This window comes from Sphingomonas adhaesiva (assembly GCF_036946125.1).
Lineage (GTDB): Bacteria > Pseudomonadota > Alphaproteobacteria > Sphingomonadales > Sphingomonadaceae > Sphingomonas > Sphingomonas adhaesiva_A.
On record NZ_JAQIJT010000001.1, the window covers coordinates 1,213,189 to 1,324,212 of the forward strand.

General features: G+C 66.7%; 114 protein-coding genes, 1 tRNA gene and 3 pseudogenes (2 of these 118 cut by a window edge). 34 read left to right on the forward strand and 84 right to left on the reverse strand.

Annotated elements, in window-relative coordinates; all coding sequences use genetic code 11:
* The 3 genes from xth to PGN23_RS05795 all read left to right on the forward strand — a co-directional run.
* Positions 1-634: the 3' portion of an exodeoxyribonuclease III gene (gene xth / locus PGN23_RS05785; protein ID WP_335301895.1), read on the forward strand. 137 nt of this gene lie to the left of the window's left edge; 634 of the gene's 771 nt are visible here — the last part of the coding sequence; its start codon lies off the left edge, out of view; its stop codon occupies positions 632-634.
* Complete coding sequence (locus PGN23_RS05790; protein ID WP_335301896.1) at positions 631-1,446, forward strand: transporter; 816 nt, start codon at positions 631-633, stop codon at positions 1,444-1,446. Before xth ends, PGN23_RS05790 begins: the two co-directional genes overlap by 4 nt.
* Before the next feature lie 155 nt (positions 1,447-1,601).
* Positions 1,602-1,853 (forward strand): hypothetical protein, encoded by a 252-nt coding sequence (locus tag PGN23_RS05795; RefSeq protein WP_335301898.1) that lies wholly within the window; start codon positions 1,602-1,604, stop codon positions 1,851-1,853.
* A gap of 75 nt (positions 1,854-1,928) precedes the next feature.
* On the opposite strand, the gene PGN23_RS05800 is transcribed toward PGN23_RS05795, so the two are convergent.
* Entirely contained in the window at positions 1,929-3,080 is a 1,152-nt protein-coding gene (locus tag PGN23_RS05800) for an N-acetyltransferase (protein ID WP_443019724.1), read from the reverse strand.
* Between the two features lie 119 nt (positions 3,081-3,199).
* On the opposite strand from PGN23_RS05800, the gene PGN23_RS05805 reads away from it, so the two are divergent.
* Positions 3,200-4,282, forward strand: coding sequence for a fatty acid desaturase family protein (locus PGN23_RS05805; protein ID WP_335301901.1), 1,083 nt, complete (start codon positions 3,200-3,202; stop codon positions 4,280-4,282).
* A gap of 96 nt (positions 4,283-4,378) precedes the next feature.
* Here the strand turns inward: PGN23_RS05805 and lptG are convergent, their stop codons facing one another.
* The 7 genes from lptG to proB all read right to left on the reverse strand — a co-directional run bounded on the left by lptG (position 4,379) and on the right by proB (position 12,427).
* Complete coding sequence (gene lptG, locus PGN23_RS05810) at positions 4,379-5,473, reverse strand: LPS export ABC transporter permease LptG (RefSeq protein WP_335301902.1); 1,095 nt, start codon at positions 5,471-5,473, stop codon at positions 4,379-4,381.
* Positions 5,470-6,648, reverse strand: coding sequence for an LptF/LptG family permease (locus PGN23_RS05815; protein ID WP_443019725.1), 1,179 nt, complete (start codon positions 6,646-6,648; stop codon positions 5,470-5,472). Before PGN23_RS05815 ends, lptG begins: the two co-directional genes overlap by 4 nt.
* Positions 6,649-6,757: 109 nt before the next feature.
* Positions 6,758-8,806 carry an ATP-binding protein gene (locus tag PGN23_RS05820; protein ID WP_335301904.1) on the reverse strand — a complete coding sequence of 683 codons (2,049 nt, stop codon included), beginning with the start codon at positions 8,804-8,806 and terminating at the stop codon, positions 6,758-6,760.
* Positions 8,807-8,850: 44 nt separating this feature from the next.
* Entirely contained in the window at positions 8,851-10,119 is a 1,269-nt protein-coding gene (gene spt, locus PGN23_RS05825; RefSeq protein ID WP_335301905.1) for a serine palmitoyltransferase, read from the reverse strand.
* A 5-nt stretch (positions 10,120-10,124) separates the two neighbouring features.
* A complete protein-coding gene (locus PGN23_RS05830) occupies positions 10,125-10,367 on the reverse strand; it encodes an acyl carrier protein (RefSeq protein WP_335301906.1) in 243 nt (80 codons plus the stop codon).
* A 43-nt stretch (positions 10,368-10,410) separates the two neighbouring features.
* Complete coding sequence (locus PGN23_RS05835; RefSeq protein ID WP_335301908.1) at positions 10,411-11,313, reverse strand: NAD-dependent epimerase/dehydratase family protein; 903 nt, start codon at positions 11,311-11,313, stop codon at positions 10,411-10,413.
* Positions 11,314-11,323: 10 nt separating this feature from the next.
* Complete coding sequence (gene proB / locus PGN23_RS05840; protein ID WP_335301910.1) at positions 11,324-12,427, reverse strand: glutamate 5-kinase; 1,104 nt, start codon at positions 12,425-12,427, stop codon at positions 11,324-11,326.
* A gap of 100 nt (positions 12,428-12,527) precedes the next feature.
* On the opposite strand from proB, the gene PGN23_RS05845 reads away from it, so the two are divergent.
* Positions 12,528-13,667, forward strand: coding sequence for a hypothetical protein (locus PGN23_RS05845; protein WP_335301911.1), 1,140 nt, complete (start codon positions 12,528-12,530; stop codon positions 13,665-13,667).
* 13 nt (positions 13,668-13,680) lie between these two features.
* On the opposite strand, the gene obgE is transcribed toward PGN23_RS05845, so the two are convergent.
* Both obgE and PGN23_RS05855 read right to left on the reverse strand, forming a co-directional pair.
* The gene (obgE, locus tag PGN23_RS05850) at positions 13,681-14,727 is read right to left on the reverse strand and encodes a GTPase ObgE (protein ID WP_335301912.1); all 1,047 of its coding nucleotides are present in this window, start codon (positions 14,725-14,727) and stop codon (positions 13,681-13,683) included.
* A 237-nt stretch (positions 14,728-14,964) separates the two neighbouring features.
* Entirely contained in the window at positions 14,965-15,588 is a 624-nt protein-coding gene (locus PGN23_RS05855) for a TetR/AcrR family transcriptional regulator (protein WP_335301913.1), read from the reverse strand.
* Between the two features lie 55 nt (positions 15,589-15,643).
* On the opposite strand from PGN23_RS05855, the gene PGN23_RS05860 reads away from it, so the two are divergent.
* Positions 15,644-16,495, forward strand: coding sequence for a metal-dependent hydrolase (locus tag PGN23_RS05860; protein ID WP_335301914.1), 852 nt, complete (start codon positions 15,644-15,646; stop codon positions 16,493-16,495).
* A gap of 100 nt (positions 16,496-16,595) precedes the next feature.
* On the opposite strand, the gene PGN23_RS05865 is transcribed toward PGN23_RS05860, so the two are convergent.
* The 4 genes from PGN23_RS05865 to hspQ all read right to left on the reverse strand — a co-directional run bounded on the left by PGN23_RS05865 (position 16,596) and on the right by hspQ (position 18,483).
* On the reverse strand, positions 16,596-17,153 hold the full coding sequence (locus PGN23_RS05865; RefSeq protein ID WP_335301916.1) for a GNAT family N-acetyltransferase: 558 nt from the start codon (positions 17,151-17,153) through the stop codon (positions 16,596-16,598).
* A gap of 183 nt (positions 17,154-17,336) precedes the next feature.
* Positions 17,337-17,606: a 50S ribosomal protein L27 gene (rpmA, locus tag PGN23_RS05870; protein WP_132910023.1), complete on the reverse strand. Its 270-nt coding sequence runs from the start codon at positions 17,604-17,606 to the stop codon at positions 17,337-17,339.
* 26 nt (positions 17,607-17,632) lie between these two features.
* The gene (rplU, locus tag PGN23_RS05875) at positions 17,633-17,929 is read right to left on the reverse strand and encodes a 50S ribosomal protein L21 (protein ID WP_335301935.1); all 297 of its coding nucleotides are present in this window, start codon (positions 17,927-17,929) and stop codon (positions 17,633-17,635) included.
* Between the two features lie 128 nt (positions 17,930-18,057).
* The gene (gene hspQ, locus PGN23_RS05880; RefSeq protein ID WP_335301936.1) at positions 18,058-18,483 is read right to left on the reverse strand and encodes a heat shock protein HspQ; all 426 of its coding nucleotides are present in this window, start codon (positions 18,481-18,483) and stop codon (positions 18,058-18,060) included.
* Between the two features lie 126 nt (positions 18,484-18,609).
* Between hspQ and PGN23_RS05885 the strand changes: the two genes are divergently transcribed.
* Positions 18,610-18,699, forward strand: a tRNA-Ser gene (locus PGN23_RS05885).
* On the opposite strand, the gene PGN23_RS05890 is transcribed toward PGN23_RS05885, so the two are convergent.
* The 17 genes from PGN23_RS05890 to PGN23_RS05970 all read right to left on the reverse strand — a co-directional run bounded on the left by PGN23_RS05890 (position 18,661) and on the right by PGN23_RS05970 (position 33,758).
* Positions 18,661-20,319, reverse strand: coding sequence for a recombinase family protein (locus tag PGN23_RS05890; protein ID WP_335301937.1), 1,659 nt, complete (start codon positions 20,317-20,319; stop codon positions 18,661-18,663). The two genes, PGN23_RS05885 and PGN23_RS05890, sit on opposite strands and share 39 nt — an antisense overlap.
* The gene (locus PGN23_RS05895) at positions 20,316-20,702 is read right to left on the reverse strand and encodes an HVO_A0114 family putative DNA-binding protein (RefSeq protein ID WP_327555342.1); all 387 of its coding nucleotides are present in this window, start codon (positions 20,700-20,702) and stop codon (positions 20,316-20,318) included. Before PGN23_RS05895 ends, PGN23_RS05890 begins: the two co-directional genes overlap by 4 nt.
* A 140-nt stretch (positions 20,703-20,842) precedes the next feature.
* Positions 20,843-21,094 carry a hypothetical protein gene (locus PGN23_RS05900; protein ID WP_335301938.1) on the reverse strand — a complete coding sequence of 84 codons (252 nt, stop codon included), beginning with the start codon at positions 21,092-21,094 and terminating at the stop codon, positions 20,843-20,845.
* Positions 21,095-21,201: 107 nt separating this feature from the next.
* On the reverse strand, positions 21,202-21,444 hold the full coding sequence (locus PGN23_RS05905) for a DUF2274 domain-containing protein (protein ID WP_335301939.1): 243 nt from the start codon (positions 21,442-21,444) through the stop codon (positions 21,202-21,204).
* Between the two features lie 3 nt (positions 21,445-21,447).
* On the reverse strand, positions 21,448-22,692 hold the full coding sequence (locus tag PGN23_RS05910) for a TrbI/VirB10 family protein (RefSeq protein ID WP_443019657.1): 1,245 nt from the start codon (positions 22,690-22,692) through the stop codon (positions 21,448-21,450).
* A complete protein-coding gene (gene trbG, locus PGN23_RS05915) occupies positions 22,689-23,594 on the reverse strand; it encodes a P-type conjugative transfer protein TrbG (RefSeq protein WP_335302091.1) in 906 nt (301 codons plus the stop codon). The genes PGN23_RS05910 and trbG overlap by 4 nt, the downstream gene beginning before the upstream one ends.
* Positions 23,595-23,638: 44 nt before the next feature.
* A complete protein-coding gene (trbF, locus tag PGN23_RS05920) occupies positions 23,639-24,322 on the reverse strand; it encodes a conjugal transfer protein TrbF (RefSeq protein WP_443019663.1) in 684 nt (227 codons plus the stop codon).
* A 2-nt stretch (positions 24,323-24,324) separates the two neighbouring features.
* Positions 24,325-25,656, reverse strand: a complete 1,332-nt coding sequence (trbL, locus tag PGN23_RS05925; RefSeq protein WP_335301941.1) for a P-type conjugative transfer protein TrbL — start codon at positions 25,654-25,656, stop codon at positions 24,325-24,327.
* Positions 25,657-25,658: 2 nt separating this feature from the next.
* The gene (gene trbK-alt / locus PGN23_RS05930) at positions 25,659-25,928 is read right to left on the reverse strand and encodes a putative entry exclusion protein TrbK-alt (RefSeq protein ID WP_335301942.1); all 270 of its coding nucleotides are present in this window, start codon (positions 25,926-25,928) and stop codon (positions 25,659-25,661) included.
* A gap of 8 nt (positions 25,929-25,936) precedes the next feature.
* Positions 25,937-26,692: a P-type conjugative transfer protein TrbJ gene (gene trbJ, locus PGN23_RS05935; protein ID WP_335301943.1), complete on the reverse strand. Its 756-nt coding sequence runs from the start codon at positions 26,690-26,692 to the stop codon at positions 25,937-25,939.
* A complete protein-coding gene (trbE, locus tag PGN23_RS05940) occupies positions 26,689-29,127 on the reverse strand; it encodes a conjugal transfer protein TrbE (RefSeq protein ID WP_335301944.1) in 2,439 nt (812 codons plus the stop codon). Before trbE ends, trbJ begins: the two co-directional genes overlap by 4 nt.
* A gap of 10 nt (positions 29,128-29,137) precedes the next feature.
* Entirely contained in the window at positions 29,138-29,413 is a 276-nt protein-coding gene (locus tag PGN23_RS05945; protein ID WP_335301945.1) for a VirB3 family type IV secretion system protein, read from the reverse strand.
* Positions 29,413-29,745 (reverse strand): TrbC/VirB2 family protein, encoded by a 333-nt coding sequence (locus PGN23_RS05950; RefSeq protein ID WP_335301946.1) that lies wholly within the window; start codon positions 29,743-29,745, stop codon positions 29,413-29,415. Before PGN23_RS05950 ends, PGN23_RS05945 begins: the two co-directional genes overlap by 1 nt.
* Positions 29,742-30,698 (reverse strand): P-type conjugative transfer ATPase TrbB, encoded by a 957-nt coding sequence (trbB, locus tag PGN23_RS05955; RefSeq protein ID WP_443019726.1) that lies wholly within the window; start codon positions 30,696-30,698, stop codon positions 29,742-29,744. Before trbB ends, PGN23_RS05950 begins: the two co-directional genes overlap by 4 nt.
* Before the next feature lie 217 nt (positions 30,699-30,915).
* Entirely contained in the window at positions 30,916-31,350 is a 435-nt protein-coding gene (locus PGN23_RS05960; protein WP_335301948.1) for a CopG family transcriptional regulator, read from the reverse strand.
* A gap of 12 nt (positions 31,351-31,362) precedes the next feature.
* On the reverse strand, positions 31,363-33,354 hold the full coding sequence (locus PGN23_RS05965; RefSeq protein ID WP_335301949.1) for a conjugal transfer protein TraG: 1,992 nt from the start codon (positions 33,352-33,354) through the stop codon (positions 31,363-31,365).
* A gap of 110 nt (positions 33,355-33,464) precedes the next feature.
* The gene (locus PGN23_RS05970; protein ID WP_335301950.1) at positions 33,465-33,758 is read right to left on the reverse strand and encodes a DUF2285 domain-containing protein; all 294 of its coding nucleotides are present in this window, start codon (positions 33,756-33,758) and stop codon (positions 33,465-33,467) included.
* A gap of 125 nt (positions 33,759-33,883) precedes the next feature.
* Here PGN23_RS05970 and PGN23_RS05975 point away from each other — a divergent pair, with 125 nt between their 5' ends.
* Positions 33,884-34,078 (forward strand): helix-turn-helix domain-containing protein, encoded by a 195-nt coding sequence (locus PGN23_RS05975; RefSeq protein ID WP_335301951.1) that lies wholly within the window; start codon positions 33,884-33,886, stop codon positions 34,076-34,078.
* Here the strand turns inward: PGN23_RS05975 and PGN23_RS05980 are convergent.
* The 3 genes from PGN23_RS05980 to PGN23_RS05985 are packed head-to-tail and all read right to left on the reverse strand — an operon-like array spanning position 34,070 to position 36,446.
* Positions 34,070-35,008 (reverse strand): LysR family transcriptional regulator, encoded by a 939-nt coding sequence (locus tag PGN23_RS05980; RefSeq protein WP_335301952.1) that lies wholly within the window; start codon positions 35,006-35,008, stop codon positions 34,070-34,072. The genes PGN23_RS05975 and PGN23_RS05980 overlap by 9 nt on opposite strands.
* A 12-nt stretch (positions 35,009-35,020) precedes the next feature.
* A complete protein-coding gene (locus PGN23_RS18385; protein ID WP_443019727.1) occupies positions 35,021-35,338 on the reverse strand; it encodes an antibiotic biosynthesis monooxygenase in 318 nt (105 codons plus the stop codon).
* Positions 35,328-36,446, reverse strand: a complete 1,119-nt coding sequence (locus PGN23_RS05985) for an epoxide hydrolase family protein (RefSeq protein ID WP_335301953.1) — start codon at positions 36,444-36,446, stop codon at positions 35,328-35,330. Before PGN23_RS05985 ends, PGN23_RS18385 begins: the two co-directional genes overlap by 11 nt.
* Before the next feature lie 80 nt (positions 36,447-36,526).
* Here PGN23_RS05985 and PGN23_RS18390 point away from each other — a divergent pair, with 80 nt between their 5' ends.
* Positions 36,527-36,964 (forward strand): MarR family winged helix-turn-helix transcriptional regulator, encoded by a 438-nt coding sequence (locus tag PGN23_RS18390; RefSeq protein WP_443019728.1) that lies wholly within the window; start codon positions 36,527-36,529, stop codon positions 36,962-36,964.
* 233 nt (positions 36,965-37,197) lie between these two features.
* Here PGN23_RS18390 and PGN23_RS05990 read toward each other — a convergent pair whose 3' ends face one another.
* From PGN23_RS05990 to PGN23_RS06035, 11 genes are all read right to left on the reverse strand, one after another.
* The gene (locus PGN23_RS05990) at positions 37,198-39,249 is read right to left on the reverse strand and encodes a DUF3363 domain-containing protein (RefSeq protein WP_335301954.1); all 2,052 of its coding nucleotides are present in this window, start codon (positions 39,247-39,249) and stop codon (positions 37,198-37,200) included.
* A 280-nt stretch (positions 39,250-39,529) separates the two neighbouring features.
* Complete coding sequence (locus tag PGN23_RS05995) at positions 39,530-40,225, reverse strand: lytic transglycosylase domain-containing protein (RefSeq protein ID WP_335301955.1); 696 nt, start codon at positions 40,223-40,225, stop codon at positions 39,530-39,532.
* A 4-nt stretch (positions 40,226-40,229) separates the two neighbouring features.
* Positions 40,230-40,565 (reverse strand): DUF736 domain-containing protein, encoded by a 336-nt coding sequence (locus tag PGN23_RS06000; RefSeq protein WP_335301956.1) that lies wholly within the window; start codon positions 40,563-40,565, stop codon positions 40,230-40,232.
* A gap of 43 nt (positions 40,566-40,608) precedes the next feature.
* On the reverse strand, positions 40,609-41,154 hold the full coding sequence (locus PGN23_RS06005; RefSeq protein WP_335301957.1) for a S26 family signal peptidase: 546 nt from the start codon (positions 41,152-41,154) through the stop codon (positions 40,609-40,611).
* Positions 41,151-41,669 (reverse strand): DUF2840 domain-containing protein, encoded by a 519-nt coding sequence (locus tag PGN23_RS06010; RefSeq protein WP_335301958.1) that lies wholly within the window; start codon positions 41,667-41,669, stop codon positions 41,151-41,153. Before PGN23_RS06010 ends, PGN23_RS06005 begins: the two co-directional genes overlap by 4 nt.
* Positions 41,666-42,829: a DNA cytosine methyltransferase gene (locus PGN23_RS06015; RefSeq protein WP_335301959.1), complete on the reverse strand. Its 1,164-nt coding sequence runs from the start codon at positions 42,827-42,829 to the stop codon at positions 41,666-41,668. Before PGN23_RS06015 ends, PGN23_RS06010 begins: the two co-directional genes overlap by 4 nt.
* The gene (locus PGN23_RS06020) at positions 42,826-43,881 is read right to left on the reverse strand and encodes a replication initiator protein A (RefSeq protein WP_335301960.1); all 1,056 of its coding nucleotides are present in this window, start codon (positions 43,879-43,881) and stop codon (positions 42,826-42,828) included. Before PGN23_RS06020 ends, PGN23_RS06015 begins: the two co-directional genes overlap by 4 nt.
* Entirely contained in the window at positions 43,882-44,151 is a 270-nt protein-coding gene (locus tag PGN23_RS06025; protein ID WP_335301961.1) for a helix-turn-helix transcriptional regulator, read from the reverse strand.
* A gap of 135 nt (positions 44,152-44,286) precedes the next feature.
* Entirely contained in the window at positions 44,287-44,739 is a 453-nt protein-coding gene (locus PGN23_RS06030) for a DUF2285 domain-containing protein (protein ID WP_335301962.1), read from the reverse strand.
* Positions 44,740-44,824: 85 nt separating this feature from the next.
* Positions 44,825-45,301 (reverse strand): transcriptional regulator domain-containing protein, encoded by a 477-nt coding sequence (locus PGN23_RS18395; protein ID WP_443019729.1) that lies wholly within the window; start codon positions 45,299-45,301, stop codon positions 44,825-44,827.
* Between the two features lie 52 nt (positions 45,302-45,353).
* Positions 45,354-46,022 (reverse strand): DNA methyltransferase, encoded by a 669-nt coding sequence (locus PGN23_RS06035; protein WP_335301963.1) that lies wholly within the window; start codon positions 46,020-46,022, stop codon positions 45,354-45,356.
* Between the two features lie 470 nt (positions 46,023-46,492).
* Here PGN23_RS06035 and PGN23_RS06040 point away from each other — a divergent pair, with 470 nt between their 5' ends.
* The 7 genes from PGN23_RS06040 (at position 46,493) to PGN23_RS06070 (ending at position 53,102) form a co-directional block, all read left to right on the forward strand.
* Positions 46,493-47,533, forward strand: coding sequence for a hypothetical protein (locus PGN23_RS06040; RefSeq protein ID WP_335301964.1), 1,041 nt, complete (start codon positions 46,493-46,495; stop codon positions 47,531-47,533).
* Entirely contained in the window at positions 47,530-48,600 is a 1,071-nt protein-coding gene (locus PGN23_RS06045; RefSeq protein WP_335301965.1) for a hypothetical protein, read from the forward strand. Before PGN23_RS06040 ends, PGN23_RS06045 begins: the two co-directional genes overlap by 4 nt.
* Positions 48,597-49,697, forward strand: coding sequence for a DNA methyltransferase (locus PGN23_RS06050; protein WP_335301966.1), 1,101 nt, complete (start codon positions 48,597-48,599; stop codon positions 49,695-49,697). The genes PGN23_RS06045 and PGN23_RS06050 overlap by 4 nt, the downstream gene beginning before the upstream one ends.
* A 334-nt stretch (positions 49,698-50,031) precedes the next feature.
* A complete protein-coding gene (gene tnpA, locus PGN23_RS06055; protein ID WP_335301967.1) occupies positions 50,032-50,418 on the forward strand; it encodes an IS66-like element accessory protein TnpA in 387 nt (128 codons plus the stop codon).
* On the forward strand, positions 50,415-50,762 hold the full coding sequence (gene tnpB, locus PGN23_RS06060; RefSeq protein WP_335301968.1) for an IS66 family insertion sequence element accessory protein TnpB: 348 nt from the start codon (positions 50,415-50,417) through the stop codon (positions 50,760-50,762). The genes tnpA and tnpB overlap by 4 nt, the downstream gene beginning before the upstream one ends.
* 118 nt (positions 50,763-50,880) lie before the next feature.
* The gene (gene tnpC, locus PGN23_RS06065; protein ID WP_335302092.1) at positions 50,881-52,488 is read left to right on the forward strand and encodes an IS66 family transposase; all 1,608 of its coding nucleotides are present in this window, start codon (positions 50,881-50,883) and stop codon (positions 52,486-52,488) included.
* A complete protein-coding gene (locus PGN23_RS06070) occupies positions 52,485-53,102 on the forward strand; it encodes a plasmid pRiA4b ORF-3 family protein (protein ID WP_335301969.1) in 618 nt (205 codons plus the stop codon). Before tnpC ends, PGN23_RS06070 begins: the two co-directional genes overlap by 4 nt.
* Positions 53,103-53,524: 422 nt before the next feature.
* Here the strand turns inward: PGN23_RS06070 and PGN23_RS06075 are convergent, their stop codons facing one another.
* Together PGN23_RS06075 and PGN23_RS06080 are read right to left on the reverse strand one after the other, a co-directional pair.
* Complete coding sequence (locus tag PGN23_RS06075) at positions 53,525-53,884, reverse strand: hypothetical protein (protein ID WP_335301970.1); 360 nt, start codon at positions 53,882-53,884, stop codon at positions 53,525-53,527.
* 504 nt (positions 53,885-54,388) lie between these two features.
* Positions 54,389-54,715 (reverse strand): DUF736 domain-containing protein, encoded by a 327-nt coding sequence (locus PGN23_RS06080; protein WP_335301971.1) that lies wholly within the window; start codon positions 54,713-54,715, stop codon positions 54,389-54,391.
* A gap of 365 nt (positions 54,716-55,080) precedes the next feature.
* Between PGN23_RS06080 and PGN23_RS06085 the strand changes: the two genes are divergently transcribed.
* Positions 55,081-56,145 (forward strand): hypothetical protein, encoded by a 1,065-nt coding sequence (locus PGN23_RS06085; RefSeq protein ID WP_335301972.1) that lies wholly within the window; start codon positions 55,081-55,083, stop codon positions 56,143-56,145.
* A gap of 247 nt (positions 56,146-56,392) precedes the next feature.
* On the opposite strand, the gene PGN23_RS06090 is transcribed toward PGN23_RS06085, so the two are convergent.
* Positions 56,393-57,286 carry a phytanoyl-CoA dioxygenase family protein gene (locus PGN23_RS06090; protein WP_335302093.1) on the reverse strand — a complete coding sequence of 298 codons (894 nt, stop codon included), beginning with the start codon at positions 57,284-57,286 and terminating at the stop codon, positions 56,393-56,395.
* A gap of 176 nt (positions 57,287-57,462) precedes the next feature.
* Positions 57,463-58,266: a patatin-like phospholipase family protein gene (locus tag PGN23_RS06095; RefSeq protein ID WP_335301973.1), complete on the reverse strand. Its 804-nt coding sequence runs from the start codon at positions 58,264-58,266 to the stop codon at positions 57,463-57,465.
* Between the two features lie 115 nt (positions 58,267-58,381).
* Here PGN23_RS06095 and PGN23_RS06100 point away from each other — a divergent pair.
* Positions 58,382-58,737 (forward strand): annotated as a pseudogene (locus tag PGN23_RS06100) (transposase); the annotation flags it as partial.
* Between the two features lie 244 nt (positions 58,738-58,981).
* Here PGN23_RS06100 and PGN23_RS06105 read toward each other — a convergent pair.
* Entirely contained in the window at positions 58,982-59,998 is a 1,017-nt protein-coding gene (locus PGN23_RS06105; RefSeq protein ID WP_335301974.1) for an IS110 family transposase, read from the reverse strand.
* 32 nt (positions 59,999-60,030) lie between these two features.
* Between PGN23_RS06105 and PGN23_RS06110 the strand changes: the two are divergent.
* Positions 60,031-60,954: pseudogene (locus PGN23_RS06110) on the forward strand (IS3 family transposase); the annotation flags it as partial.
* Here PGN23_RS06110 and PGN23_RS06115 read toward each other — a convergent pair.
* The 9 genes from PGN23_RS06115 to PGN23_RS06155 all read right to left on the reverse strand — a co-directional run bounded on the left by PGN23_RS06115 (position 60,917) and on the right by PGN23_RS06155 (position 69,539).
* Complete coding sequence (locus PGN23_RS06115) at positions 60,917-61,162, reverse strand: patatin-like phospholipase family protein (RefSeq protein ID WP_335301975.1); 246 nt, start codon at positions 61,160-61,162, stop codon at positions 60,917-60,919. The pseudogene PGN23_RS06110 and the gene PGN23_RS06115 overlap by 38 nt on opposite strands.
* Before the next feature lie 195 nt (positions 61,163-61,357).
* The gene (locus PGN23_RS06120) at positions 61,358-61,834 is read right to left on the reverse strand and encodes a hypothetical protein (protein ID WP_335301976.1); all 477 of its coding nucleotides are present in this window, start codon (positions 61,832-61,834) and stop codon (positions 61,358-61,360) included.
* Positions 61,835-61,879: 45 nt separating this feature from the next.
* The gene (locus PGN23_RS06125; protein WP_335301977.1) at positions 61,880-62,035 is read right to left on the reverse strand and encodes a hypothetical protein; all 156 of its coding nucleotides are present in this window, start codon (positions 62,033-62,035) and stop codon (positions 61,880-61,882) included.
* A 4-nt stretch (positions 62,036-62,039) separates the two neighbouring features.
* A complete protein-coding gene (locus PGN23_RS06130; RefSeq protein ID WP_335301978.1) occupies positions 62,040-65,327 on the reverse strand; it encodes an efflux RND transporter permease subunit in 3,288 nt (1,095 codons plus the stop codon).
* Positions 65,324-66,586 (reverse strand): efflux RND transporter periplasmic adaptor subunit, encoded by a 1,263-nt coding sequence (locus tag PGN23_RS06135; RefSeq protein ID WP_335301979.1) that lies wholly within the window; start codon positions 66,584-66,586, stop codon positions 65,324-65,326. The genes PGN23_RS06130 and PGN23_RS06135 overlap by 4 nt, the downstream gene beginning before the upstream one ends.
* The gene (locus PGN23_RS06140; protein ID WP_335302094.1) at positions 66,583-68,019 is read right to left on the reverse strand and encodes a TolC family protein; all 1,437 of its coding nucleotides are present in this window, start codon (positions 68,017-68,019) and stop codon (positions 66,583-66,585) included. The genes PGN23_RS06135 and PGN23_RS06140 overlap by 4 nt, the downstream gene beginning before the upstream one ends.
* A gap of 159 nt (positions 68,020-68,178) precedes the next feature.
* Positions 68,179-68,838 carry a TetR/AcrR family transcriptional regulator gene (locus PGN23_RS06145; protein WP_335301980.1) on the reverse strand — a complete coding sequence of 220 codons (660 nt, stop codon included), beginning with the start codon at positions 68,836-68,838 and terminating at the stop codon, positions 68,179-68,181.
* Between the two features lie 144 nt (positions 68,839-68,982).
* Positions 68,983-69,246, reverse strand: a complete 264-nt coding sequence (locus PGN23_RS06150; RefSeq protein ID WP_335301981.1) for a DUF3892 domain-containing protein — start codon at positions 69,244-69,246, stop codon at positions 68,983-68,985.
* 68 nt (positions 69,247-69,314) lie between these two features.
* Positions 69,315-69,539: a DUF2188 domain-containing protein gene (locus tag PGN23_RS06155; RefSeq protein WP_335301982.1), complete on the reverse strand. Its 225-nt coding sequence runs from the start codon at positions 69,537-69,539 to the stop codon at positions 69,315-69,317.
* 190 nt (positions 69,540-69,729) lie between these two features.
* On the opposite strand from PGN23_RS06155, the gene PGN23_RS06160 reads away from it, so the two are divergent.
* The 3 genes from PGN23_RS06160 to PGN23_RS06170 are packed head-to-tail and all read left to right on the forward strand — an operon-like array spanning position 69,730 to position 71,476.
* Positions 69,730-70,290: a hypothetical protein gene (locus tag PGN23_RS06160; RefSeq protein WP_335301983.1), complete on the forward strand. Its 561-nt coding sequence runs from the start codon at positions 69,730-69,732 to the stop codon at positions 70,288-70,290.
* On the forward strand, positions 70,287-70,718 hold the full coding sequence (locus tag PGN23_RS06165) for a hypothetical protein (protein WP_335301984.1): 432 nt from the start codon (positions 70,287-70,289) through the stop codon (positions 70,716-70,718). Before PGN23_RS06160 ends, PGN23_RS06165 begins: the two co-directional genes overlap by 4 nt.
* Positions 70,715-71,476, forward strand: a complete 762-nt coding sequence (locus tag PGN23_RS06170) for an ImmA/IrrE family metallo-endopeptidase (protein ID WP_335301985.1) — start codon at positions 70,715-70,717, stop codon at positions 71,474-71,476. Before PGN23_RS06165 ends, PGN23_RS06170 begins: the two co-directional genes overlap by 4 nt.
* A 55-nt stretch (positions 71,477-71,531) precedes the next feature.
* Here the strand turns inward: PGN23_RS06170 and PGN23_RS06175 are convergent, their stop codons facing one another.
* Positions 71,532-72,086, reverse strand: a complete 555-nt coding sequence (locus PGN23_RS06175; RefSeq protein ID WP_335301986.1) for a GNAT family N-acetyltransferase — start codon at positions 72,084-72,086, stop codon at positions 71,532-71,534.
* Positions 72,083-72,391 (reverse strand): type II toxin-antitoxin system TacA family antitoxin, encoded by a 309-nt coding sequence (locus PGN23_RS06180; protein ID WP_335301987.1) that lies wholly within the window; start codon positions 72,389-72,391, stop codon positions 72,083-72,085. The genes PGN23_RS06175 and PGN23_RS06180 overlap by 4 nt, the downstream gene beginning before the upstream one ends.
* A gap of 82 nt (positions 72,392-72,473) precedes the next feature.
* Between PGN23_RS06180 and PGN23_RS06185 the strand changes: the two genes are divergently transcribed.
* On the forward strand, positions 72,474-74,006 hold the full coding sequence (locus PGN23_RS06185; RefSeq protein ID WP_335301988.1) for an IS1182 family transposase: 1,533 nt from the start codon (positions 72,474-72,476) through the stop codon (positions 74,004-74,006).
* Positions 74,007-74,029: 23 nt separating this feature from the next.
* Here PGN23_RS06185 and PGN23_RS06190 read toward each other — a convergent pair whose 3' ends face one another.
* Entirely contained in the window at positions 74,030-74,674 is a 645-nt protein-coding gene (locus PGN23_RS06190; RefSeq protein ID WP_335302095.1) for a recombinase family protein, read from the reverse strand.
* Positions 74,675-74,915: 241 nt separating this feature from the next.
* Positions 74,916-75,680 carry a TetR/AcrR family transcriptional regulator gene (locus PGN23_RS06195; RefSeq protein WP_335301989.1) on the reverse strand — a complete coding sequence of 255 codons (765 nt, stop codon included), beginning with the start codon at positions 75,678-75,680 and terminating at the stop codon, positions 74,916-74,918.
* A 98-nt stretch (positions 75,681-75,778) separates the two neighbouring features.
* Between PGN23_RS06195 and PGN23_RS06200 the strand changes: the two genes are divergently transcribed.
* The 4 genes from PGN23_RS06200 (at position 75,779) to PGN23_RS06215 (ending at position 82,784) form a co-directional block, all read left to right on the forward strand.
* Positions 75,779-77,374, forward strand: a complete 1,596-nt coding sequence (locus PGN23_RS06200) for a long-chain-fatty-acid--CoA ligase (RefSeq protein ID WP_335301990.1) — start codon at positions 75,779-75,781, stop codon at positions 77,372-77,374.
* A complete protein-coding gene (locus PGN23_RS06205; protein WP_335301991.1) occupies positions 77,371-79,551 on the forward strand; it encodes a glycoside hydrolase family 3 protein in 2,181 nt (726 codons plus the stop codon). The genes PGN23_RS06200 and PGN23_RS06205 overlap by 4 nt, the downstream gene beginning before the upstream one ends.
* Positions 79,552-79,674: 123 nt before the next feature.
* The gene (locus PGN23_RS06210; protein WP_335301992.1) at positions 79,675-81,954 is read left to right on the forward strand and encodes a TonB-dependent receptor; all 2,280 of its coding nucleotides are present in this window, start codon (positions 79,675-79,677) and stop codon (positions 81,952-81,954) included.
* Positions 81,954-82,784, forward strand: a complete 831-nt coding sequence (locus PGN23_RS06215) for a GDSL-type esterase/lipase family protein (protein WP_335301993.1) — start codon at positions 81,954-81,956, stop codon at positions 82,782-82,784. Before PGN23_RS06210 ends, PGN23_RS06215 begins: the two co-directional genes overlap by 1 nt.
* 157 nt (positions 82,785-82,941) lie before the next feature.
* Here the strand turns inward: PGN23_RS06215 and PGN23_RS06220 are convergent, their stop codons facing one another.
* From PGN23_RS06220 to PGN23_RS06235, 4 genes are all read right to left on the reverse strand, one after another.
* Entirely contained in the window at positions 82,942-83,340 is a 399-nt protein-coding gene (locus tag PGN23_RS06220) for a VOC family protein (protein WP_335301994.1), read from the reverse strand.
* A 151-nt stretch (positions 83,341-83,491) separates the two neighbouring features.
* Positions 83,492-84,037 (reverse strand): ester cyclase, encoded by a 546-nt coding sequence (locus PGN23_RS06225; protein ID WP_335301995.1) that lies wholly within the window; start codon positions 84,035-84,037, stop codon positions 83,492-83,494.
* An 11-nt stretch (positions 84,038-84,048) separates the two neighbouring features.
* Positions 84,049-84,717 carry an SDR family oxidoreductase gene (locus tag PGN23_RS06230; RefSeq protein WP_335301996.1) on the reverse strand — a complete coding sequence of 223 codons (669 nt, stop codon included), beginning with the start codon at positions 84,715-84,717 and terminating at the stop codon, positions 84,049-84,051.
* 9 nt (positions 84,718-84,726) lie between these two features.
* A complete protein-coding gene (locus PGN23_RS06235; protein ID WP_335301997.1) occupies positions 84,727-85,659 on the reverse strand; it encodes a polysaccharide deacetylase family protein in 933 nt (310 codons plus the stop codon).
* A gap of 136 nt (positions 85,660-85,795) precedes the next feature.
* Here PGN23_RS06235 and PGN23_RS06240 point away from each other — a divergent pair, with 136 nt between their 5' ends.
* Positions 85,796-86,680 carry a LysR family transcriptional regulator gene (locus PGN23_RS06240; protein WP_335301998.1) on the forward strand — a complete coding sequence of 295 codons (885 nt, stop codon included), beginning with the start codon at positions 85,796-85,798 and terminating at the stop codon, positions 86,678-86,680.
* A 5-nt stretch (positions 86,681-86,685) separates the two neighbouring features.
* On the opposite strand, the gene PGN23_RS06245 is transcribed toward PGN23_RS06240, so the two are convergent.
* Genes PGN23_RS06245 through PGN23_RS06265 form a run of 5 tightly spaced genes read right to left on the reverse strand, consistent with a single transcriptional unit; the run spans position 86,686 to position 91,920 of the window.
* On the reverse strand, positions 86,686-87,855 hold the full coding sequence (locus tag PGN23_RS06245) for an acyl-CoA dehydrogenase family protein (RefSeq protein ID WP_335301999.1): 1,170 nt from the start codon (positions 87,853-87,855) through the stop codon (positions 86,686-86,688).
* Positions 87,856-87,858: 3 nt separating this feature from the next.
* Positions 87,859-88,617 carry an enoyl-CoA hydratase/isomerase family protein gene (locus PGN23_RS06250; RefSeq protein WP_335302000.1) on the reverse strand — a complete coding sequence of 253 codons (759 nt, stop codon included), beginning with the start codon at positions 88,615-88,617 and terminating at the stop codon, positions 87,859-87,861.
* Positions 88,614-89,387, reverse strand: a complete 774-nt coding sequence (locus tag PGN23_RS06255; protein WP_335302001.1) for an enoyl-CoA hydratase/isomerase family protein — start codon at positions 89,385-89,387, stop codon at positions 88,614-88,616. The genes PGN23_RS06250 and PGN23_RS06255 overlap by 4 nt, the downstream gene beginning before the upstream one ends.
* The gene (locus tag PGN23_RS06260) at positions 89,384-90,730 is read right to left on the reverse strand and encodes a spinster family MFS transporter (RefSeq protein WP_335302002.1); all 1,347 of its coding nucleotides are present in this window, start codon (positions 90,728-90,730) and stop codon (positions 89,384-89,386) included. The genes PGN23_RS06255 and PGN23_RS06260 overlap by 4 nt, the downstream gene beginning before the upstream one ends.
* A complete protein-coding gene (locus PGN23_RS06265) occupies positions 90,727-91,920 on the reverse strand; it encodes a CaiB/BaiF CoA transferase family protein (RefSeq protein WP_335302003.1) in 1,194 nt (397 codons plus the stop codon). Before PGN23_RS06265 ends, PGN23_RS06260 begins: the two co-directional genes overlap by 4 nt.
* A 77-nt stretch (positions 91,921-91,997) precedes the next feature.
* Here PGN23_RS06265 and PGN23_RS06270 point away from each other — a divergent pair, with 77 nt between their 5' ends.
* The gene (locus PGN23_RS06270) at positions 91,998-92,786 is read left to right on the forward strand and encodes an IclR family transcriptional regulator (protein WP_335302004.1); all 789 of its coding nucleotides are present in this window, start codon (positions 91,998-92,000) and stop codon (positions 92,784-92,786) included.
* Positions 92,787-92,800: 14 nt separating this feature from the next.
* Here the strand turns inward: PGN23_RS06270 and PGN23_RS06275 are convergent, their stop codons facing one another.
* Both PGN23_RS06275 and PGN23_RS06280 read right to left on the reverse strand, forming a co-directional pair.
* The gene (locus tag PGN23_RS06275) at positions 92,801-95,173 is read right to left on the reverse strand and encodes a TonB-dependent receptor (protein WP_335302005.1); all 2,373 of its coding nucleotides are present in this window, start codon (positions 95,171-95,173) and stop codon (positions 92,801-92,803) included.
* A gap of 503 nt (positions 95,174-95,676) precedes the next feature.
* Positions 95,677-95,946: a response regulator gene (locus PGN23_RS06280; RefSeq protein ID WP_335302006.1), complete on the reverse strand. Its 270-nt coding sequence runs from the start codon at positions 95,944-95,946 to the stop codon at positions 95,677-95,679.
* A gap of 198 nt (positions 95,947-96,144) precedes the next feature.
* Between PGN23_RS06280 and PGN23_RS06285 the strand changes: the two genes are divergently transcribed.
* From PGN23_RS06285 to PGN23_RS06295, 3 genes are all read left to right on the forward strand, one after another.
* A complete protein-coding gene (locus tag PGN23_RS06285) occupies positions 96,145-97,320 on the forward strand; it encodes a GGDEF domain-containing protein (RefSeq protein ID WP_335302007.1) in 1,176 nt (391 codons plus the stop codon).
* A 272-nt stretch (positions 97,321-97,592) separates the two neighbouring features.
* Positions 97,593-97,862 (forward strand): HU family DNA-binding protein, encoded by a 270-nt coding sequence (locus PGN23_RS06290; protein WP_335302008.1) that lies wholly within the window; start codon positions 97,593-97,595, stop codon positions 97,860-97,862.
* Between the two features lie 153 nt (positions 97,863-98,015).
* Entirely contained in the window at positions 98,016-98,423 is a 408-nt protein-coding gene (locus tag PGN23_RS06295; protein ID WP_335302096.1) for a very short patch repair endonuclease, read from the forward strand.
* Here the strand turns inward: PGN23_RS06295 and PGN23_RS06300 are convergent.
* The 3 genes from PGN23_RS06300 to PGN23_RS06310 are packed head-to-tail and all read right to left on the reverse strand — an operon-like array spanning position 98,420 to position 100,627.
* Positions 98,420-99,277, reverse strand: a complete 858-nt coding sequence (locus tag PGN23_RS06300; RefSeq protein ID WP_335302009.1) for a hypothetical protein — start codon at positions 99,275-99,277, stop codon at positions 98,420-98,422. The genes PGN23_RS06295 and PGN23_RS06300 overlap by 4 nt on opposite strands.
* On the reverse strand, positions 99,274-100,419 hold the full coding sequence (locus PGN23_RS06305; protein ID WP_335302010.1) for a DNA cytosine methyltransferase: 1,146 nt from the start codon (positions 100,417-100,419) through the stop codon (positions 99,274-99,276). The genes PGN23_RS06300 and PGN23_RS06305 overlap by 4 nt, the downstream gene beginning before the upstream one ends.
* Positions 100,412-100,627 carry a hypothetical protein gene (locus tag PGN23_RS06310; RefSeq protein WP_335302011.1) on the reverse strand — a complete coding sequence of 72 codons (216 nt, stop codon included), beginning with the start codon at positions 100,625-100,627 and terminating at the stop codon, positions 100,412-100,414. Before PGN23_RS06310 ends, PGN23_RS06305 begins: the two co-directional genes overlap by 8 nt.
* Positions 100,628-100,754: 127 nt before the next feature.
* Here PGN23_RS06310 and PGN23_RS06315 point away from each other — a divergent pair, with 127 nt between their 5' ends.
* Positions 100,755-101,507 carry a GIY-YIG nuclease family protein gene (locus PGN23_RS06315; RefSeq protein WP_335302012.1) on the forward strand — a complete coding sequence of 251 codons (753 nt, stop codon included), beginning with the start codon at positions 100,755-100,757 and terminating at the stop codon, positions 101,505-101,507.
* Between the two features lie 4 nt (positions 101,508-101,511).
* On the opposite strand, the gene PGN23_RS06320 is transcribed toward PGN23_RS06315, so the two are convergent.
* From PGN23_RS06320 to PGN23_RS06340, 4 genes and pseudogenes are all read right to left on the reverse strand, one after another.
* Positions 101,512-102,081: a recombinase family protein gene (locus PGN23_RS06320; RefSeq protein WP_335302097.1), complete on the reverse strand. Its 570-nt coding sequence runs from the start codon at positions 102,079-102,081 to the stop codon at positions 101,512-101,514.
* A 152-nt stretch (positions 102,082-102,233) separates the two neighbouring features.
* Positions 102,234-103,356: pseudogene (locus PGN23_RS18400) on the reverse strand (PepSY-associated TM helix domain-containing protein).
* A complete protein-coding gene (locus PGN23_RS06335) occupies positions 103,356-105,326 on the reverse strand; it encodes a TonB-dependent receptor (protein ID WP_335302098.1) in 1,971 nt (656 codons plus the stop codon). The pseudogene PGN23_RS18400 and the gene PGN23_RS06335 overlap by 1 nt, the downstream one beginning before the upstream one ends.
* Positions 105,327-105,450: 124 nt before the next feature.
* On the reverse strand, positions 105,451-105,858 hold the full coding sequence (locus tag PGN23_RS06340) for a response regulator (RefSeq protein WP_335302015.1): 408 nt from the start codon (positions 105,856-105,858) through the stop codon (positions 105,451-105,453).
* A gap of 171 nt (positions 105,859-106,029) precedes the next feature.
* Here PGN23_RS06340 and PGN23_RS06345 point away from each other — a divergent pair, with 171 nt between their 5' ends.
* The gene (locus tag PGN23_RS06345) at positions 106,030-107,094 is read left to right on the forward strand and encodes a sensor histidine kinase (protein ID WP_335302016.1); all 1,065 of its coding nucleotides are present in this window, start codon (positions 106,030-106,032) and stop codon (positions 107,092-107,094) included.
* Positions 107,095-107,288: 194 nt separating this feature from the next.
* Here the strand turns inward: PGN23_RS06345 and PGN23_RS06350 are convergent, their stop codons facing one another.
* The 3 genes from PGN23_RS06350 to PGN23_RS06360 all read right to left on the reverse strand — a co-directional run.
* Positions 107,289-108,185 (reverse strand): IS630 family transposase, encoded by an 897-nt coding sequence (locus PGN23_RS06350; RefSeq protein ID WP_335302017.1) that lies wholly within the window; start codon positions 108,183-108,185, stop codon positions 107,289-107,291.
* Positions 108,186-108,344: 159 nt separating this feature from the next.
* Positions 108,345-110,729, reverse strand: a complete 2,385-nt coding sequence (locus PGN23_RS06355; RefSeq protein ID WP_335302018.1) for an outer membrane protein assembly factor BamB family protein — start codon at positions 110,727-110,729, stop codon at positions 108,345-108,347.
* Positions 110,726-111,024, reverse strand: the 3' portion of a protein-coding gene (locus PGN23_RS06360; protein WP_335302019.1) for a patatin-like phospholipase family protein. Its footprint extends 724 nt past the window's final position; the window shows 299 of its 1,023 coding nt (coding positions 725-1,023); its start codon lies off the right edge, out of view — the gene reads right to left on this strand; the stop codon is at positions 110,726-110,728. Before PGN23_RS06360 ends, PGN23_RS06355 begins: the two co-directional genes overlap by 4 nt.

Consider the following 111,024-nt stretch of genomic DNA (forward strand, 5'->3'; position numbering starts at 1 on the left):
CATCCGCGCGGCCGGTTACGGCGCGGTGTGGCATGGGCAGAAGGGGTTCAACGGCGTCGCGGTGCTGGCCAAAGGTGCCGACCCGGTCGAGCGCCAGCGCGGACTGACCGGGGAGCCGGAGGACGAGCATAGTCGCTATCTGGAATGCGAGGTCTTCGGGCTGACGGTCGCGTCGATCTATCTGCCGAACGGCAATCCGCAGCCGGGGCCGAAGTTCGACTACAAGCTGCGCTGGATCGACCGGCTGCGCGCGCGCGCGCTGGAATTGCTGGCGGCGGAAGTCCCGGCGATCCTGGCGGGCGACTATAACGTGATACCGAACGACGACGACGTCTTCTCGGTCAAGGCGATGGCGTCCGACGCGCTGATGCAGCCGGAAAGCCGCGCCGGCTATCGCGCGCTGGTGGCACAGGGCTGGACCGACGCGCTGCGCACGCGACATCCGCGCGGCGGCGTGTGGACCTTCTGGGACTATCAGGCGGGCGCGTGGCAGCGCGATGCGGGGTTCCGCATCGATCACCTGCTGCTGAGCCCCGCGGTGGCGGACCGGCTGGCGGAGGCGGGTGTGGACAAGGACTATCGCGGGCGCGAGAAGGCCAGCGATCATGCCCCGACGTGGGTGACGCTGCGATGACCTGGCGCCCGCTCCTGCTGCTGCTGGGCGCCGTGGGGGCGATGGTCCCGATGATCGCGGCCGCGCAAGGGGATGACCCGATCCGCTTCTGCCCCAATCGTCCGTCGCTGGGGGCGAGCGGGTGCACGACCCTGCCGGGACAGGTCCAGATCGAGATGTCGAGCCTCGACTGGGAGCGCGGCGACGATGGCGAGACGCGGACCGATACGATGCTGGCAGGCGACATCGTGGCGCGCTTCGGCGTGGGGCCGGCGACCGAGCTTCAGCTGGGCTGGACCGCGCTGGGGGGCGTGCGGATGCGCGACCGGACGAGCGGCGCGGTGACGCGGCAGAACGGTGTCGGCGATGTCACGCTGGGCGTCCGGCAGGCGCTGAGCGGTCCGGACGGCAAGGGCCTGTCGAGCGCGCTCCAGCCCTATGTCACGCTGCCGGTCGGCGGCGGGGCGATCGGCGCGGGCGACTGGTCGGCGGGCGTGGTGGTGCCGGTGGCCTATGCGATCGACGACACATGGTCGGTCGATTTCACCGGCCAGCTGGCGGCGCAGGCCGATCAGGACCGTCACGGCCGTCACGTCGACGTCAGCGGCGTGGTCGGGCTCGGCTATGCGCTGACCGGGTCGCTGACCGCGGTCGCGGAGTTTTCGGTCGAGCGCGACGACGATCCCGCGGGGGTCACCACGCCGATGCTGGGAGCGGCCTCGCTGGCGTGGCAGCCGGGCGCACACACGCAGCTGGACGTGCTGGCGGTGGCCGGGTTGAACCATGACGCGCCTGACCTGCGGCTGGTGCTGGGCGGGGCGGTGGGATTCTGACCGAAAGTTGGCGCGGCACGCCGCTAGTTGGTGTATTGCCTTGCTAACACGGCTGCAAGTTTAGCACTAAGGCATTGTGAATCAACGATAAGATAAACTGGCACGCGGCCTGCAATGCATCCCGTGTCCCGACGATGGGACGAGGGAGAAGCATCATGAAGGCCATTGTCATCACCGCCGCGCTGTCCAGCCTGTTCGCCGTCTCGGCCGCGAGCGCCGAGCCGATCGTCGCGAAGCCCGCCGCCGATGCGCAGGTCGAGAAGGTCGCTGCCACCCCCGCGAAGCGCGACGCGAAGACGCTCTATTGCTACGAGCTGGAAAGCACCGGCACGCGCATCACGAAGCGCAGCTGCCGCACCCGTTCCGACTGGAAGGCCGTCGGCGTCACCGTTCCCGCGAACCTGTGACGCGGGATGAGGGGGGTCACCTCATGGCACCGGCCGATGCGGCCGGTGCCGCCCCGCGTTCGCCGCGACGACGGACTACAGCGTGCGTTCGTAGATCTGGTACACCTTGTTGACGCGGCTTTCGATCGCGGTGGCGATCGAGTTCATCCCCTGGTTGTCGTCCAGGATCCAGCCGATCTCGCCGCGTGAGGCACCGTAGTTCGCCACCGACGCCCGCCGGATCGCCTCGATCAGCATGAAGGCCAGCTGGCTCGCCAGCCGCGACGATTGCAGGTCCTTCACCACGCCCATCAGGGGCACGCGCATCGTCCGCACCCGGGGCTTGCGCAGCCACCACAACAGCCTGGCCCAGCCGAACGGGAGCAGATGCCCGTTCAGCGGCGCGATCGCCTCGTTCAGGTCGGGAAGGGTAATCATGAAGGCGACCGGACGCCCGTCGAGCTCGGCGATACGGATCAGGTCGTTGAAGACGATCGGTTTCAGCTTGACCCCGACATCCTTGATCTCGGGCGGGGTCAGCGGCACGAAGCCCCAATTGTCGGACCAGGCATCGTTGAGGATCGAGAGGATGATCGCCGCCTCCTCCTCGAACTTGCGCTTGTCGACCTCGCGGACGACGATGCTGGGGTTCTTCTCGCCGGAGCGGATGATCCGCTTCACCAGCGGGGGAAATTCCTGCGTGATGTCCAGTTCGTAGGTCTGGAGCTGCTTGACCGGCAGATAGCCCGCACGCTCGATCCAGCCGCGATATTCCGGCCGGGCATGGCCCATCATCACCGTGGGGGGATGGTCGTAACCCTGGATCAGCAGGCCCGGCTCCTCCCAGATCGACTGCGAGATCGGGCCGAGCGCGCGGGTCATTCCCTTGCCGCGTAGCCAGTCCTCCGCCTGCGCGAGCAGCGCGGCGAAGACCTGCTCGTCCTCCGCCTCCATCAGCCCCCATTGCCCGACGCCCGGGCCGAACCCCTGCGCCGCGGGCATCGTCAGCGCCAGCGTGTCGATATGCGCGGAGATTCGCCCGACGACCCGGCCGTCGCGATGCGCCAGGAACAGCTGCGCCTCGGCATGGCTGTACCAGCCGTTCTTCTCCGGCGTGATGAGGCCCAGCGCCTCTCCCTTGAGCGGCGGCACCCAATGGGGATCGTCGCGATAGAGGCGGAAGGGCAGGTCGACGAAGGCCTTGCGATCGGCCCTGGTGGTGACGGGGGTGATGGTCAGCGCGGTCATGACGTCGGCCATTAAACGTTACAATCGATCATGGCGAGCGAGCTTTTGCGCTGCATCAAGGCGGCGCGGACCTGTGATCGTCACCGTCTCGCCACTATGTACCGGCAATGGAAAATGCCATGACGACCACGATGACCCTCGATCGCGAGGCGGCAGCCCCGGCGGCGCCGCGCCCGCGGATCGCCGACGATCGCGCCATGCTGAAGGCGGCGGCGGAGCTGACCCGCGACCTGGTCCATCCGCGTCCCGGCATCTATTGGGCCGACCTGATCGCCTCCTCGGTGGTGGGCTATGGCGCGCTGGCGGCGGCGGTGACGCTCGCCTCGCCGGTCTGGGCGGTGGTGGCCGGGATCGTGTCGGTGCTGGCGCTGTATCGCGGCATGAGCATGATCCACGAACTGACGCATGTGAAGCACGCGGCCCTGCCGGGTTTCCGCACCGGGTGGAACGCGCTGATCGGCGTGCCGATGATGATCCCGTCGTTCATGTACGAGGGCGTGCATAACCTGCACCACGCACGCACCCGCTACGGCACGTCGGAGGATCCCGAATATCTGCCGCTCGCGCTGATGAAGCCGTGGACGCTGCCGGTCTTCATCATCGTGTCGATGCTGGCGCCTGTCGGATTGCTGATCCGGTTCGCGATCCTGTCGCCGCTGTCGTGGCTGTCGCCGCGGCTGCGTCAGACGGTGGTGGCGCGCTATTCGGCGCTGTCGATCAACCCGTCGTTCCGCCGCCGCATGCCCGAGGGCGACGAAAAGCGCCGCTGGACGGTGATGGAGGTAGCGACCAGCCTGTGGGCGATCGCGCTGCTGGCGGCGACCGCGACCGGCGTGCTGCCGCTGAAGGCGTTCCTCGTCTTCCTCGCGGTGGGGTCCGGCGTCGCGCTCATCAACCAGGTGCGCACGCTCGTGGCGCATCTGTGGGAGAACGAGGGCGAGGTGATGACCGTCACCGCGCAATATCTCGATTCGGTCAACGTGCCGCCGCCGGCGCTGCTGCCGGTGGTGTGGGCGCCGATCGGGCTGCGCTATCATGCGCTGCACCATCTGCTGCCGGGCGTGCCCTATCACGCGCTGGCGGAGGCGCACCGCCGTCTGTCGGGGGTGCTGGAGCCGGCCTCGCCCTATTACAAGGCGAACTATGCCGGGCTGCCGGGGCTGGTATGGAAGATCGGGCGATCGACGATGGGGCGGCGGTAAGCGGTCACCGAGTTCCGGCGGAGGCCGGAATTCGGGGCCACGCGAAACAGCGATCGTCCGCATCCCTGGCCCTGGGCCCCTGCGGGCGCAGGAGCACTATTCCTCGGTCCTGAGCAGCACCGCCTCGCCGATCAGCAGGAACAGCAGGAACGGCGCCCAGGCGGCGAGGAACGGCGGGTAGGCGCCCAGATTGCCCATCGACAGCGCGAACTTGTCGGCGACGAAATAGGCGAAGCCCAGCCCCATCCCGATCACCGCGCGGACGAACAGCGCGCCCGACCGCGCGATGCCGAAGGCGGCGACCGCGCCCAGCAGCGGCATCAGCACCGACGACAGCGGGCCGGACAGCTTGTGCCACAGCACGCCCTCCAGCGCCTTGGTCGGGCGTCCGGCCTCCGACAGGTCGCCGATCGCCTCGCGCAGCCCGGCGAAGGACAAGGCCTCGCCATCGACGCTCGACAGCGTGAACTGATCGGGCGTCACGCCGCGGCCGACGATCGTCGCGCCCATCCGCGTCACCGCGCCCGACGCCACGTCGAAGCGCTTGGCGGGCCAGATGCGCCAGCCGTCGCCGTCGCGCACGCCCTGCGGCGCCGCGATCAGCCCCCGCAGGCCGCCGTCCGCGTTACGCTCGTACACGGTGACGCCGCCCAATTGCGCCGCATTGCCGCGCCCGGCGATGCGGTCCGCCTGAATCAGGTCGTCGCCCGCGCGCACCCACACGTTGGTCCGGTCGCCGCGATCGACGGGCAGGGGGCCGTAGTTCACCTTCTGCCACGCGCTCAGGTTCGCGGTGGCGCGCGAGACGATGCGGTCGTTGAACGCGAAGGTCAGGAGCGCGACCCCCAGGCTGGCGGTGACGAGCGGCGCCAGCACCTGATGCGCGGACAGGCCGCCCGCCTTCAGCGCGATGATCTCGCTGTTGGCGTTCATCGTGATGAGCGTCAGGATCGTACCCAGCAGGACCGAGAAGGGCAGGAAGGTGGAGATGATCTGCGGCACGCGCAGCGAGACGTAGCGCCAGATCTCCGCATCGCCGTTGCCCGCGGTGGCGAGGATGCGCCCGCTTTCGCTCAACAGGTCGAGCGTCTGGAGCACCAGCACAAGCCCGGCCAGGATGCCGAACGTGCGCGTCAGGAACAGCCGCGCCATGTAGAGCGCGACGGTGCGCGACGGGAAGAAGCTGGTCATGCGCGTGCCTCCCGCGCGCGGCGTCCGGGCAGATAGCGGATCAGGAGCGCCCAGGCCTTGCCGAAGAAGCGCTCCAGCGCGCCGATCGGCTGGCCGCCGGGGACATGCGCGATCGTGTGGTACATCCACAGCGTGATCCCCGCGAAGACCGCGAACGGCACCCACAGCGCGATCAGCGGATCGACCGTTCCCAACTCGCCCAGCGACGCGGCATATTGGTTGATCTTGTGATAGGTGACGACGATCACGATCGACAGGAACACGCCCAGCGCCGAGGTCGAGCGCTTCGGGGGTACGCCCAGCGCGACCGCGAGCATCGGCAGCAGGAACATCGACGCGACCTCCGCCATGCGGAAGTGGAATTCGGAGCGGCTGGCATCGCGCAATTCCTGGCTCGCCGTCGGGGAGCGGCCGATCGTCGCCAGCTCGGGCAGCGTATATTCCAGGTTCGCGCCGCCGCGGGTGCGGAAGCTCTCGAACTTCGGCAGGTTGATCGGCAGGTCGTGCGCGGTGAAGGTCAGCGTGCGCGGGGTCGCGAAGTCCTTGCGGTTGTGGATCAGCGTGCCGTTCGTCAGGCGGAAGATGATGACATTGGGGTCGTCGGTCGCCAGGAACTGTCCGCGCTCCGCGGTGACGCCGACCCAGTCGCCCTGGGGCGTCTGCGCATGGACGAAGATGCCGGACAGCGCGCGCCCGCCCTCCTGGCTGCGCTCGATCCGCAGCGTCATGTTGTCGCCCAGATGCGCGAATTCGCCGACCTTGATCGATGCGCCGAGCGCGCCGGTGCGCAGCTCGAAGCGCAATTGCTCGTAGGCGTAGCGCGCCTTGGGCTGGATATAGCCGACGATCGCGATGTTGAGCGCGGCGAGGACGATCGCGTACATGTATGGCACGCGCAGCAGCCGGCCGTAGCTCATCCCCACGCCGCGCATCACGTCCAGCTCGCTCGACGTGGCGAGGCGGCGGAAGGCGAGCAGGATGCCCAGCATCAGCCCGATCGGGATGCCCAGCCCCAGATATTCGGGCAGCAGGTTGGCCAGCATCTTCCACACGACCGCGACCGGCCCGCCCTCCGTCACGACGAAGTCGAGCAGGCGGCCGATCCGGTCGAGGATCAGCAGCATGGAGGCGATCAGCAGCGTGGCGAACAGCGGCAGCGCGATCAGCCGGGCCATGTAACGGTCGATCGAGGGCATGAAGGGTGCGCGTCGCCTGTGGCCGGGGGAAGGGGTCCGCCCGGCTATACGCACCGCGCCGCCCGGCGTCAGCACCCGATTTGCACGGCTATTCGGCGGCGACCTGTTCCGGCGCGAGCGGAGCGGACGGGGCCGCCGCCGCGGCGCGCGATACGGCGGCCTCCAGCCCCGCCAGCGTGAACGGCTTGCGCAGCACGGGGCGACCGCCCAGGTCGATCGCGCTGCCCGCGCCGCCGGCGAATCCGGTGACGAAGAGGACGGGGACCCGCGCCATGTCCTCGGGAAGGGCCGCGATCATCTCAGGCCCGGTCAGGACCGGCATCATCACGTCGGAGATGATGAGATCGATGGCGGCCATGCCCGCCAGCACGCTGCGCGCCATCAGCGGATCGTCGCACGCGACGGGCCGATGCCCCAGCTCGGTCAGCGCCTCCATCGTCGCGGACAGGACGCGGGTATCGTCCTCGACCACCAGGATCGACAGCCCCGCCGCGACCGTAGGCGTCAGGATGGGGACGACGGGCGCCGCCGGTGACGCGGGGGTCGCCGCCGATGACGGGGGCGGGACCGGCGCCGGGGCCGGGGCCGGCGCCGCGCCTGCGCCCGGGGCGGGCGGCGCGAGCGGGCGCTCGGCGGTCCGATCGCGCGGCAGCAGCAGCGTGACGGTGGTGCCGCTGCCGACGACCGACGCGATCGTCACGTCGCCGCCGACCTGCCGCGCGAAGGCGAAGGTCTGGCTCAGTCCCAGTCCGGTGCCCTTGCCGACCGGCTTGGTGGTGAAGAACGGCTCGAACACGCGTTCGATCACCTCGGGCGCGATGCCGCAGCCGGTGTCGCTGACCGCGATCGTCAGGAAGTCGCCCGCCGGGCGGCCGGTGCTCTCGTCCGCCTCCAATGTCGTCTGGTTGGCGACGATCGTCAGCGTGCCGCGCCCCTGCATCGCGTCGCGTGCATTGACTGCCAGATTGACGATCGTGTTCTCCAGCTGGACGCGGTCCGCGCGCGTCTTCCAGCCGCCGCTCGAATCGCGGAAGGTGACGGTCACGCCGGTTCCCAGGGTCCGCCGCAGCAGGTCGCCCAGATCGCCGAACAACCACGTAGCGCCGATCGGCTCCGGGTTGATCGCGGTCTCCCGCGCGAAGGCGAGGAGGCGGCTGGTCAGCGCCACGGCGCGCCGCGCGCCGTCATGCGCGCTCTCCAGATGGCGCGCGGCCTCGTCCGGCGCGGTCGCCAGATGCCGCTGCGCCAGCTCCATCCCGCCCAGCACCACCGCCAGCATATTGTTGAAATCGTGCGCGATGCCGCCGGTCAGCTGGCCGACGGCCTCCATCTTCTGCACCTGGCGCAGCTGCGCCTCCTGCGCGCGCAGCTCGTCCGTCGCCTTCTCCACCGCGGCGGCGAGTTCGTCGGCGCGCTCGCGCTCCTTGTCGGCCATGTCCTCCGCCAGCGCGCGCTGCGCCAGCGCCTCCACCATCAGCCAGCCCATCGCGATCGCGCCCAGCACCAGCAGCACGCCGAACACCGCCAGCACCTTGGCGATCGTGTTCGACCGCTTGATCGACGCGAGGGCGTGCGAGGTGCGATATTCGAGCAGCTGGCGCTCGTCCGCGATCAGCAGGTTCAGCGTGCGGTTGATCTGCCCGAGCGATTCGGTGCGGCGCAGCTGCCAGTAGCGCGACAGCGCCTGATCGTTCTTGCCGTAATTGGTGGCGAGCGCGGTCTCCGACAATTCGCTGCCGCGCTTGGCGAAGGAGCGGCGCAGGTTGCTGAGGTGCGACGTCTGGTGCCGGTTATCGCGCGTCAGCTGCTGCAGCCGGTCGATCACCGCGGCGGCGCGCCGCCAGTCCTGATAGTATAACGCGCCCTGCTGCTGGTCGCCGGAGATGACGAACCGGCCGAGCGACGCCTCCGATCGCGCGATGACGCCTTGCAGCGTACGCGCCATCACCATCACGTCGTAGCTGTGTCGCTGCGCCTCCAGCGCGCGGTCGCGCTGACGATCCGCGTCCGCCAGCGTGAACACGATCGCGGCCAGCGTGGCGACGCCCGCCGCCGCCAGCACGCCCAGCGCGATCGAACGCCACGCCGACGCCAGACGTCTGCGGGGTTGTTCATCGACGAGGGAACCTACGCTCACACCGCCGATTGTAACAAATCGCCTTCGATCCGGGAAGGGGGCCGTCAGGCGATGGCGCCGGCGTATGTCCCCGCTTTGGCAAACATGTCGATGATCCGGTCCAGCTGCCCGTCCTCGTGCTCTGCACAGAGCGAACAGCGCAGCAGGAACATGCCGGCCGGGGTCGCCGGGGGGCGTGCGACGTTGACGTACAGCCCCGCCTCCAGCAGCGCCTGCCACATCACCACGGCCTGCTCCTGATCCTCCAGGATCACCGCGACGATCGCCGAATCGGGTGCGTCCGTCCCCAGCCGGAAGCCCAGCTGCTTCAGCCCGCCGTGCAGGCGCCGCGCGTTGCTCCACAGCCGGGCCCGCTTCTCGTGCGCGGTCATCAGCTTGCGGACCGAGGTCGCCGCGGTGGCGACGACCGACGGCGGCAGCGAGGCGGTGAAGATATAGGGGCGGCACGACAGCCGCATCGCCTCGAACTTGGGATGGTTGGAGATGCAGAAGCCGCCGACCGTGCCGACCGATTTCGAGAAGGTGCCGATCACGAAATCGACGTCGCGGCCCAGCACCAGCCCCTGATCCTCGTACACGCCGCGGCCATGCTCGCCGAAGAAGCCCATCGAATGCGCCTCGTCGACCAGCACCATGGCGCCGTGCTTCCTGGCGACCGCGACCATCTCCTTCAGCGGGGCGATGTCGCCGAGCATCGAATAGACGCCCTCCAGCACTACCAGCTTGCCCGGTTCCTTCGGCAGCCGGCCGAGCCGCTTGTCGAGGTCCTCGACCGAATTGTGGCGGAAGCGGACGACCTCGGCATCGCCCATCTTGCAGCCGTCGTAGATCGAGGCATGGCTGTCGGCGTCGAGGATGACATATTCGCCGCGCCCCGCGATCGTCGAGATCGTGCCCAGGTTCGCCTGATAGCCGGTCGAGAAGACCATCGCGAAATCCGCGCCGTAGAATTCCTTCAGCGCCTCCTCCGCCTCGACATGGTCGCGGAAGGTGCCGTTGAGCATGCGGCTGCCGTTGGTGCCGCTGCCGAACTGCTCCAGCGCCGCGCGCCCGGCGGCGATGACGTCGGCGTCGAACGTCATGCCCATGTAATTGTAGGTGCCGAGCAGGATCGTCTCGCGCCCCTTGATGACCGCGGTGGTCGGGCCCAGCACGCGCTCCATCACGATCCCGAACGGATCGCGCACGCCCGACGCCAGCAGCGCCTCGCGCTCCGCGATCAGGGGATCGAACTTCGAGAACAGGTCGCGCTCCGGCGCCACGGGGGCGGCATTCGCGGGGAGCGCGTCGGCGGCGAGCCCGGCTTCGGTCATGACGGTCAGCCCCTCAGCTTGGCGACGGCATCGGCGAGCTGGCCCACCGTCTCGATCTCGGCCTGCATGTTCATCGTGATGATGATGTCGAACTCGTCCTCGATCGCGGCGACGAAATCCATCACGGTCAGCGAATCCCACTCCAGGTCGCCCTGGAAGGTCGTCGTCTCGGAGACGGCGATGCCCTTCTTGTTGAAGGGTTCGATCTGCGCGATCACGGTGTCGAGGATGGCGGTGCGGTCGGTCATGGCGTGCGTCGTGGCCTTCAAATGCGGCGGTTCTCGGGCCGCGCTATAGCAACCCGTGGGCACGATACCATCGCGCCGTCTCCGCCATGCCGGTATCGAGCGGGATCTGCGGGGTCCATAGCGCGGGCGGCGGCCGTTTCGCCGGGTCGGCGGTCCAGTCGGGATGGAGCATGTAGGAAACGCGGTCGGCGGTGAGCTTGGCATGCCCGCGGCGCAGCAGCCGGTCGGCACGCGCGGCGGTGCGCAGCAACGCGGCGGGGAGGGGGATGGCCCTAGCCCGCCGTCGCCCGACACCCCGCCCGATGGCGGCGGCGAAGTCGGCGTAGCTCAGCGGCCCGGCGGCGTCCTCGGGCTCGTAGATCGTCCGGTCGCCGGGTGCGGTGGCGAGCGCGAGGAGCAGTCGGGCGAGGTCGTCGGCGTGGATCACCGACAGCCGCCCCGCGGGCGGTACCGGCACCACGCCCAGGCGCGCGGCGCGGAACAGGTCGCGCTGCTCCAGGTCGCCGGGGCCGTAGACGCCGGGCGGGCGGACGATCGTCCAGTCGAGATCGCTGGCGCGAACCACGTCTTCCGCCCCCGCCTTCGACCAGCCATAGATCGACAGCGCGGGCTCGCGCGCGGCGAGCGAGGAGACGTGGACGAAGCGACGCACCGCCCAGACACGCGCCGCCTCCACCACCGCGGCGGTGCCGGCGATGTTGGCGGCGACGAAGGCATCGCGGTCGGGCGCGTTGACCGCGCCTGCGATATGGACGACCGCATCGGCGGTGGAGACCAGTTCCGACAGCGCGGCGGGATCGTCCAGCGCACCGGCGATCCACGTCACGCCGGCGCGCTCGGGCTGGGGTCGGCGGGCGAGGGCGCGGACCTCGTCGCCCCGCGCCAGGGCGCGTTCGATCGTGCGACCGCCGACGAACCCGGTGCCGCCGGTGATCGCCCAGATCATCGCGCCGCCCTCACAGCAGCGCCATATGGTTGCGATGGATCAGCGCGCTGCGCGGCGCATAGCCCAGGATCGCCTCATGCTCGTCGCTGCGGCGGCCGAGCAGCCGGACGGCGTCGGCCGAATCATATTCCGACAGCCCGCGCGCCAGCGTGCGATCCGGTGCCTCGACCGTCACCAGATCGCCGCGCGCGAAATGGCCGTCGATCCGGGTCGCCCCCGCCGCCAGCAGGCTGCGCCCGTCCGCCAGCGCGCGGGCTGCGCCTTCGTCGACGTGAATCGCGCCGCGGGCGGTCAGCCCGCCCGCCAGCCACGCCTTGCGCGCCGGCGCGGGCCGTTCGGCGACGAACAAGGTATGCCGCACCGTCGCGGAGAGCGGGTGCGCGACATGGCCGGAGGCGATCGCCAGCCCCGCGCCCGCCGCGTTGGCGATCCGGGCGGCGGCGATCTTCGACACCATGCCGCCCGATCCCATGCCCGAGGCGGAGCCGCGATCGGCCATCCGCTCGATCGTGCCGTCGATCCGCTCGACGCGGGCGATGTGCGTCGCGCCCGGCAGCGCGGGGTTGCGATCGTACAGGCCGTCGATGTCGGACAGCAGGACGACGCCCGATGCGCCCGCGGCCTGTGCGATCCGCGCGGCGAGCCGGTCGTTGTCGCCGAAGCGGATCTCCTCGGTCGCGACCGAATCGTTTTCGTTGATGACCGGGACGACGCCCAGCTGGAGCAGCCGCCCCAGCGTCGCCGCGGCGTTCAGGTAACGCCGCCGCTCCTCCAGATCGCCGAGCGTCACCAGCATCTGCGCCGCGGTCAGTCCCTGCGCCGCCAGCACCTCCGCCCACACGCCGGCGAGCGCGATCTGCCCGGTGGCGGCGGCGGCCTGCGCATCCTCCAGGCTGGCACGCCCGCCCTTGGCGAGGCCGAGCCGCCGCGCCCCCAGCGCGATCGCGCCGGAGGACACGACCGCCACCTGCTGCCCTTCGCGCGCGCGCGCCGCGATGTCGGCGGCGACCTCCTCCAGAAAGGCACGTCGCACCCCGCCCTGCGCATCGACGAGCAGCGCCGACCCGATCTTGACGACCAGGCGCGGGCAGGCGGCGGGGGGAAACAGCGACATGATGGCGAGCGCGTTAGCGTGCGGCGGGTCGCGGCGCCAATGCGGATTTGACGTGGCAACGGCGTCGCGCGAGGTAGATTCGACCGGGGAGGGCAGGGGAATGAGGGATCGAATGTGGTCGAAATGGCTGGTGGCGTGGATCGTCGCGATCCTGCCCGCCATCGCAGGTGCCGACACGATGCGCGAGGTCGTGTCGATCGACGGAGCCGAGACGGCGGTCGAGCTGCGGCTGGACGATGGCATCGGGGAGTTGCGCTATCGCCCGCGCGGGGGGCGGGAGGCATGGCGCACGGTGCCGTTGGATACGCTGGCGCCGGTCGTCGCCGTGCTGGCGGATCAGCGGCTCGCGCCCCTGTGGCCGGTGCTGGAGCGATGGGCCGGCCCGGACCTGACGCTGGCGCGCGACGCGATGCTGACGCGGACGAAGGCTTCCTGGGAACAGCGACGGGCCAGCACACGCGCCGCTCAGCCATCGCAGGGAGCGGTGCGCAAGCCGATTCGCGCCTTGTTGCAATATGCGGTCGCGTTGCAGGATGCCGGCCGATTCGCCGAAGCGGCGGCGCTGCTGCGGGCGCAACGTGACCTACAGCCGGTCAAGAGCGAGTGGGATCGTTCGGAATGGATCACGCTGTCGATCAACCTGGCGAACGTGATGGCGGGTGCCGGAGATCGAGAGGGGGCGATAGCGGTCCTGGAGCAGGCAAGCGTGCGATTGAAGGGATCGCCCTATGCCATCAACGCGGATCTCAACCGCGCCGCGATGCTGGCGGAGGGCGGGCGATATGAGGCGGCGCTTTCCGCCGTCGAAGCGGCGGACGCCGCCTTCGCAGGGGCGTCCGGGCACGGCGCAGAGGTGCCCGGCGCCCGCCTGCAATTCGACTGGATCCGCGCCTGCGCGCTCAGGGGATTAGGGCGTGAGGCGGAGGCGGCGACGCTGATGGCGTCGTTCCGGTCCGCGGCAACACCGATGCAGGGCCGGTTCGCGCCGCCCGCCGATCGCGACGTGGAGGAGCGCGGCTGGGCGTGCCTGCGCGATCCGGCGGCGCTCGCCGCGTTGTGGCAGCGCGACCTGACCGCCCCCGCGATCGGATCGCTGACCTTCGTCACGGCGCAGCCCGCGATGCAGAGCCTTGGCTACGACCCGGCGACGCTGGATCGCGCGCGGCGCCTCCTCGGCACGCCCGCGCCGCTGCGGCTGCTGCCCGACCGCTACGCGCCCGCGCTGCGCGCGTGGCAATGACCGGGCTGCGGCCTCACACCGGCGACCAGTCGACCGCGGCTTCGTCGCCGTCGTCGTCGACCGGCTTTTCGTTCGACGGAATGGCGTCGAGCAGCCGGTCGAGCACCCAGTCCACGCCCACGCCGCTGACGCCGGAGATGGGGATGACCTCCGCGCCGCTCGCCTCCTCCAGCTCGGCGGAGAGGGCCGCGATCAGCTCGTCGTCCAGCGTGTCGATCTTGTTGAGCGCGACCACCACGGGCTTTTCGTCCAGCCCGCCGCCATAAGCGGCCAGCTCGTCGCGCACGATGCGGTAGCTTTCGGCCACGTCCTCGTCGTTCGCATCGACCAGGTGGAGCAGCACGCGGCACCGCTCGATATGCCCCAGGAAGCGGTCGCCGATGCCTGCGCCGTCCGCCGCCCCCTCGATCAGCCCGGGGATGTCGGCGACGACGAACTCGCGCTGATGGTGACGCACCACGCCCAGCTGCGGGCGGGTGGTCGTGAAGGCATAGGCGCCGACCTTCGCCTGCGCGTTGGTCACGCTGTTGATGAAGGTGGACTTGCCCGCGTTGGGCAGCCCGACCAGCCCCGCGTCGGCCAGCAGCTTGAGCCGCAGCCACACCCACGCCTCCTCGGACGGCCAGCCGGTGCCGTGCTGGCGCGGCGCGCGGTTGGTCGAGGTCTTGTAGCTGGCGTTGCCGCGTCCGCCGTCGCCGCCGCGCAGGAAGGTGATCCGCTCGCCCACGCGGGTGAGGTCGGCCAGCAGCGTGCGCTCCTCGTCGTCGGCCAGGATCTGGGTGCCGACCGGCACCTTGATGACCAAATCGTCGCCGCCCCCGCCGGTGCGGTTGCTGCCCGAGCCGCCGTGCCCGCGCGGGGCGCGGAAATGCTGGGTGTAGCGGAAGTCGATCAGCGTGTTGAGCCCGGCGACCGCCTCGAACACGATGTCCCCGCCCTTGCCGCCGTTGCCGCCGTCGGGCCCGCCGTATTCGATGTATTTCTCACGCCGGAAACTGACCGCGCCGGGGCCGCCGGCGCCGGAGCGGACGAAGATCTTTGCCTGGTCTAGAAAGTGCATGGCGCGCGCCATAGCGCTTTAGCGGAGCTAAAGCACCATGGCGCCGCCCGGTCGGCGCGGTATCGCCGCGACCGACGACGCGGGCTTTGCCCGCGGCGGCCTTCGCGAGACGTTTGCGAAAGGCTGCACCGTGCTCCTGCGCAGGCAGGAACACGGCGTGGACTCGGCGTCGTTGCACCCGTTCTTGCAAAGGTCTCGCCCCCGCCGGGGAACGGGAAAGGCAGCGACCGATCCCGTTTAGCGATCGCGTGGCGGCGACGCTCCGCGATCCGCGAGCAGCATCTGCCGCGCGATCACGCGCGCACGGTCGCGCGGAAGCCCCAGCGCGCGCGCCATCGAGGCACCCAGGAGGGCATCGCCCAGCGCCATCAGCACCAACTGGAGCGTCTCGTCATGGATCGGCACGCCCTTGCCCCCCTGCGCCTGCTCGTGCTCCGCTCCCAGATCCTCGACCAGATCGTGGATCGCGCGCAGGATCGGGTCGAGCGCATCCTCGTTCCCGTTCAGAATCATCCAGCTCGCCAGCGCGCCCGCGCCTCCGGCCTGTCCGAAGGCGTCGAACGTGAGATCCACGACCTCGGCCGGGTCATGGATCTCGCGCGCGCGCATCACCGCGTCGCGAATCGTCCCCACGATCCGCTCCGCCATGCTGGCGATCAGCGCCTTTTGCAGCCCGTCGGCCGAGCCGAAATGGTGGAGCAGATTGGCGTGCGTCCGCCCGATCCGCGCCGCCACCGCCTTCAGCGTCACCGCCTGCGGACCGATCTCCACCAGCAGCGCCCGCGCCGCCTCCAGCGCCGCCTCGCGCGAGGCCTCCGGGCTCAGCCGACGGCGCGGGGTTGCAACGGATGAAGGACTCACTTAATTAACACCACTGTCAATAATGAACGTATCTGCATCATCTCTGGAGGTTTCCGTGGCGAAAGCAACCACTCCCGCAGACCTGACGATCACGCCTCGCGACCGTCGCTTCGGTCGCGGCGGTGCGATCCGGCGCTGGTGGCTGGCCGACGATCCCTATGCGACCGCCTTCTACAATGCGCTGTCGGTGACCTTTCCGAAGGGCGAGGGGTTCTTCGTCGACAGCGTCCGCAAGTTCCGCGAGGGCACGCCGCCGCGGCTGGAGCGCGAGATCAACGCCTTCATCAAGCAGGAGGTGATCCACACGCGCGAGCATGTCGCGTTCAACCGGCACGTCGCCGATCAGGGGTATGACACGACGCTGCTCGACCGCGATGTCGACGCCGCGCTGGCGCTGACGAAGGGGCGGCCACCGATCGGCGCGCTGGCGGCGACCACCGCGCTGGAGCATTTCACCGCGATGCTGGCGCACGAACTGATCGCGAACCCGCGCCATCTGGCGGGTGCGGATCCGCAGGCGCGCGCGCTGTGGCTCTGGCACGCGGCGGAGGAGATCGAGCACAAGGGCGTCGCCTACGACACGTGGCTCCACGCGACGCGCGACTGGCCGCGCTTCCGGCGGTGGTGGATCAAGTCGCTGGTGATGTGGATCACGACGTGGCGCTTCTTCACCGGCCGCGCGCGCGGCATGGCGGAACTGCTGCGGCAGGATGGGCTGACGGGGCCGAAGGTGTGGGCGCGGATGGCGTGGTACGCGTTCGGCAACCCCGGCATGGCGCGCAAGATCGCGGGCGTGTGGGCGGCGTACTTCCTGCCGGGCTTCCACCCGTGGAAGCACGACGATCGCCCGCTGATCGGGCTGGCGGAAAGCGATTACGAAGCGGCGGTGCTGCCCAAGGCGGCGTAATCGCTCCGTCGGCGCTATTGTCCGGGGCGATCACGCGAGCTGCCGGACGGTACCCGTTCCCCGCCGCGGGCCGGGGAACGGGTTTCGGACCTCTCGCGGCTTATGCCGCGATCGGCAGCGGTCGTGGGTCGACCTCACCCAGATCGCCGCTCCAGTCGATCGCGAAGTCGATGCACTCCACCTCGCCGTTACGGGCGAGCGTGGGCAGCCGGGACCGCGATCCCGTCTCGACCATGCCCAGCTTGCGCAGCACGCGACCCGACGCCGGATTGTCGACGAAGTGACGCCCGACCACGCGCTTCAGCCCCAAGGCGTGGCGCGCCATGTCGAGCACGGCGCGGCCCGCCTCGGTCGCATAGCCGTGGCCCCAGGCGGCGGGGGTCAGCCAATAGCCGATCTCAGAGCGGCCATGCTCGTCGGGGTGGAGGCCGATCCCGCCGATCAGCCGATGGTCGCCGAACCGCTCGCAGACCTGGAACCGGGCCTCGTGGGGCCCGCGCGGCAGCGCCAGAAAGGCCTCCGCATCGGCCACGCCATAGGGCCACGGCGCGCGCGAGAGGTTGCGCACCACCGCCTCATGTCCGATCGCGCGCGCCAGCGCGGGCGCATCTTCCGGCCAGCCGGGGCGCAACGTCAATCGGGGCGTCAACGCGAACATGCTCCGTCTCCTCGTTCGGGCCGCTGCCACGATGCCGTTACGCGGATGCGACAGCAGCGGGACAGGGCGGGGAGGGAGCAAGAAAAAAGGGAGCCGGGGCGGGCCCGTCTCCCTTGTTGGCTGGGTTCCGACATCCGGAACCGGCGGGCCGCCCTGGTGGGCAACCCGTCTGGTCACCCGATGTTATTCGGCCGCAGCCGCCATAATGTCGACCGAGCAGAACTTGCGGCCGAGCTTGCCCTCGTGGAACACCACGCGGCCGTCGACGAGCGCGAAAAGCGTGTGGTCCTTGCCGATGCCGACGTTGCGGCCCGGATAGAATTTCGTCCCGCGCTGACGCACCAGGATGTTGCCCGCGATGGCTTCCTGGCCACCGAACTTCTTCACGCCGAGGCGACGACCGGCCGAATCGCGACCGTTGCGCGACGAACCGCCTGCTTTCTTATGTGCCATTGCTCTTGCTCCTTCGCGCTACGGGATCAGCCGACCGACACGATCTTCAGGATCGTGTGGTTCTGGCGGTGGCCGTTGCGGCGACGATAATTGTGGCGGCGACGCTTCTTGAAAACGATCACCTTCTCGCCCTTCGCCTGGGCGATGATCTCCGCCGCGACGGTCAGCCCGGCGACATCCTTCAGCTCCGAGCCCTCGCCCGCCATCAGCACGTCACCCAGCGTCACCGACGCGCCGGCCTCGCCCTCGATCTTCTCGACGACGATCTTGTCTCCGGCGGCGACGCGGTACTGCTTGCCGCCCGTGCGCACGACTGCGAACATGGCTCTTATCACTTCCCAAATGTCATGGCCCAAGGCGGTCAGGCCGCCACGGGAGAAGCGCGGCAGCTAGGCGATGGGGTGATTCGTGTCAACCGGAAAGGCGCTCCGGCGCAGGCCGGACGTCGCGATCAGTGACGATGCTCGCGCTTCAGCCCGTAGCGCCCGTTCTCCAGCCGGTCGAACAGGCCGGCGATCGCGGGGTGGTCGACCGGCTCGTCATCCTCGTCATGGACCAGGTTCTGCTGGCTGACATAGGCGACATAGGTCGCCTCCACGTTCTCCGCGAGCAGATGGTAGAAGGGCTGGTCCTTGCGCGGGCGGAAGCTCTCCGGGATCGCCTGGTACCATTCCTCGGAATTGGCGAAGACGGGGTCGACGTCGAACACCACACCGCGGAAGTCGAGCATGCGGTGCCGCACGACGTCGCCGATCGAAAAGCGCGCATGCGCCACCGGCGGCGCCACCGGATTCGCCGACGCGTCGTCGCGATCGACGGCAGCGCCGTCGCCGCTGCGCGGGATCGAGGTCGACGGGATTGGGTGCGATCGGTTCATACACCCAATCTAGTGAGAAAATCGCATCGCACAACGCCGACCCGCTTGCGCCGCGCGCACAGTCGAGCTAGGGGCCCCGCTCGATCGCGGCCGGACGAGTCCTCTGGACGCCCGGCGATCCTCTGCGGAGAGGTGCCAGAGTGGTCGATTGGGACGGTCTCGAAAACCGTTGTGCCTTTACGGGTACCGTGGGTTCGAATCCCACCCTCTCCGCCACTTCGGTCCCCGGCTGGGCACGCCGATTGCCGCCGATTTCCCTCCCTGCGCTGCCACGAGCGTCCTGAGGAGGTCGCTTTTCGATCCCATGATGCGGACCTCGTCGTCGCCGACCTCGACGCGCTGGGCGAGCGCGCGCAGATGATCCCGCCGATAGCCGCCTCCGTCGAGGCGCATCCGTTCGCGCGCGGCCTGTGAGAGCCGGCTGACCATCTCCGGCGTGATCGCCCGCTCGCCGGTGCTCTCCAGCATCGCCTGCGCGCGGTCGGCATCGACGCGCGACTGGTCGCGGATGACCTTGAGGCCGGCGATGCGCTCCTTCAGCGCCGGGTCGTCGAGGTCAGCGACGCCCGCCTCGATCGCGTCGTAGAGGCGCTTGAGGCGCAGCTCCGATTCGGCGGCACGGCGGTTCAGCTCGGCGATGTGGACGCGGCGGCGCTCGGACTGTTCCTCGCGACGGCCGAGGATCGTCTCCAGCAGTTCCTCCAGCCGCTCGGGATCGAGCAGCCGGTCCTCGATGTGGCCGGCAACGAGGCCGTCGAGCTTGTCCATCGGGATCGCGCGGCCCTTGCAGCCGGTCTCGCCCTGCCGCGCCTTGATCGAGCAGGCATAGTAGCGGTAGCGCCCGCCCTTGCCGGTGCGGATGGTCATCGCGCCCCCGCAATTGCCGCAGAAGCAGATGCCGGTCAGCAGCGTCGGGCCGATGACGACGCGGTGCGGCAGCGCGGTCTTCTGGTTGCGCGCCTTCATCAGCGCCTGCACGGCGTCGAAGGTCGCGCGCTCGATCAGCGGAGGCACTTCCACCGTCACCACCTCGGCATCGGGCTTCTTCTCCTTGGTCTTGGAGCGACGGTTGAACTCGTGCTCGCCGATATAGGTGCGGCGCGTGAGGATGCGGTGGACCTGGCCGATGCCCCAGCGCCCGCCGTCGCGGGTGAAGATGCCGCGGGCGTTCAGGTGCTTGACGATCGCCTTGACGCCCATCTGGCTGTGATCGGCCTCGGCGCCGAGCGCGAGGCGGTAGATCAGGCGAATCGTGTCGGCGTGCAGCGGGTCGATCTCAAGCTTCTTCTTGGTCTTGGCACCCCGCTGCTCGGCCGCGACGGTGCGGTAGCCGATCGGCGGCAGCGAGCCGTTCCAGAAGCCCTGCCGGGCGTTCTCCTTCAAGGCGCGCAGGACGTGCTTGGCGTTCTCCTTCGACTGATACTCGTCGAACAGCGCCATGATCTGGCGCATCATGACGTGCATGGGGTCGTCACCCATCTCCTGCGTGATCGAGACGAGGCGCACGCCGTTCTTCGCCAGCTTCCTGACGTAGAACTCCAGCTCGAAGTGATCGCGAAAGAATCGGCTGAACGAGTGGACCACGACGACATCGAACGGCGCGGGCTTGGATGTGCCCGCCTCGATCATGCGCTGGAACTCGGGGCGGCGGTCGTTGGTGGCCGAGGCGCCCGCCTCGACGAAGGTGTCGACCAGTCGGTAACCGCGCGAGGTGCAGTACGCCTCGCCCTGCCGCTTCTGGTCCGGGATCGAGACGTCGTGTTCGGCCTGCCGGACGGTCGAGACGCGCAGGTAGAGCGCGGCGCGCTGGACGATGACGGGCGTCTCGGCGTTCACGGCCGGTCTCCTTGCTTGTCGGATGTCGAGGTCAGTTCCAGCGTCAGCACGACGCGGTCGGGGATGACCTTGGGGGCGAGCTTGCGCCCGCTGCGTTCCATGCGGACGATGCCGTGGGCGATCATGGCTTTCAGCGTCCGCGACAGGTTGGGCTTGGCGCGCCCGGTCAACGCGACGAGCGCGTCGAGCGACTCCGGCTCGCGTTCGGCGATGAGGCGGAGCATGTCGCGGTTGGCGGCGGAAAGGATGCGCGCGAAGGATTCGGTCGAGCCGAACCAGACCGCCGGCTCGCCCCGCGCCGGCTGCTCTTCGCCGCGCATGATGCGCTTGCCCCGCGCCTTCATCTCGTCGGTGTCGGCGATGCCGATCGTCAGCGTCGTCACGGTGCGCATATCTCCCGTCCTGGCAACCGCCGGGCCGGGCGCGAGCGTCAGGCGGGCCGGATGCTATCCACGATCATTATCACCAATAGACAACATCATCCAGGGAAATGATGGGGGCGGCTGGCGCGTGTCGCGCGATCCTATCGACCGGATGGTCCGAACAACTCGTCGAAGAGGTCGGCGAACCAGCGCTCGAACACCTCGATCTCCGCCTCGGTGATCGGCACCCGCTCGGGCCAGTCGTCGGTGACGCGCCACGTCTTCGCCTCGGCGGCGGGCGCTGGCCCCCGCCGTGGGTCCGGCTCGACGGCATAATAGTCGTAGAGATCGTCGGGCAGGATGCCGGCGGCATCGCCAGCGCGGCGAGTGGAGCGAGGGTGACGGTCGGACACGGACGTCGATGAAGTCTCCTGTGGTTCGTCGCGGCACTGTCCCGCCCCACGATCCTGCCGCCTCGTTCCCCGCGGTGAAGTGGGCGTGACGCGATACCTCGATCGCGTCAGCCGATCGCAGTGTCGGACGTGCCGTCGGCGCGCCGCGCCTTCGCGAAGGCGCGATCGGTCGCCATAAACCGTTCGAGCATGGGCGCGATCAGCCGTGTGGGATCGGCGGCGGGCTGGCCGCTCTCGCGAGCGAGCACATCGGCATAGGCGGTAAGGTCGCGGTGCAGGTGCGCCGGCAGTTCCAGCGTGACCTTCACGGGCTTATCGTCTGCGATGGGACCGAGCTTCAGCTTCGTCATGTGTCAGTTCCGATAAGGTTCGAGGACGAGGTCGCGGGTGACGATCACGCGGACCGGGAAGCCGGGGCGGATGGCCAACGTCGGTGCGATGTCGAGCTGGCGGCCGACCACCTGCCGGCCGGTCTGGCTGATCCCGTCCGACGCGCCCTGGCGCAGCGCGCGAACGAAGTCGCCCTGCTCGCCCGAGCTGCCGGCCTGCGCCCCGACCGACAGCAGCGTGGAGAGGCCGGCGGCCTTGGCGAGATCCCACCAGTGGTGGTCAACGCCGTCCTCCAGCCCGGCATAGCCCTGCGCGTCGGCACCGGGCTGGCGCTCCAGCACAATCGAGCGGCCGTTGGGGAAGATCAGCCGCGTCCATGCGAGCAGCACCCGGCGCTGGCCGAAGCCGACGCCGCTGTCGTACTGGCCGATCAGCCGCGTGCCCTGCGGGATCAGCAGCAGGCGTCCGGTCGGGCTGTCGTAGACGTTCTCGGTCACCTGCGCGACGATCTGGCCGGGCAGGTCCGAGCGGATGCCGGTGACGAGCGCGGCGGAGATCACCGCGCCGGCCTGCACGACGAAAGGTGATGGCGGTGCCGTCACGCGGTCGGGCGCGCCAGTGCGCCGGTCGGCGGGCTGGTTGAGGAAGGCGAGCTGCCGGTCTTGCGCGGTGGGCGTGGCCGTCCGGCCGGGTGCTCCCATGCCGGCGAGGTTCGGCATCCCGTCGCCGGGCACGCCGCTCGCCGCCGCAGTCTGTGCGCCCGCCTGGAAGAACACCCGGCTGGTGCGCGCCGCCTCCAGCTCCTGCCGACGCCGTTCCAGTTCCTGGCGGCGACGCTCAGCTTCGGGATCGGGCGCGGCGGGTCCAGCAGGCGCGTCGATCCCCGAAACGGGTACGGGCTGGCCGCGGGTCTGCGCGTCAAGGATCGGGCGGCCGAGATCGCCGGGCAGCGGTGGGCCGAGCACCCGGCCGGTGTAATCTTTCGGCAGCGCGTTGAGGCCGTCCGGCGTAGAGCGCCCATCGGTCGCGTAGACCTCTTCGGCCGGTTTACCGCCTTGCTGGACTTGGAGCGCGTAGATCAGCGCGCCGCCGAGACCGACGCCGGCGACGCTGCCGAGCACCGCCAGCGCCTTGCGCGACAGTCGGGTGACGCGCGGCGGCTCCGGCCGCAGCCGCATCGGCGCGACCGGCTCGCCGGTCAGCGGTCGGACATCGTCGTCGGCTTCCGGCAGGCTCGGCGCGCTCTTCTCGGGATCGACGCCGGTCATGATGACGGCCTCCCATCGGTGCGGAGGATGCGGACGGTCTGCTGGCGGTCGCCCTTGCCGAGGCGCAGCTCGGCGGCGCCGAACAGGCGGTCGACGATGAGCACATTGCGGTGGACGCGGCTGTTGACGATCTCCGGCTCGCCTTCGGAGCCGACGACGAACAGCGGCGGCATCTCGCCCTGGACGATGCCGCGCGGGAACTCGACGTAGACGCGCCGCCCGTCGTCGTAGACCGCGATCGGTCGCCACGGCGGAGCGTCGCCGGTCAGGGCGTAGCGATAGGTGCGCTCGGCGGCGGCCGGTATGATCGGCGTGGTTGGCACAGCGGCTTGTTGCGAAGGCGGCGGGACCGGATAGCTCCACGCGACCGAGGGCATGTAGGGCCGTTCGCCCGCGTGCAGCTCGATCAGATAAAGACGCCGGTCGGTGGTGATGACGAGGTTGGTGGAAAGGTCCGCCCGCGTCGGCTTGACGAGGACGTGGACGCGGCGGGTGTCACCCGCGCCGCTCTCGGTGTCGCCGATGATCCATCGCGCGGTGTCGCCCGCCGCGATCGGACCGGCGCCGGTGAGGCTCTCGCCCGGTTCGAGCGCGATGTCGGTGATCTGCCCGACTGCGGCGTAGACCTGGTAGAGCGCGCCCTCGCTCCACGGATAGACCTGGATAGCGTTGTAATAGCCTTCGCGGCGCGGCTGGACGCGGGCGGCGGCGTTGGCGTTCTCGACGCGCGCGGTCGAGGTTCCGGCAGCTTGTCCGCCCCGTGCCGGCGTCCACGGCGGCGGGACATGCAACGGCCGGGGCCGCGATGGTACGGCGAGCATCGGCACGGGCGGCAGCGGCGGCACCTCGGCATCGTAGCTGATCTCGGGCGGCTTTTGCGTCGTGGCGCAACCGGCGAGCATCGTCGCGGCGAACAGTGCCGCCGGAACGGACGTGAGGCGCAGGATCACTGGCCCAGCTCCTTCGACCAGTTGATCGCGTTGACGTAGATGCCAAGTGGGTTCTTGCGCAGCGCCTCGGCATCACGCGGCGGCTGGACGACGACGGTGAGGATCGCGGTCCAGCGGGAGGTCTCGGCGAGACTGCCGTCCTGGTAGCGCCGCTCGGTCCAAGCGACGCGGAAAGAGTCCGGCGAGGCGCGGATGACCGACGACACGTCGACGGCGATCTGCTGCTTGCCGACCTTCGCGAACGGGTCGTTGGCGCGGGCATAGTCGTTGAGCGCCTGCGCGCCGGTCGCGGTCGTGAAGTCGTAGGCGCGCAGCCAGTTCTGCCGCACGACGATCGCATCTGCCGGGATGCTGCGGACCTCCTCGACGAACCGCGCGAGGTGGAACGCGATCTGCGGATCGGTCGGGCGGTAGCCTTCGCTGGCGGGTGCCACGGCCTGCGCCTGACCGAGCTTGTCGACCTGCACCACCCACGGCACGATCGAGCCACTGGCACCCTGCCAGACCAGCGCGGTCGACAGACCGGCGGACAGCGCCAGCGAGCCGAACGCCATCAGCCGCCAGTTGCGCGCCTGGACGCGGGCCGAGCCGATGCGGTCGTCCCACACCTGGGCGGCGCGCTGGTAGGGGGTCTCGGGCTGCGGGGTCTTGCCGTAATGCGCGGCGGGTCGTTTGAAGATGCTCATCGGCGGTCGCCTTGGTCGAGGGAGATGGAAGAGCCGCCGCCATGCGCGTCGCCGGATCGCACGGCGTGCGCGGCGGCCTGGACACCGTGGGTGAGCTGCTGGGAGCGCTTCATGCGCTTCGCCCATGCGGGTTGGGTTCCCGCCGTTGGAGTTGCAGGAGCCGCGCCGTCATCGCCCGGCGCGGCGTCGCCGCTCACGGCACGGCTACCGGACTGGAAGCTGGACCGGAGGCTGTCGGCCGCACGGCCGGCGGCGCGCTTCAGCGGCGAGACGGCCGCCTTTCCGCCCGCGCTGGCCACGTTGCCGAGACCGGAAGCGACGCCGGCCATGCCGGACTGTCCAGCCGCACCGGCCTGATAGGCGGTGGATGCGCCACCGGCGAGCGCCGCTCCGCCACGGGCAGCAGCGGCGGCACCACCCGCCAGCGCAGCGCCGCCGGACGCGACCGCGCCAATCGCGGCGCCACCGGCGGCGACCATGCCGCCGGCCGCCAGCCCGGTGCCGATCGCAGCACCCGCGCCGAGCTGTGGACCGCCGGAGACGAGACCGTTGGCGATGCCGGGACCGAAGATGCCGAGGCCCAGCAGCGACAGCGCGGCGAGCACGATCGCCATCGCGTCGTCGATGGTCGGCGTCCGCCCGCCGAAGCCGGCGGTGAACTGCGAGAACAAGGTCGATCCGATCCCGACGATGACGGCGAGCACGAGCACCTTGATGCCGGACGAGATGACGTTGCCGAGGACGCGCTCGGCCATGAAGGCGGTCTTGCCGAACAGGCCGAACGGGATGAGCACGAAGCCGGCGAGCGTCGTCAGCTTGAACTCGATCAGCGTGACGAAAAGCTGGACGGCGAGAATGAAGAAGGCGAGCAGGATCAGCGCCCATGCGAAGAGCAGGCAGGCGATCTGGATGAAGTTCTCGAAGAACGACCAATAGCCCATCAGCCCGGAGATCGAGTCGAGCAGCGGCCGTCCGGCATCGAGGCCGGTCTGCGCCACCTTGCCGGGCCGCATGAGGTCGGCGGCGGAGAAGCCGGTGCCGGATGCCTTGAGCCCCAGCCCGGCGAAGCTGTCGAAGACGATCCGGGCGAGATTGTTCCAGTTGCCGATGATGTACGCGAACACGCCGACGAACAGCGTTTTCTTGATGAGGCGGCCGACGATGTCGTCCTCGCCGCCCATCGACCAGAACAGCGCGGCCAGTGTCACGTCGATGACGATCAGCGTGGTGGCGATGAAGGCGACCTCGCCGCCGAGCAGACCGAAGCCTGAGTCGATGTAGCGGGTGAAGACGCCGAGGAAGCTGTCGATGACGCCGGTGCTGCCCATCGTCAGCGCGCCCCGGACGCGGGCGACGTGCCGAGGAAACGGGCGCGGTTGTCGGCCCACGTCTTCAAGCACGTCGCATCGCTTGTCGCGGCCTCGCCCATGAACCGGCAACGTGCAAGCGCCTCGCGCATCGGGTCGGCGGGCGCGGTGGTGACCTCCACGGTCACCGGCACGACCGGTTTCTCCTCGCGCGTCATCTCGATCGCGGCGGCGGTGATGGCGATGCCGGCGAACGCGGCGGCACCGATGCGGGCAAGCGTCTTCGCCTCCATAAAGCGCCTCAGTTGCCGGGGTTGAACATGCGGGCGTTGCCGGGCTGGTAGCCTGCGCCCGGCGCGAGGAAGCGGCGGCGCTGTTCGCGGCCCTGCTCGGCCGCCGCCGCACGCTCGGCGTCGGACAGCGCCTGCGCGCGACCGTTCGCGGCCATCATCGCGGTGAGGTCTGCGAGCTGTTGCGCCTGGAGCGCAAGGAGCTGGTTGCCGGCCTGCGTTGCCTGAAGCGCGCCGGTCGCGCCTTGACTGCGGGTTACGAGGTTCGCCATCTCGGCGCGGTTGGTGTCGATATTGCCGACGACGCCGGCCTGCACGCGCATCGCGTCCTGCAAGCCACCGACCGTGTTCTGCCATCGGCTCCGCGCGTCGGTGACGAGCTGCCTGTCGGACACCGACATCGACGCGCTGCCGTATTGCCGCTGGAACGCCTGGTCGATCGACCGCACGTCGAAGGCAATATTCTGCGCCTGCTGGAGTAGCGCCTGTGTGCGGCGGACATTCTGCTGGAGCTGCTGGAGCGAGGAGTACGGCAGGCTGGCGAGGTTACGCGCCTGATTGACCAGCATCGTCGCCTCGTTCTGGAGGCTGGTGATCTGTTGGTTGACCTGCTGGAGCGTGCGCGCGGCCTGGAGGACGTTCTGCGCGTAGTTCGACGGGTCGAACACCGTCCACTGTGCCGCAGCGGGCGTCGCCAGCATCGGCGACAGCGGCACGGACAGGATGGTCGCGGCGACGAGTGCCGCGCGGCTACGGCGCAGGGTCATGATGATGTCTCCAGATTGGTGAGGTCGGGGATCAGGTCGGCCGCCCAGCCAACGCCGCGGTGGCGCAGCCAGGCGGCAAGGAAACCGGCGCGGCTGTGCTCGGCGACGATCGCGGCGATGGCCTGCTGGTCGATGCGCGAGGATGCGGCGCACAGCACCAGCGCCACGTCGGACAGGCCCAGCTCGAACAGCCGGTTGCCGTGGCGCGACTGGCAGTAGTAGTCGCGCTTGGGCGTCGCCCGCGCGAGGATCTCGATCTGCCGGTCGTTGAGACCGAACCGCCGGTAGATGGCGGTGATCTGCGGCTCGATCGCGCGCTCGTTGGGCAGAAGCAGCCGGGTCTGGCAACTCTCGATGATGGCGGGCGCGATGGCGCTGCCGTCGATGTCGCTGAGCGATTGCGTGGCGAAGATGACGGAGGCGTTCTTCTTGCGCAGCGTCTTCAGCCATTCTCGGAGCTGGCCGGCGAAGCCCTCGTCGTCGAGCGCGAGCCACCCCTCGTCGACGATGATAAGCGTCGGCGCACCGTCGAGCCTGTCCTCGATCCGGTGGAACAGGTAGGCGAGCACGGCGGGCGCGGCGTCGGTGCCGATCAGCCCCTCGGTCTCGAACGCCTGGACAGTCGCGCTGCCGAGATGTTCGTGCTCGGCGTCGAGCAGCCGGCCCCACGCGCCGCCAATGCAATAGGGCCGCAGCGCCTGCTTCAGGTCGTTCGATTGGAGCAGCACCGCGAGGCCGGTGACCGTCCGCTCCTCGACCGGTGCGGAGGCCAGCGACGACAGCGCGGTCCAGAGATGCTCCTTCACCTCCGGCGTGATCGCCACACCTTCGCGGGTCAAGATCGCGACGAGCCAATCGGCCGCCCATGCGCGTTCGGCGGTCTGTTCGATGCGAGCCAGCGGCTGGAGCGACACGCTGGCGTCGCTGCCTTCGGTCAGTCCGCCGCCGAGATCGTGCCAGTCGCCGCCCATTGCCAGCGCGGCGGCCCGGATCGAGCCACCGAAGTCGAAGGCGAACATCTGCGCGCCCGCATACCGGCGAAACTGCAACGCCATCAGCGCGAGCAGCACCGACTTGCCCGCGCCGGTCGGGCCGACGACGAGGGTATGCCCGACATCGCCGACATGCAGCGACAGCCGGAACGGCGTCGAACCTTCTGTCCGGCCGTACAGCAGCGGCGGCGCGTCGAAATGCTCGTCGCGCTCCGGTCCCGCCCAGACTGCCGACAGAGGGATCATATGGGCGAGGTTGAGCGTCGAGATCGGCGGCTGCCGGACGTTGGCGTAGACGTGCCCCGGCAAGCTACCGAGCCAAGCGTCCACCGCATTGATCGTCTCGGCCATCGCGGTGAAGTCGCGACCCTGCACGACCTTCTCGACCAGCCGCAGCTTCTCGTCGGCGATGCGCGGATCGGCGTCCCACACCGTCACCGTCGCGGTGACGTAGGCGATGCCGGCATGGTCGGCGCCAAGTTCCTGCAACGCCATGTCGGCGTCCGCCGCCTTGTTCGACGCATCGGTATCGACCAGCACCGATTGTTCGTTGGTCATCACCTCCTTCAGGATCGCGGCGACCGACTTGCGCTTCGCGAACCACTGCCGCCTGATCTTCGTCAGCAGCTTCGTGGCGTCGGTCTTGTCGAGGAGGATCGCGCGGGTCGACCAGCGGTATGGGAAGGCCAGCCGGTTCAGCTCGTCGAGCAGCCCCGGCGTGGTCGCGGTCGGAAAGCCGGTGATGGTGAGGACGCGGAGATGCCGGTCGCCCAGCATCGGCTCCAGTCCGCCGGTCAGCGGCTGGTCGGCGAGCAGCGCGTCGAGATACATCGGCGTCTCGGGCACGCGGACACGGTGCCGGTGGGTCGAAACGCAGGCGTGGAGGTAGGTGAGCGTCTCGGCGTCATCCAGCCAGCGGCACGCTGGCATGAAGGTCTCGACGAGCCGCAGGATGCGGTCGGTGCGATCGACGAATCCGGCGGCCAGCTCCTGCGGGTCGATGCCCTTTTGCTCGCGGCCCTCGTAGAGCCAGCCCTCGGCTCGCGCGGCATCCTCGGCCGGCGGCAGGAAGGTGAAGGTCAGGAAGTAGCTGGACTCGAAGTGACTGCCGGCTTCCTCGAAGTCGGCCTTGCGCTCCGCATCGACCAGCGCGGACGCGGCATCGGGGAATGTGCTCGTCGGATAGGTTGCGGCGGGATGGCGCTGCGCCTCGACGAAGATCGCCCAGCCCGAGCCGAGACGGCGGAAGGCGTTGTTGAGACGGCCAGCGACCGCGACCAGCTCGGCGGGCACCGCGCTGTCGAGGTCGGGACCGCTAAAGCGCGCGGTGCGCTGGAAGCTGCCGTCCTTGTTGAGGACGACGCCCGAGCCGACCAGCGCCACCCAAGGCAGGAAGTCGGCGAGGCGCGCGGCGGTGCGGCGATATTCCGCGAGGTTCATCATGGCCGCCCCCTCAAACCGACAGGTGGCCGGGGATGCGCAGATGCCGGCGCACCACGTCGACGAACATCGGATCGCGTTTCGCCGCCCACACCGCCGCGACGTGCCCGATCGCCCAGACGACGAGGCCGACCAGCCACAGCCGCAGCCCAAGCCCGAGCGCCGCCGCCAGCGTGCCGTTGAGGATGGCGAGACCGCGCGGCGCGCCGCCGAGCAGGATATGCTCGGTCAGCGCCCGGTGGACCGGCACGGCGAAGCCCGGCACCTCGCCGGCATGATCGCCGGCCATCAGACGAGCGCCCCGCCGCCGAACGAGAAGAAGGACAGGAAGAAGCTCGAAGCGGCAAAGGCGATCGACAGCCCGAAGACGATCTGGATGAGACGGCGGAAGCCGCCCGACGTATCGCCGAACGCCAGCGCGAGGCCGGTCGAGATGATGACGATGACCGCGACGATCTTGGCGACCGGCCCCTCGATCGACTTCAGGATCGACTGGAGCGGTGCTTCCCACGGCATCGACGAGCCGGAGGCGTGTGCGGCGGGCGCCGTCATCACGCTGATGACGACGACCGCCACTGCGGTCTCGAAGCGGTGGCGGGCAATACGAAGGCGTGAGATCATGGATTTTCTCCTGTGCTGGTAGGGGTGAGTGAGGCCGCCGGACGGTTGGCGGGCACGACGCGGTAGTCGCCGTCAGGGCCGAGTCCTTCGACGCGCGTGAGTTCGGAAAGGCGGCGCATCGAGCCGCGCCCCGCGAGGACGGCGACGAGGTCGATCGTCTCGGCGATCAGCGCGCGCGGCACGGTGACGACGGCTTCCTGGATGAGCTGCTCCATCCGCCGCAGCGCGCCGATGGCGCTGCCGGCGTGGATCGTGCCGATGCCGCCGGGGTGCCCGGTGCCCCAGGCCTTCAGAAGATCGAGCGCTTCCGGCCCGCGCACCTCGCCGATCGGGATGCGGTCGGGGCGCAGGCGCAAGCTGGAGCGGACGAGATCGGAGAGCGAGGCGACGCCATCTTTGGTGCGCATGGCGACGAGGTTCGGCGCGGCGCATTGCAGCTCGCGCGTATCCTCGATGATGACGACGCGGTCGGGCGACTTCGCCACCTCGGCGAGCAGCGCGTTGGTCAACGTCGTCTTGCCGGTCGAGGTGCCGCCGGCGACGAGGATGTTGGCGCGGAAGGCGACGCCCTCGCGGAGCACCTCCGCCTGTGCCGCCGACATGATGCCGGCCGCGACGTAATCGTCGAGCGTGAACACCGCGACGGCAGGCTTGCGGATGGCAAAGGTGGGTGCCGCGACGACCGGCGGCAGCAGACCCTCGAACCGCTCGCCCGTCTCGGGCAGCTCGGCGGAGACGCGCGGGGCACCGGCATAGACCTCCGCGCCGACATGGTGCGCGACGAGCCTGATGATGCGCTCGCCGTCAGCCGGAGAAAGCCGCTCGCCCGTATCGGCCAGTCCCTCGGACAATCGGTCTATCCAGATGCGCCCATCCGGATTCAGCATCACCTCGACGACGGCGGGGTCTTCCAGCAGCCGGGCGATGGCGGGACCGAGCGCCGTGCGCAGCATCCGCGCGCCGCGCGCCAGACCCTCCGAATTGTGCTGTGCGCCCGCCATGCTATCCCCGTTCCTACCGGGGCGGCGTCAGCGGTCCCGAACGGGGTCGAGTAAGAGAGCCTGAAACTCGGCCGTTTCAACAAGTATCGAACGCCGTGCGGGCATGGCGAAGAAACGGCGGCAATCGGCGGGATCGGTCGTGCCTCGGTGGGCCGGTGCGGTTGGATATCTATTCGGTAGCGGTGCCGTCACGCCTCGAGTCGATGTCGCGCGACAGCTCCTTCAGGAACCGGTCGCCGGTCGCCAACCGCCTGCCGAGCGTTTGCAGGAAGCCCTCGAACCGCTCGCTGCCCTTCGCCCGAGCCGATGCCTGTGCGCTGTCGGGCAGTGGCGGTGTGACGGTCAGCCAGAAGCGGATGAACAGCGACAGCGTCTCGCCGACGATGGCGAGGTCTTCATCCATCCCGTCGATCTGCCTGCCGATCCGGTCCATGCGGCGGGCGAACACCGCCTCCAGCCGTTCCGAGGCGTCGGCGGACAGAAAGGACGCGACGGCAGCTTCGACGATGGAGGACTTCGATACGTTGCGGCGGAGCGCCAGCGCCTCGACCTTCTTCAAGAGGTCCGGGTCGAAATAGACGTTCATGCGGGTCTTGGTCGGCATGGCCGCTCCTCCTCAAAGCTCGATGCCATCGGCTGGGTCCATCGACGCCTGCCGGGCAACCGACGTGATTTGACCACGCAGGCTGCGCGCCTTGGCGGCGTCCACGTCCGGGTCGTCGTCGAGCACGTCGAACTCGTTGATGGCAGGTCGTTCGGGCGGCGCGATCTCCTCCTGCTCGGGCAGTTCCGGCTCGCGGCGGATGCCGGCGTTGGCCGGATCGTCGGCGCTGCCATCGGCGCTGCTCTGCGCCGGTCCTGCTGCCGGCGCCGGGATCGCCAGCGCAGACCAGTCGTCGGCTGGCGGCGTCGCGGGCCGCTTCGCCTCGGCCACCTTCGGAGGCGGCAGCAGCCGTTCGCGAAACCGGGCATCCTCGTAATAGCGGGCCTTCTTCGCCCGGATCGGCGGCACGCCCGCGACCAGCAGCAACTCGTCGGCGGGCGGAAGCTGCATCACCTCGCCGGGCGTCAGCAGCGGTCGGGCCGTCTCCTGCCGGGAGACCATGAGATGGCCGAGCCACGGCGACAGCCGGTGCCCGGCATAATTGGTGGAGTCACGCATCTCCGTCGCGGTGCCGAGCGCATCCGACACGCGCTTCGCGGTGCGCTCGTCGTTGGTCGCGAAGGCAACGCGGACGTGGCAGTTGTCGAGCACGCTGTTGTTCGCGCCGTATGCCTTCTCGATCTGGTTGAGGCTCTGCGCGATCAGGAAGCTCTTGATGCCGTAGCCCGCCATGAAGGCCAGTGCGCTCTCGAAGAAGTCGAGCCGGCCGAGCGCGGGAAACTCGTCGAGCATCAGCAGCAGGCGGTGGCGCTTGGCCGACCCGTTCAGCTCCTCCGTCAGCCGCCGGCCGATCTGATTGAGTATCAGGCGGATCAACGGCTTGGTGCGGGCGATGTCGGACGGCGGCACGACGAGGTAGAGGCTGACCGGGCGCTTGCCCGCGACGAGGTCGGCGATGCGCCAGTCGCACCGCGCCGTCACCTTCGCCACCACCGGATCGCGGTACAAGCCGAGGAACGACATGGCGGTCGACAGGACGCCCGATCGTTCGTTGTCGGATTTGTTGAGCAACTCGCGCGCCGACGAGGCGATGACGGGATGGACGCCGGCTTCGCCGAGATGCGGCGTCGACATCATCGCGCGTAGCGTCGCCTCCACCGGGCGCTTCGGATCGGAGAGGAAGCTGGCCACGCCGGCCAGCGTCTTGTCGGGTTCGGCGTAGAGGACGTGGAGGATCGCGCCGACCAGCAGCGAGTGGCTGGTCTTCTCCCAATGGTTGCGCTTGTCGAGCGCGCCTTCGGGATCGACGAGGATGTCGGCGATGTTCTGCACGTCGCGGACCTCCAAGTCGCCGCGCCGCACCTCCAGCAGCGGGTTGTAGGCCGAGGATGCCGCGTCGGTCGGATCGAACAGCAGCACGCGGCCGTGCCCAGCGCGGAAGCCCGCCGTCAGCGTCCAGTTCTCGCCCTTGATGTCGTGGACGATGACGCTGCCGGGCCAGGTGAGCAGCGTCGGCACGACGAGGCCGACGCCTTTGCCCGACCGCGTCGGCGCGAAGCACAGGACATGCTCGGGGCCGTCGTGGCGGAGATAGTCGCGGTCGAGCCGGCCGAGCAGCACGCCGTCTGCGCCGAGCAGCCCGGCGGCTTTCACCTCCTCCGGCGATGCCCAGCGCGCCGAGCCGTAGGTGGCGACGTTCTTCGCTTCCTTCGCTCGCCACATCGACAGGCCGATCGCCACCGCGATCGAGACGAAGCCGCCCGATGCGGCGATGACTGCGCCCTCCACGAAGATCGCGGGCGCATAGGCGTCGTAGAAGTACCACCACCAGAAGAAGAGCGGCGGATGATAGACCGGCCAGCCTGCCACCTCGAACCACGGCGTTCCGAGCTGGGGCTGGAAGCCGAGCCGCCACGCGGTCCACTGCGTCGCCGCCCAGGTGGTGGCGACCACGATCGTGAGAACGAGGGCGACCTGCCCCCAGAGTATCTGGCCTCCGCGCATACCGGCTCCGACGAGAAAGGGAGCCGATCAAAGAATGCACGTCCCCGGCGTGGGCAACGGATATCACCGGCGAGCGGGCTACCGGATACCATAGCGAAGAAAAAGGACGGTCAGTGCGGCCGGGATCGTGCTTCGGAGGAGGCCCGTTCGAGCAGATGGCGGTAGCCGGTCTGCGTCATCCACCGCGCGCGTGCCAGATGACTTTCCCAACAGGTCTGGGTCGTCGGGGCCGCCGGATCGCGGTGCAGAACGACCCGCGCCACCTCCATCCAGTCGGCCCGATCCGCCTGGGCGTCGAGCAGGCGCATGTAGGTGACGAAGTGGGTCTCGTCATAGTCCGTGATCTCCGACGCTGTCGGCGCCAGATCGTCCACATCCGGGTCGAGTTCGGGCCGCGCCCGCATGGTCCACCTCGCAACCACCGCTTGGAGGTGACCGTGTATAGCACATCGCGAAGAATCGGAACGATCATTCCTAGAACGATCGTTCCTGCGCTGGTTCCTCGTCGCTCATGGACCTCAAGGAGGTCATGGCGACCAACCTGCGTCGGATGCGTCATGACAGGGAGATGACGCAGGAGGAGCTGGCCGACCGCGCCGGCCTGAGCGCGCGCTACATCGGCGCGATCGAACGCGCCGACGTGTCGGCTAGCGTCACCGTGCTGGGGCAGATAGCAGAGGCGCTGAGTGTCGAGCCAGCCAAACTTGTGACGAGATCACGCTGACCGGCCCATTTCCGTAGCGATGTCGAGCAGAAGTTTAAGCGTAGGGCTGCGGTTATATGGTGACCACACGGCGCTGAACCGTGCCGGCTCCGTCTCATCTGCGATTGAACGGAAAACGATACCTGGAAACGAAATATGCGTCATTGCTTCGGTCGTGAGGGTAATCCCGTCACCGGCGGCTACCATACCCATCAGCGTATCTCGCCCAACGTCGCAGCGACGTATATGGGGGAGCTGATCGCACTCGCTGATCCGACGCACAACATGGTCGAAAATTTGAGGCCCCATGCCATCGTGGCGGATGAGGAACGCCTCGTCCGCAACGTCGAGCCAGACAATGGATTGCCGGCCGGAAAGAAGATGATCCGCCGGCAGAGCAATGACCATCCGCTCGCTCCACAACTGTCGCGTATGGCAATCAGGCGCCCGTACCGCACCTGCTACGAAGGCCACGTCCAACTTGCCATCGCGAACCAGCGCAACGATTTCCGAAGATCGGCCTTCTATGATCGCTTGCTCAATCGTCGGATAGCTGGTTCGGAATCGTTGTCGCAGGTCAAAGAGGAATCCACTCGCAATAGGGCTTTGAAGCCCGATGCCAATGCTTCCTTCGAACCCGTGCGAAACCGCACCGGCCGTGCGCACCGCATGGTCTAACTGCTCAATGCTGGCCGACACCTCGGCCACGAATTTACGCCCGGCCTCGGTTAGCCGGACACCTCGATGGCGCCGCTCGAACAGCGGGATTTCAAGTACGTCCTCCAACCCCTTAATGCGGGTACTGACGCTCGACTGTGTGACTCCCAAGGCGTTAGCGGCGTGATGAAAATTTAGAAATTCTGCGACAGCCAAAGTCTGGATCAGGGAAGTGAGTGATATTCGCCCGCGCCAATTTCGACCGCAATCCTGCAGTTGCTTCGTTCGTCGCATTTCTTTGCGGCTTCATATTAGAAGGGAGCGGTAGACCGCACGATCCTCGATCGCTCCTACCGGCAACGCCGGCTTTCCGCCGTGGCGGTCATGGTGGCCTTTCATATGCAAAATTGCGGTTTCCAAGCAGTCCTGGTCTCGCCAAACTACATGAGTTATTACGTTGTACTCCCCATCACCTGACGTCTTAATTAGCACTTCATTGCGGAGGCAGCCATCGATAGCACCGATGACGAGGTGGGTTTCGGATACCCCTGCAATGAACCTCTCGATTTGTTCTTCGGGAATTTTGAATTTATCGATTCTATGAATGAAGTCGTTACCAAGCATCTTCTATACTCCCTATGAAAGTTGTGAGGTCATTGGCCACAAGCTCGGGAACCTCGAAGCCAGGGAAGTGGCCACCTTGTTCAAACTCGGTCCACATGCGGATAATGAAGCGCCGTTCGGCCAACGCTCTGATGGGCAATACAAGGTCGCGCGGCATAACTGCTACGCCGACCGGAATTGTCGGAAGCGATATGCGGGCCTTGCTGCGGTTGGCATGATAGATGTGCGCAGAAGTACCAGCACAGGTGGTGCACCAGTAAAGTGTGGCGGTTTCAATAAGAGCCTTAAAGGGTATCGGCAGGTGCCGGTCGTTCCAACGCAGAAAACGGTCTCCCAACCAAGAAAGGAGTCCAACCGGTGAGTCGTTTAAAGCTAATCCTAAGCTGTCAGGCGTATCCGATTGAACGAGCCAATATGGGGCGCGTTGTTTCATGTAAGACCGCATATGCTCGGCTCTGTCTTCGTCTTCGCCGCTAAATGTGACTGAGTCGGGGGGCGGCGTAGGGAGAAAGGTGAGGTGTATACCTCGCACGCGTTCTGGCGCTCGGGTGGCCAGAGACTGTGCCAGCACCGAGCCCCAATCCCCGCCATGAATGTAAAAATGGTCGTGCCCGATAGTTGCCATCAGATCCAGCAACATATCGGTGATAATTTCTATCGTCGGAGAATTGTTAAGAGGTGTTGAGAACGCGAATCCCGGAAGTGATGGGCATATGCAATCAAATCCGAATGATTTACTGTCCACCTCAGTCATAGAGTTTGCTATATTTGCAGTCTCGAGAAACGAACTCGGCCATCCATGGAGGAGCAGAACGGGTATATCTCTGGACTTGCCGCTACAAATACGCACGAAATGTAAATTCTGATCAGATATTGTAGAGTTGTAATGTTTAAACGCTGCCAAGCTGCGCTCAAACTCTGCAAAATCAAATTCAATCCAGTGTCGAATGGCTTGATCCAACTCACGGGCCGTTAGTCCGTTTTCCTGCCAGATACATCCAGGCGCGCGACTGAATGAGGTCAGCCTTGGTAGAATTTCATTGCGCCTGTTACGCCATGATGAGCCAAGGCACGGCTCGAATTCTCGTATGTGCGCCGACCCCAGCATCCGTCCCAGACCATCCCATCTGACAACATGCTGCCAATATGGATATGGACAGTATGCTGTCAATCCTGTACCGACGCGGAATGGCCGACGAGCACGAAACGAAAACAGGCGAGCTGATATTCGAGATACTGCGATTGCACGGCCGACTCATCGCGGCAGGAGATTCGTTGGTAGGCCCGCTCGGCCTGACGAGCGCACGATGGCAAGTCTTGGGCACAGTGGCGAACACCGAAGATCGTATCACGATGGCAGATATTGCGCGATCATTGGGTCAATCGCGCCAATCAGTACGCCGGGTCGTAAGCGAACTGATTGATGAGGGTTTTCTGGAGATGGCAGATAACCCACGTCATCTACGCGCACCGCACGTTATACTTACTTCGAAAGGCATGGAAACATACAGGAAAGCGACGGATGCGCGAATCCCATGGAACCGAAGACTCTCTGAAAAGGTAGCTCCCCAAGATGTCGAGGCCGCGTTAGTCGCGGTGCGAAATATTAGACTCGCACTTCAATAGGATCACACGTGATGACGACAGATCGGAGGCAATGATCTACCAACGCCTACGGCACGATGAAAAGGTGAAGCGATCCTTAAGGAATGCCTCTGACCATCCGTTCAATCTAGGATGGTGACTGCCGGAAGCGGGTTGAGGTTGCTGGTGTTCGTTTGTTGATCGACTTTCTCGCTGAGCAACTCCTAGGCATTCCTGGGTTCGAGAAGCAGCGGCGGCTACGAGACCAGCGGTCGTCAAATCCCAAGTGCCCGCTGCCGCCCAAGCTGCCACGACACCGATCCGCCTTGCACAACTCCGGACACTTCGCGGCCGAGCTGGCGGTTGATGACTGGTCGCCATGGGACAAGCGTGAACTCGTGGCTTTTTTCTACGACGGCGAACTTGCCGCTTGATAGCTGAACGGTCCCGGTGAACGTGCCGCTGACCGTCTCGCCATCGGTGACAGTGCGGAAGGGTAACGCCTTCCTGGCGGCCAGCGTCGCACCTGTGCCGGCCAACTCCCGCTCTTGAAGTCTCGCGATCAGGTTGCGCCGATAGGTCACGCCGCCGTCCTGCTGGCGGGCGGCGTCACCCCGCTCGATCAGCGCCTCGCGCCGCCGCGCCATCGCTTCGCGCACCTGATCGCCGAACCCGGCCTGCGAAAGGTCGGACATGCCTGCACCGATCAGCCGCCGGTCGAGCCAGGTGGCGCCGTCCGAGCCGATCTGCCGTTCGAGGTCGAAGGTCGAGAGGATGCGGATGTTGGCGCGGGTGCCTCGCCCGGCATCGTGGGCCATGGCTCGCGCTTCGAAGTCGCCGGGAATGCGCCACCGGTCGGCGTCGATCCGCTCGGCGATGCCGGCACGGCGCAGCGCCTCCAATCGGCGGACATGGGCATCGACGAAGCCTTGATAGTCGCCGCTTGGCACGCGGCCGCCGAACCGCGCCTGCTCCAGATGGCGGCTCGGCCGGTAGATGCCGTCTTCGGCCATGCCGGCTATGGCGCGGTCGGCGGGGCGGACCGTGCTCTCCGCCGGTCCGATCTCGACGATGCTGCCGATGCGGGCGTCCTCGACTCGGGCCGGTTCGATCCCGGAAACATGGTGCGTTCGCCCGTCGATCCCGTCGATCACCAGCGTCAGGTTCTCGCCCAGCTCGTCGGTGAGATGTTTGTCGAGCACGCGGCCGATGACCGGCGTCGCGGGCGCGGCGTCGTGGATCGCGAAGGTCAGCGGGTCACGCTCGGAGCCCCCGGCCCGCAGCGCCTTCTGCATGGTGCGGACGATGTCGCCGCGCTCGCCCATCTCGCGCAGCGTCGGCTCCAGCCGCTCGCCCAATTCCCAGATGCCCGGTGCGTGCTCGGTGGCGAGGCCCATTTCGCCAAGCTTGCCGAGCCGGCGGATACGCAGGGTGCGGTCGAACTGGCCGTGCAGGTCGCGTGGCTCATGGCGCAGGTCGACGACGCGGTCCTCGGCCTCGGCGATCATCGCGCGGTCGATGCGCGTGAAGCGATCCTTGTCGATCTCGGCGGTCAGCTTGCGGCGCTGCTCGATGTCGGTGACGGGGCCGAGCTCCAGCGTCGCCCGCTCGCTTGCCCGCTCGCGGATGCCGGCCGACAGATAGTCGCCGTTGACGACGAGATCCCGCCCGTGTTCGTCGCGGCCGTTGACGATGACGTGGACGTGCGGGTGGCCGGTGTTGTGGTGGTTGACCGCGACCCAGTCGAGCTTCGTGCCGAGATCGGTCTCTACCTGCACCATCAGCTCGCGGGTGTAGCCGGTCAGGTCGACGAGGTCGGCGGCGTCCTCGGGCGAGACGATGAAGCGGAATTGGTGACGATCGTCCTTGCCGCGGTCGAGGAAGGCGTCGCCATCGGCGCGCTCGTCGGCCGCCGAATAGAGCCGGCCGCGTTCGCCGTCGCGGGACGTGCCGTCGCGCTGGATGTAGCGCAGGTGCGCGGCGCCCTTGCCGTTGCGTCCGGCGCCGCGGACATGGCGGACCTTCACGACGACGCGGCGGCTGCCGGACTGGCGATGGCTCCAGCCGTCCGACAAGTTGCGGGCGCGGACGAAGGCGGCTCCGCGCCCGCGCTGGACGCCTCGGCCAGAGGCGACGAGGCTCTTGCCGTTCGTGCTACGGTTGGAGCTGCCGCTCTTCGCCGCCCGGCCTCGCGGCAAAGCCACCTGCTGCTGGCGCGTGACCTTGCGAACCTGGCTGAGGAAGCTCTTCGCCCGACCGACCTTCGGCGCGTCCGAGCGGACGCGGCCGGGTCTTGGGCGGAAGCGGCCGTCGTCGTCACCGCTCATGGCTGCCGATCCGCTCCATGCGGCCGGTTTCGGCGGATGGTGCCACGAGAAATGGCGCGGATGCTGGGTTTGCCGCACCTCGCGGCACCATGACGGCGCGGAGACGGTGCCGCCCCGAACAGTGTGCAGACAAGGGCTTCGCCCTCGAACCGGACCGATGGGGTGCCGGTTCGTTTAATCTTGCCCTCCGCCTGCTTCCCCCTTCCTGCCTCTTTCGCTGCCGTTTCCACCTGCCGGCTCTCAAATCCCAGGGCGCCCGCGACGCTGCCGATCACGCCCGTCACGGCCTCGGCACCTGCGCGGCCGATGCGACGAAGAGGCTCTGTTCGCGCGACGCCTGGGCGGCAGCAGCATCGCTCCCGCCCGTCGCCGGATCGACAGCGGACATGCGCGAAGATGGCGCAACGAACAGCGGCGCTCGTGTCCAGGCGAACGGATCGGCTGCCGCGACCACGATCGTACCGGTTAGGTCGCCGCCGTCGATGTCCGGTGCGATGGCGGCGATGTACGCGCGCGTTTCGCTCGGCAAAGGACGGCCGGCGAGCGACGCCTCGTAGCGACCGGGACCGGCATTGTAGGCGGCGAGCATGGCGACGACGCTACCGTAGCGGTCGTGCAGCTCGCGGAGATATGCAGTGCCGGCGAGGATGTTGTCGCGCGGATCGTAGGGGTCGGCACCGAGGCGGTGACGGACGCGCAGGTTCTCCCATGTCGCCGGCATCACCTGCATCAGACCGATCGCGCCGGCGTGCGATACCGCCTGGGGATCGCCTGCGCTCTCGGCGCGCATCACCGCCCTGATCCATGCCGCCGGGATGCCGAAGCGCCGCGACGCCTCCGCTATGTGCCCAGCATAGGGATCGACCGGTATCGCGCGGATCGGCCGCGAAGTCTGCGCGCCAACCGGGGGGATCGGTGCTGCGAGGGCGATACCGGTGAGCAGCGCAGTTGCGGTCCGGAGGACGATAGCGCGCATCGGATCAGTCCCGCTCGCCGCGGCGCGGCAGCCGGTTCCAGTGCAGCGACCATGCGGTGTCGTCGTCGGCATCGCGGAACAGTCTCGCCCGGATCGGCGCGATAAAGACAGGATCGTCGAGCACGATCACGACGAACTCGCCCGCACGATCGCCGGTGCGGGTCCAGCCGGCACCGACCTCCGGACCGTCCGCGTCGCCGAGATGAATGCGATAGTCGGGCGCGTTCTCGGCGTCGGTCGGCTCGGCCGGCACGATCGCGAACTCGGTGTCGAAGGACAGTGTGCGGATGCGGCCTGCGAAGCCGATGGACGTGCGCGTGAAGGTGCCGATCTGCGGCATGAAAAGCCTCCTGATTGTTGCTGAGATGGTGAAGGGACGGCGATCAGCGCGTCGCCGCGCGCCAGACGAAGCGGCCGTCGCCGTCCTCGTCGGTGTAGAGCGGCGTCGCGGTGCCGATGACCGTGGCGGCGGGCAGCGGGCCGAAATAGCGGCCGTCGAGACTGTCCGGCACGGCCGGGTTCATCAGGAAGACCTCGCCCGACGCTATGCGGCGGCAGCCCCGCCAGACCGGCAGCGGACGGCCATGCCGGTCGCGGTCGAGCGCGTCGCCGAGCGGCACGGCATCGACGGTGACGGCGTTGCCGGCGCGGCAGACGCGCTGGCCGGGAAGTCCCATCACCCGCTTCATCAGCGGCGTGTCGAGCGGCAGATAGTGTCGCGTGGCGAGGAACCAGGCGAGCGGCTTCGGCGGCGAGACCGCGACCAGATCGCCGGTCGCCAACCGCCCGGCGGGACGCAGCGCATACAGGCCGACCGGCACGCTGGCGGAGGCGTTCCACAGCAGGCGCGGCATCACCTCGACGACGCCCATCACGGCGAGCAACAGGCTGGCGACGATCGCCGTTGCGACGTAGCCGCGGCGGCTCATCGCTCGATCTCCCGGCGCTTGAGCCACGCCCGGTGGCGTTCGGCGGTGTAGGCGCGCGGGTCTTCGCCTGTCACGATCCGGTTATGGACGTGCCGCCAGTGATCGGGCGCGGCGTCGCACGGATCGACACCCGCCGCTTCCACCGCGTCGATGTGGCGGAGCACGCGTTCTACCTTCGGCCAGCCTTCGACGTGCAGCAGGATCGCGCCGCCGGGGCGGACGAACGGCAGCGTCTGGTACGGCTCGCCAGCTTCGACCGCGCGCACGATGTCGATGCGCGAGGCGATCGTGCCGTAGTCGTTGGCGGCCCAGCGGACGAAGGCGAAGACGCTGCCCGGCCGGAACGAGAGGACGCGGCGGCGGCGGTCGACGATCCGCTCGCCGACATGCCGGCCGAACCTGATCCAGTTCTCGACGCGCTTCTCGATATGGGTCAGCTCGACATGGGTGAGGCTGTCGGCCGGTCGCGCGGACGGCACGGCGAACGTGCCCGCGCGCATCGCTGCGGCGGTCATGGACGATCTCCTGGATGGTGGAAGTCGCGCATCATCACCGCGCCGAGCGCGGCTTCGGTGCGCAGGATGGCGCGGCCGATGGCCTCGGGAATCTGCGGCAGGACGGCGTCGCCGTACGCCTCGACGATCAGGCCGGCGGCAGCCGGCCGGCGTCCATCGCCGAGCGCAACGCGCGCGTCAGCCAGCCCGGCGGATAGCCCATCATCCAGCCGTAGGTGACGGGCAAGGTCCGCGAGGCTCCAGTCAGCCCGTGTTCCTTCAGCAGCGTCGCGATCGATCGGGCGTAGGTCCATCGGTCCGGCGCCCGGCCGGTCATCGCTCCGTCGAGCACCGCGTCCATCGTCGGCGACTTGCGCCGGTCGTAGGCTGGCGACCATGCGTCCATCCGCCGGTCGCGCTTCGTCGGCGTCGGCAGCATGTCGGCGGCGTGGCGGAGCAGGTTCGGCGTGTCGATCTGCGCCTTCGCGCCGTTCGAACGCTTGCCGCTCTCGATCTCCTCCCAGCTCAACCGGCGACCGCCGTTCGGCTTCACCGGCGTCGGCAGCATCCCGGCATGGCGGCTGGCATGACCCTGCAACTGGCTGAGCACGTCGCCTCGGCCACCCCGGTCCGCATCCGACCGCCGCGGCGTCGCCAGCAGCGCGGGCGACGAGTTGGTCGGGGTCGAAGCCGACGAGCCAGGATCGCTTGCGCTCGTGGTTGGCGCCGAGGTCTCCAGCACCCACCACGCATGGTTCGCAGGCGTAGCCGAGCGCCGCCAGCGCATCGAGCAGCCGGTCCGCGCCGCGAGTTCTGAGATGAGCGCTGTTCTCAAAAGCGAACCAGCGAGGGCGGCAGTCTCCGACCAGCCGGACGGCTTCGAGGTAGAGCCGCGACCGCTCGCCGTCGATCCCGCGCCCCTTGACGTTGGCGACCGAGATGTCCTGGCAGGGCGGGCTGCCGACGACGATGTCGGGGAGGTATCCGAGGTCGGAAACAAGTCGAGCTGCCGTGAGGCCGCACACGTCCTCGTAGAGGCGGACATCGGGATTGTTCTCCGCGTAGAGGATGCGGCGCCATTCGACGATCTCGCAGGCGGCGACGGTGACGAAGCCGGCGCGGTGCAGGCCGAGCGTCCAGCCGCCCGCCGCCGCGCTGAACAGGTCGAGCGCGCGCATCATCGTTCGCGCCCTTCGACGGCACCGGCACCGTGTCGCCCGCGCGTGCGCGCAACAGCAATAGAGTTAGATTCTCTGTTAGACTCTAAGTTACGGGTCGGATTCGTCGTTTGCGGCCGTAGACTTAGCTGCGGTTCGTGCGCCCGAAGTCCCGATAGGGCTGCGCCCGAAATCCCGATACCATCTGCGCCCGAAGTCACGAGCGTTTCCACAGGTCCGTCAACAGGCACTGTGGACGGCAAAATAGGCCGGATGCGGAGCAGCTCGCGCCGCCCGTCGCGCGCCATGTCGAGGCGGTATCCGGGCAGCGGCTGACGCTGAACGATGCGGCGGAGGTCGAGCGCGAAGTCGGACGGCCGCGCGAGACTGCCGGACTTGGCATGGAGGTGCGCGACCTCGAACGTCCAGCCGTGCGGCTGGTGGCCGGCGTGCTTGCGCGCGACGCGGTAGAGCCAGCGTTCGATGCCGCCGGTCAGCCGGAAATAGGCCGGGTCGATCGTCAGCACGAGCGAGCGGTCGACGACGCCCCGGTAGAACCAGTCGGGCAGGACGAACTCCATGCCCTCGACGCGGCCGTCGCGGGTAGTCAGCTCCTCCCACTCGTTGATCCAGGAGAACTGGTGCCGCCGCCAATGCTCGCCGTGGCGGATCGTCGTGCGGATAACGGTCGATTGCAGTCGGGCGAGCGCGCCCTTCAACAGCCGATACTCGCGCGCGCCGGTGGCGCGGTCGATCGCAAGCAGCATCTGGTAGGGCGTGAAGCGCAGGAAGCGCGAGGTGCGCAGGCCGTGATTGGCGGCATCAACGATCTGGCTCGCCGCCCAGATCAGCACGTCGGCGTCCCAGATCGTCGCCATGCCTTGCTCGGGCATGGCGTGGACCTCGACGCGCTGGCCACCGGCCTCGTAGAGGATCGGCGCGTTGCGCTTGGTCTTGGCCAGCGAGAAGAACGGCCGTTCCATCAGGTCGCGCTGGTCGCGTGGCGGGGCATCGCCGATCGCGACGACGAACGGGTCGAGCTGCCGGCGCTCGCTCCGGGTGGCATCGCCCGACATTCAGAGCGACGCCTTCTCGGCCGCGGTCAGCGGGCGGGCGGGAAAGACGCGGGTGGCGGTCTGCTCGGAGGCCGACTTGCGCGCGCCGATGGCGGTCCATGCCTGGAGATCGTCGACCGAATAGAGGACGCGCCCGCCGACCTTGCGATAGGTCGGGCCGGTGCCGTAGGTCCGGTGCTTCTCCAGCGTGCGGATCGAGATGCCGAGGAAACGCGCCGCATCGGGCGCGCGCAGATAGCGGGGCGGCAACCCCGTCTTGGGATCGAGCATGGTCGGGTCTCCGGCGGTGCATGGCGGGCTGCCGGTGGGCGGCAGCGGGCTATGGCGAACCGTGGCGGAGAACCGGCGGCGTGCAGCGTGCCGGAATCGGCGGGGTGCGATTCCGGCACCCCGGCGAGATGACGGTCAGCGGTGGCGCGGCAGCCGGACGGGATAGACGAGCAGGTCGCGGTAGCCGCCGCGCATGATGCGCAGGCCATCGGCGACGAGGCGGCGCGCCTGGTTCTTGCGCGGATCGCTGTCCCACTCGGCTTTGCCGCCGCGGAAACCGAGCAGCACCCTGGCGATGTCGCGGTAGCTGGCACCGGTCAGCCGGCCGTCCAGGGCGCGCAGGACGAGGATCAGGCGGGCGCGGGTCTGCGCCGGCAGGTCGTGCCGTCGCTCGCCGGGCGGGCGACCTTGCAGGGCGAGCCAGAAACGCACGACGGCGTCGGCGCGCAGTTCCAGCAGCCAGTCCAGCGGCAGGACGACGATGTAGGTTGCGGCTTTACTTGGCGGCCGAACGGCGAGCCGGAAGCGGTGGTCGGCGCCGATCGTGCGCCAGACGCCATGCCACGTCCCATCCGCAGAGACGCGCACATTGAGGCCGGGCAGTTCGGACAGGCGTATCGGCAGCGCGGACGGATCGTCTGGCTGCGGGACGGTACTTCGGAGCTCGAAGGCGTCAGGCAGCAGCGCGGGCGACCAGAACGGCGGTGCCTCGTCGGCGCGCTGGTCCGGGTTCGCCGGGAAATCGCAACCCCCATCGGTCGTTGAACGCCGCCTGCGCCTCGACCGTCCCCCGGGGTGACGCTTTCACACGCCGAAAGTCGCGACGATAGTCGGGATCGCGGCGTAGGAACTCCCACGCGAAGCCGGCGGTCGAGATGTTTTGAACATGGGCGTAAGTAGCCGGCGTGCGCCAATCGGTATTCGGCATGGCGTCCCCTCTTTCCTGCCAGCGGAGCATCGCTGGAAAGAGGAAGCGTCGCTTAGTTCGATCGAAGTTTGCAGATGGTCTTTGCGGATATGTAGATCGCGCTGCGCGATCGATATTTGTAAACAACTTCTTCCATATTGGAGGTATTTCATCAAGTATTGGCGAGACGGGCATAGCCCGGCGAGTGCGCCATACGCGGCCATGCCGACCTGTGGGAGGCATGGCCGCCCGCCGGCAGGTGGCCGGCGGGCGATGCTCGCAATGGTGGGGCAGCCTATGCGGCTGCCCTGCGGTTCGCCTCCGCCAGCCGGCTGGTCGCGGTGTGATAGTGGCCGTTGTCCAGTTCGATGCCGACCCAATCGCGCCCCAGCGCCTGCGCCGCCACCAGCGTCGATCCCGATCCGCTGAACGGGTCCAGCACAAGTTCCCCCGGCCGGCTGAACGCCTCGACGAGCGGACGTAGCGCCTCCACTGGCTTCTGCGTCGGGTGGAGCCGGTTGCCGCTGTAGGGAAAGTCGATCACGTCGGGAATGACGCGCGCCGGCATCCGGGGATTGCCCTTGGCGAGAAGATACGCCTGCTCGTGCTCGTAGCGCAGGAAACGCGACGACGACGCATACCGCTTGCGGAACACCAGATGCCCGACGATGCGGAAGCCCGCCGCGCGCCACGCCTCCATGAACAGGTCCACCTTGTTCCAGCCGTAGAAGCTGACCGCGAACCCGCCTTCCTTAAGCACCCGGTGCATCTCGGCAAACGCGGGCTTGAGCCAGCGGCCGTTATCGTCGTTGGCGACGCTGCGTCCTTGCCGGTCGCGGTAGTTGGTGACGTAGGGCGGATCGGTCAGGATGAAGTCGATGCTGCCGGTGTCGAACGCCTGCATCACGCCGATGCAATCGCCGTTGAAGATCATGTTGCGGGGAGCCTGGGCGGTGTCGGTCATGGCCTTGTCCTTCGTGCCGGAGGTCAGCGCAGCGCAGCGCCGCGTCTGACCGCCTGCCCCTCGGCGAGAGCGGGGGTAGCAAGGGGCAAGGGCGTCCGGGCCGGAGGGGGATCACCCGGCCTGCACGGAACGGAGGAACGACGTGGAGGAAGGCCGGGGATACCGGCCCGGACGAGCGTCAGCGATCCCTTGACCCGCGCGTGGGGCGGCGCCCCTAGTTAAAACGCTTACCGAAAAACCCGCGAGGGCGCGCCGCGCCCGGAGCACATCGACGAAGCCGTTTACAATGCCGGAGTTCCTGACGGACCCATCAGCACGGGAGCCCCCATTGACAATTCGTGATTACCGGATCGCAAACCTCTTCCGTGACAGACAGGAGGCGTATAGAGCTAACTCGGCCGCGCCGCGAGGTGGTGGGCATATCGAAGGGGAATCAGATGCCGGCGGCCGCAGGCCATGAAATAGGCCCTGTGACGGTCGACAACGTTAAGCTGGATTTAAACAATCCTCGCTTCGTGGATCTCAGCTTCGCCGATGAGGCGGAGATGATTGCGTACCTCTATGCTAATGCAGACATACCAGAGTTGCTCCTCTCTATTCTAAATTCCGGTTTCATGGACTTTGAACCGATCGTAGTAAGGCGTGGCGATAGCGTCGTTTTGGAGGGCAATCGACGCGTTGCAGCGCTGCGCCTGATTAGGAATGCAGCTCTTCGCGAGAAATTGGGCATCAAGCTTCCGGCTGAACCCACCCCCGCGGCGATGCCCGACGAGATTCGAGCGGTCCTGGTTAATGATGCCGCGGAAGCCCGAAAATTCATCGGCTTTAAGCACATCAATGGCCCTCAAAAATGGGATGCGATGTCAAAAGCCAAATACGCAGCGGATTGGCACGCTGACGGCGCGTCTCTTGAGGAAATTAGCCGGTCGCTGGGTGATACTTTTAATACCGTAACACGGTTGGTCGAGGGCTATCGCGTCTACAAGCAGGCTCTTTCGCTAGGCTTCGATCCGGAGCGGCGGACCGCACGGCGCTTCGCATTCTCGCATCTTTACACCGCATTGACCCGGTCGTCGATAAAGCAGTGGCTTGACCTTAAGGATGACGAAGGTACCGATCCCGTTCCTGCGGAGAACGCCGATCGCCTTCAAAAGCTGATGTCTTGGCTGTACGGCCAAGGCGAACGCGAGCCCGCCGTTGTTCGATCACAAAATCCGGACCTGAATCGACTTGCGGACGTGATTGGCAATGAACGCACGCTTGAAATGCTGAATACCACGCGAAACCTCAGCATAGCGTTTGAGGAACTTGAACCTCAAACGACGAGACTTGAAAACGCTCTAATCCAAGCCGTTCGCCATACCGAAAGTGCCGCAGCGATTGTGAGTTCGTTTGATGGGCGAGCCAGCACATACGAGCTGGGACAGCGGTTGTGGGGCGCTGCGCGCGATCTGTTCAAAAACTTCAGAGATAAACGCGCGCAACTCGAAGGCTTGGACGACGACTTGTGAGCGGGCCTCTGGTTGCACCTGACATTCAGCGCTCCTTCTCACTCTCCGCCGATTGGCTGGAGATTCTCGCACTTGCCCGTCCTCAGCAGTCTGCCACGGATGGCGACATCGCTACTGCCAACGACATCCTGGAGGACAGGGCTGCTTTCGTAGCAGAAGACCTTGATCCCGACGCGCCGGAGGACGATCCCGATATTGTCGATCCGGCTACTGAGCGCGCGCTAGATGCAGTTTTTGAGGAAATTGCCAACCGCAAGAGAGTCTTGGGAGATGCTTACCCGTTCGATTTGACCATCACGAAGCGCCGGTTAAGTCTCGTCGTGTCGAAGGCTTCAGAGAATGAGCTCGTGCAGCAGGGAAGGGCAATTTATGTTGCCTGCCTCTACATGACCGGCATTCGTGGTGGCTTGATTAACGCCAAAGCGGCAAAACTTCGCGCCGATCCTGACATGGGTAACGCCTTTCAGATTTGCGCGACGATTGCTGCCGCTGGATACATGAGTGGTGATGCCTATTGGTTCGGTCATCCTCGTCCCGATCAAACACCTTTCATCGAGGCAGTTCGCAAACTCGCCAGCCTACTACGTCAAGGCACGCCAGCTCCAGCAGCACCGCCGGGTGAAACGATTTATGCCAAGGATGGTGGCATCGATGTGGTTGCTTGGCGCGATCATCATGACGGTCGCCCAGCGAAGCTGATTATGTATGGCCAATGCGCATCGGGTATGGATTGGGTTGGTAAGCCGGTGAAAGGAAAAGTCGACCGGATGGACTCGTTCTACACCCTGACGCCATCTAAACATTGGATTCCTGCCCTGCTCACCCCTTTTCCCCTTTATTCGGAAAAGGAAAACGCGCACCGCCTTCGCACTGAAGATGCGATGAATGGATTTTATCGACAGAATGAAGCGGAGATGGGAGTAATCATCGATCGCTTACGTGTTGTTCGTTGGAGCATGGAAGCGCTACGTGACGTTCAGCCGTCTGTGAAGGATGCGGTTGATAAATTGGACGACCTCTTCGTCTGGTCGAAGACTGCCTCCGATGCGGTGAGGCTGGCGGCATGAGCGTGGTCCATCCTCTTCATTCGATCTGCCCGTACTTCGCGATGTTTCCTCCCGGCTTTGTCGAGCGCTACGTTTTGGCGTTCACGAATCCCGGTGACATTGTTTTCGATCCATTCAGTGGTCGAGGAACGACTATATTTGAGAGCTTGCTGCTCGGCCGCCAAGCCTACGGCTTGGATATCAATCCAGTCGCTGCTTGTGTATCTGCGGCAAAGGCCGATCCGCCTACGCGCGCCGCATTGTTGAATCGCATTGAAGCCTTGAAGACGCAATGCGCAGACGCTGGCGTTATAGAAGTCCCGACCAGCGAATTTTTCGAAGCATGCTATGCGCCAATGACACTAAGGCAATTGGTTTTTTTGCGCACTGCGCTTCAATGGAGGTCCAGCAAAGTCGATCGCTTCATTGCAGCGATGGCTCTCGGTTGTCTGCATGGAGAATCACATAAATCGCAGAACTGTTTCTCTAACCGGATGCCGCGCACGATTTCTACCAAACCAGACTATTCGGTGCGGTGGTGGGCAGAGAAGGAGCTTGTACCTCCCCAGCGAGATGTATTTGAAATCCTCAAACGGCAGGTTGATTTCAGACTCGCACGCGGCGTTCCCGCTCTGGTCGGCGAAGCCAGGATCGGCGACGTTCGGAACGCCACGAAAATGTTCCGAAAACTTCGTGGTCAGGTAAAGTTAGTCGTCACGTCACCGCCTTACCTCGATACAACAGATTACGGCGAGGACCAGTGGCTCCGGCTGTGGTTTCTTGGAGGTGCGGAACGTCCAAAAGGCCGCATTTTTGCGGACGCCCGGCATGGCACTTCGGCCGCCTATTGGACATTTCTGGCGGCTGCATGGAACGGCATAAGCGGCCTTCTGGCACCTGACTGTACGATCGTAATTAGAATTGGCGGCATGAGTTTTGCGCCTGATGAACTTGAAAACGGCGTACTAACCTCTCTTCGAGAAGGATTGGGCTCACCTGTTCTCGATGTGATCCAACCGCTTGATGTGTCGGAAATCAAGAATAGACAAACGAATGTCTTTCGACCGGGAACAAAAGGCAAGAGGGTTGAGTACGACTTCGTAGTAAGGGCAGCATAGATAGCTCAGACCCGCGAAATGCTATGCGGGTCTGCGCCAATGGCAACCGTGAATTCATCGATATACCAGCGCCAACGCCTCTTCGGTGTAGCGAGTGCCGCTGACTCTCCGGCAGCCGGGTGCGGCCGATAACGGCGAGGTCGTCAGCCGTCAGCGTTACGGAGCCCGCCGCCGCGTTCTGCTGTGACCCGTGTTTTGCGCGCTTGTCAGCCCCTTGCGTGACGTTCCCGAGATGATGTCCGATGACCCCAATGCCGGGCAGATCGGGGTTTAGAGGTAAGCATCCGGCGGGGGCCATCTTGCGGGGCTGGTGGGGACATAGCTGACTGTCGGTATGGATATCCGTACTGATAGTCGACAGCCGCACCGCCTTGAGATCGTGGACACGGGCCGCCGCCGTCGCTGGTCCGAGGCGGCGAAAGTCCGGGTGGTGGAAGAGAGTTTCCTGGAGCCGCGTACGGCTTCGGCGACGGCGCGCCGACACGGCATCTCGAACCAGTTGATGTTCGCTTGGCGCAAGGCGTATCGCGAGGGCCGGCTGGGAGGTGGATCTGTTTCGGGGTTCGTGCCGGCGGTGATCGTGGCGGAGCCAAGCGTGACGAGGCCGAGCGACGGTCGTTTGGAGATCGTCACCGCGAACGGGCGGCGGATCCTTGTCGATCGCGATGTCGATGCCGACGCTCTTCTTCGTGTCGTCCGGGCACTGGAGACGCTGGTGTGATCCCGATCCCCTCGGGGGTCCGGGTCTGGCTGGCGACCGGGCACACCGACATGCGCAAGGGCTTTCCTGGCCTATCGCTTCAGGTGCAGGAGGTTCTGCGGCGCGATCCGCTGAGCGGCCATCTGTTCTGCTTCCGGGGGCGGCGCGGTGACCTTCTCAAGGTGATCTGGCACGACGGCCAGGGCGCGTGTCTGTTCACGAAGAAGCTGGAGCGCGGCCGCTTCCTTTGGCCGTCTCCCGCGGACGGCGTGGTGTCGATCACCCCGGCGCAGATGGCCTATCTCCTGGAGGGCATCGACTGGCGCAACCCGCAGCGGACCTGGCGTCCGACCTCGGTCGGCTGACGGACCGATCGTTCGGGGGAGATCGCTTCAGAAGGTTGCATGCGTCGCTGGATGTGATTCCATCCAGTCCATGACGAGTGCCGCCGATCTTCCCTGCAGCCTTGTCGACGCGCACGCGATGATCCTCGCCGAGCGCGCCGCTCGCCTGGAGGCCGAAGCCGGCGCGGCCCAGGCGATCGCCGAGGCGGCTTACGCCAAGGCAAAGGCCACCGACGTCGAAGCGTTGATCGCCCATCTGAAGCTGCAGATCGAGAAGCTTCGTCGCGAACTCTACGGCACACGCTCCGAGCGCACCGCCCGCCTTCTCGATCAGTTGGAACTGCAGCTCGAAGACGCCGAGGTGTCAGCCAGCGAGGACGAGATCGCAGCCGGGGACGCTGCGATGAAGACCGTGTCGGTTGCGGCTCTCGAACGCCGACGCCGCGGCGGTCGAAAGCCGTTCCCGGAGCATCTGCCGCGCGAGCGCGTCGTGGTGCCCGGTCCGATAGCCTGCGCCTGCTGCGGCTCGGACCGGCTGCGCAAGCTGGGCGAGGACGTGACCGAGACTTTGGAGATGATCCCGCGCCGGTGGAAGGTGATCCAGACGGTACGCGAGAAGTTCACCTGCCGGGACTGCGAGAGCATCACCCAGCCGCCCGCGCCGTTCCACGTCGCACCTCGCGGCTTTCTCGGTCCCAACCTCCTAGCGACGATCCTGTTCGAGAAGTACGGCCAGCACATGCCGCTGAACCGGCAGTCGGAACGCACCGCACGAGAAGGGATCGAACTGTCCGTCTCGACGCTGGCCGATCAGGTCGGCACATGCACAAGTGTCCTGCGCCCGCTCCATGATCTGATCCAGGCCCATGTCTTTGGCGCCGAGCGTCTGCACGGCGACGACACCACCGTGCCGATCCTGGCCAAGGGCCGGACCGTCACGGGCCGGATCTGGACCTATGTGCGCGACGACCGGCCCTTCGGTGGACCGGCGCCGCCGGCAGTCCTCTACCATGCCTCCCGCGACCGCACCGCCGGACATGCCGAGCGGCATCTCGAAGGCTGGGCCGGCATCCTTCAGGCCGACGCCTACGCGGGCTATAACGGCCTCTACGATCCGTCGCGTCTGCCGGGGCCCATCACGCCGGCGCTGTGCTGGGCTCACTCGCGCCGGCAGTTCTTCGAACTGGCCGACATCGCCGCCAGGGCGCGACGAGCGAACACGGTCGCGGCGATCTCGCCGATTGCGCTGGAGGCGGTGAAGCGCATCGACGCCCTGTTTGCTGTCGAGCGTGCCCTCAACGGCCGGGACGCGACCGAACGACGGCGGGTTCGCCAGGAACAGAGCGCGCCGCTGGTGGCCGAGATGGAAGCCTGGATGCGCGAGGAGCGCTCCCGCCTGTCGCGCTGGGCGAGCGTCTCCCAGCCGATCGACTATATGCTGCGGCGCTGGGAGCGCTTCACCGGCTTCCTCGACGATGGTCGCATCTGCCTCAGCAACAACGCCGCCGAACGCGCCCTCAGAGGGTTCGCCCTCGGTCGAAAGGCATGGCTCTTCGCCGGCTCGGATCGAGGGGCCGAGCGCGCCGCCGCCATGGCCACGCTCATCAACACCGCAAAGCTCAACGACATCGATCCGCAAGCCTGGCTCGCCGACGTCCTTGCCCGCATCAACGACATGCCTCAGAGCCGGTTGCCTGAACTCCTGCCCTGGAACTGGAAGCCGCCATCCGCCAGACTGGCGGCATGAGCTCATCCGATCGCATTCTTCGCCTGCACATCCAACTCGGCGACTGGAAGCCCGCCATCTGGCGGCGTGTCGAAGTACCCGCAACCGAATCGCTGAAGGCCTTGCACGACCTCGTTCAGGCCGCCATGCCCTTCGAGGATCGTCATCTCTTCGAGTTCCGCGTCGAGGGCAAGCGTTACGCCATCCCCGATCCCGAATGGGACAGCCCCGGCGACAAGACCCATTCGGCCAAGACAGCCAGGATCGGCCAATTCGCCGAGCGTGGCCTGCGCGAACTCACCTACACCTACGACTTCGGCGACGATTGGCGCTTCACCATCAAGGTCGAGGTCGTCGAGGACGCGGACCCCACGCTCGAATACCCGCGCTTCGTCGACGGAATGGGCCGCGCACCGCCGGAGGACGTCGGCGGCCTGCCTGGCTTCGAGATGTTCCTCGAAGCCCTCGCGGATCCCAAACACGAAAGCCACGCGGAACTGTTGGAATGGCATGGCGGCCCGTTCGACCCCGACGACATCCGCCGTGACGAAATCCTGAAGCGCGTCCAAAAGCTCGCTCGCCGCCGAACCCTCGGCAAGGCTGGCTTCGCCAAAAGCCGAAACGCGATCCAGTAAAGTTGACGCACCTGCGGCCCACACCGGATGCTTACGTTTAGAGGGCTATGGCGTAGACGTAGTGCTCATCCGGGTCTGGCGCGGCCCGCCAAAACCCATTGGAATCATTAGATGAATTGTCTTTTAAGACGATCGCAACCCGGTTTGCAACCCGGTTTCCATGGCGGATTGCAGCGAACCGATGCGGCAGAACGAGGAGTTCTTGCGCTAAAAAGATACCGATTTGCGGCTGGGCCGTCCGATAAAGACCGATGAACCACCATCATGAGGTTTCCATGGCAGGTCGTTATGTGAATTGGCCGCCTCCGACCGAGGCGCTGATGCCGCTCATAAAGGAAATGGCGCGCATCAGCGCGCAGACGGCCCATCAGATGGGTATCGAGTTCGACATGGATGAGCGCCGCTCCTCGATCTCACGTAAGCTATTGTGCCTGCGCGAATGCCATTTCCGCCCCCTTCCTGCGATCGAATGTGCGCTTTCCCATCATGCCATGCGCGTTGCCATCGCCATCGACGATCATCACCGCGACAAACCATTTGCCGTCCAACCGACCGTAAATCCTCACCCGATCCAATTCGAGATCATCGTCGCGGATATTCTCATATGCGCCGATCCAGCGCTCCTGAATGCGCGCATCCCAGTGAAAATCCGTCTCCTCGGCCTCAAGAAACCGATGCGCCAATGCCTCTCCCGCGCCGCGTCCAAACTCCAGTTCCAGTCCCGAAATCAGCGCCGCCATCACGCGATCCGACGCTGTTCCGATGCTCTGAATCATGCTCATGAGAACCTCCTTCGCTTGCTCCCTCACATCGAGGGTGAAGCCTCAAGGACGGGCGGCGGAGCGCCTGTCAGGGCCGCTGAAGGCAAAGCCGGAAGCGCCGCGAAGCGGCGGCGGACGAACCGATTTTGTTGCGCTGAAAACAAACAAACTCGCGTGCGCAGCACGCTCCGGTTCGCGGCAAAATTGGAGGGGCCGCCGGCCTTGATAGGTGTTCCGGCGGCCGTCATGCTGGGCCTTGCCGAGACGAGCCCCACCCACGCCCGAGGCTATTCGCCCCCCTTGCGGATCGCGAACAACGACGCTGACGGGGGTGCCGAGCCTTGTTCAATTCGAACGATTTCGTCATCGTCGCTCATCTGGTCTTCCTGTGTGGCGCCGCGACACGCGGCGCTGGGCAGGCAGGGTCTGGCGGAGCGGCCGGTGCGGCGGGACTATCGCAATCCGCGTTCGCCGATTTCGATAGGGCGGGACCGCACGCCGGGGCGTGCGGTCCCGGGTGCGCGATCAGTCGCCGTTCCGGCGGCTCTGGCGCGACCAGATCAGGCTGTGCGCCTTGCCATCGGCATCCTCGAAGAGGTTCGCGTAGATCGGTGCGATAAAGCTCGGGTCGTCGAACTTCAGGCCGAGATCGACCCGACCTTCGCTCGACGTTTTGGTCCAGCCGGCGCCGATTTCGGCGCGACCCACCATGATGCGGTGCGTGGGGGCATTGTCGCTCGAACGGGTCTCCTCGGGAATGATCCGGACGTTCTTCGCCTGGACGGAAAGCGTGACGATCTCGCCGATAAATGAGCCGTCGGTGTTCTTGGTGAATGTGCCGATGCTTGCCATTTTGCGTCTCCAGATGTTCGAACCCGCGACCACCGCGGCCTCGATGGCGTGGATGAGGACGGGACGAACGCGCGCGCAGGCGCAGCCCCGCAGCGGTAGCGAAGGACGGCGGAGGCGGGATTTTCTTGGTGCGCGAGGAATGGTGCTTCAGCGCCAGGGGAAGAAAATATCGGCGCAGGCGTTGCGCGTATGAGCGTTCGAGGCACAGCCGTTCTCGGCCAGACCGCCAATCGCGAGAGGCCGTGTGCCGCGCGATCGACTTGGTGATCATGGCGGGCAGATCAGGCCGCAATCACCCAGCGAACCACAGCAATTTGAGGTAAAGACTGTGTCCGCTCGACCGAACTGCGTGACAAGGAATCAGGATGCCACGAAAGCCTAACGCGGAGACGACGTCACGAGAGGGGAGCACGCTGCGAACGCGGTCGGCCAAACCCTTCAACGCGATCGATGCAGGTCACGTCATCGCGCGTGTGGCGGAGACGCTCGACTGGAAGATTGACGATATTCCGCGCTTCCTGAAAGCGGCCGAGCATGTCGAATATGGGCTGTCCGCCGAGGTAGAACTGGCCGCGATCTTACGCTGGTTCGGCCCGTGCCGGATGGTTCACCGGCTTAGTGAAGATGATTTCGTTGCTGATCCCAAGGCCCAGCAAATCCCCGATCTTCTCGCCGTTTTTGAGTCGGGCGACGAGCGGGTGGTGGCCCTGATCGAAGTGAAGACGACCCAGGAGCCCCATCTTCGCCTGAAGCTTGATTATCGCGAACGCTTGGCGGCTTATGCCAGGACCATCGGGCATCCGCTGCTGATTGGCTGGCGCTGCCGCGCGCTCGATATGTGGCTGTTGTTCGACCCGTTTGCCACCGGCGTTGTCGAGGATGATGGTGTCGAATACTCGCTCGAAGACGTCATCAAGGCGGATCTGATGAGCCTGATCGGTGGAGACTTTTATCTGGTCCCGGTCGCCGGTGCCGGATTGCGGTTCGAGATGGAGCGAACCGGTGAGAAGCAGCTGACGAAGGATGGCTACGCCGCCGAGTTCACCATGCGCCGGGCCTATTTTCATGACGGCGCCGGCAATGCCGAAACCAAGTTACCGGCTGCGATGCAGTGGACGGTGCTGGCAGCCATGGAAAGCAATTCGCAGGTCGATGAAGATCGCGCGGTGCAATCGTTCACGAGCACCGGGAGCATGACCCGCGCTCAGAATATCCTCCGGGCGGCGCTCAGTTTTCGGGTTGGCACCGACGAGCGCATCCATTGGAAAGGCGTTGCCCGCGATCTTGATGCCGTTGTTCGGTGCGAGGACATACTGCGGGAGAGCCGCAGTCGTTTCGGAAGCTATGTGCAGTATATCTTTCTGCAACAGCCCGTGCCGATACCGGACTTCCTGCCGAAAGCGTGGCGTTCGAAGAGCGCTCCGGATTGATCGCCTGCCGCCGGGAGGGCGGCATTGGCGCGGTTTGATTGCTGATCCACCGATAGGTGGCCGACCGATCAGCAAATGGGATTGGAGCGTGGGATGAAGCTGGATTTCTCGATCAAGGAGGACTTTCCGATCGTCATCTCGACGATCGTCGCCGCCGTGGGCGTCGTTGCGGGGCTGAAGTTCGATCCGACGACTGGCGTCGTGATGACCGCTGGGGGCGTGATTTTCAGCGCGTTGATAGGCTATTTCAAAGCCAAGCGAGCGGAGGCCAGCCGCCGAGGAGCCCGGCGCGCGCCGCCATTTGCTCGGCAACATGCACCGCGAGCGCCTCGTTCTGCGCTGGCAGCAAGGCGTCGGCCGCCGGCAATCCTCCACCGGTCGGCCAGAGCAATTCGGAAGGGCAGCGCCCTTCGACATTGCCAAGATTGGGGCGGTGCTGGACATAGCCGATGAGCGCGGCGAGTTCGGGATCGAAGGTCCGCGCGACGTCGGGCGGATAGACCAGCCATTGATTTTCGAACGGCTTGAGCCAGCCAAGACAATAGCTGACGATGATGCCACGGCGGGCCTGGCGGGTCCGGTTTTCGCCGCCTCCGTGCAAGGTGCTACCGAGAAACAGCAGCGCGTCGCCGGGGTCCAGCGCCGGCACGACGGTATCGATCTCGGTGCCATGAACCGAACGATCGCGGTGACTGCCGGGCCAGAGCCGGGTCGCGCCATTGTCGGGTGAGAACGGCACCAGCGGCCACATCACATTGACGAGATATTCGACCGCGCCTTTGGGTCCGCCCCACATATCCTCGTCGCGGTGCGGATATTGCGCGAGCGCGCCAGGATGAATCTCGATCGCCTGGGTCAGATTGAGCGCAACGCGATCGCACCAGGGTAAAAGCACCTGCTCCGCGAGCGCCAGTACATCCGGATGCTGGACGAGCGCCTCGGCTTGGCGCGAGCGCAGGAGCAATCCACCCAGGCGTTTGGTGGCCCGGCCATAAAAGTCGCCGTCGCAATAAGGCGTGGTCGCGAACTGCGCGTCGAGATCGCGGTCGAGTGCCGTCATGGTCTCGACCGGTGCAATCCCGCGCAGAATGCAGAAGCCGCGCTTCAAAAGCTCGGCGGCTGGCTGTTCCTCATCGATCATCGGATTGCTCCTCACGCCGCGTCGGCGAGCGAAACCGGCGATGCTGCAATGCCGTTGCCCGCCCAGCACGATCAGCCATGCCCCGAGGCCCAGCATCGCCAGTCCGAACAGCCCGGCCAGGGTCTGGATGGCCAGCAGCGCGATCCGCCATCCTCCCGCAGCGTTCCTGCGCAGGGTCATGCCGCCACGGTTTCCGGCAGCCCGATCAGCGTCGAGGCGCGGCCGAGAGCATTGCGGTGTTCGGCAAGCCACGCATCGGCTCGCTCGCGGCCCAGTATGCGCAGCGCCTCGATCCGTGAGCCGCGCGTGTCCAGTTTGCTCGCCGCTCCGAGCATGCACAGTTCGGGCGATGCTTCCATCAGGTGCAGGCCGGTTTCTGCCAGCGCCCTTATCCGGGGCGACGACGCGGTATCGCCGATAACTTCCTTGATACCGGTCAGCGCCTTCAGGTCTCGCAGCAGGCAGGCGTTGAAGCTGATGTCGTTCATCCGCCCTATGGTGCCGGCCAGCGACGACGATATGTTCTCGTTCGCGAAGGGGGTTATCTGGATGATGAGCACGTCGGTCGCGCCATGTCCGTCGAAGATCAGCGGTTCCAGCGCCGGATTGGCGGAAAAGCCGCCGTCCCAGTAATCCTGCCCGTCGATCTCCACCGCGGCGAACAGGTCGGGCAGGCAGGCGGACGCCATGATCGCGTGCAGCGTGACGTCGGCTCCCGTGAACAGCCGCGCCGCGCCGGTGGCGACCCTGGTGGCCGAGATATGCAGCGGCACCGCATTCGGGCGCGTCAGCGCGTCCAGATCGATGCTGGACGCAACGATGCGCCGCAGCGCGCTCATGTCCCGGACATGCGGCATGAAGGGCGCGAAATAGCGGCCGAACAGCTTGCCCATCTCCAGCGACCGCCGCATCACGGGCTCGAACAGCGGCCCGGCCCAGTCGTGGAGGTCGAACGCCTGGAGAGGGGAGCCGCGCGACACCGCACGCCACAAGCGCTCCAATCCGTCCAGTGCGCCCTCGGTGCCGCCGGTGGCGAGCTGAGGTGGCCCCTCAAATGACCTGACAGGGCCTCGCTCTTGGATAAGAGTGAGGCATATGACTGACGGTACGACCAGGCGTTACAATGACGGCGAGGTCCTCTCCGGTGTCCAGCGCCGGAAAGGTGGACACCGGAGGAGAAGGTCCGGATCGTCGAGGAGACGTATCTTCCGGGAATGAGCGTGTCGCTCGTCGCCCGCCAGCACGGCATCAGCGGCAGCCAGGTCTTCACCTGGCGGCGCCTGATGAACCAGGGGGCGCTGACCGCCGCGGCAGCCGGCGAGGAGGTGGTGCCAGCGTCCGAGTACCGGGCGCTGGAGGCGCAGGTGCGCGAACTGCAGCGGCTGCTCGGCAAGAAGGCCATGGAGAACGAGCTGCTGCGTGAGGCCGTGTCCCGGGCCGCAGGCCCAAAAAATGTATGGTCCGCCCCCGTCTGGCAAGCGTGAGATGCGGTTGGCAGCACAGTCTGCGTAAATGTATCCGGCCTGTTTGTGGGGCATCTCGGCCCCTGGCCATGATGGGATACGCGCCACGGTCGTCCTTTCAAACTGCTCCAGCCTTTTGACGGCTGCATTTTTGGTCAGGCTTCGACCGTGTCACCATCGACTGCTTGCCATCACTCCTCTGCTTGCAGACCTCTTTGCGCGGGTGCTCGGTTCAGGCGGCGATCGGCACGGGTGGCCGATACTGCTCCTGCCGGGCGAGCACCGCCCAACTGATGCGTACGATCTTGTTCGCCAGCGCGACGACCGCGACGTTCTTGTGCGTTCGCATCTCGAGCTGGTCGAGCCACGGGCCGAGTCCCTGCTCGCGTTTCATGTGCATACTCGCTGACCGAGCGCCGTGGATGAACAGGCGGCGCAGGTGACTGTTGCCGCGCTTGGACATGCCGAGCAGCGTCGACTTACCGCCGGTGGAATGCTGACGCGGGACGAGGCCGAGCCAGGCGGCGAGGTCGCGGCCGCGCTTGAAGCCGGTGCCATCGGCTACGGCTGCGACGAGTGCCGTGGCGACGAGCGGTCCGACGCCAGGGATGGCCAGCAGCCGTCGACAACCCTCGTCCGCGGCGGCAATCGCTTCGATCTCCTTGGTCACGGTGCCGATGTCGGTTTCGAGTCTCCGCCATTCGTCCCAGAGCTGCTGCAGGATCATGCGCATCCGCAGCGACAGCGTAGAGCGCTCGTCGGTGAACAGCGCTGGCATCTCGCGCGCCATGTGACGCCGCCCTGCGTGAAACACGATACCGCGCTCCAGTAGGAAGGCGCGGATCTGGTTGATGACTGCTGTCCTGCGGCTCACCAACCGCTCGCGCACGCGGTGCAGTGCCTGCAGGTCGAGCTGCTCGACTGACTTCGCGGGCACGAACCGCATCGTCGGCCGCTGCACCGCCTCGGCATCGAGATAGTCGTTCTTGTTGGATTTGAGGAACGGCTTGACGAACTGAGGCGCCATCAGCCGGACGTTATGGTCGAGCGCCGTCAGCTCACGCGCGAGGTGGTGGGCACCGCAACACGCCTCCATTCCGACCAGGCAGCGGGGCAGCGCATCCATGTGCCGCATCAGCTGCGCACGGCTGACCTTCTTTTTCCACTGGATCGCACCCGTAGCATCCAGCGCCACCAGGTGGAATGACATCTTGCCAATGTCGATGCCGATTACCGCTACCTCTGTCATGACGGTCCTCCTCGGTAAAGGCGGCCAGGATGCTCCTGACTGCGTCCCTCCGTAAGGGGGCGGACCATCCCACAACAGCTCTTGCGCTCGACCTCGCTGCCCGGGGACATTCTATGAGCGCGGTAGCCGATGCGCTCGGCGTCGCCCGCCCGCATCTGTCTGCGATGCGCAACCGACCACCGCCACGACCGCGCGGACGGCCACCATTGCCGGATGCCGACTTGGTCGCCGACATCCGGGCGCTTGTCGCCGATCTGCCCACCTACGGTTATCGCCGCGTCCATGCCCTGCTGCGCCGCCAAGCCGAGCAGACCGGTCGCGCTGCTCCCAATCCCAAGCGCGTCTACCGCGTCATGAAGGTGCATGGACTGCTGCTCCAAAGAGGGGGCGGACGGCACGAGGAGCGCCGTCACGACGGCCGTGTCGCCGTCGACCAGCGCAACACTCGCTGGTGCTCAGACGGGCTGGAGATCGCCTGTGACAACGGCGAGAAGGTGCGCGTCGCGTTCGCGCTCGACTGCTGCGACCGCGAGGCAATGGGGCATGTGGCAACCACGAGCGACATCACCGCCGAGGATGTGCAGGACCTGATGGTCGCCACCGTCGAGCACCGCTACGGTCGGGTGAACCGGGTACCCCAGCCAATCGAGTGGCTGACGGATAACGGCAGCTGCTATACCGCCCGCGACACCCGCACCTTTGCCCGCGACATCGGGCTGGTGCCGCGCACCACCCCGGTCAGCAGCCCGCAGTCCAACGGCATGGCCGAGGCGTTCGTCCGCACCCTCAAGCGCGATTACGTCCGCGTGAACCCCAAGCCCGACGCGCAGACCGTCATCGCGCAGCTGCCAGCTTGGCTCGACCACTATAATGAGGTGCATCCACACCGCGCCCTCGGCTACAGGTCACCCCGCGAGTTCATCGCGACAACACGCGAGGCCCTGTCAGCCATTTAGGGGGCAACAACACGAGCCCGGCGACCAGCGCGGTGCCGTTGAGCGCGCCGGCGCTGGTGCCGCTGACGGCGACGATCTCGACGTCCTCGGCCAGCAGGCGTTCCAGCACGCCCCAGCCATAGGCACCGTGCGCCCCGCCACCCTGCAACGCCAGCGCCAGCCTCGGACGACCGTAGCCTGATACCTGGAAACTGCTGTGATCCGTCATCGTCGCCTATCCCGAACACGGTGATCCATCGGATCACGGAAGTCGAACCTCTCCGCGAAAGGCCGTCGGATGCAGCCGCTACGGACCAAACGGTCTGATCCATGTTTGGCTGCAACGCAGCATAACGAGGTCGATATCGTCTCGATTCCGAATAATTCGCAACCTAGGAACAGGTCTGCTTTTCGCGCCGCAAGGTCAAAGGCGCAGGCCGAAGGCAAGCACCACGATGCTGCTCACGCCGAGCAGGAACCAGCCCGGCACCCCCTTGTCGCGGCGGGCCAGTTCGTCCGCCAGCACGTCGATCACCGTGGCGCCTCCCATGGCGGCGAACAGCAGGGCGGTGATGTTCAGCGGATGGGCGATGCCGCGGCTGAGCGCCCAGCCGACCGGAACGGCGGCGGCAAGCGCGAGGCGCTGATAGCCCGAAGGGCGCTCGTCGGGCGCGTGGACGCGCGCGCTGAGGAAGAAATGGAGCCCGATCCCACCTGTATAGGCCGCCAGCCAGGCGGCGCTGCGTTCGCCATAGTCGGCAAGGACGAAGCCGACCGCGAGCCTGTAGAGCATGGCACGGCCGATATGCACCGCGCTCGCTGCGTTGCGCTGTTCCTTCCGGTCCAGCCGTGTCGCCCACAGGTCGAGCGCATGATAGGCCGACAGGCCGACCAGCGCCACGAAGAACACCAGGCGGTCCGCCTCCAGTTCGTCGCTGGCGGCACCCTACCAGGTCGACAGCAGCGGCAGCACGATGACGAAGACATAGGCAACGCCGACCCCGCCGGCGAACGACCGCAACCGGTCCGACGCCGCCGGTCCGTCCTGCCGCGCCATATGCGTTCCAGCGAGGAACAGGGCTGCCAGGAAGGTGAGGCCCACCGCGTCAGTCCAGCGCCGGCTCGCGGGCGTTTTCCTCCTTGGTGAGCAAGAGGTAGAGCGCGGGTACCACGAACAGCGCGAGGATCGTCGCCGAGATCAGGCCGAAGATGATGACCAGCGTCAGCGGCCGGTACGCGTCGCTGCTGATCGTCAGGGGGATGAGGCCGATGATCGTCGTGACCGAGGTCGTGACGACCGGGCGGAGGCGCCGCGCCGATCCTGCCGCCGCCGCCTCAACGATCGAGGCACCGCCCTGCAACTCGCGGTTCATCGTGTCGACCATGATGATGCCGGTGTTGATGACGATGCCGATCAGCGAAACGAGCCCGATCATCGCGAAGAACGAGAAGGACAGGCCGAACACGAAGAAGCCGACGAACGCGCCGATCATCGCGAGCGGCATGGTCGCGACGATGATGAACGCCTGCGCGAAGCTGTCGAACATGATGACCAGCACGCCGATCATCAGCATGATCGCCACGACCAGCGCGACGCCGGCCGATCCGAACGTCTCGCCTGTATCCTCCGCCTCGCCGCCGATGCGATAGCGATAGCCTTGGGGCCAGCCCGCCTGCATCTCCTCCAGCCTCGGTTCCAGGTCGCCGACGATCTCGGTGACGGTGCGGCCCTGGTTGCGCGCCAGCACGGTCAGCGCGCGCTCGCCGCCGGCATGGCTGATGGCGACGGGCCCTTCGCCCATGCCGGGCTTGATGAGCTGGGTCAGCGCCACCGGCCGCCCCTGTGGGGTGAAGGCGCGGATCATCGCCAGTTCGGATAGGTCGCGCGGCGGCCCCGCCTCGCCGGGGTTGCTCGGCCATTCGGTGCCGAGGCGGATCTCGATATCGTCCTCTGCGGGGCCAGTGCCGAAATCGCCGATCTCGTCGGAGCTGAACGCGGCGCGCAGCTGCCCTGCCAGATCGCCGTGCGCGATGCCGAAGAAATCCGCCGCCTCGCGATCGGGCTGGACGTTGATCTCCGGGTTGAGGACGATGTTGTCGCGCACGTCCGTCACGCCGCCACCCTTGCGCAACGCGGCCTGCACCTGCCGCGACATGCGCCGCAGCGTGTCGATGTCGGGCCCCTCGATCTCGATCTCGATCGGATCGCCGGGATTGGGGGAGAGCTGCTGCGGCACGACCTGGAGCACGGCGCCGGCGACGTTGCGTTGCAGCCAGCCGGCCAGTTCGTGCCGCAGATCCTCGGCCAGTTCGTAGGACAAGCCGTCGCGATCGCCCCGGTCGGCGAAGATGCTGGAAAAGCCGATGAAGTTCTCCGCCTCGTCCGGCTGGAGTTGGCCGGCGACCGATCCGGCCGCGAACGGGCTCTTGCGCCCGGTCAGCATCACCGTATTGCGCAGGTAGGCCTTCTCGCGGATGATCTCGCCAACCGCGTCGGCCACCTTTTGCGTCTCCGCCAGCGGGGTGGTGGGCGGCAGTTCGATGTTGATGCCGAGCTGGTCGGCATCGGCCATCGGGAACAGCTCGACCCGTGTCTGCGTGAACGCCACCGCCGACAGGGCGAAGACGCCAAACGCGCCGAACACCCAGATCTTCGCGCGCCGCTTGCTGCCGAGCACGTGCTTGGTGTTCCACGCCTCCAGCCAGTCCATCGCCTTGCGCGTCACCCGGTCGGCGCGGCTTTCCGTATCCTCGTCCCCGTCGTCTTCGGGCGGCTTCAGCAGCCAGCGCGCCAGCGGCATCGCCGCGAACAGCGCCAGCACGAACGCGATCACCAGGCACAGTACCGTCGTCAGCGGCAGGATGCGGATGAACGTGCCCGCGACCCCACCGATCGACATCAGCGGGACGAGCGCGAGGATGGTGGTGATCTGCGCGGCGAAGGCGGGCTTGCCGTAGCGCGCAAAGGTGCGCAGCACCGCCTGCCCGAATGTCGCCTTCTGCACGTAGATCTCGTCGTGCAGCCCTTCCATCATGATGATGAACACGTCGATGATGAGCACCAGCGCGATCACCATGCCGATGATGACCAGCTCGTTCAGCGTCTGCCCCATCAACAGCAGGAACAGCAGCACGCCCGCGAAGGTGATCGGGATCGACAGGCCGGTGATGAGCGCCTCGCGCCATGCGATCGTTATGAACAGGATGACGAAGACGATCAGCATCGACTGGAGACCGCTGACGAACACCTCGCCCAGCGACGACCAGATGTCCTCCGCGCCGTCCTGCACCACCCGATAGTCGACGCCCTGCGCCCATTCCGGTCCGCCGCGCATCTCGCGGATGATGTCGAGCACCTGCCCGACCACCTCCACCGTATCGGCACCCGGCGTCTTGGTGATCGACACCTCCAGCGCCGGCACATAAGGCCGTCCGCCCGCCGTAAAGGCGGCGCGCGTCTCCTCGCGCTCGATCGTGCGGCGAACCTTGGCGACCTCGTCCAGCCGCACCGCGCGGGCGGTGACGTTGCCCTGCTGCTGGCGTGCCACGGGCAGCGCGCGCAGGTCGTCCAGGTCGCGGAACCGCCCCTCCAGCCGCACCACCGCGCCGATCGCCGCACTCCGTATCTCGCCGAAGGGCTGTTCGACGTTGGCGCCCGTTACCGCGTCGCGCACCGCGGTCGCCGACACACCGAGCGCCAGCATCCGGTCGGGCTGGAGCAGGATCTGCACCACCTCCTCCCGCTCGCCGCCCAGCGTCACCTCGTCGACGCCGGTGACGCGTTCCAGCCGGTCCTGCACGTCGCGCCCGAGCTGGCTGAGCGTGCGCGCGTCGACCGATCCGGTCAGCGCCAGCGTCAGGATCGGCCGGTCGTCGACCGTGACCTGCGTCACCGTCGGCTGCTCCGCCGCCTCGGGCAGCTCCGCCTCGGCATCGGATACCGCGGCGCGCAGTTCGGCCATCGCGGTCTCGGAATTGACCGACGCCTCGAACTCGACCGAGATGACGGAGAAACTGTCATAGGAGGCGCTGTCGATCGACCGCACGCCCGACAGGCTGGTCAGCTCGTCCTCGATATTGTCGGTCACCTGCTCCTCGATCGAGCGCGCGTCGGCGCCGGGCCATGTGGTGGTGATCGTCGCACGCGGGATGTCGAGGTCGGGCAGCGCCTCCTTGGTCAGCATGCCATAGGCGAAGAGGCCGCCGACCGTCAGCACGGCCACCAGCAGGATCGCGAAGGTAGTCTTGAGGAAGAAGAAGCGCGCCAGCGGCGATGCGTCGCGCACCTCGTCGCTTTCCTGCGGGCGATCCGTCTCGCGGGCCTCGTCGCCGTCCTGCGGGCGATCCGCCTCCTGCGCGTCCCCCTCGGATTCGTCCCGATCGGACGCGCTCATCGCGCCCGATCCGCGTCGTCGCGCTTGGGCGGCAGCAGCCGGATGCGCTGTTCGTCGTTGAGCTGCGACCGGCCATCGGTCACCACGCGTTCGCCGGCGCGAAGGCCGTCGAGCACGACGTGCCGCCCCCCGCCCTGCGCCCCCAGCCGGATCGGCCGCTCGCGCGCGACGCCGTTTTGCGCGTCGACCACGAACACGAACGGCCGGTCGTTGCGATAGCGGACGCTGTCGAGCGGAATGGTCGGCTTCTCCTCGCCGACCGGCCGCGCGATCCACAAGGCGACGAACTCGCCGTCCTGCACCGGCGGGCGCGGGGTGGTGGTGCGCACGATCACCTCAAACGTGCGTGTTTCCGGATCGAGCGAGGCGCCGATCGCATGGACGCGGCCACGCACGCGGTAGCTGGCCACGGGCAGCGGCGGCCCGGCCTCGCGCCCATAGCGTTCGTCGCCCCGGCCCGCGCCTGCCTGCTCCTGGCCGAGGCCGACCAGCACCTCGCTGCCGACGCGGATCTGGCGGAACTCGCTCGCGGGCAGTTCGGCGGTGATCTCGAAGCTGGACGGATCGATCACCACCGCCGGCACGCTGCGCAGCGCCGATTGCTCGTCCGTGCCCTGTACCGCCTGGGGCGAGAACAGGCGTCCCCGCTCGACATTCAGCCGGGCCAGAACGCCGTCGATCGGCGACACCAGCCGGGTCTCGGAGAAGATCACGCGCTGCTGGTCGGCACGGGCGCGGTTGGTGGTCGCCTGCGCGTCGGCACGGCGCTTGGCGGCCAGCGCCTGCTCATACTCGGCGCGTGCCTGGTCGAACTCCTGCGGCGAAGCCGAGCCCCGCGCGCGCAGCGTCCGGAACCGTTCCATCGCCAGGCGCGCGACCTCCAGCGTCGCATCCGCCTCGCGCTGCGCCGCGCGTGACGCGGCGACCTCGGACCGCGCCGCCACCAGGTCCGATCGCACCCGGTCGGGCTCCAGGTTGGCGATCAGCTGGCCGCGCCGCACCGGCCTGCCGATCTCCAGCGCCGGATCGACATAGGTGACGCGGCCCTCGCCAGTGAAGCTCAGGAACTCGCGCCGTACCGCGCGCGCCGTGCCCTGGCCATAGGTCCACGCCTGCACCGTGCGAACCTCGACCGGCACGGCGCGGACGCTGACCACGTCGTCGTCGGCGGAACCGTTGTCCGCCTCCTCGCCGGAGGAACCGCAGGCGGCGAGGCCCAGCAGCAGGAAGGTCGCGAACGGGCGGAGGGCGATGGTCACTTGGGTGTCTCCGCCAGCGTGACGTCGGGCGCTTCCTCGAAGCCGCCGCCGAGCGCCAGATGCAGGTTGATCCGATTGTCGAGCCGCGCACGCCGCGCGGACAGATAGGCGCCGCGGCTGTCGAGCGCCTGTTGCTGGCTTTCCTGCACCGCGATGAAGGGGTCGATGCCCTCGCGATAGCGATCGAAGGCGACACGCGCCGCGGTTTCCGCCGCCACCGCGGCCTCCAGCGCGAACCGCTCGCGATCCACCAGATGGCGGTCGACCGACAGCGCGATCTCCACCTCGGACAGCGCCCGCAGCGCGACCTCGGCATAGGCTTCCAGCGCCTGCTTGCGCGCGCCCTCCGCCTGGATCACCTGCGCACGTAGCCGCCCGCCCTGGAAGATCGGCTGAAGCACGCTGCCCGCGATCGACCAGATCAGCGACCCCGGCGCGAACAGCCGGTCGAGGCTGTTGCCGACGGTGCCGATATTGCCGCTCAGCGACAGGCCGGGCAGGAACGACCGCTGCGCCGCGGTGAGACGAAATCCCGCCGCGCGCAGCGCCAGTTCGGCGGCGGCGACGTCCGGCCGGCGCGCCAGCAGGTCGGCGGGCACGCCGGCGGCGGGCGGCGGCGGCAGGTCGGGCAGGAAGGCGGCCGTCTCCAGCGTGCCGCCGGGATATTCGCGCAGCAGCACCTCCAGCTCGCGTGTGGTGCGCGCCAGCGTCTCGCGGCGCTGCGCCAGATTGCCGTTGACCGACGCGAAGTTCGCATCGGCGAGCGCCCGGTCGCTGGGTGAGGCGACGCCGACCGCGGCCCGGTCGCGCAACTGGCGCGTCACTTCGCCGACCGAACGTACCGTCGCCTCCGCCAGCGACACCTGAGCGCGCGCCTCGGCGACCGTGAAATAGAGGCGCGTCGCCTCCGCCGCGATCGACTGGCGCACGCCGCGCAGATTCTCGGCGGAGGCGAGATAGTCGGCGCGCGCCGCCGCGGTCTGCGATCCGATGCGGCCCCACAAATCCAGTTCCCAGCTGACGTCGGCGGAGACCTGGAACGTGTTGAAGGTGAAGCCGCTGGGCAGCGGGATACCGCCGCCCTCCAGGTCGTCGACCGGGGCGGCGCCGGCGAGGTTGAAACGCTGGCGGGCGGCGTTGAAGGCGGCGCTGACCTGCGGCAGGCCGTCGGCGCGCGCGATCCGCGCCTGCGCGTTCGCCTGACGCAACTCGCCGATCGCCTGGCCGACCTGCGGGTTGCGATTCACCGCTTGGTCGACGAACGCGGCCAGTCGCGCGTCGCCGAATCCCGTCCACCATTGGTCGTCGGCGACATAAGAGCTAGATGCGGAAAGCGCGGGCGTCGCGAACGAGGGCGGCACGGGGACCGCAGCCGCGGGTCGCTCCGTCTCGCGGGCTGCGCATCCGGCCAGCAGGATCGCCGCGCCGATCACCGTCAATCGCGCGACCGCTCTTCCCCCTGCCACCGTCGATCCGGGCGGCGACGAACAACCATGCACCGCTTGGACGCCCCTTTTATAGAACCAGCGGCCGATCTAGTAAGCGCGAACTAATTTAACGCAACCTGTAAGGTTCGTTAAGACCAACAACGATCAGCTTTTCGGTGCGGGGACGATCGCCGACGTCGCCAGATCAGCGGATGCTCGAACGATGTGGAGGAAGGCCTGCCACCGCAGTTCGAAGACGGCCGGGTCGTCCATGGGCGGCGTACCCGTCCACGCCAGTGTCGCGCGCGCGCCCGACAGCAGATCGAACAGGATGGCCGCCAATGATGGTGCGGCCTCTTCATCCTTGCCCAGCTGAAGGAGCAAAACGCGGGTCCGCGCGCTCAGCAATTGCACCAATGCCTCGTGCCAGCCGAGCATATGACGCTGCAACCCGCCGTCGCGCAGCGCCTCCGCTTGCAGGAAGATGCCGATGCGATTGGCCTGCCCCTCGTCGGAATCGAACACCCGCCACGCTATTTCGCGCAACGCGGCGGCCGGGTCGCCGGGCAACCGGTCGGCCGCGCGCGCGACCAGTCGTTCGATCGTCCGGCCTATCGCGTGGATCAGCAGATCCGTTTTGCCGGGCCAGCGGCGATAAACCGCCTGCTTGCTGATCCCCGCCGCAGCGGCCATCTGCTCCATGCTGAAATCCATGCCATGGTCGGCGAATGCCTCCACCGTCGCGGCGACGATCGCATCGCTGATCTCCGCGGCGCGCTGTTGGCTCGGGCGGCCGCCCGCGCGCGATTTACGAGGATGGCTCATCGGATTGGGCCATAGCCGATAACCGCGTTGTAGCTACCGACGATGGGCAAGCCCACGATTGCATGTGTTGCGCTTGTAGAAAGGTCTATCTTTCTACCGCTGATCGACGAAGCGGGAGGGGGCGGGCTGCCCCCTGCTCCTTCCTCAGCAATCGGGCAGATCGTCGAGGTTATTCTTGGTCGATCCATCGCGGCGGGTGCGAAGATACTTGCCGGTCGTGCCATTGACGACCGTGACCGGAGTCTCCTGGCCATCGGTCCACGCGACGTAATATTGATGGTCGCCGTTCTCGATATCACGGATCGCATCCGCCTTGGGGCGAGGCGACCAGCTCTGCCCGGCATTGCAGAGCTTCGTGATGTCGCCGTCCTTGTCCTTGCCGCTCTTGGTCACTTGGCGCCTGGCCATGATCGTCTTGTCCTTTCATTCCACGTTTCAGTGGGACGGGCCGTGCCTTTGGGACACGGCCCGTCTGGTCAGCCTCGCGGCGGGAAGGGGTCACTGCCGTAGCTGTCACGATCCCTGATCTGGCCGTTGCGGCCGTGGATCAGAAGTTCGCTGTGCTGGTTCTGCGCGATGCCTCGCGCAGCATCGATCGCGTCACGCTGGGTGTCATGGACCGACGTTGCACGACCGTTGCCGGCACCGCGAACAGCCCAACCACCTGCGTGCGGGACGACATGCTGGTTCTTTCCGGACATAATTCTACCTCCTTCCTCGCGCTTTAAGGGTAAGACGGCTTGCGACCCCGCTCCCGATCGTCTTCATTGACTATCAAGGGGGTAGGCTGAAACGGCGGGTGCTCTCGGACATCTCGACACGATTTTTTTCGTGTCGTGTCCGAGCCGCGCTGAAAGTCAGCCTACTCCGTCAGGAAGCCGGCGGAGTTGAGTGAGCCAACCGACCTTTGATCTTGCGGAAGCGCGGCAGGCGATCGAGAGCCTGACTTCGACCGACCTCCTCAGATTGAGTAAGGCGGGACGACAATATGCGTTTGCGGCCGGGTGTGAGCCCGACGATCTGCTTAACGAAGCGGTGTGTCAGACGATCGAGGGCGTTCGGAATTGTCCACGTGGGATGGAAATGGTGCCATTCCTGATCGGTGTCATGCGCAGCCGCGCGTCCGCCAGGCAACAGAAGGTCGAACCCGAACTGGTGTCGGCTGATGCCACCGATGTCGAAGGCCGGCTCCTGTATGAGCCGGTGGAAACGAAACCCAATGCCGAGGAACTGGCGCTTTCACGGGAAGATGCGTCGGCTCGGCGAAACGCGCTGGAAACCTTGTTTGCCGATGATGAAGAAGCAACCCTGTTCCTGTGGGCGTATCTGGACGACCTGCCGAAGGAGGAGATCATGACCATGATCGGTGTCGATATGACGGCGTATGCCACTATCCGACGCCGTGTCCGTCGCACAATAGATGCGGCGTTTCCCAATGGATGGTCATCGTGAGCGGCGCGGGGCGCCCTACCCCTCCATTCGATCGTCTGGCGGATGAACTGGTCGTAGACATCATGGCTATGTCGGACGCGGAATTACTGGCGGAGGTCGAGGCCGAAGGGCTGAATGCGGAGGATGAAGCCGACCGCATCCGCACTATAATCTCGACCGCAACCGCCCAATCTGGGAAATCGCGCCTCCAGGCTGCGCGAGCGGAGATCGATCGCGCATCCGGAACGGGCCGGGGGCAAGTCCACCAGCTTCCTCTCAGGGATCGGGCCGCTGTCCTCGCTCGGTTCGCCAACGACGACACCAAGCTGAAAAGTCGGCTGACGATGGCTGCTCGCAATGGTCAAGGCATCACCGAAAAAGAGATGGACGATATTCTCGCTGATTTGCGAGAGCTTGGTGCCATCGACGAAGACGGCAACCCGATTTGAAGGGGCTCGGCCAAGCCGAAAAGCTTTTGCAGTCCTTCGGCGTCACCAGTCCGGATGAGATTGATGTCGAGGCGATCGCCTGGACGATGGGTGCGAAGGTGCGCAACGGCATTCTGGAGAGCTGCGAAGCCCGGATCATCGGTTTCCGCGATCAAGCGATCATCACCGTGAAAGGCGATGGCGATCCGCGTCGCCGTCGCTTCTCGATCGCGCATGAGTTGGGCCACTGGCAGCATCATCGCGGCCGGTCGTCGGTCTGCAGGGCGAGTGAGATCGGAAGTTTCAGCCAGACCGGTGGCGGCATTGAGCGGCAAGCCGATCATTATGCCGCCGACCTGTTGATGCCGGCCTATCTGTTTCGACCGCTTGCCGCCGCTCACCGGCGCCCGTCGTTCGAGGCAATCGACGCTCTGGCTGCTGCCTTCTCCACCAGCCGGTTGGCGACGGCGTTACGGTTCATCGACCATAGCCCTTGGCCCTGTATGATCGTTTGCCACGGTCAGAATGGACGCCGATGGTTTCGACGCAATGGCGGCATTCCGGATCACTGGTTTCCCCGTGATGATCTCGATCCCGAGTCAGACGCGATGGACGTGCTGTACGGAAAGACTGATCGGTCACGGCCGACGATCATCGGGGCGGACGCATGGTTCGATCGCCGGGGCGCCGATCGGTTTGAGCTGACCGAGGAGTGTGTGAAAGGTTTCGGGGATGATGTGCTCGCCCTTCTGACGCTGAAAGATCAGATGCTCGATTAGGACCGCGCAGTATGGGGCTTTGGACTGGGCAAGTTACGCGCCGGCAATTTTCAACCTACGCATCCGCTTGCGTAAGAGTCCGAACCGTGGCGATCGGTAGGAACAATCGCAAGCTGTTGGAGGGCAGCGGCTCAAAGCCATAGCCGGTATAGAGCGCGAGGCGCTTCGCCACCTTCTCCGGGTCGCCGCAGTCGAGTACGTCCAGCATGACGACGGCGATGCCTAGCGCATCGGCCGCCACGGCCAGGCGCTTGAGGCAATCAACCAACAGATCGCCGCCATAGCCCTGCCTCTGAAAGCGACTGTCGACGCCGATCATCGAAATGTAGGCGGCCGGGATACTGCCATGCGCAGGCCGGTTGCGGGCGAACCGATCGGGCAGCTCGGTATAGTCGATCGCATGGGCATTGGTGGCGTAGAAGCCGATCAGCTCGCCTTCGGCGCCGATCATCACGAAGGTGCGGACGTTATCCGCCTTGGCGAGCTTGTTCGCGGTTCGGCGGAAGAAATTGTCGACCTGCGTGATGCCACAGGAAAAGGCCGCTCGATCCTGCCTGGCAGGATCGAGCGGTTCGATGGTGAAGGGTTTTGCGTCCTCTGTCGCCGTCACCTGCTGACGATCGTCTCGCGATGCCGTGCGAATGCCGCCCGCAGTCGATCGGTGGGTGCCGGCGGCGTGTCGAGTGCCGCAAAAAAGCGCGCATGATCGACCGGCTGCAGGGTGGTGCGTTCGTGCGCCGCGATCGTCTCCATTGCGGAACGATAGGCCGCGTTCATCGTGAAGACGGAATCGTCCACGCCGGAAAGAGCGGCAGCCTGCTGGATCGCCTGCTTGATGCGCGGCTTGGTGCGGAAGTTCATCCGCTCGCTGCTGCGCTCCTCGACGGCGCCGACCTGATCCTGAAAGCCAAGCATGGCACACCTCATTCAATCTGCAGTCTTATGTACGTCTTAGCGGCGTACATTTCAACAAAAGGTTGAAAGTCGCTCAATTTGAGTGATCGACCTGCAGTGTCACAACCGTTCGAGCCTGTTGAAAAATGCCGGACATGCCGGCTTGCACCTTCGTTTTACCCTTATTGAAAGGAGCGTCGCCATGATGGGACAGGCCTGTCGCGGTGGGCGGGGAGGGGCGACCCACCGCACCATAGAAGCCATGTTGCCCACAGACCACCTGCTGCGTCGCATCGATCGATGTCTCGACACAAGCGATCTGAGGCAAGCACTGGCCGGTCATTACAGCACACGGGGGCGACCATCGATCAATCCCGAACTCCTCATTCGCATGACCTTGATCGGCCGCATCTACGCGATCACCTCCGAGCGGCGCCTGTGCGAGGAGCTGCGCTACAATTTGGCTTACCGCTGGTTCTGCTGTCTCGCGCCGGAAGACAAGGTTCCGCACCACTCGACGTTCAGCAAGAACCGGCATGGTCGCTTCCGCGATGCCGACGTGTTTCGGGTCCTGTTCGAGACGACGGTTAGACGCTGTATCAGCGAAGGGCTGGTTGGCGGAAAAGACGCCGCGATAGACGCGTCGTTCATAGCAGCTGATGCGAGCTGGCAGCGCAAGACCGTTCCTGGCTACCTGCCGTATGTCGCTAACGCGTCGCGCGCGGTTAAGGAATGGGTGCGAGATACAGGAGATGACGTCTGGGAAATGGCTCGCTCGAAAAGCTGCCAAGGCGTCTCTCGAACGGACCCTGCCGCGGCTTGGTCGGCTCGAACGGTGCGTGGCCGGTTCGGCTACGCACTCAACGCGCTGGTCGATACCCCGAGCGGCGTCGCACTCGATGTCGAGGCAACACCAGCCCGCTTCGCGGAGGAAGTCGATGCGGGCCGCGTCATGCTCGAGCGGTCGGCCAGTTGCTTCAACTATCATCCCAAACGGGTCGCTGCCGACAAGGCCTATGGAAGCGCCGGCTTCCTCGGCTTCGTTCGGGATTATGGCGCGATCCCGCACATCCCCGTGATTGTTAGGACGCACCAGACCAAGGGCAAGCTGCCGCGAACGGCCTTCAGCTACCATCGAGATACCGACAGCTTTACCTGCCCGACCGGCAAGACGCTCCGCCACCACGCCTTTCATCCGCCTTCCGGCGTACATCGCTATGCTGCCGATACCCGGGACTGCGAAGCGTGCATGCTTAGCAAGAAATGCACGTCGGCGCGGCGTCGCACCCTCGTCCGTTTGGACGACGAGGACGTTCGGGATCTTGCCAGAGCCGAGACCGAAACCGGGCTCTACAAGCGGTCCATGCGGTTGCGCCGTGGGGTCGAACGGTTCTTCGCCGACGCCAAGGGCAAGCATGGCATGAGGCGGCTTCACCTGCGCGGCATCCGCGGAGCGGAAGAAGAGTTCCTCATCGGCGCGGCGGTGAGGAACCTGATGATCTTGGTGCGACCACAGCGGCTGACGGGCAAGCCGCGCCGGGGGGTGTGCGTCCCCGCGGCAGTGACCCCGGCTGCGATCTCGGCCCGGTCGATCGAACATGACGTGATCGTCCCGCCAGCACGACGATATGCCTGATCGTTGAGGCGCGATGTAATTCATCACGCGGCGCGCAGCCGTTCTTTGCGGTACGGCACGCCGTCGAGCAGTGCCTGGCCAGGTGCCTTGGGCGTGCCGTCGCCATTCACATACATGTAGAGTGTCGTGGTGGTCATCCCGAGACGGCGCGCAACATCGGCTGCGATTGCATTGCGGTCGGACATAGCGGCCATTGCCATCGCCAGCGTCGCCTTGTCCATCTTGCGAGGCCGTCCACCCATCCGCCCCCGCGCGCGTGCCGCCGCAAGGCCGGCCTGTGTGCGCTCGGCGATCAACTCGCGCTCGAACTCGGCAAAGGCGGCGAAGATGCCAAAGGCCAACCGGCCGTTGGCGGTGGTGGTGTCGATCTGCGCACCAGACCCAGCCAGCACCTTCAAACCGATACCGCGCTCGCGCAGCGCTTCGGCGGTAATGACCAGATGCCGCAGGTCACGCCCAAGGCGATCGAGTTTCCAAAGGATCAGTGTGTTGCCCGGCTGCAACGCCTTGAGGCACGCGGTTAGGCCAGGGCGGGCATCATGGCGACCCGAAGCGAGATCTTCATAGATACGAGAAGGGTCGACGCCTGCGGCGAGCAGCGCGTCACGCTGCGGGTTCAGAGTCTGCGATCCGTCAGCCTTAGGCACCCTTACGTATCCGATGAGCATCATCACTCCGTCAGAAAAGACACGCGCTACCCTGCAATGTGCCGGTGGTTTCCGCAACGGGTTTTCCGATGACCAGGGTGTGTCGAGTGGGCAAATTCCTCAACCGCCAGAAAACCGGCCGTTTTTCTGGCGGTCGCTTACAGACAGGGTTAGGCCGTTGTGGCAAATGTTATAGAACAAGCATCAAGCAAGACGGTAAGCGTATGGCCACCTCGCCCTGCCTCCGCATAGATGTTGCTTTTCAGCACTGTTGCTCACGCCCAGTTATTTTTGCTTCGGCTACGAGGGCTTCAAATCCTCGGCTGAAGACGGCTACCATCATGTCGAGGATCGAACGCACGTCGGATGAACGGCAAAGCCCACCCGACAGATTGTCGATGCGTCCTGTCTGCGCAAGCGACTGGGTCAGCGCCCCCGACAGGAGGTGCATGAACCAGAACAGGTCTTGATCCGCCGTGTCTGGAGCTACGCGTCGCAGCATGCCGATGAAGCGCAGGACGACCGGATCGAAATGCTCGTCCATCAGGTCGGCGCCGCCAAAGCGCGAAGCGTTGGTCGCACCGGCGATCGCCGCGAAGTTCGCCCATCCCTCACCATTGTCGAACGAAGTCTCGAAGATCGGGCGTAAGAACACGTCGAGCACATCAGTGATGCGATACACGCCGCCGTTACTCGCCTCATAGGCATCCATGACCGCTTCTCGAATGGGGTTTAGCTCTGCCGTCCGACGGGTAAAGACGGCGCGGAACACACCATCCTTGTCGCCAAAATAATAATGGATCAGCGCGCTGTCGACCTGCGCGGCCGCGGCGATCGCCTTGAGCGTCACCCCGTCGCGTCCGTGATGCGCGAACAGGCGCTCCGCGGCGTCGAGGATCGTGCCGGTCGCGGCCTCCCGACGCTCCGCCTGCGGCCGTGCTTTGCGTGGTGCGCGAATGGGTGTCCTCCTGTCGCAGCACATGTTTGCCGCAGCTCGTCCCAAGGCAAGCCTATATTCTTTACTCACCGATGAATAAAGTAATTGACGCTGCCGTCGGCCTCCGTCATCACGGCGCTCGTCAGGGCACCGCGAGCACAGACACGCGGGCAGGGAAGGGAAAAGCGGTGGCGCTGCGATTTGCGGAACGGACGGTCGAGGCATATCGCTTTCCGCTGCTGGTCCGGCACCTGCTCCACAGCGCGTTGGCGACAGGATCGCGGGCGGAGCTGGTCGGCTCCGATGGCAGCCGCCGCGACTATCCCGCCTTTGCCGACCGGGTAGGGCGTCTGGCACAGATGTTGTGCGATCTGGGTGTCGGCGAGGGCGACGTCGTCGCGGTCATGGACTGGGACAGTCACCGCTATCTGGAGACGTATTTCGCGGTGCCGATGATGGGCGCCGTGTTGCAGACGGTGAACGTCCGCCTGTCGCCTGCGCAGATCGCGTTCACGCTGAACCAGACGGGCGCGCGCACGCTGCTGCTCCATGCCGATTTCGAGACGCTGTACGCCTCGTTCGCGGGCGACGTCCCATGCATCGGGCGCATCGTCGCCATGCACGACGGCGTGCAGGGTGACCTCAGCGCGCCGTTCATGGCGGGCGAGTACGAGGCGCTGCTCGCCGCGACGGGCCATGGCTTTGCGTTCCGCGATTTCGACGAGGATGCGCTTGCCACCACCTTCCACACCACCGGGACGACGGGCGATCCCAAAGCGGTCACGTTCAGCCACCGCCAGCTGGTGCTGCACACGCTGACGGCGATGGCCGCGCTCGGCACGCGGCCCGATGCCCAGTCGTTCCGCGACACCGACGTTTACATGCCGATCACGCCGATGTTCCACGTCCACGCCTGGGGCCTACCTTATGTGGCGACGCTGATGGGGGTGAAACAGGTCTATCCGGGCCGCTACATCGCCGACCGGTTGGTCGAAACCAAGGAGCGCGAGGGCGTCACCTTCTCGCATGGCGTGCCGACAATCATCCAGATGATGGTCGACGCGATCGGCACGCGGCGGCTGTCGGGGCCGTGGAAGATGGTGGTGGGTGGCTCGCTGTTGCCGCTGGCGCTGCACGAAGCGGCGGCCCGCGCCGGCATCTCGACGTTCGCCGGCTACGGCATGTCGGAGACGGGTCCGATCCTGACGCTGGCGCGTGACGACGGATCGGCGCCGGACGTGTGCTGCCACGCAGGCCGGCCGGTCCCGCTGGTCCAGCTGCGCCTGGACGAGGGCGAGGTGACGGTACGGTCGCCGTGGCTTACGCATGGATATGTCGGCAACGCCGATGCGTCGGCGGACCTATGGCGCGATGGCTGGCTGCACACGCAGGACGTCGGCACGATCGAGCCTAACGGCGACCTGGTGATCCGCGACCGGATCAAGGACGTCATCAAGTCGGGGGGCGAGTGGGTGTCCTCGGCCGAGATGGAGGATCTGACGCTGCGCCATCCGGCGGTGGCGGCGGCCTGCTACGTCGGCGTCGCCGACCCGTTCTGGGGCGAGCGGCCGGTCGCGTTCGTCGTGCCGCGGGGGCCCATGCCGACGCTTGCCGAGATCCACGATCACCTGTCGGCGTTCGTGCACAGCGGCCGGATCAGCCGCTACGCGCTGCCCGACCGGCTGATCGCGATCGACACGCTGCCGCGCACCAGTGTCGGCAAGATCGACAAGAAAGCGCTGCGCGCGACTCTCGCCGGATCGACGGCGGGAGTAGCAGCATGACCATGCGGATCATAGGGATGCTGCTCGCCGCAGCGAGCACGCTGTCGATCACGTCACCGACCCTCGCGCAATCGGCACCGCTCACCGGGCACGATGCGGAGAAGCGGGCCGCGGCGGCAGAGGCGGCGATGACCGACGACGAGCGGTTCGGCCTGCTGATCGGCATCATGCCCATCCCCATCCCCGGCCTCCCCGTGGACATTCCGGCAGGCGTGCCGGTGACCGCGGGGTATGTGCGCGGGGTGCCGAGACTGGGCGTGCCCGACCTGCTGGAGACCGACGGGCCGCTGGGCGTCACCAACCCCGTGCAGATGAGGAAGGACGACACCGCCACTGCGATGCCGTCCGCGCTGGCGCTCGCCGCGGGGTTCGACCGGGCGCTTGCCGAGCGGGTCGGCTCCGTGATGGGGGCGGAGGCGCGCGCCAAGGGATTCAATGTGTTGCTCGCCGGAGGCGTCAACCTGACGCGCGATCCGCGCGGCGGGCGTAATTTTGAATATCTGGGCGAGGACCCGCTGCTCGCGGGCACGCTCGGCGGTCGGGTGATCCGCGGCATCCAGTCGCAGCGGGTCGTATCGACGATCAAGCATTTCGCGATCAACGATCAGGAGACGCAGCGCCACACCGCAAATGCGGTGATCTCTGAACCCGCGCTACGCGAAAGCGACCTGCTTGCTTTCGAGATCGGGATCGAGACGGGGCGTCCTGCTTCGGTCATGTGTGCCTACAACGTCGTGAACGGCGCGCCGGCGTGCGGCAGCGACATGCTGCTCAACAGGGTGCTGAAGCGCGACTGGCGCTTCCCGGGCTGGGTGATGTCCGACTGGGGATCGACCGGGTCGGAGGATGATCTGACCGCCGGACTCGACCATCAATCGGGGTCGCAGCAGGACCGGCAGCGTTGGTTCGACGGGCCCCTGCGTCGCGCGGTCGCCGACGGGCGGATTCCCCGGGCGCGGGTCGGCGACGCGGTGCGCCGTATCCTGCGTGGCGTGTTCGCGGTCGGTGCGGATCAGGCCGATCGGCCGCCGGTCGATACCGCGGCAAACGCATCGGTCGCGCTGGACGCGGCGCGGGGCGGTATCGTGCTGTTGAAGAACGACGGCATCCTGCCGCTGGCGGTGAATGCCAAGCACATCCTTGTCATCGGCGGCTTCGCCTCGCAGGGTGTGCTGTCGGGCGGCGGATCGAGCCAGGTCACGCCCTCCGGCAGCGCACCCTTCGTCATCCCCGGCGGCGGCACCGGCATTCCGGCTATCCTGCAGCGGCAGGTCTATTTCCCGTCGTCGCCGGTGAAGGCGCTGCAGGCTGCCCTGCCCCAAGCCAGGATCGAGTTCGCGTCCGGCTACTCGCCCGAGAATGCCGCCGCAGCAGCAGCGCATGCTGATCTCGTCATCATGTTCGCGACCAAGTGGGAAGGGGAAGGCAGCGATTCGCCGTCGCTCGCCTTGCCGCAGGGGCAGGACGCGCTGATCGCCGCGGTTGCCGCCGCCAACCGCAACGCGGTCGTCGTGCTGGAGACGGGCAACCCCGTCTCGATGCCGTGGCTCGGCGCGGTGCGCGGCGTTGTCCAGGCCTGGTATCCGGGTCAGGAGGGTGGCCGGGCGATCGCCGAGGTGCTGACCGGCGCGGTCAATCCGTCGGGCCGGCTGCCGATGACCTTCCCAGCGACGCTGGCGCATTATCCGCGTCCGACGCTGCCGGGTCTGGCGCTACCCGAGCGCAGCGCGGTCGACATTTCCTATCCTGAAGGCGCGGCGGTCGGGTACCGCGATCCCGTCTATGGCGACAGCGACGCGCTGTTCCCGTTCGGCTTCGGGCTCAGCTACACGCGGTTCGATCACGGTATGCTTCGAGTGACGGGCGGTCGCGCGCCAAGGGTACGCTTCACCGTCACCAACACTGGCGACCGTACGGGCGCAGACGTGCCGCAGCTCTACCTCGTCGCGCGCGGGGGCAAGCCGCTCAAGCGTCTGCTCGGCTTCGATCGCATCGTGCTGAAGCCGGGCGAGGTCCGGACTGTCGTCATGACCGTCGACCCGCGGCTGCTAGCTGATTTCAACAGCGGCGGCTGGGACGTGCCCGCCGGCACCTACGCGCTCGCGCTCGGCCGGTCGGCGACCGACCTCGATCCACCGGTCACGGTCACTCTGCCTGGGCGGCAACTGGCGCCCTGATCGCCCCCGGCGATCCACGACACCGACAACGATACAAGAAGGGGAGGTTTTTCTCACATGATCCGCAGCCACCGGCACTTCGTGGGCGTCAGCACGCTCTCGCTCCTCCTGGCGACGCCCGCGATGGCCGCGCCGCAGACGGCCACTCCCGTCCCCGCCACACCCGCCGAGCAGGCGACCGATCCCCAGCCGGCAGGTACCGAGGCGGGCGGCGACATCGTGGTCACCGCGCAGCGCCGCGCCGAGAGCCTGCGGACCGTGCCGATTGCGATCAGCGTCGTATCGGGCGACGCGCTGGTCAACAGCAAGGCGACGCAGCTGTCGGACATCCAGCAGTTCGCCCCCAGCGTCCAGTTCACGACCACCGTCCAGAACCCGACCTATTCGATCCGCGGTGTCGGCACCGTCGCCTACGATTACGGCGTCGAGCAGTCGGTCGGCTTCGCGCTCGACGACGTCAACATCACGCTACCGCGCCTCAACCCGATCAACATCCTCGCCGATGTCGAGCGGGTGGAGGTGCTGCGCGGGCCGCAGGGCACGCTGTTCGGCAAGAATACCACCGCCGGCCTGATCTCGATCACCACCCGCAAGCCGCAGCTGGGCGAGTATTCTAACGAAGGCCATGTCCAGGTCGGCAGCCGCGGCCAGGTCGAGGTTTACGACGTCATCAACGTGCCGGTGTCAAACACGGTGGCGGTCCGCGTGCGCGCCGGCTACCAGACGCAGGACGATCCGTCGCGCAACTTCAGCTACGGCCGGCTCGCCGACACGCGCAACTGGATGGCCAACGGCAAGCTGCTGTGGGAGCCGACCGAGCGGCTGAGCCTCTATGCGATCGCCGACTATCAGGACAGCTTCTACAATTCGAACGGCCAGTCCGTCCTGAAGTACGGTACCGGCGGTAACGCACCGGCGACGGGCTACATCCGCAACTCGCTGACCAGCTTCGGCATCACGCCAGGGCCAGAGAACCGCGACGTCGCGCTCGACGGCGACAACTTCACGCACGCCCGCACGCATGGCGAGCAGCTGACGGTTAGCTACGACCTCGGCTTTGCCAACCTGACTTCAGTCACTGCCTATCGGGCCGAGAAGTGGGACGGTGCATCCGACGCGGACAATTCGGCACGGTCGGTTTTGAACTTCAACGTCGCCCATATCGACGCGCACCAGTTCTCGCAGGAGCTGCGCCTGGCCTCAGCGCCCGGCGGCACGATCGACTATGTCGCGGGTCTCTTCTATTATGACCGGCAGGTCCAATCGACGCAGGATCAGTCGGGCACTTTCGGCTACCTGCCCGATACGTCGACGATCCGCGTCGCCTCGCTCGGCGGCTTGGCGGTATTCGGCACTGGCAACAAGAGCTATGCCGGCTTCGCGCAAGGGACGCTGCACGCAACCGAACGGCTGCGCTTCGTTCTCGGCGGACGCTACACCCACGACGACGTTTCCTCCTCCTTTAACGTCGATCCGCTCGCGAACGTTTGCGGGCTCGTCTATGTCACTTCGGGCGGACGGACCTGCACAGCGACGGCGCTGCCGACGGCGTCGATCGACCGATCCAACGGACATGGCGACTGGACGGGTCGCGCTGGCGTCGAACTGGATGTTGCGCCAACGGTGATGGCCTATTTCACCGCATCCCGCGGATACAAGGCGACGGCGCTGACAAACACCAACGGCTTCCTCTTCGTCGCCAGGCCGGAGACGGTAAAGGCATTCGAGTTGGGACTGAAAGGCGATTATTTCGACCGACTGCTCAGTCTCAATCTCGCGCTCTACTCGAACGACTTCAACGACTTTCAGACGCAGGTTTACGACGCCACGTTGGGTGCCACGGGTGGTTTCCGCGTCGGCAATGCGGGCGGGCTGCTGGCGAAGGGCGTCGAGGCGGAGGCGACCCTGCGGCCCTATCGCGGCCTGACCTTCGGAGGCGGCGTGACCTACAGCCATGCACGGTACCAGTCCTACTTCCCGCCCTGCTATCCCGTTCAGACCGCGGCGACGGGATGCAACCTGCCCGGACCAACGTTCGATGCCTCGGGCATGCCGCTGGTCAACGCCCCCGACTGGACGGCCGTCGCGAACGGCGCCTACACCGCGACACTGGGCCGTGACCTGAAGGTCTATCTGAACGGCGATTTCTCCTATCGGTCGAGCGTGCTCTTTGGCGTCGGTGATCCGAACACGCGCCAGGGCGGCTATTCTCTCGTCAATGCCAGCATCGGCCTGGGCGACGTGGCCGATCACGCACGGGTCAGCTTCTGGGTGCGCAACCTCTTTGACCAGCGCTACCGATCGCGCATTGGGCAGACGGTGTTCGATCGTGGCGGTTATGTGCAGGTCATTCCGGACGCGGCCTATCGCCGGATCGGCGCCTCGCTCGACTGGCGGTTCTGATGATCGTCGCGGCCCTCCTTCTCGCCGCCTCCGCGGTTCAGGCCGTGGCACCGGCCGGTCCGTGCCCGCCGGCCGCCCCCGACCCGGCCGCGGCAGCACTTGCCGCGGCGCTGGTCGAGCCGGGCCGCGACGTGCGTACGCTGATCCCGACCGCGGAACAGCTCGCGGCGCGGCGCCAGGCGGGCATCGAGGCCAAGCTGCGCGACTGGCCACAACTGTGTCGCTATGCCGCGGCGAACCATCAGGTTGCCCACTCGCCCGAGATCGTCCTGCTGGGTGACTCGCTGACCGACTTCTGGCAGCTGGCCAATCCGGCTTTGTTCGGCGAACGGATCGTCGACCGCGGGATCAGCGGACAGACGACCAGCCAGATGCTGGTGCGCTTTTACCCCGATGTCGTCCAGCTGAAGCCGCGCGCGGTGCAGATTGTCGCCGGCGTCAATGACATCGCCGGCAACACCGGGCCGGTCGAGTTCGAGACGATCCAGAACAACATTCGCGCGATGGTGGCGCTGGCCCGGGCGAACGGCCTTGAGGTGATCCTCGGCACGTCGCCGCACATCACCGCTTTCTGGTGGCAACCGGCTGCGCGGCCCGCCGCGGACGTCGCTCGGCTGAATGCCTGGATCACCGGATATGCGCGGCAGGAGGGATTGGTCCTTGCCGATTACGGCGCCGCCCTTGCCGGACCGGACCGGCATGTCGATCCCAAGTTGAGCAACGACGGTGTGCATCCGAACCGCCTTGGCTACACCCGCATGCAGGCGGTGCTGGAGCGTGTCATCGCCAAACTCCCGGCGTCACGCGGCTCGGCGCGAAAGGCTCCCTGACGTAGGCGCCAGTTCTTCCGGGTTGCGCCACCTGCACGATGCACCCTCCGGCGACCGAAGCCTTCGACAAAGCCAGAGCGGTCCACGCCAGCAACCACCGGACGACAAGTGAGTGTCGCGGCGATGGATCTAGCTGTCGTGCCAACGGGCAGCCGGCCTACGCGTAGGAGGAAACCTCGATTAGGCTGCCGTCGGGATCGCGGACGTAGACGGAGCGGATCGGCCCGCGCGCGCCCTTTTTGATGATGGGGCCCTGCTCGATCGCGATCCCCAGTGCCCGGAAATGGTCCGCCACCGCATGGGGCGGCGTATCGGTGAGAAAACAGAGGTCTACACTGCCCGCGGCCGGCGTGCGGGCGGTGAACCAGGCTTGCTGCGATGCCGATATAGGGCGCAGGTTGATCTTGTTGTTGCCGAACGTCATGCTCGTCCTCGTCGAGCCGTCGTCCGCCCTGCTGTCCTCGCGCTCCATGCCGAGCACCCGGGCGTACCACGCCGCCGATGCCTCCACGTCGCGCACGTTGAACACGATGTGATCGAACGCCTTCACCTTCATCGCCTGTCCTCTCCTGCCGGTCCACCGGCCGAGTGCGGCTGTCGGGACGACCGTCAACAGTGCCGCAACGACCCGGCGTTTCGAGATCTGCATGTTCGTTCCCCTGTTAGGGCTTCGGATTGCGCCGGGGCATGATCGTGCCGCGAACCTGTCAGCCGGCCGCCCCAATCTGCTGCATAAAAGTCAGATTGTCCTCCAGGTGCCAGTTGTCGGTGATGCGGCCGCCGTGCACCGCCAGGATGTCGGTGGCGATGAAGTCGACCGGCTGGCCGGCTCCCTTGCGGCCTTGAAACGTCCCGGTGAAATGGCCGGTGAAGTGCAGCGCGCTGACGACGCGGTCGCCGACCACCAGCCGCTGCGTCACCGCCACGCGCAGGTCGGGCACCGCGCCGAGGAACGCCCGGGCCGCGACCATGGGGCCCTTGGGTCCCTGCGGGCGGCCCGGCGGCAGCGCGTGATCGACGAAGCTGGGGGCAACCGCCCGGTCGAGCAGCGCCTGGCTGCCGTTGTTCCAGAAGCCGTAGAAGGCATCGACCGGCGCGAGCATCGCCGCCACCGTCTTCGCCGGCAGGCTGCGGTCGACGATCTCGACGCGGGGCCTGGCGATGGCGATCGCGGCGCGGTCGTCCACCCGGGCGGCGTAAGCCGGCGTGGTTGCCAGCATCAGTGCGAAGGGGAGGGCAGAGGTTAGTCGCATGATATGTCTCCTCAGGCGGCAATCGTACCGCCGCCATCGACCGTCACGGTCGAGCCGGTGGCATAGGGGTTGGTAGCGACGAACAGGATCGCGCTCGCGATGTCCTCTGGCTGGCCGACGCGGCGCGCCGGCAGTCGGGCGGCCGCCTTGTCGAACATCACCGCCTTCCCCGCGTCGTCCATCTTCGCATAGAGCGGCGTGTCGACGAGCCCGGGCGACACGGTATTGACCCGGACCGGCGCGCGTTCGAGTGCGAGGCCGCGCGCCAGCGCCTCCAGCGCGGCGTTGATCGCACCCTGCAGCACGGAACTGGCGCTAGGCCTCTGCGACAGGAACCCTGATACGAAGGTGATCGAGCCGCCATCGGTGACGCGCGCCGCCCTGGCGACCCGGTAGGCGCCGAAGAACTTGCTGTTCATCGCGACGCGCGCGTCGGCCAGGGCGAGGTCGGCGACCGAACCGGTCTTCGTCTGTGCGGCGGCGACGACGACATGGTCGAACGGTTCGCCCTCGGCGAAGAATGCCGCGACCGACGCATCGTCGGTGATGTCGAGCCTGTCACGGCTCGGACGCGCGACGCTCGCCCTCGCGGCGGCGAACGCGTCCGCCGCGGCACCGCCGATGCCGCCGGACGCGCCGACGACGAGGACACGGGCGCCTGTCAGATCGATTGCCATCATCTCGTCTCCTTATGCAGTCGTGGGGCCGGGCAGGCCGGTTTCGGTCGGCGGGCCGCGACGGATAACGGGCGTCGTACCCTTGGTCTCCAGTGCCCACGCGGCGATCTCGTCCTTGCGGGCGAACCATATGCCAGGCTTGGAACGGGCATAGGTTAGGAAGCGGTCGAGCACCCGCACTCGGCCGGCATGGCCCGAGATCCGGTCGTGCAGGCTGACCACCATCATCCGGCGGCGATGCGCGCCTTCCTCGTACAGTTGGTCGAATTCGTCGCGCAGCGCCTGTTCGTAGGCGGCGGGGTTCCACCCCTCGAAGGGATAGGAGACGATGTCGTTCATGTGGAAGGTATAGGGCACCGTCACGAAATCGCCCCTGGCGAGCGGAACGATGAACGGTTCGTCGCGGCTCGGCTCGTCGATATGGTAACGGAAGTCGAGGCTCTGCAGGATGTCGAGCGTGCGGGGGCTGTTGCGCATCCAGTAGGCGTTCCAGCCGACCGGCTTGACCCCCGTCACCTCCTCGATCGCGGCGACGCCGTCGGCGATGAAACGACGTTCTTCCGCCTCAGGTAGCTGATAGCTGTTCTCCCATATGCGGCCGTGCGCCGCTGCTTCGTGGCCGCGTCGGACGATCTCACGCGCGATATCGGGCGCGCGGCGAACCGCCTCGCCGATCATGAATGACGACAGCTTGATCTGGTGGCGGTCGAACAGGTCGAGGATGCGCGGGATGCCCTCATTCGGGCCATAGGCGAAGAAGGCGTTGGTGGGCAGGTCCGGCAGGCCGCCCTGGATCGGATCGGGGATGACGCCGCCCGCGCCCGAGATCGGCTGGCCGCCACCTTCGAACATGAGACTGAAGCTGACCGCGAGGCGGGCGCCGCCCGGCCAGAAGGGTTGCTGGGGCATGAGGCGTGTCTCCTTGGCGGCCGCGACGCTCGCCATCGCGGCGCTTCCGGCGAGGAAGGCGCGGCGATCGAGGCCGGGGCGGGTTGATCCGTTGGTCACGCCGCCAAGATGGCTCTATGCACAGCGATGATAAGCGATCGACTGCACAACACAGTATCAACCCCGAGACGATATGCTGGACGACCTAAACGAGTTGCGCACCTTTCGTCAGGTATTAACGCACGGGTCGCTGACCGGCGCGTCGCGAGCGATGGGCGTAAGCCTCGCCGTCGTCAGCAAGCGTCTCGCCACGCTGGAGAAGCGAGTCGGCATCAGGCTGGTCAACCGCACGACGCGCAGCCTCTCGGCGACCGAGGAGGGCGAGCGGCTGCTGGTCGAGGTCGACCGCGCGCTGGAGGCCATCGCGCAGGGCGAGGAACTGCTGTCGACCGGACGCGACGAGCCGGTCGGCACACTGCGCGTTTCGGCACCGGTATCGTTCGGCCGGCGCCATGTCGCCCCGGTCGTGGGCGAGCTAGTGCGGCGCTATCCGCAGCTTGCCGCATCGCTGTCACTGGATGATCGGCTGGTCGATGTCGCGGGTGGCGCGATCGACGTCGCGATCCGCATCGGCGGCCATGCCGCGGCCGGCAGCGCGGCGATGCGCAAGCTCGCAAACAACCGCCGCATCCTGGTCGCTGCGCCCGCCTACCTCAACCGGCGGGGCGCACCCGCAACTCCGGACGACATCCCCAGCCAAGACCTGCTGCGTTACGGCGATGCGACAGGTCCTTGGCGATTGTTCGATGCCGCCGGGCAGGAGCAGCTGGTGCCTGCAGCCGCGCGGCTGCGCGTCGACAACGGCGATGCGGTCCACGACTGGTGCATCGCCGGGTTGGGCATCGCACTCAAATCGCAGATCGACGTGGCGGCGGACCTACGCGATGGGACGCTCTTGCATGTCCTACCCGCATGGCATGCCGGCGACACACCGATCGTCGCCCTCTTTCCCGATCGCGCCACGATGCCGCGCAAAACCCGCGTGTTCCTCGACGCGATGCTCGCCGCGCTGCGCTGAGGGCGTCAGCTGGCTAGCGCCGCACGGGCGACGACCCAGCGGTGGACCTCGGACGGGCCGTCGTAGATCCGCATCAGCCGGACCTGCGCGGCTAGGAGGTGGAGCGGCATCTCCTTGGCCATGCCCATCGCGCCGAAAGTCTGCATTGCCTGGTCGATGACGTCGGCGGCGAGCTCCGGTCCGGCGACCTTTGCGGCCGAGACCAGCACGCGAACGTCCTCGCCATCGTCGATCCGGCGGGCGATATCATAGGCGAGCAGCTTAGCGGCATGAATGCGCGCGACCGCGTCGGCGATCCACCACTGCACCGACTGCCGCTCAGCCAGCGGCTGCCCGAACGTCCGGCGATCGCGGGCCTGCGCGATCATCAACTCAAGCGCGCGCTCGGCCGCGCCGATCGACCAGGCGGCGACCTCCAGCCGTCGCGCGGCGAGTCGGGTCTGCATCGGCGCAAAGCCCGCGCCCTCGGTGCCGAGCAGCGCATCGGCGGGCAGGCGGACGTCATCATAGGCGACCTCGAATGTGGTGGTGCCGCCGATCATCGGGATTCGTCCGACGATCGAGACGCCGGGCACGTCACGATCGACGAGAAAGGCGGAGATGCCCTGCTTTCGCCCGGCCTCGCGGTCGGTCACCGCCATGACGATCGCGAACTCGGCGGTGCCGGCACGACTGATCCAGATCTTGCGCCCGTCGATCCGCCAGCCGCCGTCGGCCAGCCGCACCGCGCGCGTTGTCATCGCCGACGGGTCCGACCCGGCACCCGGCTCGGAAATGGCGATCGCCGAAACCGTCTCGCCGCGGACATAGGGCGCAAGATATCGGTCGCGCTGATCCGGCGAGGCGGTCGCCGCCAGCATCCTGAGGTTGGGCGTGTCGGGCGGGAAGACATAGGGCACTACCGTGCGTCCCAATGTGATGTTCACGCCGACCAGCGCGGTCTGGGGCAGGTCGGAGCCGCCCATTTCCTCGGGCGCGTCGAGCCCCCACAGCCCCAGCTCGCGCACGCGTGCATCGAGCCGCTCGATCTCGTCGCGCGTGCATTTCGCCTCCTTGCCCTTCGCTTCGCGCGCGAGGATCGCGGGTTCGAGCGGCATCAGTTCGTCGGCGACGAAGCGGTCGACGAGGTCGAGTAGCATCCGGTGCTCGTCGGCTAGCGGCAGATCGAAACGCATGGCTCAGCGCCCCTCGAAGACGGGGGGGCGGCGCTCGCTCGTCGCGCGCACCCCCTCGCGGAAATCGGCGGTGGCGAACAGCGCGGCCTGTTCGTCCAGCTCCGCGGCCATTGCCGCGGCCGCGGTGGCGGCGTTGATGCGCGGCAGCGCGCGGGCGATGGCGGCCAGCGCAAGTGGGGCGTTGGCGGCGATGTCGCGTGCGAGCGCCAGCGCGACCTTGTCCAGCGCCTCGGCGGGAGCGAGGCGATCGGCGAGGCCGATCGTCGCCGCCTCCTCGCCACCGACGCGCCGCGCGGTGGTGAGGAGGTCGCGCGCGCGCTGCGCCCCGACCAGCGCGGGCAGCGTCGCGGTGATCGCAAAGCCCGGATGCAGCCCGATCGCGGCGAAATTGGCGTGGAAGCGCGCGGCGTGGCTCGCTACGCGGAAGTCGGCGGCGAGTGCCAAGCCCAGCCCCCCTCCCACCGCCGGTCCCCCGACAGCCGCGATCAGCGGCTTGGCGCGGGCGAACAGCCGCGCCGCCTGCGCATAGACCGCGCGGGCGCCTTCGATCCCGGCAGCGGCGCGCCTGAAGTCGGCGCCTGCGCAGAAGCTGCGTCCCTCGGCGGCAAGCAGCGTTACGCGCACCGAGGGATCGGCGTCGTTCGCCGCCAGCACGTCGGCCAACCCCGCGAGCAATGCCGCGTCGAAGAAATTGTGCGGCGGGCGGGCGAGCCGGACGATCACGACCGCCCCCTCACGCGTAGTGACAAGTCCGTCCATCATCGTCCTTTCCAGTCGGGCGGGCGCTTCTCGAGAAAGGCGCGCAGGCCCTCCAAGCGATCTTCGCTGCGATAGGGGTTGGGGTGTTCGTCGAGCCGCAGCGCGGCAGCGAGCGGCATCTCGCGCGATCGGCGGGCGACGCGGCGGATGCGCTGCACCGACAGGGGCGCGTTGGCGGCGATCGCCCGCGCCCGGGCGAGCGCCAGCTCCACCACCCGATCGGGCGCGGCGAGCGCAACGACCAGGCCGCGCTCCTTCGCCTCGGCAGCGGTGATCGGTTCGCCGGTCAGCAGCATGTCCATGGCGTGCGCGGGGGGGATGCGACGCGGCAGCACGACCGCGGCGAACTGCGCGCCCATGCCGCGCTTGGCCTCGGGACAGGCGAAGGTGGCGGCGTCGCTCGCCACCGCGAGGTCGCAGGCCAACAGCAGCTCCAGCCCGCCGCCCATCGCGGTTCCGTTCACCGCGGCGACGACCGGCACCTCGGCCTCCGCGACGATCTCGAACAGCGATCGGCGCGCACCGCCATAGGGATCGGCGAGGAATGCGGGATCGGCATCGGTATCGGCAAAGGCGGCCATGTCGATGCCGGTGCAGAAATGCCGCTCGCCCGCCCCTGTCACGACGATGGCGCGGACGCCCAAGCCGGGCGCGGCGAGCACGGCATCGCCGATCGCTTCGATCAGCGCCGGTGTCAGCGCGTTGCCGCGCGCCGGACGATCGATGGTCAGCAGCAGGACGTCATCCTGCGGGTCGTGGCGGAGGTCGGTCATGCCGCACGCGCCAGATCGTGGGGGTAGGACCGCGCGGCGAGGGCGAAACCGGCCGCCGCGACCAGGCCGAAGGCAGCGGCGACGATCAGCGCGGCGGTGATGCCCGCGGCGGAGGCATCGGCGCAGGTGGGCGGCAGCGGCGGCGCGCCGTGGCCCAGCGCACCCCGGCAACTCGCCGCGAAGCCGCCGCCGAACCGGTCGTCGGCGACCCGGTCGCTCACCCAGCCGATCAGCGGGGGGCCGAAGCCGAAGCCGATCAGCGCATGGACCAGAAGAACCAGCGACATGCCGCTCGCGCGCATATGCGGCGCCAGCAGCCCGTGCAGCGCAGCATAGGAGGGGCCGAGGAACGCCGCCCCGGCCATCGTGCCGAACGCGAGCAGGGTAAGGCAGGCGACGATCCCGCCCTGCCACCAGGCGGCGGCCTGGAACAGCGCCCCGAGCGTCAGCGCCACCGCCGGTACCAGCAGGATCGCGCGTGGCCGGGTCCGCCCCAGTCGGTCGGTGAGCCGCCCGCCGACGATCATCCCGATCAGCTGGCCACCCGCGACGACGATCCCGAAGGCCGTGGTCGCGGCGACCAAGCCCAGCTCGTGGACGCGGACGAAGAAGCTGACACCGAAGGTATAGAGCGCGTAGCTCGGCACCGAGGCGAGCGCGCCGGCGACGATCAGCGGCACCGCCGACCGGGCGCGGGCGAACCGGCGCAGCACCTCGGCCGGGCGGGCGGGCGGGGCCGGGGCGGCGCCCTCCGCCTCGCCGCGCCGCGGCTCGCGCATGGTCAGGTAGAGAAGCGGCCCGAGTATGAGGCCCGGCGCGCCGACGACGAGGAAGGCGTGGCGCCAGTCGGTTGCATGCGCCAGCCAGCCGCCACCGATCGCGGCGACCAGCACGCCGAGCGGGATCGCCGCGCTGAACAGCGCCAGCGCCAGCGCGCGCCGCTGCGGTGGGAAGAAATCGGATACGAGCGCATGCGCGGGCGGCGTGAAGCCCGCCTCGCCGATGCCGACGCCGGCACGCAGCACCAGAAGCGATAAGAAACCGGTGGCGAGCCCGCACGCCATGGTCATCGCCGACCAGATCAGGATGGCGATGGCGATCAGCGTCCTGCGCGGCATCCGCTCGCTCAGGAACGCGGCGGGCACTCCGAGCAGCGAATAGGTCAGCGCGAAAGCAAGCCCGCCGAGCAGCCCCAGTTGCGCGTCCCCGAGGCCCAGGTCGCGCCGGATCGGTTCGCCCAACGCCGACAGGATCGTGCGGTCGACGAAGCTCTGGATGTAGACCAGCACGATCAACGTCAGCGCCCACCAGCCTCCAGGGCGCACGGCGGTGGCCCCGCTCATGCCGCGCCCTCCAGCGCCGCATCGATCTCCGTTTCGCTCATCCCCGCCTCGACCAGCAGCTCGCGGCTCTGCTGGCCGAGCGCGGGGGCATGGTGGCGGAGGCGGAACGGGGTGGCGCCAAATCGCGTCGGTTGGCGGATGACGTGATATGCGCCCGACAGCGGATGCTCAGCCGGCTCGAACAGACCAACCGCGCGGACATGCGGATCGTCCCTGATGTCGTCCAGCGCGATCACCGGCATGCACGGGATGTCGGCACCCTCGCAGAACGTCATCCATTCGGTGGTGCTGCGCCGTGCCGCCTCGTCGGCGAGCAGAACGTAGAGCTCGTCGAATACTTGCGCCCGCTCTGCAAGCGTCGCGAAGCGCGGATCAGCCAGGGCGGCAGCGTTGCCGGTGAATTCGAAGAAGTCGCGCCAGTTGCGATCCGAATAGGGCAGCAGGCAGACGTAGCCGTCGCGGGTGCGATAGGGCCGGCGCTCGGGCACACGCAGCCGCGCGAAACCGGGCGGTCCCATCGGCGGATCGAACGCGGCCGCGCCAAAATGCTCGACCAGGTTGAACGCGATTGCGGTCTCGAACATCGGCACCTCGATCTCCTGCCCGCCGCCCCCGCGCTGGCGGTGGAGGAGTGCGGCGAGGATGCCGGTCGCGATCGCCTGTCCCGCAAGCTTGTCGCAGATCACCGAGGGGGCGTAGTCGGGCTGGCCGCGTGTGGCGGTGGCGAGTGCGGCGAAGCCCGACGCGGCCTGGATCATGTCGTCATAGGCCGGCTTCTCGGCATAGGGGCCGGTCGAGCCGAATCCGGTCGCACCGCAATAGACGATGTCGGGTCTGATCGCACGCACCGCGGCATAGTCGAAACCCATGCGGCCAATCACGGCGGGACGCAGGTTGTGGACGAACACGTCCGCACCTTCGATCAACCGCCCGAGCGCGACGCGCGCAGCCGGGCGCCGCAGGTCCATCGCCAGCGACCTTTTGTTGCGGTTGGTGTTGAGGAAGCTGCCCGAGATGCCGGACGTACGCGCGGGGCGGTAGGCGCGGGTCGAATCTCCCTGCGGCGGCTCCACCTTGACCACGTCGGCCCCCAGGTCGCCCAGCAACTGCGTCGAATAGGGGCCCATGATGACCGTGGTAAGATCGATGACGCGGATGCCTGTCAGCGGTCCGTCGGTTAGATCGGTCATAATCACGCGCCCTCCAGCGGGTATTGCCAACGCCCGGTCGCGACCGGACAATCGGGGACATGGCAGCAGACAGGCATGTGCGTGGGTCCATTGCGTCGGTGTGGGACGTCGGCGAGAGCCTGACGCCGGGAATGCGATCGGCGTCGCGGCCGTTCCGCGTGCTGGAATTCTTCGACGAGGTGCGTCGCCCGGCGCGCGCGCGGGAGATCGCCGCGCATCTTGGGATGCCGCAGTCGACCAGTTCGGTGTTGCTCAAGGCGATGGTCGGGATCGGCTATCTCGACCATGATCCGGAGACACGCTGCTACCGGCCGAGCCTGCGGGTCACGCTGCTGGGGTCGTGGCGCGACAGCGGGCATCTGCGCGCCGGCGCGCTGATGACAATGCTCGAGCGGCTGGCGGAGCGAACCGGCCTGTCGGCCAGCCTGTCGAACCGCAGCGGCATATTCCTGCGCTATGTGCAGACAGTGCAGCGCGAAGATCCCGCCGTGCCGCGCATCAAGCTGGCGGCGCGGCGCTATGCCGTCTGGAGCACCGGCGGCTTCGTGCTGATCGCCGACCTGGCCGACCGTCACATCACCCAGCTGCTGCGCCGCACCCGCGCCGAGGACGAACCCCGCGCGGGCGAGATCGAGGTCGAGCGGATGTGGGACATGATCGCGGCGACCCGCGCCCGCGGCTGGTCGTGCGAGACGGGTCTCAGCACCGCCGGTGCCTGCGCCATCGCCCGCGCGGTGCCCGTATCGGCGACCGGCTATGGCGAGCCGCTGGCGCTGACGCTGTCGAACGGCACCGGCGACCTCGGCCGCCCGCCCGAGCGGATCGCCGCGATCATGGCGGAGGCGATCGGGACGCTGGGGCGGTAGCGACGGCGCCACCGTCAGAACTTAACGCTGAACTGCGCGCCGGCGGTGCGGGGCGCGCCGACGTAGCAGCGGATCGCGGTGCCGCCGGTCGCGGGATTGCGCACGCCGAGCAGGCTCTCGGCGGTCTGCGGCAGCTTGTAGGTGCAATAGTTCGTATCGGCGAGGTTGGCGCCGTAGAGCGCGATTTGCCACCGCTCGTCCGGGCCGTTCAGCGCGACGCGCGCTCCCATGACCGAATAGGCGCTTTGCACGGTGTCGGGATCGGCATTGTCGTCCGACCCGATATTGGCGCTCGACCGGAATTGGATGTCGAACCGCGCGAGCCATGTCAGGCCGCGTCCGCCGATCGCGCCGTCATATTGCGCATAGGCATTGCCCTGCCACTTCGGCGAGAAGGTCGACCGCTTGCCCGTCAGGTCCTGCGTGCCGGTGAACGCGGGCAGGTTGGGCGCATTGCGGAAATCGAGAAACTTGGAATCGAGATAGGTGCCCGCGACCCCCAGCGTGACCGGGCGGACCGGGCGCACGCGGAACTCGCCCTCGACGCCCTGCTGGCGCAGCGAGCCGACGTTGCGGATGGTATAGGCGATGCCGTTGAAGCCGCGGCTCTGGTAATCGTCGAGTGTGGAGCGGAAGAGGTTCACGTTGGCGAGCACCGCGCCGTCGAGGAAGCTGCTCTTCACCCCTCCTTCCCAGTTCGACACCGTCTCGGGTTGAAAGACGCGTGCCTGGCCAAGCGCCGTGGTCGACTGGGTGTTGTTGAAGCCGCCCGATTTGAAGCCGGTCGAGTAGAAGCCGTAGAGCATGACGCGGGGCAGCACCTGCCATTGCAGCCCGCCGCGCCACGTCACCTTACGGTTGGTGATCGCGAGCAGGGTCGTCTCGTCGCTGTGCAGGATCTCGGCGGCGTTGAAGCGGCGCTGGGCGAACACGCCGTCCTTGGCATCGCGCGTCCAGCGGATGCCGCCGGTCGCCGACAGCGTGTCGGTTACATGGACCGTCGCCTGGCCGAAGGCGGCGAGGCTGCGCGTTTGCTGGGTAAAGTCGTCAGTCCCCGCGACGTCACGCGGTTGGGCGAGGCAGGCGGCGAAGCGCGTGGGCAGGACATTACGGACCAGTCCGTTGCAGTAATCGGTCGACAGGCCGATCCGCGTCGCGATGCCGTAATCCTCCTTGTAGCCGTAGATGCCGGCGACGAAGTCGAGATGGCCGTCCAGCAACTGCCGCTCCGGTGAGACGAGTTGCAGTTCGTAGGATTGCGCCCGGCTCTCAAATACCTGCGTGCGGCTGATGAGCGGCAGCGCGGTGAAGGCGGTGTCGGTCTCCGACGGTCGACTGTACCAGTCGACATAGCTGGCGATCGCCTTGATCGCGAAGCCGCCCGCCAGATCGTAGGTCACGTCGCCGCGCGCCGACCAGACGCGATCGTCGAGCCGCCCATATTGGTAGCTCGGGCTGTTCCGGTCGAACGGGCGCCCGTCGGCGAGCGCGGGCACCACCATCGGCCCCGCGCCATCCGGGTCGAGCCGCGCCTGATAGCTGTTGTTCGCTGGCACGGTCGAGGGGATCACCTCCGACAGCGCCTGCCCGTCGCCGTAGGTGTTGTGGTAATCGGCGCGAAAGCGGACGGTCAGCCGGTCATCGGGCTGCCACAGCAGCGTGCCCCGGATCTGGTCGCTGTTGACGACGCCCAGTCGGTGCCGCTGCGGGTAGAGCGCGTGGAAATCGCCGCCGTAATGATCGGCGCTGCCTGCAATTCGGAAGCGGAGCGTATCGCTGGCGGGAAGATCGACCGCCGCTTCGGCGCGGACTTGGTCGTAGGAACCGAGCCTCAGGCTCGCGCTCATCCCGTATTCCCGTCCCGGATCGGCCGAGCGGATCGAGATCGCGCCCATCGAGGCGTTGCGGCCGAACAGAGTACCCTGCGGGCCGCGCAGCACCTCGATCGTCTGCACGTCGAGCAGGTCGCCGGTGATCGACGGCGGGCGCGGGACGTAGATGCCGTCGAGAAAGGTCGCGACGGACGGTTCCAGTGCCCCCGCCGTCGTGCTGCCGACGCCACGGATCGTCACGCGCTGGTTGGTGTTGTTCGACAGGCGGGCGATCGTCAGTCCCGGCGCGATGCGCTGCAAGCCAGTCAGCGAGGTGACGTTGGTGTTGCGCAGCGTCGCAGCCGATACCGCCGTGATCGAGATGGGCACGCGCTGGGCGCTCTCGCTGCGCTTCTGCGCGGTCACGACGATGTCGGCGGTGTCGGTTGCCGACGCCGGCACTTCCTGAGGAGGCGACATGCCGGCCGGCTGCTCCTGCGCTTCCGCAGGCGAAATGATGCCGATCCCGATGACCGCACAGCAGCAGCCACCGCGCAGCAATGCGCGCGTCCTCATGGTATCGCTCTCCTTTGAAGCCCTTTGTCGCTGTTGCGATCGAGCTGGCTGATCAAAGATGCGTCATGACGAGAAGACGATCAATTACTCGCGGCAAATATCAACATGATGATTGCTGATTGGGGGTAAGCGCGCTCCTCCTTCAGCGATTCATTAGCGTCGCAGGTCGGCATGTGGTCGTTTCTACTTGGCGCGTGGTCGCGTCGTTTACCGACGAGTACCGCCGGAGACCTATACCGGGCTTCGGCTACTACTTGGTGGAGGCCGTGGCAAAGTCCGGCTTTTTCAACAGCCACGTCCGGTTGTGACACCAACTCCTTGCCCCAGCTTCTCCAAAGGTTTGCAGGGGTCAGGAACTCCGAGTCAGATTGCGGCATAGAAATTAGCTATGTGATGGCGGCGACGGACAAATGAAGCTGTGCCGGAACGTGCGGAAGCCGAGCGTCGGATGCGGCGAACGCTGGCGCCTAGGCGATGTGGTCGACAACCCGCGAGTATGTCGGTCAGCGCGGCGCGACCTGCTGGAAAGCCTTGATGACCTCATCCTGCATGACCGGCTTGGCAAGGATTGCGGCGCAGGCATGGGGACCGGTGCCGCCGGCCTTCAGATCCACGTCGGAGATGATGACATCTGGAACGAGACAGCGTGCCGCATTCAAAGCTTCGGCTTCGCTCGCTGCCGCCAGCACCGAAGTCGCGCCTTCAGCTTCGGCTATGTCGGCAACGTATTCGGCGGTAAGCGGTTCGTCATCGATCACCAGAACATGGCACATGGTGTTCGCATTCCTTGCGCTATCAAGAGGCGAGAGATCGAAAAGGTCCGGCACAAGGCAGATTCCCGGTAACCGGCATTAGACATGACCTTGATAGCAGAGGTTTGGTGTCTTCACGGCAAACCGGTCGGGGCACTGCTTCTTAACAGAAGCTGGTCCACTCATAGCCGTTACAAACCATCAGGTTCCGGAACGATCATGACTCTCGACCGAGACACCATATTGGCCGTGTCATCCTTGATCTCGCTCGTACTGGGAGCTATCCTGCTTTCGGCGCAGGTCAGGTTACGTCCGGGTGCCTGGGCGGTGTGCTGGGGTGCGGGAACGGTGATGGTCGGTCTTGCGGGTGCAGACCAGGCCCTGAAAGGTATCCTGCCGACCCCGTGGCTGGTCAGCAGCGGCAATGTGGTTGCAATCAGCGGCTACGTCTTGATCGTCCAGGGCGTCCGTCTGCTCGCGGGGCGTGCGCCGCGGTGGAAGACTTTGGCGATCGTGCTGGCGTTGATCGTACTGCCGCTGGCGCTGTCGCACGATCCTGCGGCCAAGCCATATCGGATGGCATATAACAATACGCTGCTGATCGTCTTCGACCTACGGGTGGCATGTGAAGCGATCCGGCTTGCTCGGCGCGAGCAGCTGGGCACTGCTTGGATCATGGTTGTGCTGTTCGGCGTAACGGTGCCTTTTTCGGCGATGCGCCTTCATGTGGCGGTATCGACGATCATGGGCAGCGATACGCTGGACCATGCGCGCGTCGGTACCTGGCTTGCCGCGCTGCTCGCCGCGTTCTGGTCACTCCGCGGTGCCATACCGGCCTTGCTGATCGCGGAGCGCAGTACCCGGAACCTCGCCCGCCTTGCCCGGCACGATGCGCTTACCGGAGCGCTGAACCGCGCCGGTCTGGAGCACCTTGCTCCTGCCTTACGCGATCCGTGCGCCGTACTCCTGCTGGATATGGATCATTTCAAGACAGTCAACGATAGATACGGGCATGCGCAGGGCGACGGGGTGTTGAGACTGTTGGCCACGACCGTTTTGGAACGTCTTCCCAAAAACGGCATCTTCGCCAGGTTGGGTGGTGACGAGTTCCTGATCGTTCTGCCCGGCGCGACCGAACAGCGAGCCCGCGATGTCGCCGAAATAATCCGTTCCGGTTTCTCCGCAGCCATGTCCGTCCTGCCCTTCACGGCCCCCTTGCCGACGATCAGCATCGGGGTAACAACCGGCGACCTCCGCTCGACCTCGCTGGAAACGCTGATTTCGGTCGCGGACACGATGCTCTATCGATCGAAGGAGGCAGGCCGCGATCGTATCAGCAGCCAAAGTCGCTTGCCCGATGATCGTCACATCGCTCGACCGGTCGCGGCTGCCTGAACCTCGCTTCGGAATGCTCGACGAGGATGAACGGAAAGGTCGATCTTGTGGCACATACTTCTGGTCGGGCGGCTGCCGACATTCTACCGAACCCGGCATCGTTCATCATGGCCGGTATCCTCGGCTAACCCCACGTCAGAACTTTAGGTGTTCGCATCGCCGGCAAAGCCTTGCTCGACACCAGCGCCAAGGTGTTCGAGAAGGTGAAGGAGTGGCACCCTGAATAATTACTCGGGAGGCTACAAAAACATCATTCAAGGAGCAGAAGCGACATGAACATTGGCGAGTTGGTCAAGGGCGTGGCTACCGCGACGGGCACTAGCGAGGCGGATGCGAAGAAAGCGGTCACCGCGGTATTCGACCAGATCGCGGCTGCCGCGGCGAAGGGCGAAGAAGTTGCCGTCCCAGGATTCGGCAAGTTTAGCGTCAAGGACCGTCCAGAGCGTCAGGGTCGCAACCCGGCGACCGGAGAAGCGATGACGATCGCGGCCTCGAAGAAGGTTTCGTTCACGGCAGCCAAGGGGCTCAAGGACAAGCTCTGACATGTGGGCACCGACAGGCTGACTGCCGGTGCCGCATCCCCAAGTAACGAAGCGCACTGCCGTCCTCTCGCGCAGACGCAGTACATTCCGGCAAAAAGGTCTACCTTTCTTCCGCGCGATCGAACGCTGATGCGGCATGGTAGATGATTGGCGATGGATACGCTTGAACCCGCCGCTCGGTCAGAGCGAATGCGCCGAGTCCGCGGCAAGGATACGCGGCCGGAAATGGTCGTGCGGCGGTTAGCCCATCGGCTCGGCTACCGTTTCCGCCTCCATCGCCGCGATATACCCGGCAGCCCGGACCTGGTGTTCCCGGCGCGCCGAGCGGTTATATTCGTGCATGGATGCTTCTGGCATCAGCATGACTGTCCGCGTGGATCACGTCGCCCTTCAAGCAACGCGGCATACTGGCATCCCAAGCTCGCCCGGAACGTCGAGCGGGATGGAAAGGTGCGGCAGCAGATTGAAAACGAGGGTTGGCGTGTCCTGGTGCTGTGGGAATGCGAGATGCGGGATGTCGATCAGCTATCGCTCCGCCTGAGTAGCTTTCTCGACGTTTAAACGCGCCGGATCGGCACCATGTCCGACACCTTCTGGACCACGCCGGCGCGGCGGATCGTGGTGCGCCGCATGAGGTCGGAGTCGTTTTGCAGCAGTTCGAAATCGACGTGGTTCAATTCGGCGTCGTGGCCTTTGAAGCAGCGGTGGAACGCTGACAGCAGCTCCACACCCTCGATCGGTTGCGCTAAAACAATTGGGGCGGCGCTGGACGGCACGAGGCTCGGGAACAGGTAGATGCAGGCAGGCGGAACGCGAAAGGGGCCAATGTCGGTGAGCCGCGCTCCGTCGCCGCCGGCAACCTTGGGGCACGGGCGGCCGATCGTGCCGCACACCATGTCCCAGACGATCAGGCCGTCAACGCGCTGGTTGCGGGAGATGATATCGGCGCTCAGGCGCGTGTGGATCCCCGACCAGGCATTGCGGCGAGGATCGGCGCCGAGGTTGGTGCAGATGCTCCAGATCACGAACTCGTCGGCATCGGCCGGCCGCTCGAATATATTGGTGTTGTTGCCGTCTAGGCAGCCCTTGAGGTCGATGACGGCGATGCGTCCGGATGGAAGACGCACCAGGTAGTCGTTGCGGCTGGAATCATCGGTGAGGTCCCACCCGGCGATGAGGCCTTCGTCCTCCATGTGGTTGAGGACGTGTTGGACGAACTCGCGCTTGGCGCGCATCGTCGCCGAGAACTGCCCTCTTACCCGCTCGACGGCGCCGCGGAACAGGCCCGAGTTGTAGAAGTCGCGTTCGTCCAGGCCATGATCGCCGAGCCGATGCGCCTCGGTTTTCAGAACCTCGGCGAACCGCTCGATTTGCGCTCGCAGATCGCTGTTCTGCTCGCACGGTATGACGCTCATGCAGCAGCCCGTTCGGCAGCCTCCGCCAAGCCCAACAGAGGCTCTAGGATATGATGGGCGAGGTGCCGAACGACCGGCACCGCCACCCCGTCACCGGTCAGGTGGTATGCCTCATTGTAGTTGCGCGGCAGCTTGTAATCGTCGTCCAGACCCATCAGGCGCGCCGTCTCGCGCGCCGAGATCAGCCGCGACCGCACCTTTGCGCCATCGATGACGACGATCACCTGGCGGCTGGAGCCACCGGCGGGCGTGCGCAGGCAGCCGGACACGTCATCGAAGCGAACTTCGGCGCGTTGCATCTTTTTGCCTCCCTCAACTCGCGTGCGCTTATAGACGCCCCCGACCATGCGGCGGCCTGCCCGCTTGGCGGCGTTGACCTTGGCGAGGTTGATGGGCGACATCATGCCGAGGAGCTGCTGCGTTTCCGCAGGCGTGTGCCAAGACACGCTCGACGGGTTCTCCTCAATCATGCTGGCGAACGTCGTGTTGCGTCGGTTGGGCGTCGGCATGTTCCACCACAACATGCCTTGCCGCAGCTGGGCCGGCAGCCGCTCGACCGCGCTTTGCAGGCCCCGCGTATGGAACGGCTCGATGGGCCCAGGCGCGAGCAGCGCCGGGTCGACGGTCACGTCGGCATGGATGCCGATCACGAACAGCCGGGGACGGGAGTGCGGAAGGAAAAGGTCCGCATTGATGACCAGGGCGCCGCAGCGATAGCCCGCATCCGCGAAGGTCTGGCAGATCGCTTCGAAATCCTTGCCCTCGTGCGAGGTCAGCGTGCCGCAGACGTTCTCGAGCGCGATCAGCTTGGGCGCTCGCCCGTCCGCAATGAGGCCACGGATCACGTCCCAGAACGGGTAGAAGGTGCCGGAGCGTTCTCCGCGCAGTCCCGCCCCGCCCCCCGCCAGCGACAGGTCTTGGCAGGGGAATGAACCCCATACGAGATCGGCCACGCCGGGCAGCTTGGCCGCGGTGATTTGCTTCACGTCGCCGACCGTCAGCTCGCCGCCCGTACCCCAATTGGCTTGGTAGGTGAGCCCCTTCTTGTGGTCGAAATCGTTAGCGAACAGGCAGGTCCAACCCGCCCCCAGGCCGGCGCGCGCCATGCCGCCGCCGGCGAAGAACTCGTAGAACTCAGCCATTGGCGACCCGCCCTTCCCCGTGGCGATCGTTGGCGCTCGCCTCGCGCGCCAGCTTCTCAGCGACGGCTTCGGTGATCCAGGTGTTGCGCGAGACATTGCCGTGGCGATCGGCGCGCGCCGCGTCGATCAGGGCGAACGTCTCCGCTGACAGGCGGAGATTGATGCGATCGAGGTCGCGCACCGTGGCAGGCTTAGAAAGCATGGTCATGGCGCCATCGTGGCGCCACATTCTGCCTTTGTCTAGTATGTTCTACATGTGTTCCTGATTTGCAAGGCCGATCGGGCTCGCACCCATTCCCCTGCCCGGCTATGCGTTACTGAAACGTGGAGCGTGCATGGACGGTCGGAATCCAGACGAGATCAACTTCCCTCCGTTTGAAACGGAGGATTTGCGCAAGAATCTCGCACGTTATCTGGATAGCGCCTTCACTGCCCAAGGAGCTGCTGGCGCGTCGAAAGTCGGCAACTTCAAGTGGGGCGTATACGCCTTCTTCGATTACGACGGGGAGCCGATCTACGTCGGGCAAACTAACGAGCAGCTTCGCACCCGCATCCGGCGTCATCTGACCAATCAACGAACCGATGCCGTCGCTATGTCCGTGCTTGACCCTTTTGAGGTGTACGAGATCGAGGTTTGGCCGCTTCCGGCCCTACAAGGGGTGTCGAAGCCGAGAAGTAAGACGGATGCCCGTTGGGCGGCATGGGAGTCGGCTGTCGATCAACTCAACGCACTGGAGCGAATGGTCTACGATCAGGCGATCGAAAAGAGCCGGTTCAAAGCTATCTTGAACGAGAAAGACCCGCCGCTGGCGAAGGTGGAAATAGAGGCGCCGCCGTCGTTCAGGGGACGCATCGTTTCTGACGAGGTGTTCGCGATCCGCTCGCATCCTGATTTCAGGATTGCTCGACGTGCCCTCATCATCGCCCGGCTTGCCCAAGTCATTGCCGAGCGAAAGGTTCAAGGCGGATTGCGGCGGGTCATGTTGATCCAGGCGAAGCGCCTGCAATGGCTCGCCGATCGACGGTATCATGCCTTGGGCGGCGCGGCATCGGTGGAACAGGAAGATGGCACCGGCAGCGATGAGTAACTGACTAGGCCGGTTCCGGCCGTTCGCTCGCCGGAAATTGTCGGTAGAAGGTTGAAAGGCCGACGCCTAGCAGCTTTGCGACCCGCGCCGGTTTCTCGCCCACGGCGAGCAGCTTGCGGGCCGTGTCGATCCGGTCGGGCGTCATCACCAGCTTGCGCCCTCCCCCCGTACTGCCCTTTTCACGCGCAGCCGCCAGCCCGGCGATCGTGCGCTCCTTCACCAGCTCGCGTTCCATCTCCGCGACCGAGGCGAGGATATGAAACAGCAGCCGGCCCGATGCCGTGGACGTGTCGAACCCGTCCGTCAGCGATCGAAAGTCGATCCCCCGCTCCGACAGGTCTGCGGCCAGCGCGATCAGGCCCTGGATCGAGCGGCCGAGCCGATCGAGCTTCCAGATTATCAGCGTGTCGCCGGCGCGCGCAAACCCCAGCGCCTCGACCAGCCCCGGTCGGTCGATCTTCGCGCCGCTCGCCTTGTCGGTGAACACCTTCTCGCACCCGGCCTTCGCCAGTGCATCGAGTTGCAGCGTTAAATCCTGATCGGCCGTCGAGACACGCGCATAGCCGATCAGCATCTTTCCCGTTTCCCCGTCGAAATCGGCAGTTTCGGAAATTGTAAATCGGGAACAGGTTTCGGGAAAGCGAAACCCGCAGGCGTCTGTCAGCGCGATCGGCACCGCAGGATTCCCGTCACAGGTTCGTTTGCGGGAAAGCTGATCGGCCAAAGTCAAACTGTGTGGATGGCCCTGCGCCGTCGCAACCAATGCAGCGTGCCGGTCGCGAACAACAGTGCCGGAACGAAGCCCAACACCACGGCCAGGATGCGCGTCGCCAAGCCTCCAACCGTCCCGTCATGCAACGTGCGAACCCAACTCGCCACGGCCGTTCCGATGCCGGCGTGGCGGACATCATGCACCGCCAGCACCTGACTCGAAAACCGGTCGATGAAGACGTAGCTGCTCGGGAAGCGCCGGTGTGGATCGCCGGGCACCTGGAGGCGCACCCGGATTGGTGCATCGCGCGCGCCGGGCACATCGATGAAGACGATCCGACCACCCGGCACCGCTCGATGCGCCGCGTCGAACGCTTGCACGATACTCGTGCTGCCACTCAGGCCGCCAATGGATTTCGGAGCCGGAATGGCAGCAGGCCGCAACACGGCCTGCATGACAGCAGGCAGCGCGAGCAGCGCGCCAGTCGCGACAAGCACGAACAGCAGCACCATGCTCCACAGGCCGGACAGCTTGTGCAGGTCACGCAGCCGGCGGGTCGGCACGGCGTCGCGCTTAAAGGCGATTGCCTTACGCCAGCTTCCGCGCGGCCACCATGCAACAACGCCGCTGACCAGCAGCAGCAGCATCGCCTGACCAGCCCGCCACCTGACCGCCGAGGTCGCCAGCGAGCAGCGCCATGTGGAGCTGGTAGAGCCAGCTCATCAGATAGCCGCCCCACGGTTCGGCACGGACGATCCGCCTGCCATCGGGCGAGAACCAGACCATCATCCGATCGGCGTGATGGCCATGTCCGGACGACGGGTAGAAGCGCGCCGGGATAGCGCCGCCCTCGCCCGTCACCTCGATGGTCCATTTGCCGGCGGGATCATGCCAGCGGGCGCGTCCTGCCGCCAGGGCACGGTCCCATACCGGCGATGCCAGGTCCGGTGCAGGACTGTCTTGCCCGACGCGGACGGCAGGGTGGAGCGCGGCGTCAATGCCGGTGTAGAACACCAGTGCCGAGCCGGTGAGGCCCAGCACCGCGAATAGCAGTCCCAGGCTCAATCCCAGCCAGAGATGGACGCGGCGCACGAGGATGCGCGCGCGCGATCCTGCCGATCGGCGGTGCGCGCTCATCAGAACCGCGTCGCCAGCGCCACCTCGAACGATCGCGGCGCGCCGATATAGACGTTGGTGGTCGGGTAGCCGGAATATTCGCCGTAGAAGGCGTCGGTCAGGTTCCGGCCGCGCAGAGTCAGGGTCGCTTGCGGCGCGACCGGGAACGACAGGCTGGCGTCCAGCACGGTATGCCCGGCAACCCGAATGGTGTTGGCGGTGTCGGTGTAGAAGGCGCTGGCGTGCCGCAGGAAGCCGCCCACCGTCACCTTGTTGGCGATGGTGTAAAGCGCCGAGGCGTTGACCGTGGTTGAGGGCACATTGATCGGGCGGTTGCCGCTACGATCGATTCGCACGCCGGCTACCAGCTCTGACAGTTCGTCATATTGCGCGTCGGTGTAGGACACGCCCCCAGAGAGGCGCAGCGCCTTTACGGGGGAAACGACACCGGACAGCTCAACGCCTTGCGACGATTGCCGCCCGCCCTGCACGGCCAGCGCCGGGTTGTTGGGATCGCGCGTCAGAATATCGCGCTGTTCGATCCGGTAAGCCGCGCCGGTGACGCTCGCCCGTCCACCCCAGGCGCTCGCTTTGAACCCGGCCTCGTAGGCCCGGCCCTTGGTCAGCCGGAACCGGCTGTTGGCGATCGAGGCCAGCAGGATCGAGGACACCGTCGATCCCGCCGTCGTATATTGCGCATAGAGCGTCAGGCCCGGCGTGACGTCCCAGGTCGTGCCCGCCCGCCACGAGACAGGATCGAAGGTCGGGCTGTTGCGATCGACCGCGCCGGTGACATCCTGGATCGTCGCGCGGTCCAGTTCCATATGGTCCCAGCGCACCCCGCCGACCAGCAGCCACTTCGGCGTTAGGTTCAGCGCATCCTCCGCGAACACCGAGGTCTGCTTCAGCTTGGAATCGAAGGTGACGTTGCCGGCGGTAAAAATCGCCGTGCCCGTAGGCAGGGGCACGATGGCCGGGTTGCGCACGTCCACTGCCGGGAGGGCCGAGGTGGGAGCCGTCTGACGCAGGCTGACGAAATCGGTATCGTTGTGCTCGACGCCAAGGCTGAAGCGGTTGCGCAGGCCCGCGATCGATTGATCGTTGCCGATCACCCCGCGCGCATTCCAGAACTGATGATCGTGCCGGAAATCCTGATAGGTCTGCCGGAAGCTGCTGTTCGGAAGCGCTGCGGTGGGCGCGACGAAGGTCTGGCTGTCGGCGAGCAGAAACGCGCGCTTCGCGGTGTAACCGGTCAGGTCGAGCGCGAAGGTCCACCCGCTGCCGATCGACCAGTCGAGCCGCGAGCGCACCGTCGTCTCGTCGGCACCGGAATAGGCTCCTTGGGGATTGTAGTTCCGGCGACGCAGCGCGCGATCGGCGACAAGGCCGTTCGCGCTCGTCACGGCATCCGATGGGCGCAGTGCATATTCGCCGGGGATCAGCGGCAGTCCCTGATAGGTGGCGTCGTAGCGATCCTCGAAATGATCGACCGCGACGAGCAGCGACAGACGATCACTCGGTTTCCACAGCGCGCTGGCGGTCAGCCCGGCCGAGAAGGTGTCGTTGTTATCGACGTCGTAGAGACTGTGCGACCGCTGGTAGCTGGCATCCGCCCGCACCGCGATCGTGGACGATACCGGCAGGTTGACCCCACCCGCCGCGAACACCGTGTCGAAGCTCCCGACCGACAGCAGTGTGTCGAGGTGGCGTTCGCCCAGCACGGGCTTGCGCGTCACCTTGTTGATGACGCCGGCCAGCGCTCCCTCGCCGTAGAGCACCGAAGCCGGTCCCTTCAGCACCTCGACCCGATCATAGTGCCAGTTGTTGCTGTCGCGCTGGACGACGGTCGATGCCGATACAATCTCAGGCGCGCCATTACCCTCATCGGCATCCCAGCGCTGATCCGGGCTGTGATGGCCTGATCCATCCGGCGAATTACACGGATGCCGTGCCGGATAGAGCCGGGCACGGCGCCATCCCGCTACCGCCAGCGCGCTGAACCGAAATCCAACAGCATCCGCTCCTCTCTCAGCAGGGAGAACGTCTGGAGCAGCGCATCAGCGAGTTTCCGCACGGTCTGCCATCGTTTTTGGGAAGCCGCAGCCGGCGATGATGTCAGACGGCTTGCTTCAGCGGTTCCGGCTTCTTTCCGTCAGGCAGGGTTTCGCGCAGATGGTCGTGGATCGTCTCGGCATTGAACGGCTTGGAGAGGAAGGTCGCCTTTTCCGGCATGTCGCCGGGTTCAGGCTTCACTCGTCCGCTGGCGACGACGATCTCGATGTCGGACCAATGCTCCGCGACATAGCGTGACAGCGCAAAGCCATCCGTCTTCCCGGGCATCTCGACATCGGTAAAGAGCAGCACGATGCTCTCACCCTTGTCCTCAATAATGTCCTTGGCCTGGTCACCGTTTGACGCCTCCAGCGTGCGGAAGCCGACATCGCTGAGGATGTCGCTTGCGTTCATGAGAACTAGCGTATCGTCATCCACGACGACGGCGAAGGGAACGGTTGAGACAGTCATGCTGGCGATAAAGCATGAAGGGCGCGTTGGTTCTCGCGCGGGGCGAGCAGTTATTGGGTGTTCCTGTTCTACTCGCCACAATCGTTGTATAGAAGGCGAGCGCCGTATCCAGGTCCGGACAGCGTTGGCTCGAGTTCGAGCCACTTACTACGGACCTACGGAGCCTGCCAGATGATCAAGCCTCCAACCCATGCGGAACTGACCGACAGCCTCGCACGCAGCAAGGCGCGCGAGGCCGTCAGCCGGCGCGATGCGTTCGAGGCGGGAGCATGGCTGGCGGCGATCGTAGAGGACAGCGACGATGCGATCCTTTCCAAGACCCTCGGCGGCACCATCATCACCTGGAACGCGGGTGCCGAACGGCTCTTCGGCTACACCGCCTATGAAGCGATCGGGCGGCCAATCACGCTCATCATCCCGGAAGACCGATTGCACGAGGAAGAGGCGATCATCCGCCGCATCCGGGCCGCCGAACGGGTCGGACTGTTCGAGACGGTGCGCCGCCACAAGGATGGCTACCCGGTGAACGTGGCGCTGACCGTCTCGCCGGTGAAGAATGAGGCGGGGGACGTTCTGGGTGCCTCAAAGATCGCGCGCGACATCTCGGCCGCGAAGCAGGCCGCGGCGCGGCAGGACCTCATCATCCGGGAGATGAACCACCGGATCAAGAACCTCTTCACCCTGACGAGCAGCCTGGTCGCGCTTAGCGCGCGAGGCACAAGCGATGCGGGCGAGCTGGCCCGCGATCTTACCGCCCGTCTTCAATCGCTGTCGCGCGCGCAAGCCCTTACCCTTCCGAACCTTTACGAGGACGTCGTGACCGAGGCCGGCACGACGCTGCCGGCGCTCCTCCGCGAGGTCTTGGCGCCCCATGCCGACACGTCAGAGGCGCGCATCGGCGTGTCGGGCGATCCGGTTCCGGTCGGCCAGCACGCTGTGCCGACATTGGGATTATTGTTCCACGAGTTGGCTACGAATGCGGCCAAATATGGCGCACTCGCGTCGGAGACGGGAAGGCTGCGCGTCTCTATTCAGGCCGTCGATGGAACGGCAGACATACGATGGCAGGAAACCGGCGGACCCGTGCGGGACAGCGCCGTGCCGGTAGGTAAAGGCTTTGGCAGCCGCTTGGAGCAGGCGAGCGTTGTGACGTTGCGCGGATCGATCGAGCGCGATTGGCAAGACGGCGGACTCGGCATCCACGTCCGCTTTCCGCTCGATCAGATTGCCTACTAAGCCGATCGCTTGAACCCTACGATATCTTCGGGGCCATGCTGACCGGTTTCCCGTTTCACCTTCCAGACCGTGCGGAAACTCACGGGCTGGCCGCCACTTGACGCTTCTCGCGTCCGGGCGGGTCAGAGACCGGTCTTATTTGGATGCTGACGCCGAGATGCCTTGATGGCCCGCATGTCTAGAGTCAGAATCGATCACGTTTGCACGTAGCCTGAGTGGCGAAGGTATTTAGCGCATTCGGTGGGGCGGAAGCGTTGAAGAATGTGCTTGAGTGCGTTGAGAATAGCATCGAACGAGCGTGGCGCTGCACGGCGGAGTAGTGCCTTTATCTTGGCGAAGGCCTGCTCGATCGGATTGAAGTCGGGACTATAGGGGGGAAGATAGGGCAGGCCCATGCCGGCCTTTTCGAGGCATTGGCGGACGCCGTCGACCTTGTGTGCGGCCAGGTTGTCGCACACCACGATGCTGCCTGGCGGCAGTTCGGGGATGAGGTGATCGGTCAGCCATTGCTGAAAGATGCGGCCGGTCATGGGCGTGTCGATCAGCATGGGAGCAGCGATTCCGTTATGGCGCAGGCCAGCGACGAAAGTCGACGTCATCCAGTGGCCGTGCGGTGCCTTGCCCGGCAGTGGCTTGTCCTTCTGGCCCCAGCCGCGCAGCCGGGTCATGCTGGTCGTCGTGCCGGTCTCGTCGACAAACACCAGCGACGCAAAGTCGAGCCCGGCCTGTGCGACCCGCCAGACCTCGCGTGCGACCGCCACGTCCGGACGGTCCCGCTCAGTCGCGAAGATCGTCCTTTTTTTGTGCCGCAGCTTCAGCTTGCGCACCGTCTGCCAGACGCTCGCATAACTGACATCGACCCCGCGCCGGGCCAACTCGCTCCGCACCTCCGCCAGCGTCAGCTCCGGCGTCCCCGCCAGCCGCCCGCCGATCCACTCCGCCTGATCCAGGAGCTTCGAGCGTCGATCACCTCCCGTCGGGCGAGCCGCGTGGCTGCTCTCGCTTCGGTAGCGACGCCAACAGTTGCCGGCCGTGCTCGACGCCACGCCCACCTCCCGGCAGCTCCGTCCCGTCGCCATCGCCGCAACCATCCGAGTACGCCTTGCCCATCCATGCCGCCCTCCAACCCGGCTGGCAGACTGAATCAACAAATCAGAAACTTGTGAATTCCTGATGATTCAACCAGGTCGAATTCGACTCTAGACTGTTCGAAAGCGCGATGGTGCCTTATCGGAGAGATATCGGCACCATCACGGTAGTGCGTAGACAATCAGCGCATCGCCGGGACGGGTCTCGAACCGGGCATGGCCAGTCGCACTGATCGCGACATACTGGCGCCCGCGATGCATGTAGGTCATCGCCGAGGCCTGGCCGCCGGCGGGCAGGCGTGCCGACCATAGCAACCGGCCCGATGCCGTTTCATAGGCCCGGATATAATCATCCTGCGTCGCCGCGATGAAGGACAGGTCGGTTGCGGTGGTCACCGCACCTCCCAGGTTCGGCGTGCCAATCGGGATGCGCAGCATCGACGGCAGCCCCAGCGGCCCGCTGTCGCGCCCCGTACCGAACGGCTGCGACCATAGCAGCCGACCGGTCGCGAGATCGGTCGCGGCCAGATACCCCCAGGGCGGCGCGATGCAGGGCACGCCGAGCGGCGACAGCCACATCGGTCGATCAACGGCCCATGGCGCCCCCTTCTGCGGAGCGACCGCCTGGTCGGGGCGACGACCGCCATCGCCGATCGCCGGTGCAGCGACCGCTGCGCGCGGGAACAGCTTCACGCGGTTGGGAAGGCGGCTGTGGTTGGTCACGACGATGCCGCGCACGGGGTCGATCGCCAGTCCGCCCCAGTTCAACCCACCAATGGTCCCGGGGAACAGCAAGGTGCCCATTCCGCGGTCGGTGGGTGGGGTATAGATCCCCTCATAGCGCATCCGGTGAAACTGGATGCGACACCATGCGGCATCGATCGGCGTCAGGCCGAAGGCGTGGCGGGCGTCGATCTGCTCGGGATCGGCACCTGGCCGTCCGGACAGGTTGGGATAGGCGACCGATTGCGGCTGGACTGGCGACAGCCGGTCGCCCGGCATCCCCCCGCCCGGCGCGGGACGATAGGCGACCGGCCGCACCGGAAGCCCGGTCGCCGCGTCGAGCACGAACAGCGACCCCGTCTTCGTTCCCTGCACCACCACCCGGCGCAATACGCCGCCGACCGGGATCGTCGTCAGCACCGGCTGCGCACCAAGGTCGTAATCGAACCGGTCGCGCTCCACGGTCCTGAAGACCCAGCGCGTCGCGCCTGTCGCCAAGTCCACCGCGACCACGGCGGAACTGAACCGATCGTCCTCGGGATCGCGGTTTCCGCCCCAGTGATCGTTGCCGGCGTTGCCGGTCGCGAGCAGCACCAGCCCGAGGCCGGCGTCGCCCGATATCACGTTCCAGACGTTGGGCGTCCCCTCGGGCCAGGTCGCGCCGGGGGGGAGCGGCGCGCGCGCGTCGGGCCGCTTGGCATCCCACGCCCAACGCAACGCGCCGGTGGTCGCGTCATAGGCGCGCACCACGCCCGACGGCGCGTCGCGCCGCTGGTTGTCGCTGACCTGCTGGCCGACGATCACCATGTCGCCGATCACCGCCGGGCCGGAGTTGCTGGAGGCGTGACCGGGCTCGTCCAACCCCATGCGCCGCGTCAGGTCGACCGTCCCGCCCCGTCCGAAGCCGGTGCACGCCCGGCCGGTTCGCGCGTCGAGAGCCACCAGCCGCCCGTCGGCCACGGCAACGAACACCCGCGCCGCACAGGCCGCCCCGGCCGGAGCCGCCGCATTCGCGTGATAGCCGACCGCGCGGCAGGCGACCGAGAAGGTCGATTCCAGCGCGCGCGGCGCGATACGCGGCTCGTAGCGCCACTTCTCGCGCCCCGTCGCGGGATCGAGCGCGAACACCCGGTTGCGCGCCGAGCAGAGGTACAGGGTGTCGCCCACCTTGAGCGGCGTGTTCTGCGCGGAGAAGAAGAGACGGTCGCCATCGGGGGGCAGGTCGCCCGTATGGAAGCGCCATGCCTCGCGCAGGCCGCCGACATTGGTGGGGGTGATCTGCGTGGCGGGCGAATAGCGCATGCCGGCGTTGGTGCCGCCGAACGCCGTCCAGTCGGTATCGGCCGGGCCACGCGCAGCTGCCACAGCGTCATGGGGTGTCGTGGGCCGCTCCCAGAACAGCGCTAGGCCGGCCCCCGCCGCCAGTAGCGCCGCACCGCCGACGATCGCCAGCTCGCGGTCCCATCGCCTGTCCGCCGGAAACGACAGGATCGTGATGGACCCGATCACCAGTGCCGCCGGCAGGCCGATCCGACCGGCCAGGTCGAAGCCCCAGGCAGGCATCCATCCCTTGCCCGCGATTTCCTCCATCGCCCAGATGGCGGTCAGCAGCAGGGCCAGTCCGCCCGCGCCGATCGCGCCCCCGTGGCGACCGGACCAGGCAGCCGCGCATCCCGTCAGGAGCAACAGCCCGGCGACGAGGTAATAGACCGTGCCGCCCAACAGGATCAGCCACGCGCCGAGAACCGCCATCGCGAGACCGAGCAGTCCGGCAGCCGTCTGCACCGCGAGGAACAGCGTGCGGCGGGGCTGCCGGCGGTTCATGCCGCCATTTCGCCTGGCAATGCGTCCAGCGTCGACCGGCAGCCGATGGCCGCCCCATGTTCCGCCAGCCACGCGCCGGCATGATCCCGGCCGAGATCGCGCATCCATGCGATCTGCGACCAGCGCGTGTCGAGCTTGCTGATCCCGCCGAGGGTCGCCGGCGGCTCGATCATGTGGAGCCGCAACGCGGCGAGCACGGCGAGCCGCGGGTCGGCATCGGCGGTATCGCGTGCGATGGACTGCATCGCGGTGAGCGCCCCCAGCTCGCGGGCCAGCACGGCGTTGAAGGTGATGT

Excerpts from the sequence above, each read along its gene's own strand:
- PGN23_RS06000 (WP_335301956.1), bottom strand. The coding sequence starts at position 40,565 with ATGCCGCAGATCGGCACCTTCACGCGCACGTCCATCGGCTTCGCAGGC.
- PGN23_RS06020 (WP_335301960.1), bottom strand. The coding sequence starts at position 43,881 with ATGTCGGGCGATGCCACCCGGAGCGAGCGCCGGCAGCTCGACCCGTTC.
- PGN23_RS06255 (WP_335302001.1), bottom strand. The coding sequence starts at position 89,387 with ATGACCGACCTCCGCCACGACCCGCAGGATGACGTCCTGCTGCTGACC.
- trbE (WP_335301944.1), bottom strand. The coding sequence starts at position 29,127 with ATGATGAACCTCGCGGAATATCGCCGCACCGCCGCGCGCCTCGCCGAC.
- PGN23_RS06190 (WP_335302095.1), bottom strand. The coding sequence starts at position 74,674 with ATGCTCATCGGATACGTAAGGGTGCCTAAGGCTGACGGATCGCAGACT.
- PGN23_RS06050 (WP_335301966.1), top strand. The coding sequence starts at position 48,597 with ATGAGCGTGGTCCATCCTCTTCATTCGATCTGCCCGTACTTCGCGATG.
- PGN23_RS05800 (WP_443019724.1), bottom strand. The coding sequence starts at position 3,080 with ATGACCGCGCTGACCATCACCCCCGTCACCACCAGGGCCGATCGCAAG.
- PGN23_RS06090 (WP_335302093.1), bottom strand. The coding sequence starts at position 57,286 with ATGATCGATGAGGAACAGCCAGCCGCCGAGCTTTTGAAGCGCGGCTTC.
- PGN23_RS05950 (WP_335301946.1), bottom strand. The coding sequence starts at position 29,745 with ATGATCTCACGCCTTCGTATTGCCCGCCACCGCTTCGAGACCGCAGTG.
- PGN23_RS06295 (WP_335302096.1), top strand. The coding sequence starts at position 98,016 with ATGGATACGCTTGAACCCGCCGCTCGGTCAGAGCGAATGCGCCGAGTC.
- PGN23_RS06210 (WP_335301992.1), top strand. The coding sequence starts at position 79,675 with ATGGCCGCGCCGCAGACGGCCACTCCCGTCCCCGCCACACCCGCCGAG.
- PGN23_RS06280 (WP_335302006.1), bottom strand. The coding sequence starts at position 95,946 with ATGTGCCATGTTCTGGTGATCGATGACGAACCGCTTACCGCCGAATAC.
- PGN23_RS05990 (WP_335301954.1), bottom strand. The coding sequence starts at position 39,249 with ATGAGCGGTGACGACGACGGCCGCTTCCGCCCAAGACCCGGCCGCGTC.
- PGN23_RS06245 (WP_335301999.1), bottom strand. The coding sequence starts at position 87,855 with ATGCGTTTCGATCTGCCGCTAGCCGACGAGCACCGGATGCTACTCGAC.
- PGN23_RS06155 (WP_335301982.1), bottom strand. The coding sequence starts at position 69,539 with ATGTCCGGAAAGAACCAGCATGTCGTCCCGCACGCAGGTGGTTGGGCT.
- PGN23_RS06225 (WP_335301995.1), bottom strand. The coding sequence starts at position 84,037 with ATGCGACTAACCTCTGCCCTCCCCTTCGCACTGATGCTGGCAACCACG.
- PGN23_RS06275 (WP_335302005.1), bottom strand. The coding sequence starts at position 95,173 with ATGAGGACGCGCGCATTGCTGCGCGGTGGCTGCTGCTGTGCGGTCATC.
- PGN23_RS06285 (WP_335302007.1), top strand. The coding sequence starts at position 96,145 with ATGACTCTCGACCGAGACACCATATTGGCCGTGTCATCCTTGATCTCG.
- PGN23_RS05985 (WP_335301953.1), bottom strand. The coding sequence starts at position 36,446 with ATGCTGGGGTCGGCGCACATACGAGAATTCGAGCCGTGCCTTGGCTCA.
- trbB (WP_443019726.1), bottom strand. The coding sequence starts at position 30,698 with ATGCTGCGCACGGCGCTCGGTCCCGCCATCGCCCGGCTGCTGGAAGAC.
- PGN23_RS06290 (WP_335302008.1), top strand. The coding sequence starts at position 97,593 with ATGAACATTGGCGAGTTGGTCAAGGGCGTGGCTACCGCGACGGGCACT.
- trbJ (WP_335301943.1), bottom strand. The coding sequence starts at position 26,692 with ATGACCCTGCGCCGTAGCCGCGCGGCACTCGTCGCCGCGACCATCCTG.
- hspQ (WP_335301936.1), bottom strand. The coding sequence starts at position 18,483 with ATGAACCGATCGCACCCAATCCCGTCGACCTCGATCCCGCGCAGCGGC.
- proB (WP_335301910.1), bottom strand. The coding sequence starts at position 12,427 with ATGTCGCTGTTTCCCCCCGCCGCCTGCCCGCGCCTGGTCGTCAAGATC.
- PGN23_RS06035 (WP_335301963.1), bottom strand. The coding sequence starts at position 46,022 with ATGACCGACACCGCCCAGGCTCCCCGCAACATGATCTTCAACGGCGAT.
- PGN23_RS05905 (WP_335301939.1), bottom strand. The coding sequence starts at position 21,444 with ATGACGAAGCTGAAGCTCGGTCCCATCGCAGACGATAAGCCCGTGAAG.
- PGN23_RS06250 (WP_335302000.1), bottom strand. The coding sequence starts at position 88,617 with ATGATGGACGGACTTGTCACTACGCGTGAGGGGGCGGTCGTGATCGTC.
- PGN23_RS06115 (WP_335301975.1), bottom strand. The coding sequence starts at position 61,162 with ATGACGGATCACAGCAGTTTCCAGGTATCAGGCTACGGTCGTCCGAGG.
- PGN23_RS06080 (WP_335301971.1), bottom strand. The coding sequence starts at position 54,715 with ATGGCAAGCATCGGCACATTCACCAAGAACACCGACGGCTCATTTATC.
- PGN23_RS06315 (WP_335302012.1), top strand. The coding sequence starts at position 100,755 with ATGGACGGTCGGAATCCAGACGAGATCAACTTCCCTCCGTTTGAAACG.
- PGN23_RS05865 (WP_335301916.1), bottom strand. The coding sequence starts at position 17,153 with ATGTTCGCGTTGACGCCCCGATTGACGTTGCGCCCCGGCTGGCCGGAA.
- PGN23_RS06350 (WP_335302017.1), bottom strand. The coding sequence starts at position 108,185 with ATGGTTGCGGCGATGGCGACGGGACGGAGCTGCCGGGAGGTGGGCGTG.
- PGN23_RS06010 (WP_335301958.1), bottom strand. The coding sequence starts at position 41,669 with ATGACCGCCGCAGCGATGCGCGCGGGCACGTTCGCCGTGCCGTCCGCG.
- PGN23_RS06265 (WP_335302003.1), bottom strand. The coding sequence starts at position 91,920 with ATGACCGATCTAACCGACGGACCGCTGACAGGCATCCGCGTCATCGAT.
- PGN23_RS05965 (WP_335301949.1), bottom strand. The coding sequence starts at position 33,354 with ATGCGCGGAGGCCAGATACTCTGGGGGCAGGTCGCCCTCGTTCTCACG.
- PGN23_RS06320 (WP_335302097.1), bottom strand. The coding sequence starts at position 102,081 with ATGCTGATCGGCTATGCGCGTGTCTCGACGGCCGATCAGGATTTAACG.
- PGN23_RS05980 (WP_335301952.1), bottom strand. The coding sequence starts at position 35,008 with ATGCGACGAACGAAGCAACTGCAGGATTGCGGTCGAAATTGGCGCGGG.
- rplU (WP_335301935.1), bottom strand. The coding sequence starts at position 17,929 with ATGTTCGCAGTCGTGCGCACGGGCGGCAAGCAGTACCGCGTCGCCGCC.
- PGN23_RS06260 (WP_335302002.1), bottom strand. The coding sequence starts at position 90,730 with ATGAGCGGGGCCACCGCCGTGCGCCCTGGAGGCTGGTGGGCGCTGACG.
- PGN23_RS05845 (WP_335301911.1), top strand. The coding sequence starts at position 12,528 with ATGAGGGATCGAATGTGGTCGAAATGGCTGGTGGCGTGGATCGTCGCG.
- PGN23_RS06355 (WP_335302018.1), bottom strand. The coding sequence starts at position 110,729 with ATGAACCGCCGGCAGCCCCGCCGCACGCTGTTCCTCGCGGTGCAGACG.
- PGN23_RS06230 (WP_335301996.1), bottom strand. The coding sequence starts at position 84,717 with ATGATGGCAATCGATCTGACAGGCGCCCGTGTCCTCGTCGTCGGCGCG.
- PGN23_RS06145 (WP_335301980.1), bottom strand. The coding sequence starts at position 68,838 with ATGAGCCATCCTCGTAAATCGCGCGCGGGCGGCCGCCCGAGCCAACAG.
- PGN23_RS06130 (WP_335301978.1), bottom strand. The coding sequence starts at position 65,327 with ATGAGCGCGTCCGATCGGGACGAATCCGAGGGGGACGCGCAGGAGGCG.
- PGN23_RS06310 (WP_335302011.1), bottom strand. The coding sequence starts at position 100,627 with ATGACCATGCTTTCTAAGCCTGCCACGGTGCGCGACCTCGATCGCATC.
- PGN23_RS06240 (WP_335301998.1), top strand. The coding sequence starts at position 85,796 with ATGCTGGACGACCTAAACGAGTTGCGCACCTTTCGTCAGGTATTAACG.
- PGN23_RS06105 (WP_335301974.1), bottom strand. The coding sequence starts at position 59,998 with ATGACAGAGGTAGCGGTAATCGGCATCGACATTGGCAAGATGTCATTC.
- PGN23_RS06345 (WP_335302016.1), top strand. The coding sequence starts at position 106,030 with ATGATCAAGCCTCCAACCCATGCGGAACTGACCGACAGCCTCGCACGC.
- PGN23_RS18385 (WP_443019727.1), bottom strand. The coding sequence starts at position 35,338 with ATGCTTGGTAACGACTTCATTCATAGAATCGATAAATTCAAAATTCCC.
- PGN23_RS06015 (WP_335301959.1), bottom strand. The coding sequence starts at position 42,829 with ATGATGCGCGCGCTCGACCTGTTCAGCGCGGCGGCGGGCGGCTGGACG.
- PGN23_RS06025 (WP_335301961.1), bottom strand. The coding sequence starts at position 44,151 with ATGCTCGATCCCAAGACGGGGTTGCCGCCCCGCTATCTGCGCGCGCCC.
- spt (WP_335301905.1), bottom strand. The coding sequence starts at position 10,119 with ATGACCGAAGCCGGGCTCGCCGCCGACGCGCTCCCCGCGAATGCCGCC.
- PGN23_RS05960 (WP_335301948.1), bottom strand. The coding sequence starts at position 31,350 with ATGCCGACCAAGACCCGCATGAACGTCTATTTCGACCCGGACCTCTTG.
- PGN23_RS06220 (WP_335301994.1), bottom strand. The coding sequence starts at position 83,340 with ATGAAGGTGAAGGCGTTCGATCACATCGTGTTCAACGTGCGCGACGTG.
- PGN23_RS06005 (WP_335301957.1), bottom strand. The coding sequence starts at position 41,154 with ATGAGCCGCCGCGGCTACGTCGCAACGGCGATCGTCGCCAGCCTGTTG.
- PGN23_RS06305 (WP_335302010.1), bottom strand. The coding sequence starts at position 100,419 with ATGGCTGAGTTCTACGAGTTCTTCGCCGGCGGCGGCATGGCGCGCGCC.
- lptG (WP_335301902.1), bottom strand. The coding sequence starts at position 5,473 with ATGACCAGCTTCTTCCCGTCGCGCACCGTCGCGCTCTACATGGCGCGG.
- tnpA (WP_335301967.1), top strand. The coding sequence starts at position 50,032 with ATGGATATCCGTACTGATAGTCGACAGCCGCACCGCCTTGAGATCGTG.
- PGN23_RS06340 (WP_335302015.1), bottom strand. The coding sequence starts at position 105,858 with ATGACTGTCTCAACCGTTCCCTTCGCCGTCGTCGTGGATGACGATACG.
- PGN23_RS18390 (WP_443019728.1), top strand. The coding sequence starts at position 36,527 with ATGGCCGACGAGCACGAAACGAAAACAGGCGAGCTGATATTCGAGATA.
- trbL (WP_335301941.1), bottom strand. The coding sequence starts at position 25,656 with ATGGGCAGCACCGGCGTCATCGACAGCTTCCTCGGCGTCTTCACCCGC.
- rpmA (WP_132910023.1), bottom strand. The coding sequence starts at position 17,606 with ATGGCACATAAGAAAGCAGGCGGTTCGTCGCGCAACGGTCGCGATTCG.
- PGN23_RS06205 (WP_335301991.1), top strand. The coding sequence starts at position 77,371 with ATGACCATGCGGATCATAGGGATGCTGCTCGCCGCAGCGAGCACGCTG.
- PGN23_RS05945 (WP_335301945.1), bottom strand. The coding sequence starts at position 29,413 with ATGGCCGGCGATCATGCCGGCGAGGTGCCGGGCTTCGCCGTGCCGGTC.
- PGN23_RS05795 (WP_335301898.1), top strand. The coding sequence starts at position 1,602 with ATGAAGGCCATTGTCATCACCGCCGCGCTGTCCAGCCTGTTCGCCGTC.
- PGN23_RS05910 (WP_443019657.1), bottom strand. The coding sequence starts at position 22,692 with ATGACCGGCGTCGATCCCGAGAAGAGCGCGCCGAGCCTGCCGGAAGCC.
- PGN23_RS05975 (WP_335301951.1), top strand. The coding sequence starts at position 33,884 with ATGGCGACCAACCTGCGTCGGATGCGTCATGACAGGGAGATGACGCAG.
- PGN23_RS06150 (WP_335301981.1), bottom strand. The coding sequence starts at position 69,246 with ATGGCCAGGCGCCAAGTGACCAAGAGCGGCAAGGACAAGGACGGCGAC.
- PGN23_RS06180 (WP_335301987.1), bottom strand. The coding sequence starts at position 72,391 with ATGCTTGGCTTTCAGGATCAGGTCGGCGCCGTCGAGGAGCGCAGCAGC.
- PGN23_RS05805 (WP_335301901.1), top strand. The coding sequence starts at position 3,200 with ATGACGACCACGATGACCCTCGATCGCGAGGCGGCAGCCCCGGCGGCG.
- PGN23_RS06215 (WP_335301993.1), top strand. The coding sequence starts at position 81,954 with ATGATCGTCGCGGCCCTCCTTCTCGCCGCCTCCGCGGTTCAGGCCGTG.
- PGN23_RS06300 (WP_335302009.1), bottom strand. The coding sequence starts at position 99,277 with ATGAGCGTCATACCGTGCGAGCAGAACAGCGATCTGCGAGCGCAAATC.
- PGN23_RS06075 (WP_335301970.1), bottom strand. The coding sequence starts at position 53,884 with ATGAGCATGATTCAGAGCATCGGAACAGCGTCGGATCGCGTGATGGCG.
- PGN23_RS05835 (WP_335301908.1), bottom strand. The coding sequence starts at position 11,313 with ATGATCTGGGCGATCACCGGCGGCACCGGGTTCGTCGGCGGTCGCACG.
- PGN23_RS05815 (WP_443019725.1), bottom strand. The coding sequence starts at position 6,648 with ATGGCCCGGCTGATCGCGCTGCCGCTGTTCGCCACGCTGCTGATCGCC.
- PGN23_RS06235 (WP_335301997.1), bottom strand. The coding sequence starts at position 85,659 with ATGGCGAGCGTCGCGGCCGCCAAGGAGACACGCCTCATGCCCCAGCAA.
- obgE (WP_335301912.1), bottom strand. The coding sequence starts at position 14,727 with ATGCACTTTCTAGACCAGGCAAAGATCTTCGTCCGCTCCGGCGCCGGC.
- PGN23_RS05790 (WP_335301896.1), top strand. The coding sequence starts at position 631 with ATGACCTGGCGCCCGCTCCTGCTGCTGCTGGGCGCCGTGGGGGCGATG.
- PGN23_RS05830 (WP_335301906.1), bottom strand. The coding sequence starts at position 10,367 with ATGACCGACCGCACCGCCATCCTCGACACCGTGATCGCGCAGATCGAA.
- PGN23_RS05970 (WP_335301950.1), bottom strand. The coding sequence starts at position 33,758 with ATGCGGGCGCGGCCCGAACTCGACCCGGATGTGGACGATCTGGCGCCG.
- PGN23_RS06085 (WP_335301972.1), top strand. The coding sequence starts at position 55,081 with ATGCCACGAAAGCCTAACGCGGAGACGACGTCACGAGAGGGGAGCACG.
- PGN23_RS05995 (WP_335301955.1), bottom strand. The coding sequence starts at position 40,225 with ATGCGCGCTATCGTCCTCCGGACCGCAACTGCGCTGCTCACCGGTATC.
- trbK-alt (WP_335301942.1), bottom strand. The coding sequence starts at position 25,928 with ATGGAGGCGAAGACGCTTGCCCGCATCGGTGCCGCCGCGTTCGCCGGC.
- trbG (WP_335302091.1), bottom strand. The coding sequence starts at position 23,594 with ATGCTCGCCGGTTGCGCCACGACGCAAAAGCCGCCCGAGATCAGCTAC.
- PGN23_RS18395 (WP_443019729.1), bottom strand. The coding sequence starts at position 45,301 with ATGCCTCCCACAGGTCGGCATGGCCGCGTATGGCGCACTCGCCGGGCT.
- PGN23_RS06070 (WP_335301969.1), top strand. The coding sequence starts at position 52,485 with ATGAGCTCATCCGATCGCATTCTTCGCCTGCACATCCAACTCGGCGAC.
- tnpC (WP_335302092.1), top strand. The coding sequence starts at position 50,881 with ATGATCCTCGCCGAGCGCGCCGCTCGCCTGGAGGCCGAAGCCGGCGCG.